Genomic DNA, 115343 nt, shown 5'->3' on the forward strand with positions numbered 1-115343 from the left:
TGAAACCTATCTACCCAAATTCGCCATCAAGACCAATGCCCTCTACTGGGCTACGAGCACTCCCAACCTGGGATTCGAAGTCGGACTGGCAAAGAAAATCACCCTCGATGTATCCGGCAACTACAATCCGTGGAAGTTTGGCGACGACCGCCAGATCAAGCACTGGCTCGTACAACCGGAATTGCGCTACTGGCTCTGCGAACGTTTCAACGGAAGTTTCTTCGGTCTGCACGGACACTACGGAGAAATGAATGTCAGCAACCTGAATATATTCGGAATGGGGCACGACCGCTATGACGGCAGTCTGTACGGAGCCGGCATCTCTTACGGATACCAGTGGATCATCAGCAAACGCTGGAGCATGGAAGCAACCATCGGAGTCGGTTACGCCCGTCTGAAATATGATAAATATGCCCGCGGTGACGGAGGCGAAAAACTCGGGCACAACACCCGCAACTATTTCGGCCCGACCAAAATCGGCCTCAGCTTCATTTATGTCATCAAATAATCGAACTTTCTAAAACTTACAATGATGAAAAGAAAACTTATCTATCTATTTATAGCTCTTGCAGCCACCATACTTCCGGCTCATGCACAGAAATTTCTGAATGATGCGCTCACGCTCTCGAATGTATCCTTATGGCAACAAGGAAACTCGCTTTATATCGGCATGACGGTCGATATGGCAAACCTGACCATCGGCTCGGCACGCAGCCTCAGCCTGATCCCGCTGCTGACGGACGGACAACATAATGTCCCGCTACAGGAGATTATCGTCAACGGCAAAAGACGCGAGAAAGCCTATCTACGCGGACTGGCGATCAGCAAGCAGGAGCCCACGGCTATCATCGTTCCTTATAATAAAAGAGAAACGTTTAATTATACGCAGGTCATTCCTTATCAACCGTGGATGGCAAATGCTTCCCTGCAACTGGTAGAGAACCTGTGCGGATGCGGCAACTATCAGGAAATGAACGCGCAGGAACTGATAACGAACGACGTATCTACCGAAGCCAAACGACTGAGTGCCATGTCTCCTATCGTAGCCTACATCCAGCCTACAGTGGAAGTGGTGAAAAACCGCAGTGAGCAATACGAAGCTCATCTGGACTTCCCCGTCAACAAGTCTGTCATCCTTACCGACTTCATGAACAATCACTCCGAACTGGTGAATATTCATTCTATGTTTGATAAAATCCAGAATGACAAGAATCTGACCGTACAAAGCATCAGCATCGAAGGATTCGCTTCTCCCGAAGGGCCGCTGGCTTTCAACGAGCAACTCTCTAAAAAACGTGCGGAAGCTCTGAAAGATTATCTGGTCAAGAACGAAAAGGCATCTGCCAAACTGTATAAAGTGACTTTCGGCGGAGAGAACTGGGACGGACTGGTGAAAGCTCTCGAATCCTCTTCGATGAAGGATAAGGAAACCTTCCTGAATATCATCAAAAATACAACGAATGACGTGAAACGTAAACAGGAAATCATGAAAGTCGGCGGCGGCGCTCCTTATCGCACTATGCTGAAAGAGATTTATCCGGGACTGCGTAAAGTGAACTGCAAAATCGACTACACAGTGGTCAACTTCGATGTGGAACAAGGACGTATCATCATCCGTGAGAATCCGAAATATCTGAGTCTGAACGAGATGTATCAGGTAGCCAATAGTTATCCGAAAGGCAGCAAGGACTTTGTAGATGTATTTGATATTGCCGTACGTATGTATCCAACGGATGCCGTAGCCAATCTGAATGCAGCGGCTGTCGCCCTGTCACAGAAGGATATCAATACCGCACTGAAATATATGGAAAAAGCGGATCATACCACTGCCGAATTTCTGAATAATACAGGCGTGTATAACTTCTTAAACGGAGATATTCAACGTGCTACAGCAGCCTTTGAACAAGCTGCCAAATTAGGGAATGAAGCTGCTCAGGCAAACTTGAAACAGTTGCAACAGATCATGAATATGAAAATGAGCAAGAAGTAGCAGAAGGGACGGAAGTCACTTAAAACGATTTTTCAGGCACGGATTACACGGATTTCACGGTTTTGGGTTACTTAACTCTTAAAACCGTGTTAATCTGTGAAATCCGTGCCTGAATATATTTTTGACACATTCACCAAAAGAAGTTGGATAAAATTAGAGTCACATATCCATCAAAACTACCTTTTGTTTTGTTATATTAAATATTCACCAGAAGTTGACTATTTAAAATTTAGAATTATGACACTAATCCTTGCTATTATTCCGGTATTGCTATTAATCATATTGATGGCGTTCTTCAAGATGTCCGGCGACAAGAGCAGTATTATCTCGTTGATTGTAACCATGCTGATCGCTCTTTTCGGTTTCGCCTTTTCTGTAGACAATCTGTTTTATTCCTTTTTATATGGAGCGCTGAAAGCGGTCTCTCCTATTTTAATCATCATTCTGATGGCTATTTTCAGTTATAACGTATTGCTGAAAACGGAAAAGATGGAGATTATCAAGCAACAGTTCGCTTCCATCTCTACGGATAAAAGCATTCAGGTGTTGCTGCTGACTTGGGGATTCGGAGGATTACTGGAAGCGATGGCAGGATTCGGAACGGCGGTTGCTATTCCGGCGGCGATTCTTATCAGTCTGGGATTCAAGCCGATATTTTCGGCGACTGTCAGTCTGATAGCCAACAGTGTCGCTACGGCTTTCGGTGCTATCGGAACTCCGGTATTGGTATTGGCAAAGGAAACGAACCTGGATGTGCTACAACTCAGTACGAACGTTGTATTGCAATTATCGGTACTCATGTTTCTGATTCCGCTGGTCTTGCTTTTCCTCACCAATCCCAAACTGAAAGCACTCCCGAAGAATATATTTCTGGCCCTGCTGGTCGGAGGTGTTTCTTTGGTCGGACAATATCTGGCTGCCAGATATATGGGGGCAGAATCACCTGCCATTATCGGAAGTATCCTTTCTATCATTGTCATCGTTCTCTATGGAAAGCTGACCGCATCGAAAGAAGAAAAGGCTCGGAAAAGTACGCTGAAAACCAAAGATATACTGAATGCGTGGAGCATCTATTTACTGATTTTGTTCCTGATCATCCTCACCAGTCCGCTTTTCCCGAGTTTGAGAAGTACATTGGAGAATAACTGGGTTACAAGAATCAGTCTGCCGGTCAATGCTTCCACTGTGAACTATACGATCTCGTGGCTGACTCATGCAGGTGTACTACTCTTCCTCGGTACTTTTATCGGTGGGTTGATACAGGGTGCCAAAGTCAAAGAGCTGTTTATCGTTCTTTGGAATACGGTGAAGCAATTAAAGAAAACCTTTATTACCGTGATCTGTCTCGTGGGATTATCCACCATTATGGATACTTCGGGAATGATTGCTGTCATCGCTACGGCACTGGCTACTGCTACCGGAAGCTTGTATCCGCTGTTTGCTCCGGTCATCGGCTGCCTGGGGACATTTATTACAGGAAGTGATACCTCCTCCAACATCCTTTTCGGAAAGTTACAGGCAAGTGTGGCAGGACAGATTCATGTCAGTCCGGACTGGCTGTCAGCAGCAAATACGGTAGGTGCGACAGGCGGTAAGATTATTTCTCCGCAAAGTATCGCCATTGCGACTTCTGCCGGAAACCAGCAGGGAAAGGAAGGGGAAATACTGAAAGCTGCCATCCCATATGCACTGGCTTATGTGGTGATTACCGGAATTATCGTTTATATTTTCAGTTAATCACCCGAAAGAATGATAACAGGATAATGACACTATCGCCTTGATATAGTGACACTATCCTGCATACATAAAGACGAACTAAAAAGTCGGTAGTAACCTCAAACTCTCCTCCTTCGGGAAGGAGGAGTCCCCGCAGGGGGAGGTGGTAGGTAAGCATATAACTTTGATTATCATCAATTTATGCATCCACCTACCACCCCGGCTTTCAGCCACCCCTCCTTCCCGAAGAGAGGGGAATGGGAGATAGAACCGACTTTTTAGTCACTTTATATATTTTTTATTGCTCACAGCTAAATCAACGGTTCCCGAATCACCTTCACGGGATTCCCCCGTTGAAGATGATTATGATTACTCCAATTTTCCTGCGCCTGAATCATCGCCTGTTCCATCGTCCATGACGAAAGTTTCACCAACAGGCGTTCCGTTGCCAGCTTCTTGTTCTGCCATTGCGAACGTTGATCGGAAGCTACCACACTCATCCCAGACGGGATGTGAACGGCACGGACCGCAGACTCTGTCTTGTTGACATGCTGCCCGCCCGGACCGGAAGCCCGTAAGGTTTCATAGCGGAAATCTCTTTCTGTAGCCTCCTGACTCTCCGACAACACAAACGAATGCACACCGACAAACCAGTTTTTCCGCTTGTGATAAATGCGATACGGGCTTTGGGCAATCCATTGCACCGTTCCCTCCCATTCATCCGCCAGTTCTCCGCTCGCTGCGCCTTGAAGAGCAATGGTAGCCGAAAGCAGTGTCCGGTTGACCGGTCCCACTTCACGTTCTATCATTTCCACTTTCAGTCCGCTTGCCTGCGCCTGTCTTACTATTCTTTCGAGTACCAATGCCACTACCCGGCAACATTCCGCAGGTCCCCTGCCGGAAGTTATCTGTAAATAGACTTTCTCCTTCATCGCCTTATTCTTTATTCATTCGTACGATGCGAGGCATAAATCTACCCTGCACTTCCACCAAAGTCTCCTGCGTGTACATCACCCGATCGATATCTTTATATGCCAGAGGCATTTCCTCGATACTTCCGCCTATCAATGTCACGTCTGCCTGCGACAGCATCTTTTTCAAAGCCGACTGAGTGAAACTCTCCTTTGCTTTCTGACGGGACATCGCTCTTCCGGCTCCATGAGAAGCAGAGCACAAGGATTCTTCCACCCCTTTGCCACAAACCAGATAACCTGCCGTAGCCATACTTCCGGGAATCAGCCCCGCCTGTCCCTTTTGTGCAGGAGTTGCCCCTTTGCGATGCACAATCGCCATACGTCCCGGAGCTATCTCCTCTTTCCACGCAAAGTTGTGATGGTTGTTGACATTCGCAACAGGTTTCAGTCCCAATGCCTTAGCCAGATTCAGGTGAATACGCTCGTGACAGGCACGGGCATAGTCTCCTGCCAGGTTCATACTCATCCAGTACTCCTGCCCTTCTTCGGAGTCCAGACTCAGCCATGCAAAATGCTGCGCCTCCCGAGGAAGTTTGCAGACTTCACGGGCCAACAGACTGTAATGTTTGGCAATAGCAGCACCCAAGCCACGTGAACCGGAATGAGACAGCAAAGCAACATAACTCCCCTCCGGAAGATTCAGCACATTATCCGCCTGCAAAGCAATTTCACCGAACTCCACAAAGTGATTCCCACCTCCGGAGCTTCCGAGCTGCCGCACGGCCTTTCCCTGCAAATCCTTTAATAAAGGAGTCAACCGAAATTCTTCCCGATCCAGCACTTCATGCTCCTGTTCAAAGCCCAGGCCGCCATCCATTCCGAAATGTGTAAAGTCTTTCAAAGCCTCCTTTATCTGATAAGAATATCGTTTCAGGAAGTCTGCTTTCGCATCAAATACCGTCAGACTCATCCGGCAACCGATATCAACCCCGACAGCATACGGTATCACGGCATTATCAGTAGCCAGTACCCCACCGATAGGCAATCCATAACCGGCGTGCGCATCGGGCATCAACGCTCCGCCGACCGTTACAGGCAGGCGCATAGCCAGATTCATCTGTTGTTTGGCAAGAGTCTCGATAAACTTACCTCCATAGGTTTTATACATCAACGGCTCTTCCCGTAAGTCGTAAGCTACGAACTCTTTCGCAAGAATAGTAGGCGACAGGCGTTCCGCCAGCTTACTCCATATTTCATTGTTTTTATAAGATTCGGGATGTTCGAGTATATTGCTCAAAGTCATTGCAATCTGTTCCTTCGTGTCATGTTTGCAATATTTGCCTACAATGTCTACTACCAGACTACGGGCTACATTATCCCGATATCCCAGTTTACTTAAATCTTTTAATCGTATTCCCATACTTTTTTTCTGTTCGCATACCACACCCCGTCCGCCTCAACAGCGGAAAGTAAGGTTATACACGGTATGCCAATGCTTCGGATACGGATACAAAACATCCATCCACAGCATTGAAGTGAATAATTTGAAAAATAAAAATGTGATTGCAGGACTAATCAACTATTACCGCCAGCAGCAGAGTTGCGGTAAACGTAAAAAACAAAATGTCGCAAAGCCCCGTCTTCCCGACGAGACAACTTAGTCCTAATTTGAAAATATTATAGCTCCAACATAATTAATACCCTTTCCATCATTTTAAAGGGTGAATACTCATTTTATCGCAACAAAAGTAGTGCATATTTTTATTACTTCCAAAGATAAAAAGACATTTTTTAGCGTTAAAGGAGCAGTGATGGGAAATTTTGCCAAGTGTTCCAGTCAAATCGCTATTTCACGGGAAGCTATTTCGCCTTACCTTTGCAACGTAGAAAACAAATAAACCGAAAAGATTTATGAAACTGATTAAAAGCATTATGAGCGCTTTCGCTATCGTACTGGCCACCACAGCCTGTGCGGGAAATGGCGGAGAAAATAAAAAGAGTAATGAACCAACAAAGGAGGACAATAAAATGGAAGTAGTATCATTAAATAAAGCAGAGTTTTTAAAGAAGGTATATGATTTTGAAGCCAATCCGAATGATTGGAAATTTGAAGGCAAACGTCCGGCAATCGTCGATTTCTATGCAACATGGTGCGGACCGTGTAAAGCACTGCATCCTGTTCTGGAAGAACTGAGCAAAGAATACAGTGGTAAGGTGGACATCTATCAGATTGATGTGGACCAGGAAAAGGAACTGGCTGCCGCCTTCGGTATCCGCAGCATCCCCACCCTGTTACTGATTCCGATGAAAGAAGAACCGAGAATCACGCAAGGGGCTTTGCCCAAAGACCAGTTGAAGAAAGCAATCGACGAATTTCTTTTGAAACAGAACAACGAAGCTAAATAAACTAATTTCGATTTTTTCTTGATATGCAACTACCCTCTATCAGCATTCTAATGACTGACAGAGGGCAGATTCTTTTATAAGCTCCCCTTTATCTACCAATATTGCGTCAGATTAGAGACTAACGGATATATATGACATAAGAAACATCGCAAGACCTGTCACCATCTTTGTTGTTTCATCACGAATCCTTCAAAGAAATCATCCCGATAGCTATTCCCGATAGCAATCTCGTACGACTTGATAAATATATCATTGTTGTCGAACGAATCGATATGGGCTGTATTGACTATATACGATTTATTGACCCGTAAAAAAGAGTCCTTCGGCAACAAGTCAAAGACCGCTTTCAGACTCATACGGGTGATGATGCGTTGTTCGCCCAACTGTAGAATTACATAATCTTTCAAACCTTCTACAAAAAGGATATCAGAGAAGTTGACCTTGAAGTATCTGCGTTCCGCCTTTACAAAGAAATACTCGGCAGCCACAATCGTCTCAATGGCTTCCTTTTCCTCCTGTAATAATAAAGAATGATAAGACTGCGCCTTCTCAACCGCCTTCTGAAAGCGCTCCGCCTCCACCGGCTTTATCAGATAATCTATTGCGTCCACTTCGTAGCTATCCAGTGCATACTCCGTATAGGCAGTGGTAAAGATTACCAATGTCCGTTTGGAAATGGTACGGGCAAACTCAATTCCCGTAATGCCGGGCATTTGAATATCCAGAAAGACAAGGTCTACTACGTGCTGCTCCATAAAGTCGGAAGCCGTGGCGGCACTGTTAAAACTTCCCACCAGCTGAAGACATTCCGCCTCCTCTATCAGCAATTTCATAGCCTCCCGTGCCAATGGTTCATCGTCTACAATAATACAATTCATAACGTTATACATAAAGTTACCATATACCGATTTTCATTCTCTATCTGCTCCAATTCATAACGGTCGGGATATAACAATCCTAATCTACGCTGAATATTCGCAAGCCCGATCCCTCCTACCTTGTTGCTGACTGCAACCGCCGGCATCGTATTTTCACAACGGAACTCCAACCGATTCTCTTCTACCTTAAAAGAAAGATGTACAGACGAAGGATGCTCGCTATCAAAACTATGCTTTACCGCATTCTCCACAAACGGGATAAACAATAACGGCTGAATCCAGATGGAGTCAATATCCCCTTCCTGCTCCATTGTAAACTGAAAATGATCCCGGCGTATCTTTTCCAGATTCAAATAGTCGTTCAGAAAACGGATATCTGAGGCTAAAGCAACCCTTTCGCGCGAACTGTCATTTATCTGGTACCGCAGCAAATCTTCCAGTTTGAAAAGAACTTTGGAAGCCTCTTCCGGATTCCGCTTTATCAGTACATTGGCGTTGTTCAGCATATTGAACAGAAAGTGCGGATTAATCTGACTCTTAAGGAACTTCAATTCCGATTGCAAAGTGGTAGATTCCAGCTGATCAATGCGCAGATTATGACGCAGCCAATGAGTGAACAATGAAATAGCCGCCGAACCTGCGGTGACAAAACCCATAGTAAGTATCCCCGAAAAGGTGTTGATGAAAGTGGCAAATCCATCGGGATTCCTGACAGGCAAAATAACTTCAAAAAGCATTCCCTGCGTAACTGAAAGGAAAAAGATGACCACTAAGTTGGTAACTATCGCAGCCAGAACATAACCACCCAAACGGTTCTTTAGCAGAAAAGAAGGAACCAGGACATACAGATTGGTATATATCACCGCATTCATAGACAAGAAATAGACCAGACAGCCTCCAAAGCGTTTCAAGAGAGAGACCACCTGCAAAGGCTCGTACCAAAAAACATTGATTGTAATCAGCAGAACAGCCACCTGCAAGAGGATATGTCTGTATATCCTGCAATGAGGACTCAGCAGAAAAGCGGTGACACTTCTGCTGTTCATGGTTCCGTCACCGGGATTCCTGTCGAGCGTATTTTTATCGTTTGTACTTATTCTCATTATTCCCCTCCATTCAGTTCCAGTCTTATACATTCCATGGTAAAAGATAGTCCGTAGCGGTCGCCATACAATAAGTCCAGCCTTTGTCTGATCCGTTCCAGTCCCCTGTTTACGGAGAGATTAAGTTGCGGACACATACAAGTGAATACAATCGTACCCTTCTCCGCTTTCAGATGGATGTCCAAAGAGACAGGAATCGATATCTGCTGTTCGTGCGTCAACTCCATGATATGCCGCACAAAAGGAATGAAGAGCAGAGGAGGAACCAGCATCCTGTTTACCTCCCCTTCCGAAGTAAACTGATAGCGGAATTGCGGAAGGGAGCTTTGCTCCAATGTCAGATAGTTGGTAAGGAAGGCGATTTCACTGCTGAGCAATACTTTTTGCCGGCTGCAATCATATAACTGATAGCGCAGCAACTGGCTCAGCTTCATCAACATCTTCGAAGCCTTTTCCGGCTCGGTCAATGTCAGTTCACCCGAATGATGCAACGTTTTGAAAAGAAGTTCGGGGCTGACCTGCTCTTTGAGCTGTTCCACTTCGGACAGTACGTGCGCCTTTTCCATCTGTGAAACACGCTGATTCTCAATCATCCATTCTTTCAGAAGCAAAGTCATCGTTCCTCCTATCATGCAAAGCGTTGACAGCATAAAAGAAGAAATGTAGTCCATCAGCATGGGAACCGAGAAACACGATCCCCGCGCATGAAGCTGCGGCCAATGGGAGTAAGCAAGGTATTCTATGACCATCTGTATCAGCAGCGCAATGACCATTGCCACAGACAGCACCGACAGATAGGTCATATAATGCCTTTTCAACAAATATTTCGGGAATAACCAGAAAAGGTTCAGACAAATAACGCCAACGTATGTGAGCATATATATAAACGTGAACACATAAATCCATACGCCCAGTATATCCCGATAGTCCATAAAAATGATGAAGACCTGATTGAAGGAGATAGTACCCAACACCATGACAAGTATCAGATACCGCATCCATCGGAATGCCGGACTTACGAGCAATCTATATAAAAAGGCCGATTCGTTGCCTGCTGCAGTTGTTTCAGTTGCCATATGCTTCATTGGGTACGAAGATAAAACATTTTCCGTTATGGTCTCTATACCGGATATCTAAAATTCAAGCTTATAACTCACATTAGTCAGAACGGTAGAGCCGTCGGTTGCGTCTATCTTTCCGGTTTTCACGTTATACTCATGTCCGTAGTGCTCTTTCGTGCCCATAAAATTCAAGCCCTTCACAGCAAATTCATGAGATACTTTTTTCTTGTTGATGCGGTAGCTGACGGTATAATTGCCGATCAACATGGGCGAATACTGTTTGGAGAATGCCTTCCTTTCATCGTACTGCACTTCCTTGTCCGGATGCTTCATGGTTGCTTCCATGTCAATCGGGGAATAGCGGTCGCCACCCTGCAAGGTCAGTTTCAGGTTGATGCTAAGAATATTCTGTTTGTTGCGTCCCAACATCCACTCCTTGCCGATCAGTCCGTTGATGACATAGTTGCGGTTGAACTTCGTGTTGTACCATACACCGTCTCCGCCACGGTAACGGGAGTCGAACAACGAACCGGAGATCATGTAATAAAGTCCTTTTTCCAGGAAGCGTTCGAGGGTTATGTCAATCCCGATATTCCGGCCTCTTCCTTTGTTGACAAGCGCATCTTCTACATAAAAGTCGGAGCGGTTGAGTACGGAATAAGAACTGTCCGCCATCACCGGTACATCGTGCAGAAACTGTACATAAGGTTCTATTTTCAGATTCATGCGGTCCGAAATCTTGTAGCCGAAAGACAGCATGATGTGTTGCGCCTTGGTGAAGTCGAGGTTCTTGTTGACGGATTGATTTCCCGTACTCTTCGTTTTCACAAAGTAGACGTCCATTTTCTCCATCCGGCTGTATATGCCGTAAGCTAAAGCAAAGGTCGCTTTTGGGGTAGCCTGCCATTTCAGTCCGGCACGGGGTTCGACAGACCATTTATTATTCAGCGTCAGGTATTGTCCGTAGATACCGGCGTTGAGAGTCCAACGGTCACTCAGTCCGACAGAAGAACTATTGTAAGCAGAAATCAGACTCGTATTGCCATCTCCCTTCGATACCGTTTCCAGCGGCTGAGCTTCGTATGGAGCTATGGCAAGGTTCATGTCATAAAACATGGCAGTATAAGTGAATCCTGTCTTATTGGTAAAGCGGTTGCTGAATTTACGGTTGAAGGTGCTGGTCAGTATCAGGTTGGTATGCCTTGATTCAAGGTCCATATAAGGAGTCGATTCCAACGCATGATTGAACATGGAAGCGCCTCCGTCCAACTGCGAGTAGGTAGCGGCAACGGTTGTTTTCAGTGATGCGTCACTATTGAAAAAGTAACGGTGACTGATACCTCCGGCGGCCATATACTGCTTGTCACGTGATTCGCTGCGGTCGCCCAGATATTCCCATTTCTCAGGATTCCTCTCCATGTCACTCTTAAATTTGTCTATCAGACTGGTTCCCCATACCGAGAAAGTCCCGGCCATCTTTGTGGGAAAGTTTAGTTTGAAGTTCAGGTCCTGATAGTCCATCGTTCCGCCGTCAAGATTCAGTAGTCCTGTGGTAGAGTAACGATAATTGAAGATATACGAGGCTTTATGCTTCTTGCTCAAAGGACCTTCGGAAGCAACGTCAATTCCCATGATTCCCACTTGAATCGTGTTTTCGTTCTTTTGATTGTTACCGTTGCGCAGCTTCATGTCGAACACGCCGGACACTGCATTTCCATATTCAGCCGGAAAAGCTCCGGTGAAGAAATCGGAATTTCCGAGTACCTGTGAGCTAAGGGAAGAAAGGATTCCTCCACCCAATGTGGCAATATCCGCAAAGTGATTCGGATTCGGGATTTCTACATCCTCCAGCCTCCATTGCAACAGATGGGGTGCATTGCCATGAATCGAAATGCCATTCGAAGAGACGCTGGGCGCCACTCCGGCAAAAGCGGAAACCAAACGTGCAGGGTCGTCGAATCCGCCTGCATAACGGCTCGCTTCTTCCACGCTCAGCATACGTGCTCCGGTAGTTGCCATCTTATTCATCGCTTCTTCTTTGTTCGTCCGCGCACGGACCACTACTTCACTCAGTTCGTTGACGCTTTCTTTCAAAGGTATTTCCAAATAGACTTCTTTGGCGGAAGTCACCAGTATTTCTCTGAAAATGCCGGGTTCATATCCCATGAACGCCGCCTCTACCGTATGTCTCCCGACGGGAACCTGCGGAATGGTGAAACGTCCCAGGCTGTCGGTTGTCGCCCCCATCCCCTCTTTATCTGACAATCTTACTGTCGCATACGGTATAGGATATTTGGAATCTCCGTCAACAACCATCCCACGAATGGTCTGGACCGGACGCCCTTTCCGCTCCGATGTTTGCCCGAAAGCAAAGGCTGATACAAACAAACCGATCAACAGCAATATCCATCCTCCATAACGATACAGTTTCCGTGTGAGTTCTTCGCAAAGGACTCTTTCAAAAGTTTTAAGTACTACTCCGCATTCATCTGCCGGAATCCCCGAACGGTTTGCTACTTCCCCTAACAACATAGTTTTATTCATCTTCATGACTTATTCTGTTTTTTATTTCGACACGAAGATAAGGGATACTGCATTGCCGGTTTTTCAAATGAGACGAACACGCCTCATTTGTAGACAAGATGTGGAATTGGTAAGATAAATGTCATTTCAGTCTAAATGTTCCAAATTTAATATTATATTAATAGGAATTTGCTCAAAAAGTCATGAACGACAGCATATCCTGCATAAATTAGTGCAATAATATGCAGGAATACGGGTTCATCCTGCATAATACTGCGTGAAATATGCATCTTTTTTTAGTCATTCAGTACTCTTTGGTTTTAAAGGAACGGGGTGTTCCTTTAAAACCAATGCTCCGTTCCTTACTGATGAACTTGTTTTTCATCAGTGAGGAAGTTATAAAAAGGCTGTTTTTGCTCGTTTTTTCTCTAGTTCATCATAAATACCGAGAAAATAGAAAATGACATAACGGAGTACCTTCCTTAATTAATCCATCTAAATGATAAGTATTAATAGGAAACGATTACCATTTTACCCCAAGAACACTTCCAATTACATAAAGATAGAATTTCGTATTTACAAATGACGGAGATATTCTATTCTCCTTGATAAGTAATATGTAATTACGGTCTTTAGTGCCTGTGTAAATATCCTCTTTTTAAGAAAAAGTCATTTTTTCAGTGAATGGCTAATATATACATATTATCACGATGTCCGTCATGTAAATAAAATAAAATGGACTCTAGATTGTTTTTCATTAATAGTTTCATAACTTTGTCAGTAGCATATATAGAATTAGAAAATAGAATTCAGTAAACGCACCTTATAGGTATCGGTTACCGGAATTACCACTACTCGTTGAGTGTGGTGATTTATTCATTATCAACAAAAGCAAAATGTTATGTTTGATTATAAAGAAATAGAACGAACAATCAAAGATAATCATCTTCCATTTCAGAAAATAGAAGATGCCGATAAAGAGATTTTGACGCAAAAGCTATATGATACTTTTGTATTTGGTAATCCTCGTGCATTATGGCTAAGCTTTAAATATGTGCCATATAGTATAGATTGTAACATGGAAGACCCTTATTTTCATCTATTAGATATAATTGACAAAAATATCGTTCTCTATTTCTTTATTGATTATTGGAACAAAGATTTCGTCATTTATAAAGCAAGAATGTCTGATATACATAAATTTATCGGCGATTGTGAAGGGCTTGATGAATATTACTTAGTAACAGAGAATTTTATGGAACTGTATAGTATAACAGATCATGATGATTTGCTTTATATTGACGTGAGGAAAAATGAAATGAAGAAGTTGATAACAAACGAATAAACTGCCCTAACGGTCAGTTATTCGCCAGCCCCATTACCGACACTCGAAAAGTAGTGGAGTGACTATGACCTTCATCATTATCCTCCCATTTATCTTGTTCTTTTTTGAATTATGGCTATTCGACAAACTGGAATGGATAGATTGCAAATTATGGTAATCAGCATTAAACAAAAGGAATATAGTTAGGATAAAATCAAGGAAACTTGTGGACGACTTTGCTAAACTCTAGCATCAAGATTACATAAAAGTATTCGTCTGACTATAGTTGAACTTTCGTCTGACAGCTGTTTCTTTTTCGTCTAACAACTGTCAGACGAAAGTTCAACAGTTGTCAGACGAATAATCTTTCGCATATTGCGGGACAAAGAATTGCGTAGCGATCCTTAAATTTCAGTAAGTAGCGAGCTAGTTCATCCGTAGAATAGTTTACGTAACAATGCCTCCCGAACTTCTTTAGGCTTTCCATAAGTGGAATTATAATCATTGGTCAGGAAAACAGCCTGTTCTCTTCTTTGAACCAGTTCTACAGACAAGTCATTATACATTTTTCCCGAAAGCATTCTTTCACGCAATTCTTTATTCTCCATATATATTATGATATTATTTAATAAGCAGGACATACTTGCAAATATACAGAATTAGTCAGATAAAACAGGCAATCTATTGGTTTTCAAAAATACTTTTATAACTTTGGCAATATTAAATATAAACAATACAATAAACGTATGAATCTAGTTTCACTCAGAGACTCACCTCAGTATCTGGAAAGAGCTATCGCCTATTTCCAAAGCAAGTGGGGTAACGAGAACACGAAAATGGTGTATGACAATTGTTTCAGACATTCTCTGAATGCCGAAAATCCCATTCCTCAATGGTACCTTTTAATGAATGGTGATGAAATAATAGGATGTGCGGGACTTACCAGCAACGATTTTAACTCTCGCGCGGATTTATATCCTTGGTTGGTTGCCTTATTCATTGAAGAAAAGTATAGGGGAAATCATTACGCCAATCTTTTAATAGAACAAGCCAAGAAGGATACACTGAAATTCGGATTCTCGAAATTATATTTAAGTACCAGTCATACTTCGTATTATGAACGCTTGGGCTTCACATATATCGGAGATTGCTGGCATCCTTGGGGAGAAAGTTCCCGTGTATATGAGATTATTTTAAAATTCTGACTTGTACATTCCCGATAAGTATTTGTCTGGGCAAATGACGATATTGCCGCAACAGAGAGTAACAGAGTTAACATGATTGTTCTCATAATATTTATGCTGGTTTTATGTCCCTCAAATATACGAAAAAAAGAGCATAAAAAAAGGCTATCTATCCCAGACAGCCAATCTTTTGTTAACCTTAAATCTAATACTATGAAAAACACACTACAAAGATACGGACTTTCTGCATATCTCCAAATTTCCGGAGCAAAGCGAAGCATCTTATAACATGGTTTAATAGAAGTAGCAGACTCGTTAACATTTAACATAATTCCTCCGGATATTAACGAATACCCGAAGGAGTAATCTAAAAACTATTCATATCTTAACGAACGAGCAGGTTTGCTCATTATTATTTTCATTGTCTGAAAGGCCACCGTCACGAATGAAATGAACAACATCAACAATACGGGCACAATAAAGAACCAGGCTTCTAAATCCGTCCGGAAAGCATAATGACTCAACCAGGCGTTCATACTGAACCAGGCTACCGGAAGAGCAATCACAACCGCTATCAGAATCAGCAGGAAAAATCCTTTGACCAACTGATAGAAAAGATTCCAGCGGGAAGCTCCCAAGACTTTACGTATACCCATCTCTTTCGTACGGGTGGAACAGGAAAACATCACCAATACCCAAAGTCCCAGACAGGATATGAATATCGCTAATCCGGTGAAAGAACCTATCATCACCCCGAATACTTCATCCTGACGATACTGATGGTCGAAGAACTGATCGAGGAAAAAATAATCGAAACTGGAATCAGCAAAGTACCGATTCCATATTTCCTGTACCTGCGATACCAGTTCGCGTGGATTGCCGGAAGTCATTACGATAGAAATATAGCGTTGTGGCAACCAGTCTATCTTATCTTTATGAATCAGCATAATAGGAGTATAATTCTTACTCAACGCCTGCTGATGATAATCTTTGACCACTCCGATAATCTGCATCGGAGCATCGGTACATTCTACTGTTACCAACTCTCCTATCGCCTCATCATTGGAAGCAAAGCCCAGATTGCGTACGGCCGTCTCATTAATCACCAGTTTATCTACATCGTCTCCGTACTCTTCTGAAAAGCCCCGTCCGGCTATCACTTGCAAACCATATGCCTCTATATAATCCGGATCGCAGGCCAGCATCTCATAAAGCCGGTTCTGCTTCAAAGCGTCATTGGTACGGCGATTAGAAAGGAAAGTAGCCACCTCCTCGCCCGGCACAGCACCGGAAGCTGCGACACTATGCACCAGTGGCAACCGCATTATCGCTTTCTTCATCGCTTCCAGTTTCACATTCAGGCCGTCTGTACGTCCGGGAAATTTAATGACTAATGTCTGGTCGGTTTTCACCCCTAATGATTGGCTGCGCATAAAATTCAACTGTGCAAACACGATCAATGTTCCACAAAGCAGTATCATAGAGGCCGTATATTGAATGATAACCAACACCTGACGAGTCCGTTCTCCGGACTTGCTATGCAAAAACTTTCCTTTCAACAGGGTAATCGGTTTACGGTTCAGCAAAGCCAATGCCGGATAATATCCGGAAAGGAATATCCCTGCGATAAAAACAAGAACCAGCAGCACCCACCAATAATCCATCAGCCAAACGGAGAAAGTGACCGTACGTCCCACCAGTTGATTAAAGTACGGAAGAATCAGTTCTATCAGCCCTACTGCCAATATGAAAGCAATCAGATTCATAACCAGCGCTTCGAACAGGAACTGATGAATCAACTGCTTGCGGAAAGCACCCACTACCCGACGCACTCCGACTTCCCTGGCACGCTCCATCGAACGGGCTACTGTCAGATTGATATAGTTTATCCAGGCAATAGCCAGAATGGCAATAGCTGCAAAGACAAGTGCAATCATGGCAGAACGATTTCCTTTTGTCTCCATTTCATAACCCAATTGCGGAGTGAGATGTATATCTGCCAGAGGAACCAAATCGACTCCCCATGTTTTGTTTTTCAACGCTTCCTCCGTCTTGTACTTTTCCGCCATGACGGGAAACTCTCTTTCTATTTCCGCTTCCCTCTCCGGCGAATCGAGCAGAACATACGTATATGCTTCATGCTTATACCAGTATTCATGTATAAACTTGGGCAAAGATGTATACGAAATCAGGAAGTTATAATGTATATGGGAATTGGAAGGCATTTCCTCCATGACTCCGGTCACTTCACACGATATCTTATAATAGGGACCGGTAAAGATAAGAATCTTTCCGACAGGGTCTTCCTCTTTGAAATATTTGCGGGCAATGCGCTCGGTGATTACGACTTGTCCCGGCATCGAAAGGCTGGTCTTTTTATCACCTTTCAGAAGCTCGAAATCGAAAAGACGGAAAAAGCCCGGATCGGCATAAGCTATCTGGTTTTCCCGCAGCGTCAACTCACCATACTTCACAATCTGTTCAGGTTGTAGCAGAGAGCCGATTCGGGTATAATCTTCAATTCCCGCAAGATTCTCTTTCATTGCCGAACCGTATCCGAAGGAGCTGCTTGCCCAGTTGTCGGTCAGCACCTCCCCTTCGTGGAATGTACTTTGCACACGATAAATATGGGGATATTTCGTGTGCATCTTGTCAAAACTGAACTCGAAGGTTACATACGTCAGGATCAGCAACGCCGATGCCATGCCGATCGCCAGTCCAAACACATTAATGAAGCTGAACTTTTTCCGCTTCATCAGATTCCGATAGGCACTATTCCAATAATTTCCTATCATACAGCTTCGTTTTTAGAGGACGTACTTTTTTCTAACGGACGGTTGATGTTTTCGGATACAATCTGTCCGTCCAACAACCGGATAATCCGATGCGCATACGTCGCATCCCTTTGAGAGTGGGTGACAATGATAATCGTAGTCCCCTGGCGGTTCAGTTCGCTCAACAGCTCCATCACTTCCACGCCATTCACCGAATCCAGATTTCCGGTCGGTTCGTCAGCCAGCAGCAACTTACAGTCCGTCACTACCGCACGGGCGATGGCCACACGTTGCTGTTGTCCGCCCGACAACTGTTGAGGATAATGGTTGGCACGATGTAGCAGATTTACTTTCTCCAGCACTTTGTTCACTTTCTCTTTGCGTTGGGCAGCCTTAATCCCCATATAGACAAGCGGGAGTTCCACATTTTCGTATACCGTCAGTTCGTCAATCAGGTTGAAACTCTGGAAGATAAAGCCCAGATTATTCTTCCGAAGGGCAGTCAGCTGGTTCTCGTTCATTTTATCCACCTGTTTCCCTTCAAAGAAATAAGAGCCGGAAGTGGGAGAATCCAACGTACCCAGAATATTCAGCAACGTTGACTTGCCGCATCCGGAAGGTCCCATTATAGCGACAAATTCTCCTTGTTCTACGTGTAAGGTGACTTCGTTCAATGCTTTCGTCTGCACCTCTTCCGTAGTGAAAAGCATAGACAGTTTTTCTGTTTTAATCATGGTGATTCTTTTTATTTATTTTAGTATTAGTTTCTCATTGTCTCCGAACAACTCATAACCGGATATGATTACTTTCTCACCCGAAGACAAACCTTCCGTCACCTCATAATACTGTGGATTCTGGCGCCCGATCTTCACAGGACGCCGCGTGGCAAATTTACCACTTTCATCGACAATATACATCCACCGCCCTCCGGTAATTTGAAAGAATCCGCCACGGGGAACAAGGATCGCTTGTGCCGGGTCTCCTAACTGAAGGTTGATATGATAAGTTTGTCCGGCACGTATATTCTCCGGCCGCTCCGAAATGAAAGCCAGGTCAGTACGGAACTGCCCTTCTTTCACTTCCGGATAAGGTTTGGTTACTTCCAGTTTATAGGTTCCTCCGTCACGGGTAAAGTCGGCGGGAAGTCCGGGAAGTACACGCTCCACATAATGCTCGTCTATCTGTGCCTGTACTTTGAGGTCCGGAGTAATAATCTGCCCAATATGTTCTCCTGCGGAAATGGACTGTCCGACCTGCGCGTTCAAGTTTCCTACCTGTCCGTCAATCGGAGCTTTAATCTTCAGGTTTTCCAAGCGCTCACGGACCAACGTAAGACTGCGTTTCATGTTGCGTATGTTCTCGTCCAGACTGCTGATCTGGCTTTCACGGAAAATATTGTCCTGACGGATACGTTCGTCAATGACCGCCAGTTGTTCTTTGGCAGCTTCATACTCCTCCTCTGCCTGACGGAAATCCTCGCGGGCAATCAGTTGCTCCTCCACCAAACGTCTGTATTGTTCATAACGGCGTTTTTTCAATGTCAGTTCTTTATTCAAGCCTATGCGTTCCTGTTTCAGTTGCAGACGCTCCTGCTCCATACTGATACGGGTATTGCGCAATTCATTTTCCTGATAGGCAAGGTCTGCCTCACTCTGCATGATTCCGATATTCAGCAACGGGTTGCTGAGACGCAGAATCACATCGCCCGCTTTCACCATAGCTCCTTCTTCTTTCAAACGTTCTTCCACACGACCGCCTTCTATGGCATCCATATAGATAATCCGGCTGGGCATCACCTGCCCGATCACGCGAATATAATCATTGAACTCCGCTTGCTTGACGGTAGCAATCGTGAGACGGTCTTTCTCAACTGTCATGGAGGAAGCCGTATCTCTAAAAATAAAATATAAAATGACAGCGATTCCCAGCGACACACCACCGATCGTATAAAGGTGTTTGCGATTTATGCCGGGTTTGCGTTCAACAGGTGTATCCATAAAGGTATATTCAAAATAGGGTTGTTATTAAATGATTGATCCGATGGCACAGGCTCCGTTTTACAGGAAAGTCCCCTCCCGATAGTATTTCTCCAGTTTCCTCATCATTTCCACTTGCAGGCGTACACGAACCAGTTCTGCCTTGGCGGAGATAAAACGGTTACGGGCTTCCATCAGCTGAAAGACGGAAATGAGCCCTTCCTCCCATTTACGTTCGGACTCTCTCAGTACGAGAGCTTCTGCTTCAAGCTGTTGCAATGCTTGTTGATGTTCACTAAATCCCGCATGCAGGGAAAGAAGTGTTTGCTCTATATCGGTATATAGCTGCTGCTTTTCCAGTTCTTCTTCATTCTTCAGGCGATACAGGTTTAGTTTCTGCTTCCGTTGATGAGTCAGACGTTCCAATCCGCTCAGCAAAGGAAACGAGATGCCGATACCGACATACTTTCCTATATTGTCCCGCAACTGTCTGGCAGAAAAAACCGTATTGTAAAAATTGGAACCAACCGTAAAGCGGGCATAGATAGAAGGAGAAAAAGTTCCGCCAGCCATCGCATATTCTTTACGGGCAGCCTTTCGTTTCAAATCAATCATACGCATGACGGGAAGTATTTCCAGTGATTGGGTATAAAGTGTTTCCGTAGACGGAACAGAAAGCAAGGGCAGCTGATTCATTTCCACAATAGTATCCTGAATAACAAGTGTATCACCGGGTTGGAAATTCATTAGCTGTTCCAGATGCAATAAGGCCAACCGGCAAGTATTCTCACGAGATTTATAACGATAGATATCCCCTTCTCTGCGGGCCTTGACTTCCTGCAAATCGGAAGCGGATTTCAATCCCAGCTCAACAAAGGCTTCGGTTTGTTTCAGATACCGCTCACTCAACCGGCTTTGTTCTAAAGCAAGATTCAACAGTTTTCTCTCCAGAATCAGTTTATAATAAGCATCCGTCACTTGATATGCCAGTTCATTCTGCTTATTTTTCAATGCCCATTCGCTACGTTCCTTATTCATCTTCCGGAAGCGTACCTGATGAATGCGTGAAAAGCCCTCAAAAAGAGAGAGAGTCATATCGAGCCCCACGGTCCCCTCTTCAAAAGTTTCGTTGGTATATCCGTTCGTATCCGGATCGATAGAACGCCCGAAGCGTTTCCCTGTTTCTGCATTAACCGCTGCACGGGGAAGAAAAGCACCAACAGCGGCCATATAATCTGCCCGTGCCTCCTTTATATCTATCACACTGTTCCGCACAGAAGGATTCTGCTCCCATGCCAGACGAATGCACTCATCCAAAGTCATGCCGGACTGGGCCTGCACAAAATGCGGCAATAAGAATAAGGACAAAAAGAAAAAGTTTTTCATTCTTTATAATATATGCGATTGTGTGTTACGATGATTAGAAGGCAAATAGGATGCCACAATTTTTAAGTAATTGATTATTAACCAAATGACCAATACGATTGCATTGCATCCGTCCAATTATTACACACCGCAACGTCCAACTTTTGGACGTTATCCATTATTTCATATTCTTCGGGAGCAATTTTCGGGAATTTAAGTAAGCCTTGCAGTAAATATGCCCGAAAACGTCTAATTATTGGACACTCGCTTGCAGAGGAAAGCAAAAACGAATATCTTTACCCCCAAACTTAAAGCATGGTTCAACCTGATAGCTACCCCCAATCTTAGATATGGAAAACGGAACTATTTTAATAGTAGATGATAATAAAAGCGTGTTAGCTTCACTGGAGTTACTGCTCGAGAATGAGTTCGGTACAGTTCGCACCGCCGCCAATCCCAATCAAATCACCACTTTACTGACTACCACCTCTATCGACGTCGTTATCCTTGACATGAATTTCTCTGCCGGCATAAACAATGGCAATGAAGGGCTGTACTGGTTAAAACAAATCCACGAAATCCGCCCATCTTTACCGGTAGTTATGCTGACTGCTTACGGAGACGTTGAATTGGCGGTAAAAGCACTAAAAAACGGGGCTACTGATTTTTTACTCAAACCTTGGGATAATCAGATTCTGATTCGGAAGATAAAGGAGGCTTATAAAAGTAACAACAGCAAAGCCAAAAGCGCTTCAAAGGCAACCGGCAAACAGGGGGATACCGAGAAACCGAGCAAACCGGAAATGCTGGTCGGACACTCTCCCGCAATGCTCCAGTTGATTAAAGTGGTGACGAAAGTAGCCAAAACCGACGCCAACATCCTGATCACCGGAGAGAACGGAACAGGAAAAGAGATGTTAGCCAGAGAGATACATCGTTTATCTCCCCGAAATTCCCGTCAAATGCTTGGCATTGATATGGGCGCCATCAGTGAATCACTCTTCGAAAGCGAACTGTTCGGCCACGAACGCGGAGCATTTACCGACGCATACGAAAGTCGTCCGGGAAAATTCGAAGCGGCCAACGGCAGTTCCCTCTTTATGGACGAAATCGGAAACCTTTCCATTGCACTGCAAGCCAAACTATTGACTGTACTGCAGAACCGGAATGTCACCCGAATCGGAAGTAACAAAGTGATTCCCGTTGATATCCGGCTGATCTCTGCTACCAATAAAGATATTCCGGAAATGGTAAAGCAAGGACTGTTCCGGGAAGATTTGTTCTACCGTATCAACACCATCCATCTGGAAATCCCTCCTTTAAGGGAACGGGGCGACGATATCCTATTATTCATAGATACTTTCCTCCGTCGTTTTACTTCCAAATATCAACGGCCGGAAATACGGATGCACGAGCAAACGATTGAGAAACTACGCTCCTATCACTGGCCGGGCAATATCCGCGAACTGCAACACGCCATCGAAAAAGCGGTGATCTTATGCGAAGGCAACGTGATACGCCCCAAAGATATTCTGGTAAAGCAAAGCTGGAAACCTCAGACGGCAAATGTCGTCCCCAACCTGGAGGAAGTAGAACGGCAAGCCATCGAAACAGCAATCCTCCAAAACAATGGAAATCTGACAGCCGCCGCCGAACAATTAGGCATCAGCCGACAAACTCTCTATAATAAACTGAAACGATTCAAACCCTGAACAAGATGATATTCAGCCGACATATCTATTGGGCCATATTGCTTCGTATCCTGCTCATCCTCGCAACTTCGGGAACAGGGCTGTGGCTCATCATCTCCCAACGTGGCATCATCATCGGAACGTTACTAATCATCTGCTCCCTGTTTCAAATCGGCGGAATAGTCACTTACCTCAATAACATCAACCGGAAACTCCAGCTTTTCTTTGATGCCATCGAGGACAGAGATAATACATTCAGCTACCCCGAGCAAGGAATAAGCGAAGAGCAACAACAGCTGAACCGCTCACTGAACCGGATCAACGCCCTATTGGCGCAAACCAAAATGGACTACCAGAAACAGGAACATTTCTACCGGTCTCTGCTGGAGAAAGTACCCAACGGAATCATAGCCTGGAACAACTTGAAGAAAATAATCTTCGTCAACAACACAGCGTTAGCCTTACTAAACATTGAATCACTGACTCTATATTCCCAACTGGAAAATATCCTGCAGAATGAGAAGAACAGAAAAAGACTCAGCCTCTCCCAAAGTCAGATGAAACTACAAGACGAAACAATCACCTTGCTTTCCATACAAGACATTGACGACCGGCTCAACGAAAACGAAAGTGAATCATGGAGCAAGCTCAGTCATGTCCTGACTCATGAGATCATGAACACGATCGCTCCCATTATCTCACTGTCTCAGACACTGGCTTCCTATCCGGAAATCAGCGAGAAAGGAATCCGCGGGCTTCACATTATTCAGGCGCAAAGCGAACGGCTGATGGAGTTTACCGAATCTTTCCGGCATCTGTCCTATCTTCCGCAGCCCGAAAAGCGTCTCTTTTCCCTGTCCGACTTATTACACAATCTGGAGGAACTGCTTCAAACCAATTTTCAAGAAAACAATATCTCCTTTACGCTCCGGTGCTCCCCCGAATCGATTATCACCGAAGGAGACGAAAAGCAACTGTCACAAGTGTTTCTCAATCTGTTGAAAAACGCCATGCAGGCATTGGAGGGGCATCCGCATGGGGAGCTTTCCCTGCAGGCAGAACAAAACGAACATATAGTCATAGACATCACCGACAACGGTCCCGGCATTCCTCCCGAGATTCTGGACAAAGTATTCATCCCCTTTTTTACGACTAAATCAGAAGGTACAGGCATCGGACTGAGCCTGTGCAAAGAAATTATCCGCCGCCACGAAGGGCATTTGTCTGTCAAAGAAAGCAAAGCCGGAAAAACTGTTTTTCATATCGAGCTCCCTTAAAAACAACAGAAGTAAAACCGCACACCGGATATTCAAACCTTTTCCACTGTTCTTTTGTTTATAAAGTAGAATAACTAAATACACGATATGAGCATCAAAGAACAGTACTGGAAATATTCCCTCATCGTCATCATACTATTTATGGGAATCATCATCTTCCGTCAGATCACTCCTTTTTTAGGAGGATTGCTGGGAGCACTCACTATTTATATTCTGGTACGCACACAAATGGCGCACCTGACGGAAAGATGGAAACTGAAACGCAGCGTTGCCGCACTGCTGATTACGGCAGAAACGGTTATGGTGTTTCTGGTTCCGCTCGGACTGACAGTCTGGCTATTGGTCAGCAAACTTCAGGACATCAATCTGGACCCGCAAACATTCATTGCCCCTATGCAGCAGGTAGCAGAGTTTATCAAAGAAAAAACGGGGTATGACGTGCTGGGAAAAGATACTTTGTCATTCATTGTCTCCATCCTTCCCCGCATCGGACAGATAATAATGGAAAGCATCAGCAGCCTTGCCATCAACCTGTTTGTCATGGTATTCGTACTGTACTTTATGCTGATAGGAGGAAAAAAGATGGAGGCTTATGTAAATGACATTCTCCCGTTCAATGAGGCGAATACACAGGAAGTAATTCACGAAATCAATATGATTGTACGTTCCAATGCCATCGGCATACCTCTGTTAGCCATTATTCAAGGAGGGGTCGCCATGATAGGGTATCTTATCTTCGGAGCACCTAATATACTGGTATTGGGATTTCTGACCTGCTTTGCCACTATCATTCCAATGGTGGGAACTGCCTTGATATGGTTTCCCGTAGCTGCCTATCTTGCCGTAACCGGAGACTGGTTCAACGCTATCGGACTCGCCGCATACGGTGGCATAGTCATATCTCAGTCCGATAACCTGATCCGATTCATCCTGCAAAAGAAAATGGCGGATACCCATCCGCTGATTACGATATTCGGAGTCGTTATCGGTTTGCCGTTATTCGGATTTATGGGAGTCATCTTCGGTCCGCTGCTGCTTTCATTATTCTTTCTATTCGTCGATATGTTCAAGAAAGAATATCTGGATTTACGAAATAACCTTCCTGCGAGATGACGGAGCTACCAAAAAAATGCGTACTTTTGCAGTCGTAAAAACGACACTTATATCCAATGGAAGCATTTACATTCAATACTGTCGAACTGATTCTTTTATCGGCGGCAGGTATTCTTTTTATCATTCAGCTCATTTATTATTTCGGCTTGTACAATCGGATACATACCCGCAATAAGGCTGTACGCAAAGAAGCAGTGCATTTCACACAAGAGATGCCTCCGCTTTCCGTGATTCTTTGTGCACGCAACGAAGCTGATAACCTACGTAAAATCTTACCTGCCATTCTCGAACAGAACTATCCGCAGTTCGAAGTGATTGTTATCAACGATGCTTCTACGGATGAGACAGAGGATGTACTGGGATTTATGGAAGAGAAATATCCTCACCTCTATCACAGCTTCACTCCCGACAGCGCACGCTACATCAGTCATAAGAAACTTGCCCTGACATTGGGCATCAAGGCCAGCAAACACGACTGGCTGGTATTTACAGAAACAAACTGTATGCCTGCAAGCAAGGATTGGCTCAGACTAATGGCACGCAACTTCACTTCACAGACTCAGGTAGTGCTGGGATACAGCGGTTACGACCGGACCAAAGGATGGCTGCACAAACGGGTAGCCTTTGACACGTTATTCCAGTCTCTGCGTTATTTATGCTTTGCACTGGCAGGAAAGCCGTACATGGGCATCGGGCGTAACATGGCTTACCGAAAAGAATTATTCTTCCAGAGAAAAGGCTACTCCACTTATCTGAACCTGCAACGCGGGGAAGATGATTTATTCATCAACCAGATAGCCACCCCATCCAACACACGCGTAGAAACGGATATCAATGCAACCATGCGGATACAACCGGTATACAGCTACAAAGAATGGAAAGAAGAAAAGATAAGCTATATGGCTACCGCACGCTTTTATCACGGTGTACAGCGCTATTTGTTAGGATTCGAGACTTTCTCCCGTCTGCTGTTTTACGCTGCCTGCATCGCGGGTCTTGTATTCGGCATCCTCAACAACCATTGGCTGGCTGCCGGAATTGCATTACTGATCTGGCTGTTCCGTTATACCGTACAGGCAATCATCATTAATCGGACAGCCAAAGAAATGGGCGGAGACAGAAAATATTATTTCTCCCTGCCGGTTTTCGATCTCCTCCAGCCCATCCAGTCGCTCAAATTCAAACTTTACCGTTCCTTACGCAGGAAAGGGGACTTTATGAGAAGATAGGCAACTGCTGATTACATGGGCCGCTGCATATAGATCGCATCCGAACCATCATGATAATAGTTTGGCTTTACTCCCACGGGAATAAAGCCATTTTTCATATATAGCTTGATGGCAGGCGTATTCGACTCTTTTACTTCGAGCGTAATCTTTGCCGCCTTACATTCAAAAGCTGTCTCAATCGTCCGCTCCATGAGCAACTGTCCCAGCTTCCTTCCTCTGCAATCCGGATGAACAGCTATCGAATATATCCGCAAATAACGGGTTCCCGCATGAAACAATAATGAGACATAGGCGATTATCCGCTCCTGCTCCACCACCACATAAAAGGTACCCTTGGAACGGCAGATCAGATAAACAAACTGTTCTCTCGAAAAACTATCTTCCTGAAAACATTCCTGCTCTATCTCCAGAATGGCAGGAATGTCTCCCGCTTTTGCCTGGCGGAGGTGCATCGTCGGTTCCATCACTAATAATGTTTCATTTCCAGCGCCTGCTCAAAGTGATTCAACAGACGGTAATACATTTCGTCACCGATAATCGCATCTTCCAGTTCATGATCAATACTCGGATTATCGTTGATTTCGATCACGTAAGCCTTATCATCGACCATCTTCAAATCCACTCCATACAAGCCTTTTCCGATGAGATTGGCAGCCTTTATCGCCGTATCCAGTACCACACGCGGCACTTGATAGATAGGAATCGTATCCACCAGTCCGCAGCGGCTCCTGCCCGAATCATAATGGCAGTAAATCTGCCAATGACCTTTTGCCATATAATACTTGCAGGCATACAAAGGTACTCCGTTCAGCAGACCGACACGCCAGTCAAACTCCGTAGGCGTAAATGCCTGCGCCAACAAGATAGCCGACTTCTCGAAAAGAAGTTCAAGACTTGTTTTCAGTTCTTCTTCATTGGACACCTTTTTCATGCCAATGGAATAGGAACCGTCCGGTATCTTCAAGATAAAAGGAGCACCAACCTGCTCACTGATCTGTTCGAACGAGTTCTCATTGGACTGAAAAATCAACGTAGACTTCGGTGCCGGAATCTTTTCTTTCTCAAAAAGCTCTTTCAGATAAACCTTATTGGTACACCGGATGATAGACAACGGATCATCAATGACGACCATTCCATTCTGGGCAGCCAACTGTGACAAATGGAATGTATAATGATTCAGCGATGTCGTTGTTCGGATAAACAGCGCATCAAATTCCAACAGACGCATCGCATCATCCTCTGTGATCATTTCGACGTGGATATTCATCTTCTTGGCCACTTCGGAGAGTTTATGCAAAGCGCCTTTGTTACTGGGCGGGAATTTCTCTTTCGGATCGATCAGTACCGCCAAACTATATCTGGGAGCTTTTGCCGACTTAGGCGCACGCCATATTTTCTTATTAAAGTTATCCAGCGTATTGGCAAAGAAGTCCTGCTCCTCATCATCCAACCGGTTCAAAGGCAAGAACTGAATACTTTCAATCTGATTCTTGGGATGAGTGTTCAAAGCGACTCTCAACAAAGGGCAGGGATAGTTCTCGAAAATGAAGCGGGCCACTCTTTCCAGCCCTTTCTCACGGCATTTCCCGAAATAGATATTCAGATACCAGATATCACTTTTGATCCCGTTCTTCTGAATCCATTGATAACACAACGCCTGCAGACTTCGGTCCATGCGGATTCCTGTCCCCGTCTCCAGTTTGTTGATGATGTCAACATCGGGAATCACCCGTTGTCCTCTCGTCTGGGCAAGCAACGAACAGTAATACCCTTCGGAGTTATAGCTGTAATCATTGCTAAGATTAATAACTAACTTCCGGTCTTTTTCAACCGGCTTGTTCTTCAGATAGTCGGAAACAGTCAGGATACTTTTCGTCTCACAATACGGCTTCCAGTCATCCGGATTATCCAACAGAATTAACACATTATTCATAATGGTTAAAAATTAAACCTACAAGAGGATATTAAGTAAATCGGGCGCAAATATAGACATATTATTCACTCTACCTCATGCAACGGTCTAAATTATTTTTGCAGCAAAAAAAGAAAAGAAAAAGAGAAGATTACTCGTACCGCATGGAGCTTGCAGGATTGATCTTCGTTATCAAATAAGAAGGTCCGATCAGCATCAGAACCGATGCCAGCAACGTACCCGCATTGATCAAAAGGAAGAACCAGACATTGAAAGAAACCGATACCGTATCAACGTAATAATTCTCCGGATCGAGCTTAAATATTCCGAATTGGGACTGGATAAAACAGAATGCCAGCCCAATCGCATTGCCCCAAAGCATCCCCTTGCCGATGAGAAAGACAGCAAACCAAAGGAAAGTCTTGCGAATCGTAAAATTATCGGCTCCCAGCGCTTTCAGTATTCCGATCATATTGGTGCGTTCTATGATAATAATCAGCAAACCGGAAATCATAGTAAAGCCGGCAACTCCTATCATCAGGAAAAGGATTACCCATACATTCAGATCAAGCAGATTGAGCCATTCAAATATCTGGGGATTCAGTTGCTCGATGTTGCGTACATAATACACGCCTCCAAACTTATCCCGCTGACTATCCGTATCAACGGCTATCTCGTAAGTGATATCTTCCAGTTTATCATAGTCGCGCACCTGCAGTTCCACTCCGCTCACCTGCTCCGGTTCCCAGCCATTCAAGCGGTTCACCAAATAAAGGTCAGTCAGCAGAAACAGATTATCATACTCCGAGAAATTGGTCTGATAAATGCCTGCAATCGTCAAGCGCCGGGCACGGATATTATCCTGAATATAATAGGTATATATCTTATCTCCCAACTTCAGCTTCATTTTAGTAGCCAATGCCTTGGAGATAAGTACCTGATTACTCGAAGCCGAATCGCTGAACGCAGGAATCTCCCCTTCCACCAGATACTCCTGCATAAAACTCGGATCAAACTCCGGTCCGACACCTTTCAGTACCATCCCCTGAAAAGCATCATCCGTTTTTATCATCCCCGGCTTGGTAGAATAGCGTTGCACATGGCTTACTTCGGAATAACCGGAAAGCGCAGTCATCATACTGTCCCCCACCGCTATCGGATGAGTCTCATAAGAATTGACCGCATCCAGATTCGCTATCTGAATGTGCGACCCGAACCCGATGACTTTATTCCTTACCTCACTTTTAAACCCTATGACTACCGCCACCGCAATAATCATAACAGCCAACCCTATGGCAATACCAGCCATAGCAATGAGGACCGCAGGACGTGAAACCTGCTTTCCACCATCGCTCTCGCGATAAATACGACGGGCTATAAAAAGAGATAATGACAATTCTTTAATAGGTATTAAGTATTAGGTAATAAGTAATAGCCGTAGCTTATTTAGAGATCAGGGATTAGGGATTAAGTATTATATTAAGCATTAAGACATTACCTTATGATATAATTATCAACCTTATAATACATCATACGCCAACCAGCGTCTACGGTTATTACCTATTACTTAATACTTATTACTTATTTCCTATTCCGTTCTTCCCGGATACACCTCCAACGCCTTTTGCAGGATGAAAAGCGCACGGGTCAAGTCTTCTTTCTTCAATACGTAGGCGATACGCACTTCATTGATGCCGGAGCCCGGAGTCGTATAGAAACCGGAAGCTGGTGCCATAAATACGGTCTGGCCTTCGTACTCAAAGTCGGAAAGACACCATGCACAGAACTTGTCCGAGTCGTCTACGGGGAGTTTGGCTACGGTATAGAAAGCTCCCATCGGGATCGGAGAATAAACGCCCGGAATACGGTTCAATCCGTCAATCAAGCATTTACGCCGTTCTACGTATTCATCATACGTCTCACGTGAATATTCCTCCGGAGCATCCAAAGAAGCCTCAGCGGCAATCTGTCCGATCAAAGGAGGACTCAGACGAGCCTGGCAGAATTTCATAACAGCATCACGTATCTCTTTGTTCTTGGTAATCAATGCACCGATACGGATTCCGCACTCCGAATAACGCTTGGAAACTGAATCGATCAGCACTACATTATTCTCAATACCTTCCAGATGGCAGGCAGAGATATAAGGAGAGCCGGTATAAATAAATTCACGATATACTTCGTCAGAGAAGAGGAAGAGGTCGTACTTCTTCACCAGGTCACGGATCTGATTCATTTCCCGACGTGTATACAGATAACCGGTCGGGTTGTTCGGATTACAAATCAGGATAGCCTTGGTACGTTCATTGATCAGTTCTTCGAATTTCTCTACTTTCGGCAGGGAGAAACCTTCTTCAATGGTCGTTGCAATCGTACGTATCTTTGCTCCGGCAGAGATGGCAAATGCCATGTAGTTGGCGTATGCAGGTTCCGGAACAATGATTTCATCTCCCGGATTCAGGCAGGAAAGGAAGGAAAAAAGTACCGCTTCCGAACCTCCCGATGTAATGATTATATCGTCAGCCGTCAGGTTGATGTTGAACTTTGCATAATATCCCACAAGTTTCTCGCGATAGCTTCTGTTTCCGGCACTGGGGCTATATTCCAGCACTTTACGGTCGATGTTGCGTATCGCGTCAATCGCGGCCTGAGGAGTGGGCAGGTCAGGCTGTCCGATGTTCAGGTGAAACACATGGACTCCCCGTTGCTTGGCAGCGTCTGCCAAAGGAGCCAGTTTTCTGATAGGAGATGCAGGCATCTCGTTTCCGCGAATGGATATGGTTGGCATAATTTTAACTACAAATTACTAATTACTATTTACTTTTTTAATTTGGAACTGCAAATGTACGCAATAATTTGAATACAGAGACATAAAAACTTTAAAATCCTTATCAAGGGTAAAAACGTAGTGGAAAAATGAAAAGAAAGCTATACATTTGTAATACGGAAAACTTAAAACAATATCATAATGACCATACACCTTATCTCATTTGCTTCAATACTTCACAAACAAGCCTCGCTGCGCAGTTCGCACGAAGCAATTCTGAGTGAACTTGAAAAATATTACACTGTCAAACTCATCGATTATCAAGATATGGATAAGTTGGGCAGTGATGATTTCAAAATCATTTTTATCGCTACCGGAGGTGTGGAAAGACTGGTCATCCAGCACTTCGAACGTCTTCCCCGCCCCGCCATTTTATTGGCCGATGGCATGCAGAACTCACTTGCTGCGGCATTGGAAATATCTACATGGCTCCGTGGAAGGGGAATGAAGAGTGAAATTCTTCATGGAGAATTACCGTCTATTATTCAACGTGTACATATACTATATAATAATTTCCGCGCACAGCGTTCTTTGTTCGGCAAGCGTATCGGAGTCATCGGTACTCCTTCTTCGTGGCTGGTTGCCAGCAATGTGGATTATCTTCTGGCAAAACGCCGTTGGGGAATCGAATATATAGATATTCCGCTGGAAAGGGTTTATGAACATTTTAAACAAATCACAGATGATCAGGTAGGCGCGTCCTGCGCCGCCGTTGCTTCGCAGGCACTTGCCTGCCGCGAGGGAACTCCCGAGGATTTAATCAAAGCAATGCGATTATACAGGGCCATCAAGAGAATTTGCGAAGAAGAGAAGCTGGAAGCGCTGACATTAAGCTGCTTCAAACTGATCGATCAAATTGATACGACCGGCTGTCTGGCATTGTCATTGCTGAATGATGACGGTATCATGGCAGGCTGTGAAGGAGATCTCCAGTCTATATTCACTCTTCTGGCGGTTAAGGCGCTGACAGGAAAAGAAGGATTCATGGCAAATCCATCTACCATTAATACGCGAACCAATGAGTTAATACTGGCACATTGCACTATAGGACTCAAACAAACCGAAAGATATATTATCCGCAATCATTTTGAGACAGAGAAAGGTATCGCCATTCAAGGGCTGCTCCCGACAGGTGACGTGACTATCGTAAAATGCGGAGGCGAATGTCTGGATGAATATTACCTGTCTACCGGAACTCTAACCGAGAATACGAATTATATCAATATGTGCCGCACTCAGGTGCGTATCCGCATGAATACTCCGGCGGACTATTTCCTGAAAAACCCGCTTGGCAATCATCACATTATGATTCATGGGAATTATGAAGAAGCATTGAATGAGTTCCTGTTATCGAATGCCTGCAAAAGGACGGAATAGGGGATCGAAACAGAGGCTCTATTATAGATAAATGCAGGCTCTGTCAGCTGTTGACGGAGCCTGCATTTATTATAAACAGAGCCTCTGTTTTATTACAACAACGGCATATCTTTCCACTGTCCGCCGTGCCACTCCACTACTGTGTCAAAGCCGACTTTCTTCAAGGCTGCCAATGCTTCGGCACGACTGTTATTAATCCGTTCCGGATAATGGGCATCACTATTCACCTGTACCCGAATACCCAATTCTTTCAATAAAGGGAAATAGCGTTCGTTCGGATAGAAAGTTCCCAAATCGTGATAAGACTTGGTATTCATTTCAACGATATATCCATGACGGGCTATTTCTGCAAAATAATCGCGAACCAACGCATCATACCACGGTTCGTCTAATAATCCCGGACGATAGCAAGAGGCATTATAGTGCATCTTATCTGCATGACCAAGGATATCAAAACCTCCCAGCTCGACCATACGGAGCAAATTCTTATAATAAAGGTGGACAACGTAATCGAGATCACCTTCAAAATGCGCATCTATCAATTGGCGGAAAGTATCGGCAGGGGTATCAATATCCACGACTTTGCCCTGCGGAGAATAGAGCATGTGCACAGAACCAATCCGATAATCGAGCGGCAATTCCTGAAAACGAGGGATAGCCGGATGGCTCTCTTCATTCAGATAGTCTATTTCGAGTCCGATGGCAAGCTCTATTTTATCGGCATATTTCTCCTTCAGACGAGAAAATTCGGAAAGGTAATCATCCATCCGGTCCCACTCCATCGTCCATGCTGTAGAAAATGGCAGAGGAGCATGAGAAGAAATGCCATAAGAAGAAAAGCCTTCACTAATGGCAAAACGGATAAAATCTTCCATATTAGCTCGTCCGTCACAATATAAGCAGTGACTATGGTAATTGGTCAGGTTTGTCATATCGGTTTATGTTATTTCGGTTATTATCAGGTTGTTTTCAGTTATTATCAGGTTGTTTTCAGTTATTATCAGGTTGTTTCAGTTGTTACAGTTTCTTTCCGTTCAGATTTATGTCAGCCTTCTATCTCGCTCAGTTCCAGCCAGCGCATGGTCTTTTCGTCAATCAGATCATTCACTTCGGGCAGACGTTTCGACTTTTCTGTCAGTTCGTCTACAGAAAGCGTTCCGCTGCAAAGCAGTTCTTCAATCTGTGTCTTCTCCGCTTCCAGTTCCGCTATTTCTTTTTCCAGTTGTTCGAACTCACGCTTTTCCTTGAAGCTCATTTTGCGCTTATCGTTCAGACGGACACGGGCGGTCTTCTCTTCCTGTGGCTTTTCCGCTTCTTTTTCTTTCTGTGCCTTGGCTTCTTTCCAGTCACGGTAATCGCTATAGTTGCCGGGGAAGTCACGGATATCTCCCTGTCCGTTGAATACCATCAGATGGTCTACTACCTTATCCATAAAGTAGCGGTCGTGGGAAACGACTATGACACAGCCTTTGAAGTTCTGCAGATACTCTTCGAGCACATTCAGAGTGATGATGTCCAGGTCGTTGGTAGGCTCATCGAGCACGAGGAAGTTGGGATTGCGCATCAGCACCGTGCACAGGTAAAGGCGGCGGCGCTCTCCCCCACTCAGTTTATAGACATAGCTATGCTGCGTTTCGGGAGTAAACAGGAAATGCTGCAGGAATTGCGAAGCCGTCAGCTTCTTTCCATTCCCCAGTTCGATCACTTCGGCTATATCTTGCACGACATCAATCACCTTCATTTGTTCGTCGAACTGGAGACCGTCCTGCGAGTAATAGCCGAAACGGACAGTTTCGCCCACATCCACCGTTCCGCTGTCAGGTTTGACCTGTCCCATCAATATCTTGATAAAAGTAGATTTACCCGTTCCGTTATTTCCTACAATTCCCATCTTCTCATAACGGGCAAAGATATAGGAAAAATCATCCAGAATTTTCAGGTCGCCGTAGCTCTTGAACAGATGATCGGCTTCGAATATCTTGCTTCCGATATAAGAGGCCTTTACTTCCAGTTTTACGTTGTCATTGTTGAAACGTTGCTTGGCAACCTTCTCCAGTTCATAGAAGGCATCTTCACGGTATCGGGCTTTGTGACCGCGTGCCTGCGGCATCCGGCGCATCCAGTCGAGCTCCGTACGATAGAGGTTGTTGGCACGTTCTATTTCCACGCTTTTAGCTTCGATGCGTTCCTGACGTTTCTCCAGATAATAGCTGTAGTTACCTTTATATTGATAAATCTGCTGATTGTCAATTTCGATAATCTCCGAGCAGACACGGTCGAGGAAATAACGGTCGTGCGTCACCATCAGCAGACTCAGATTGGTGCGACGCAGGTAGTCTTCCAGCCATTCGGTCATGTCCAGGTCCAGATGGTTGGTAGGCTCATCGAGGATCAGCAAATCCGGTTCGGTGATCAAGGCGTTGGCTAAGGCAACACGTTTCAGCTGTCCGCCGGAAAGCTGCTTCACCCGCTGGTCAAAGTTACGGATTTTCAGTTGGGACAGAATTTGCTTGGCTTTCTGCTCATATTCCCATGCTTTCTCCTGGTCCATGCGCGCCAAGAGGTCTTCCAGTCCCGGATGCCCTTCGGTTTCCATACATCGTTCGTACTCTTTAATCAGTTCGACGGTGCTGTTGCCGTGATGGAAACAGGCTTCGAGAACGGTCAGTTCTTCGGGATACTGCGGGTCTTGTTCCAGATAATCCACACGAAGGTCACGGCGGAAGACGATGTTTCCGCTGTCATACCCTTCTTTTCCGGCGATGATATTCAGTAAGGTTGTTTTTCCGCTGCCGTTCTTGGCGATTAATCCGACGCGTTGCCCCTCGGCAATGCCAAAAGATATATTTTCAAAAAGAACCAAGTCGCCGAAGGACTTGGTCAGGTTGTCTACTTGTAAATAAGGTACTGCCACGTAATTTAGTGATTAGCTGGTTCGTGATTTAGTGATGATCGATTGCCGATTGATATGCTTCGGCAATGTTACAGGGTTGGCCGGCCTTAACTTTGCTCCATGCGATTTTCATCGGGTCGATGGTCCGACCTTGGTATTCGAGTACGGGGACTTCCCGATTGCCGTCAATCAAGGTTTTCCACTCCATACCTTCCACTTCGTTAGTCAGAATCGCGCATACCGTTATACCGATGGCGAGCCATTCATCTTTCTTCTTGGGGCTGATCTTACCGCTGTCTATCACTTGCTGAATCTTCTCCAAGTCCTCTTCCACTCCCTGAAAGTCTTTTTTGAGTTCCTGTTTGACGGTAGATACTACCCACTCGTAGCCTTCATTGATCTGATAGATTTCCGATAGGCGGACGGGAATCAGTTCTGCGGGATATTTCTCGCCTTCCTTGCGGGCTTCCAGTGTAGCGATGACCTCTTCCGCTTCCTTGGCGCTTCCGCCTTTGGGTACGGTGAAAGAACATTCAAAAGCAATATTGCCGGTTCCTGTTATCCACAGGTGAGAAGTATAATAAGTGCCCTCTTCCTGAAACATTTCTTTACTGTAGGCACAGTCCCATGTACCGATTTTCACCAATGAAGCCGAATCGTTTTCTTTCAGTTCCTGACGGATGGCATCTTTACCGTATGAGGCGTTGCCTTTAAAAGCTGATATACGAAAGTTGCCCGTCCATACATCGGGGTTATAGAAAAGAAAAGAGCCTTCGCCATCTTCAAACTCGTTCCAGTCCGACGGATAGTTCATCGAAAACCACGCTCCGGGGGAGATAAATTTCTTGCCTTGCATCCTTTTTCATTAAATGATTAACCTTGCAAAAATACGAATTAAAAATGAATTTCACTTTCCTATCGGCTGTATTTTCCTCCGTACTTCTTTGGAAATCTCCAGAAACATATAGTTCAGCTTTCCGGAATGGATGCCTGCTTCATTGTCTTTGTACTTTTTGTTGGCGTACTGTTTGGATTTCTCGAAAGTGAGCAGTGACATTTCGTTCTGCGATTTGCCGACCATGGTAGAGTCCAGTTGTTCATCCGGGAAGAAGTCGTCGAGGTCTACATCGCCGATCATCGTTGTTTCGAGGAAGTTCATGTCCTTATGGGAGTTGTCGGTGTAATATCCTACGAACATATGCCCCGGTGTACGTACCAGTATCGGTTCGATATTGATAGCCCGAAGGAGCGAAGCGAACAGTACGCTGCCGTCCACACAGTTGATCTGCGACGATTCCAGCGCATCGTCAAAGGTGCGGACACGTTGCGAGAAAACGACATTGCTCGAAAGGCTCGTATTGGATACGGAACTGTAGCGGAACTTGCGTTTCTGCAAGATGTTCCAAAGTGCGTACACCTGCTTGTCTACCGCACCTTTGGCCGTGCTCTGGTAGCCAAGAAAGCGATTCACGATGCGGGTATTCAGCGCTTCACGAAGCAACTGGTCGATCATCGGATTCTCTTCGTTGACGTATGCGGCAAAAAAGATACTGGTGTCGTAAAACTTCGTCCCGTTCGCCACATAGCCCAGCAGGCATTCATTGACGCTACGCACCGAAAACGTACGTACCCGTTGTCCCAAGTCTTTCCCGTTCATCTCCACTTTTACAGCTACGCTCACCGGTTCCGCCTGTGCGTTATTCTTCAGTGCCTCGTAATTCCAGATGATATCGGGATAAATAGTATATTCCGTCCTCGGCTTGTTCAGCACAAATTCCGACACGGAACGGGAAAAGAAAGGGGTCTCGGCAACCTCTATCCGCACCCGGCTGTAAGCAGTCCTCGACTTCACCCGAACGGCGATGCACGATTTCGGATCTCCGAGGCAGGTAGAGTCCGAAGGAGTAATCACCTGCGCGTCCGTAGTGGCAACCGACAGGATGGCAGACGGAAAGATATTTCCTCCCAGATCGTCCACGATCTCAAAACCGGAATTAAAAGAAGTATATTTAAAGACGGAGATTCCCCCGATGAGAAGAAGCAGTACAATCACCCCTCCTACCACTTCGCGCCTGTATCGTTTCAAGTCTATTTTTATCATGATCTGCAAACTGTGTATTTATTATCCTATCGCTACACAAAGATAACAAATAACAGACGGTTTTTCCTCGCATATCCCATAAAAACTTTCAAATATCATCCCGATGCCCGCATTCAGCGGAATGTAATACGATTGTAATATTTGTTTCATCCGCCCGTAACAAAGTCTCCTCATCTTTGTACCGAAATAAAAAAAAGCTTAACTTTGTCATATCACATTAATACATATATCATATGAACGATTACCGTATCTTAGTTGTCGACGATGAAGAAGACCTCTGTGAGATTCTGAAATTCAATCTTGAAAACGAAGGTTATGAAGTGGATACCGCCAACTCCGCCGAAGAGGCACTGAAGATGGATATCAGTAGTTACCACCTGATTCTTCTGGACGTGATGATGGGGGAAATCTCCGGTTTCAAGATGGCAAACATGTTGAAGAAAGACAAGAAAACAGCCAGAGTGCCCATCATCTTCATTACAGCCAAAGATACCGAAAACGATACCGTGACAGGCTTCAATCTGGGAGCGGACGATTATATCTCCAAGCCTTTCTCCCTGCGCGAAGTGATCGCCCGTGTGAAAGCCGTACTGAGGCGTACCGCCACGATGGAGGCGGAAAAGGCGCCCGAACGCCTGACTTACCAGTCACTCGTGATCGACATCACCAAGAAGAAGGTAAGCATAGACGACGAAGAAGTGCAGTTGACGAAAAAAGAATTTGAAATACTGCTTCTGCTGGTGCAGAACAAAGGACGCGTCTTCTCCCGTGAAGACATTCTGGCGCGCATCTGGAGCGACGAAGTATACGTACTCGATCGTACCATTGATGTGAATATCACCCGTTTACGGAAGAAAATTGGCGAATATGGCAAGTGCATCGTTACCCGACTGGGATACGGATACTGCTTTGAGGCCGAATAATCAAGAAGTATGAATCTACCTGTCAAGCAAAAACATTTCCTCTCTTTCAGCCGGAAGTTATTCCTTTCGGTGATCTCGCTGTTTCTGGTATTTGCCTTTTGTTTCATCGCCTACCAGTATCAACGCGAAAGAGAATATAAAGTCGAGTTACTCAACACGCAGCTCCAGAACTATAACAGCCGCTTGTACGAACGGCTGAACAGTAATCCCGCCATCGAAGAAACGACTGAAAAGTATATCCGTGACCACGCGTTGGAGGACTTGCGCGTCACACTGATCGACTTGCAGGGAAATGTGATCTATGACAGTTATCAGACTACCGACCAGCAACTGGAGAACCATCTCAACCGCCCCGAAGTTCAGAAAGCCTTGAAAGACGGAACCGGTTTTGACGTACGCCGCACCTCGGAGACCACCGGGCTACCGTATTTCTATTCGGCAACCCGCTACGGAGATTATATCATCCGCTCGGCACTGCCATATAATGTAAGCCTCATCAATAATCTGCAGGCAGACCCGCATTACTTATGGTTTACGGTCATCGTATCCTTGCTGCTCATGATGATCTTCTACAAATTCACCAACAAACTGGGAACCTCTATCAGCCAGCTCCGCGAGTTTGCCATGCGTGCAGACCGTAACGAACCGATAGAGATGGCGATGCAGTCCGCTTTTCCGCATAATGAGCTGGGAGAGATTTCGCAGCACATCATCCAGATATACAAGCGTCTGCACGAAACGAAAGAGGCACTCTACATCGAACGCGAGAAACTGATTACCCATCTTCAGATTTCGCATGAAGGGCTGGGCATATTCACCAAAGACAAAAAAGAGATTCTGGTCAACAACCTCTTTACTCAATACAGTAACCTGATTTCGGACTCTAACCTGGAAACGACAGAGGAAGTATTCGCCATCAGCGAACTGAAAGACATCATTCATTTCATCAACAAGAACCAGCAGCAACGCTCGCGGGGAAAAGACGAAAAGCGTATGTCCGTCACAATCAACAAAAACGGACGCACCTTTATCGTGGAATGTATCATCTTTCAGGATGCCAGCTTCGAGATTTCGATCAATGACGTCACGCAGGAAGAAGAGCAGGTGCGTCTGAAGCGCCAATTAACCCAGAACATTGCCCATGAACTGAAAACTCCCGTGAGCAGTATCCAAGGTTATCTGGAAACGATTGTCAACAACGAGAATATCTCACGTGACAAGATAAATACGTTCCTCGAACGGTGCTACGCACAAAGCAATCGCCTCAGCCGGCTGCTACGCGACATATCCGTACTGACCCGCATGGACGAAGCCGCCAACATGATAGACATGGAACGGGTAGACATCAGCGTACTGGTAGGGAACATCATCAATGAAGTTTCTCTGGAACTGGAAGAAAAGCACATTAGCATCGTGGATTCATTAAAGAAGGGTATCCAGATCAAAGGCAATTACTCCCTGCTCTACTCCATCTTCCGCAACCTGATGGACAATGCCATCGCATACGCCGGAACCAATATTCAGATAAATATCAACTGTTTCCGTGAAGATGAGAACTACTATTATTTCAGCTTCGCAGATACGGGCATCGGTGTCTCTCCGGAACATCTGAACCGCCTTTTCGAACGTTTCTACCGGGTGGACAAAGGGCGTTCACGCAAACTCGGCGGAACCGGTTTAGGGCTTGCCATCGTAAAGAATGCCGTCATCATCCACGGAGGAAACATTTCTGCCAAGAATAATCAAGGCGGCGGACTGGAATTTGTCTTCACGCTGGCGAAAGAGAAATAAACCGGTGAAAAGTCTGTTCGAAGCGCTCATTTAAGAAAGGCAGAGGCAGAAAATAAGGAGATTATTTTGATTAAAATAAAAAGGGAATTATCTTTGCCTTCATCGTACCTATACAAGTACAATTAAAAGAACTGTAAGTCATGAAAGCAAACATACATTATTTATTTATTCTGTGTCTACTCATCTTAGGTTCCTGTAAAAACGGGAATGCTTCAAGTCAAAGCAAAAACGAAACGCCGCAAGATACCATTAAGGCTATTAAGATGCCCGCCATCCCGCAAATGATGACAGCACCGGAACAACGAGCCGACTTTCTGGCCAAGCATTATTGGGACAATGTGAACTTTGCCGACACCAACTATATCCACCATCCGGAAGTAACGGAGCAGGCGTGGGCAGATTATTGCGACTTGCTGAACCACGTACCGCTTGAAACGGCCCAACAAGCCATGCGCAATGTAATCGACCGGACCAATGTGGACAAGAAGGTGTTTACATATATCACCGACCTGGCGGACAAGTATCTGTATGATCCCAACTCCCCCATGCGCAACGAAGAATTTTACATACCGGTACTGGAAGCGATGATAGCCTCTCCTGTATTGGACGAAACAGAGAAGATACGTCCCCAGGCCCGTCTTAAGCTGGCTCAGAAAAACCGTATCGGAACCAAAGCGCTCAACTTCACTTATACCCTGGCCTCCGGAGCACAAGGTTCATTATATCAGTTGAAAGCGGAGTATCTTCTGTTATTCATCAATAACCCCGGCTGTCAGGCATGCACAGAAACCATAGAAGGGCTGAAAAACGCTCCCGTCATCAACCAGCTTTTACAGGAAAAGAAGTTGGTACTTCTCTCCATCTACCCCGATGAGGAACTGGACGAGTGGAAAAAGCATCTGAGCGAATTTCCCAATGAATGGATCAACGGATATGACAAGAAGTTCACCATCAAAGAGGAACAGGTCTATGACTTAAAGGCTATCCCGACTCTATATCTGTTGGATAAAGACAAGACTGTATTGCTTAAAGATGCCACCGCACCAGCCATTGAAGCATATCTAATGCAACATCAATAGTTTATTTTCCAAATATTTGTTCCACCCGTTGATACAAAAAGTTTCACGCTTTGGAACTAATAGTTTCATGCCTTGAAACCATTGGTTTCAAAGGTTGAAACTTTCTGAAGCTACTGTCGATTAGATTAGCTTGACCGTATGATTGGATCAAAACAACCGCATGACCGGAGTAACCCGACCGTATCAGTTACTCCAATCCACCCGTTCTTTCAAGAAGTATTAACTCATTTATTGGCCAATAATAAATGAGTTATCAGCCATTAACACCTGATTTCTCAATTATTAATAGCTGATATGTCAATCTTTAATAGTTGACGTATCAGGTGTTAACATCCTACAAATCAGCCTACAGCACTACAAAACGCCACACAATTCGATGCACCGGAGTGAGGGCAACCATTTGCTCTCATACCTGCCACCACACTTGCTGCCATACTTGAAACAGCGATGAATAAAGGGATACACAGGAATTGTTAGAGCATGAGAGCAAAACTGATGTTGTTTTCTTTTTGGTAGAAACAAATAAACTATATATCTTTGTCCCCGCATTGGTTTGCGACTCTCATCACGAGGGAAGCGATTAAAAGGGAATCAGGTGTAAATCCTGAACAGTCCCGCTGCTGTAAGTTCCATAGATATGTTGCGAGCAATCTACTCAAAGCCACTGGAAGGGTATTCCGGGAAGGCGCCCGCAACAGGAATAAGTCAGAAGACCTGCCATGTAAAATCCGTTTCACTGCTTTCGAGGAAAAAGCGTTGAATCTAATGACCCGGACCATTCGTCTATCATTTCATTCATCACTCTGATTCAGAGAAAGTATGTACAAACTAATAGACTCTGCCAAGTTTATTATGTGTGTCCGGTCGAAGCGATTTCGCCCGGACACTTGATGGACATATTTTATTTACTTAATATACAAAACATGAATTGTAAAAAGCTATCCAAGGCGTTACTGTTTCTGATAACAGCGCTTGTTATTGTGTCTTGCTCGAAAGACGATTGTGACCTGGACCACATTGACAAACTACAAGGATTGCCTGCTCTGAAAGGCGGCACTTTCCCCGAAGAGGATTTGACACTCAATGTCGGAGAACAATATGTATATGCCCCTAAGGCAAGTAGTCCGCTGGATATATACTATCAATGGTATCAGAATGGAGAAGATATGTCCACAGACCCGTCATTCACATTCAACGCCGAACATCCCAGCCGTTCCAAAGTTATTTTAGAACTCAGCAATGACCTGGGAAAAGTGACATTAGAAAATAAAGTAATGGTTCCGGGAGCGGATTACTCCAAAGGATGTCTGATTATCAATGAGGGATGGTTCGGACACGGATCCGGAAGTATTTCATTCTATAATTATGAGAAGAACAGCATTGAACACTGGTGCTATAAAAATCAGAATTTCGGAGATGTGCTGGGAGTTACCTCACAATCGGCTACTTTGTGGAATGGGAAGTTGTATGTCTGTTCAAAAGAAGATAATCAGTTGGTGGTGATGGACCCAAAGACTCTGTATGCTGAAAATAGCTGCGGCAAACTGGCTAATTATCAAGCCTATGAGTTTATCGGTTTGAATGACGATTATGGAGTAATTACTCATGGAGGATATTTCAGCCGTGTCAATTTAAAAACGTTTGAAACAATTACACTGGTAGCGGTAGGAAATACGTATACCGGAACAGGTAGCGGAATCGCTTATAACGGAAAACTCATATTAAATGTGAACTCCTCCGGGTGGGGAAGTCCTAAAGTGTATACCATAGACATTGCAGAATTATGTTCACCCGATCTCAAACCTACAGATAAAGTCGCATTCCGGGAATTAGACATTGCAACCTATGGTGGTACTCGCTTTGTACAGTGTAAAGATGGAAATATCTATACTGTAGAAACGACCAAAGACGGTAAAAACAATCTGGTAAGAATCAATGCTGATTTTTCTCTGGAAAAGGTTGCTATGCGTGACGATTATTCTCCCTCCTCGTTCGGCGCTTACAGAGAAGCCAGTTTCTGCGGCACTCCTGAAGGAATATTCTACTACATCGCAGGAGGAAAGATATACAAAGCTACTTTTGACAATCCCGCCCCTGAGGAAGCACTGACCGACTATACCAAAGAAGGTTACGGATTCTATGGCGCAGGCATCCGCGTCAATCCAAAGACCAACGAATTACTGGCCATGTACCTGACCGGAGACTATCAGAAAAATCTTCTGGTAAGATTCAACGCCGCCACAGGAGAAAAGATATCAGAAATAGCATACGATGGCTATTATTTCCCGGCTACATTCATTTTTAACTAATAACAAGACTCTGAAACAAGATGAATAAACTATATACCACTTTATTAATAGCCTGCCTTGCAGCAGGTTTTACCGCCTGTAACGACGACGATTGCGAAGATTTGCACCTCGGCAATCTGGCACATTATCCGAACGTACTAAAAGGAACTTTCCCGACGGAAACTCAAGTACTGGAATTGGGAGAAACACTGGAGATTACTCCGGAACTGCTTAATCCGGAAGAAGCCACTTATTCATGGCTGGTCAATGGAAAAGAGTATTCTACAGAACCAACCTTTAGTTACAAAATAGACAATCCATGTCGCGCAGACCTGACATGTATCATCAAGAATAAATACGGAAAAGTAGAAATGAGCACAAGTTTCAGCTCTAACCATGACTTCTCCAAAGGATTCTTCTACATAGCAGACGGGACATTCAATTTCTATGATACGGAAAAGAAGGTTACTTATCCGGATTGTTATGCTTCCTTGAATGCCGGTAAAACTTTAGGCATGGGCAATTACGACTCTGCAAATATCATTCACAGCAACGGAAAGTTCTATATACTAATAAAAACCAGTACATCAAACAAAGACCATTTCTATGTTGTCGACGCCAAGACCCTTTATTACGAAAACTCTGCTGTAGTAGGTGCAAACCTAAGCGGTCTGACCATTCTGAACGAACAATATGGATTAGTGACAGGTAATGGCATACGCCGTATCGACCTAAAATCTCTGAACAATGTCGAAGTCAAGGATGAGTATATGTTCTGTTTTTATAATAGCATGGTCTACAATGGCAAAGTGCTAACCAATGACACTTACCAGAAAGAGTCCAAAGTGAAATATTACGATGCAAACGAGCTTATCTCAGCCAAAGAAGGGGAAGCACCTGCTGCTACGGAACTTAATATCATCCAAAAGCAAAAATTCAACTTTGTGTCAGCAAAAGACGGCAATGCCTATACACTTGAATCCACCGATGAAGGATGTAATATAGTAAAGATCAGCAAGGATTTTACTTCTTTAGAAAAGACTCCGGCCACTTTCCAACCAACAAAAGGAGGTTATTCAGATCCGACCGTCCGTATGGCAGCATCCGAATCTGAAAATGTTATTTACATTCCTTCGGCAGACAATGCAATATATAAATATATAATCGGAGATTCCGGTTCGCTAAACGAACCTTTCATTACCGCTGACGAGTCAGGACTTCCCATTACATCCTTGCAGTTAAATCAACAAAGCGGAGAATTATATGTAACTTATGCTAAGAAATGGGAAAATGGAAATAAAATCGTCGTTTACAGCAAAGACGGAAAGGTTCTCCACACAGTAGACTGTGGCGAGAGCGTCCCTTCACAAATATTATTCAATAACTAAATCAACATAGAAAAATGAAAAGATATTGGTATCTGATGGCTATAGCAGCCACTCTTTTGGCTTCCTGCAACAAAGATGAGGAAGAAACGGAAATTCAAGGATTCAAAGTACTGGAATATCGTCCGGCACCGGGGCAGTTTATCAATGAAGGCTTCGACTGCCAGACAATGGAAGAAGCAAACGCTTATGCAGAAGAGCGCTTCAACAAGAAACTCTACGTCTCACTGGGATCCTTCGGCGGATATATCACCGTTAAAATGCCGAAAGAAATAAAGAACCGCAAAGGATACGACTTCGGTATTATCGGCAATCCCTTCTCCGGAAGTTCCGAACCGGGCATCGTATGGATATCCGAAGACGCTAATGGCAACGGAAAAGCAGACGACGTATGGTACGAGCTGAAAGGAAGTGACGAACCGGAACGCGACTATTCCGTCACTTACCACAGACCGGATGCAGCCGGAGATATCCCTTGGGAAGACAGCAAAGGAGAAAGCGGAGTCATCAAATATCTCCCTCAATATCACGATCAGATGTATTATCCAAACTGGATTAAAGAGGACTCCTATACATTGAAAGGAAGTATGCTCGAAGCAAGGACAGAGCAAGAAGGCGGAATATGGAAAAACAAGGATTTCGGAAAAGGATATGCCGACAACTGGGGAAGCGACATGGCAAAGGATGACAACGGCAACTACCGGTACAATCAGTTTGACCTGGATGACGCCGTTGACCAGAATGGCAATGCTGTGACACTGGAACGTATCCATTTTGTGAAAGTACAAAGTGCCATTTTGAAGAATGTCGAGTCGATAGGTGAAGTGTCAACCGAAGTGGTTGGATTCAAAGCTTTTTAAAAAGCTGTTCAAAGTCATGGATTTACCTTCGCTCCTCTCTTGCAAAAGACAAATAAACTATCTATCTTTGTCGCGCATTGGTTTGCAACTCTCATGCACGAGGGAAGCAATTAAAAGGGAATCAGGTGCAAGTCCTGAACAGTCCCGCTGCTGTAAGTTCATTTTTTGGTTGCGAGCAATCGACTTTATAGCCACTGGAAGGGTATTCCGGGAAGGCGTTCGCAACAGGAACAAGTCAGAAGACCTACCATGCAAACTCGTTTCACTGCTTTCGAGGAAAAAGCGATGAGTCTAATGAACCGGACAATCCGTCCATCATTTCATTCACCATTCTGATTCAGAGAAAGTGTGTACTAATTAATAAACTCTGCCAAGTTTATTATGATGTCCGGTCGAAGTGAGTTCGCCCGGACATCTTTTTTACATTATGAACAGACTGAAAGAAAACAATGAGAAGGAATACTTTTATTAAAAAGATGAGCGTACTACTCTGCTGTCAGGCTTTGTCCTTATCCCTTTTTGCCCAACAACAAAAAGTGGATACAGCACATATCTACTCCATCCCCGAAATCATAGTATCCGACCCTTATCAGACGCGTGAAGTCCGTTCAGCCTCTCCTCTGCAGGTTTTCAATAAGGACGAATTAAAGAATCTGCAGGCCCTGCAGGTATCGGATGCGGTAAAACATTTCGCTGGAGTTACCGTGAAGGACTATGGAGGTATCGGAGGATTAAAAACCGTTTCCATCCGAAGTCTCGGAGCACAACACACCGCTGTTTCCTACGACGGCATCACCGTCAGCGACTGCCAGACCGGACAAGTAGACATCGGACGTTTCTCCTTAAACAACGTAGACCGCCTTTCGCTCAACAACGGACAAAGCGACAACATCTTCCAGCCTGCCCGTTTTTTTGCTTCTGCCGGCATACTGAACATACAGACACTGACTCCGCACTTCAAAGAAGACAAGCCGACTAATATAGCCGCCGAATTTAAGACCGGTTCATGGGGATTAGTAAACCCTTCCCTTTTTCTGGAACAACAACTCAACAAGAAATGGAGCATGACCGCCAACAGCGAATGGATGTCTTCGAACGGACATTATCCATTTACCCTGCGTTACGGGAATGATGCCGATGTTCAGGTCAGTAAAGAGAAGCGTCGGAATACGGATGTAGAAAACCTTCGGGCTGAAATAAGCGCTTTCGCCAATCTCTCCGACAAAGAGCAATGGAGACTGAAAGCCTATTATTACCAGTCCTCACGGGGGTTGCCCAATGCCACTACCTTATATTATGACTTCTCCCGACAAAATCTGCGGGATAAGAACACCTTTATCCAAAGCCAGTACAAGAAAGAGTTTAGCAGAAAATGGGTATTCCAGACCTCTGCCAAGTGGAACTGGAGTTATCAGAACTATCAGGACCCAGATGCTCTTACCTCCGTCGGAGGAACTGACAACAGCTACTACCAGCAAGAATATTACCTGTCCGCTTCCGCTCTATACCGGATATGGAACAACCTTTCTTTCTCCTTGTCCACCGACGGAAGCATCAATACGATGAATGCCAATTTGCAGAACTTCGTCTCCCCCACCCGCTATTCATGGCTGACAGCCTTCGCCGGGAAATATGTCAATGATTGGGTGACGCTGTCCGCTTCTGCTCTGGCAACGGTCATCAACGAGAAAGCTAAAAACGGAGGTAGTGCCGGCAACCACCGGAAGCTGTCTCCCAATGTAAGCATCTCGCTCAAGCCGTTTCATAATGAAGAACTGCGGTTCCGTTTCTTCTACAAAGATATCTTCCGTCTGCCCAGTTTCAATGATTTATATTACGACAAGGCCGGAAACATCAATCTGAAGCCGGAAAGTGCTACTCAATATAATATAGGTATTACTTATAGTAAAGCCATCAACGACTTCATACCTTATCTGTCGGCCACCGTAGACGCCTACCATAATAAAGTGACCGACAAGATTGTAGCCACTCCCACCAAGAATTTATTCATCTGGAGTATGGTCAATCTGGGCAAAGTGGATATCAAGGGGATAGATGCAACTGCCAGCCTCAGCCTCCAGCCTCTGGATAAACTACGGATCAACCTTTCCGGAAACTATACTTACCAACGGGCACTGGACGTTACCAACTCCAATCCCAACTCACCGGAAGGTAAAGTGTACAAGCATCAGATAGCCTATACCCCGCGCGTCTCCGCTTCGGGACAAGCCGGAATAGAAACTCCATGGCTCAATCTTTCCTATTCATTCCTTTTCTCCGGAAAACGGTATATGTTAGGACAAAACATCAGTGACAACCGCCTGGACAGTTACAGTGATCACAGCATCTCTGCCTACAGAGATTTCAAAATACAGAAAGTTACAGCATCACTCAACCTGGAAGTACTGAATCTGATGAACAGGAATTATGAGATCGTTAAGAATTTCCCCATGCCGGGAAGATCGGTAAGAGTGACGATAGGAGTCAGGTATTAGGTAATAGGTATTAAGTAATAAGTATTAGGTATGCAGAAAGGTCTTTTATATAATATGTTGCTACGGTTGGGGAAGTGTTTTTTTCTTTTCCCACTCTTCTTCATTGCTTGCGATGATCTGGAAGATAAGCCAAGTATTGTACCCGAAAGCAATGGGGATGTATTCGAAACCGGAACAGCGGAGATGTACATATTAAGCGAAGGACTGTTCAATCAAAATAATAGTTCGCTCGCTCGTTATTCTTTCAATCGGCAAAGATGTACGAACAACTACTTTAGTGCAAACAATCAGCGGGGACTGGGAGATACAGCCAATGACATAGCGATCTATGGAAATAAGATTTATGTGGTGGTCAATGTGTCGAGCACTGTAGAGGTGATTGACTTCCCCACGGGCAAATCCATCCGGCAGATCAGTCTATTGCGCGACAATGGCAGTTCACGTCAGCCCCGTGCGATAGCGTTTGATAAGGATAAGGCATATGTATGTTCCTATGACGGTACAGTCGCAAGGATTGACACCACTTCTCTGGAGATCGAAGAGATTGTCACAGTCGGAAGAAATGCGGAGGATATCTGCGTACAAAACGGGAAATTGTATGTATCCAATTCCGGCGGACTGGATTATTCGGGGCCGGGCGTAGACACTACCGTATCAGTGATTGACATAACGACTTTCAAGGAGACAAAGAAAATAGAAGTCGGACCGAATCCGGGAAAAATACTTCCGGGGCTGGAAGAAGCCGTGTATGTAGTCACACGGGGAACTGACATTGAAGCTGGAGACTATCATCTGGTCAAAATCGACAGCCGGACGGATGCGGTCACCACTACGTATGATGAAAAAGTACTGAGTTTTGCCATCGACGGACCCATCGCTTATCTATATACTTACGACTATCAGACTAAAGATTCCGCCATCAAAGTATTTGACCTGAATGCAGGAACCGTCATACGGGATAACTTTATCACAGACGGAACGGCTATACAAACGCCTTTCAGCATTCAACTGAATCCTTTCAGCGGGAATATATATATCACGGAAGCTTACAATTATACAGTCAAAGGAGATGTCCTTTGCTTCAACCAACAAGGGCAACTTCAATATCGGCTGAATGATATCGGCTTAAATCCTAATACAGTAGTATTTAGCGACAAGGCTTCACAAAACGAGGCAGGCGATACACCGGAAGATCCGAATGCGCCTACCGCCTTTGCCAACAAAGTATTCGAATACATCCCTGCCCCGGACAGTTCATTAATACAACGACCTCCGCTTACGAAGACGGTTTCTCTGCCGAACAGGTTTTGGAACGTGCAACAGAGAAATTAAAGAAGAAGTCTGTTATTTCTTTAGGTGGATTCGGGGGAACGATTACGGTCGGCTTCCATCAGTCAATCCATAATAGTAAAGGCGAATATGACTTCAGAATTTTAGGCAATGCCTCGTACAATCAGAATACCGGTACGGGAGCTTTGGGAGGAAGTGCCGAACCGGGCATTGTCTTAGTATCCAAAGATGAAAATGGCAATGGATTACCGGACGATGAATGGTATGAACTGGCAGGAAGCGAATATGGGAAAGATACGGAAACCCGTAATTATGAAATAACCTATTATCGTCCTCAACCTGCCAATGGTGATGTTCGCTGGACAGACAATCAAGGAGGAGAAGGATTCGTCTATCGCAACAGTTACCATCAACAGGATTCCTACTATCCCAATTGGATAGAAGAAGATGAAATTACTTTCCGCGGAACACGCTTGAAAGACAATGCAATAAATGAAGGAGGTACCTGGGTAGGGTACTGTTATCCTTGGGGGTATGCAGATAATCATCCCAATAGATCGGAGTTCAGCCAGTTCAAAATAGACTGGGCTGTTGATCAAAGCGGAAAGCCCGTAACTCTGGACAAAATTGATTTTGTGAAAATATATACAGCTGTCAATCAAAATGTAGGTTGGATGGGAGAAATTTCTACGGAAGTAATGACAGTAGAGGATTTACATTTCGAGAACTAATCAATAAAACAATTAATAATTTAAATGAAAGCAAAAATGAAAAAGTTATCTTTATTCTTACTGGTGTCAGTATTCGCTTTTTGTGGATGTAGCGATGAGAATGATGAAGTAAAAGGTGGTGATGATAATAAAGGAGGAGAGAATGAGAAAAAAGAAGTGGTTGTCAGCTTCGAAAACCAATTAACGGAATCGGAGAGTGAATTTACTTCAACTAGTACCGAAGTTTCAGGATACTATTTTAAAGACACATTCACTGATCCTGAAAGTTATGTAACCTTCGATCATTATTACTCGGACTGGGGACAAGGGTATAGCTTCGCAGGCTTCACTTACACCAACAAAACTAGCCATTTCCAAAATTGTCAACCCAACTGTGGAAATATAAAAACCGGGAAAGTATATTTAGGTGTCTACAGTGATGAAAATACCACAGCCTCTATGACAATTATAGACTCTCAATATTCCATTAAAGGTCTATGGATAACCACTAGTAAAAATGCCTACATCGGTATGACGGAAGGTGACAATTACGCAAGACCTTTCAAAAAAGGAGATTGGTATGAGGTTACTGCGACAGGCTACGACAATAAAGGGAAAAAAATTGCTGAAACAAAAATCAAACTTGCCGATTACAAAACTGATACTGATAAACCAGTAAATACATGGATATGGTTTGATTTAACCCCTCTCAAAGATGCTTCTAAAATCACACTTATTCCTAGTTCTTCAGACTCGGGCGAGTTTGGAATGAATACTGGTAAATATTTCTGTATTGATGACCTTACTCTCATCGAAAAATAAAAATCAGGTATTTATTGTTTGACTCAAACAGAGGCTCTAATTACCACAAACAGACCCTCCGTTTGAGCCAAACAGACCGTTCAATTGCACCAAACAGACCGTTGGTTTATCCTCAATCAACCTCTCGATTACAAACGATCGACCGCATAAGTCCACTCAATCAACCGCATGGCTTGAAAGAAGGTGCATAGAAACTCTAATAAGCATATCACTCCACTTTGGATAACAGTACTAAATGATAGCAAACTTGACTTTTAAACCTCATCTCTTAGATTCTACACATTCCCTTCTAGATTTTCTCTCCGTCCCATCTACTCTTTCCATGTCCCTTTAAAAACAATTACGCATCCCCGTCTTTACAAAAAGTCATCAAAAGCTTGTCTATCTCATACATATTCAGTATTTTAGTCGGATAAAAATCTAAAATCGAGGACAATGGAATTACCTTTTGCTGAATCATGGAAAATCAAGATGGTAGAACCCATCAGAAAAAGTACCCGCGAAGAACGCGAGCAATGGATTAAAGAAGCACATTATAACGTCTTTCAACTCAAATCAGAGCAAGTTTACATCGATCTTATCACCGACTCCGGAACAGGAGCCATGAGCGACCGCCAATGGGCAGGCATGATGCTGGGTGATGAAAGTTATGCCGGTGCCACCTCCTTCTTCAAACTAAAAGATACCATTACGAGAATAACAGGATTCGAATACATCATTCCTACCCATCAGGGACGGGCGGCAGAAAATGTTCTTTTCTCTTATCTGGTACATGAAGGCAATATAGTGCCCGGCAACTCGCATTTCGACACCACCAAAGGACACATCGAAGGACGGCACGCCATCGCACTGGACTGTACGATTGACGAAGCAAAGAATACACAACTGGAAATTCCCTTCAAAGGAAATGTAGACCCTGCCAAATTAGAGAAAGCATTAAGCGAATATGCCGACCGCATTCCTTTTATCATTGTTACCATTACCAACAATACCGCAGGAGGTCAACCTGTATCCATGCAAAACCTGCGTGAAGTACGTGCCATCGCCGATAAATACAACAAACCTGTACTTTTCGACTCCGCCCGCTTTGCTGAGAATGCCTACTTCATCAAGATGCGTGAAGAAGGTTATCAAGACAAATCAATCAAAGAAATCACCCGTGAAATGTTCGATCTCGCCGACGGTATGACAATGAGTGCCAAGAAAGACGGCATAGTCAACATGGGCGGTTTCATTGCCACCCGACGCAAAGAATGGTATGAAGGTGCCAAAGGCTTCTGCGTGCAATACGAAGGATACTTAACCTACGGCGGCATGAACGGACGGGACATGAACGCCCTCGCTATCGGTCTTGACGAAAACACAGAATTTGATAACCTGGAAACACGCATCAAACAGGTAGAATACCTCGCCCAGAAACTGGACGAATACAAAATCCCCTATCAACGACCTGCCGGCGGCCATGCTATTTTCGTCGACGCTTCCAAAGTGCTGACACATGTCCCGAAAGAAGAATTTCCCGCACAGACATTAACCGTCGAGCTTTATCTGGAGGCAGGCATACGCGGCTGCGAGATTGGTTACATCCTTGCCGACCGTGACCCTATCACTCACGAAAATCGCTTTAACGGCCTTGATTTACTTCGCCTTGCCATCCCTCGCAGGGTATATACGGACAATCACATGAACGTAATAGCTGCCGCCCTCAGAAACGTATTCGAACGGAGAGAAACGATCACCCGTGGTGTGCGCATCGCTTGGGAAGCCCCCTTGATGCGGCATTTCACCGTTCAGTTAGAACGGTTGTCCGTATAACAGGCAGATAACAAGACGGATGGCAATGACCTTGTAAGCAAGCGGAAAATTCTTTATAAACAAAATCAATCCTCAAGTGTTTATATTATAATCAAACTTAATACGTAAAATTATGGCAGAAGATTATAAATTAATCGATAATGAGGAGAAACATCGGTATGAATTTCAGATCGATGACAAGATAGCCGAGATAGACTATATCAAATCAAACAATGGAGAAATCTACCTTGTACATACCGAAGTCCCCGCTTCCCTTGGAGGAAGAGGAGTCGGTTCACAGCTTGCAGAAAAGGTATTGGCGGATATCGAACGACAAGGTTTACGCTTAGTTCCACTTTGTCCGTTTGTAGCCGGATACATTCATAAACATCCGGAATGGAAGAGAATTGTAATGCGTGGCATTCATATTAAATAAGTATAGATATGGGAAAAAAAGTTGAATATACCAATGGCGAACTAACCATTGTATGGCAGCCGGAAATGTGCCAGCATGCAGGAATCTGCGTAAAGATGTTACCCAATGTTTACCACCCGAAAGAGAGGCCGTGGGTACAAATCGAGAATGCGACAACGGAAGAGCTAATTGCACAGATCAGTAAATGTCCGTCGGGAGCATTAAGCTACAGACTGAATAAGAAAGATAAGTAACCAAAGATAAGCGGTGAATAATGGTGGACTATTCCACTCATTATTCACCGCTTATCAATATGCAAAGATGCTTCAAATAGTGACAGTCCACGTCAAAACAAAGTCCGGACAAATATGGTAACCGACGGTGAATAATTGCTGCCGTTCCGTTGCATACTCCCGCACCTGGAATACTCCTTCGCTCTGAGGAATGAAATGTGATAAACAAAGTTTCCGAAGATCAGCGTCAGCATTTTCCATTGATTTGAAGATTGTCTCCTTTGCCGACCAATGCAACAGCATACTCCAAGTCTCATCTCCCTGATAAGGTTCTACTCGCTCGTCGAAACGGATAAAACGATCGTACACTCTTTTCACACGCTGTCCATATTGCTCAATATCAATGCCTACAGGAGCTACGAAACTAAGTATCACAGCTACATACCCCTTTGTATGCGAAATACTGATAAAAGAAGAATTGTCTGTCAAATGCGGCTTTCCTTCCGATGAATATCCTATCTCTTTATCTTCCTGCAACATGGAATATAACAGCACACGAACAGACAACCATTCCAGTTTCCTTCTGTCTGAAGTAAAACGCTGCATTTCCTGCTCACAAGAAACTCTTCGGGCATCGGGCAGAAGAGTAAACAGTGTATCCAAAGATTCCTCCATCTTCCAGACAGCCCACTGCATATCAACCGTCTTATGTTGCAGAAATAATCCCATCGTTTTTGGTTTATAATTTCTTCTCCGATTATAGTTTCTCCGCCCGAACAGGCTTTATCTGCTCATCATTCCTTACCCTCCGACTCGTCCGTCTCCTTCGGAAGAATCGTAAACTTAACCTTCAGAATACGGCGGCTATCCATCTCCAGCACCTCAAACTCATAATTGTGATAAGTCACCTTCTCATGCAATGCCGGAAACTCACCTTTTATTTCGAGCAACATACCCGCCAGCGTATCAGCGTCACCTACCACCTTCTCAAACTCATCTTCATCGACTTTCGCAATCTTATAAAAGTCAGTCAACTGTGTCTTTGCTTCAAATATCCATGTATGATCGTTCAGTACTACATACGTGCGCTCTTCATCGTCATATTCATCATGAATCTCACCCACGATTTCTTCGATAATATCCTCCATTGTCACCAGTCCGGAAGTACCTCCAAACTCATCCACGACAATGGCAATATGTATCTTATTCGCTTGAAAATCACGAAGCAGATCATCAATCATCTTTGTCTCCGGCACAAAATAAGCAGGACGGATCAATGACTGCCAACGGAAATTATCTCCCTTATTGACATGAGGAAGAAGGTCCTTGATATATAGTATCCCCTTGATATTATCCCGCGAACCGGAATAAATGGGAATGCGTGAATAAGCATTTTCAATGATACACTGCATTACTTCTTTGAAAGGGGTACGGACATCCAGATCGACCATATCAAGGCGGGATGTCATCACTTCTTTCACAGTCTCACCACCGAAGCGGATAATTCCTTCCAAAATATTATTTTCTTCAGAAATTTCAGCTTTGTCCGTCAATTCCAGTGCATGAGAAAGTTCATCCACAGAGATATTATGATTCTTCTTGGCAAAATGCTTATTCAGAAAAGTGGTAGAACGCACCAACATAGAAGCAACCGGATGAAACAGTTTTTCCAGAAAATAGATGCCCGGAGCGGAGAAACGGCAAAACGCCAATGTCTTTTGTGCTGAATAAATCTTCGGCATGATCTCTCCGAACAACAATAACAGGAAAGTCAGGATTACAGTCAGTATAATGAACTCTGCCAAGGGAGAATGAAACACGAATACATTCATGAAGAAGAAGTTGCAGAGCATGATAATGGTCACATTCACAAAATTGTTAGTGATCAGTATCGTAGCCAGAAGCCGTTCGGAATCTCCAAGGAGTGCGCTGATCTTTTCGTCAGCAGGATGATTGTGTTCGTCAATATCATTCAGGTCCGTAGGAGAGAGTGAGAAAAAAGCTATTTCAGAAGCCGAAGCAAAGCCGGAAGCAAGCAGGAGCACACCTGCCAGTACTATGGCGATAATAGCAGAGATTGAAGGAGTATTTACGGTAATACCGTTGAAAATTTCAGCCAATTGGCTTAAATAACCATCTGAGTCCAAAGAATATGTATTTTAGTTAAACAAAAGATAATGTGCCAATCAGTTATCAGCCTATTGACACATTATCACAGTATCTAAAACGGCAAGTCATCTGCCGGATTATCTTGTATCGGCTGTGCCTGTGACGGCTGAGCCTGTTGCTGCGGCTGTTGCATCTGCTGTGGCTGCTGAGCCTGTGTTGCAGACGGTTGAGGAGCTCCCGCACCTGTATTAGCCCCTTTCGGAGACAACATTTCCATATTGTCCACAAAAATCTCAGTGATATAACGCATAGCGCCCGACTGATCACTATATGAACGGGTTCTTATTTTCCCTTCCAGATACAGTTTGTCACCTTTGTGTACATATTTGTCCACAATCTCAGCCAAACGGTTGGATGCAACAATATTATGCCATTCCGTTCTTTCGGGAATCTGGGTTCCATTGGCCAATGTATAGCCACGATCAGTAGTAGCCAAAGGAAAAGTTGCCACTGCCGAACCTGTATCGAAATATTTCACCCTAGGATCTTGTCCTACGTTTCCTATCAATATCACTTTATTTACTGACATACATATATCAAGTTTATGATTCTATTATTTAAATCTGCTGCCAAAATTAAACAGAATAACAATAGTATGCAAGTATTTTAAGTAATAAGTAAAAAGTAGGTAATAAGTAATAGGTAATAGGTAATAAGCTGCGCTATAAACCGAATGGTTAATACCTATTACCTATTACTTATTACCTACTTTTTACCTATTACCTGAATTAAGATCTGCACCAACTTGGAAATCGCATACTTGTCCAATTCTTCCAATCGTATTCTCTGAAAGTTAGCGAAGGACTTCGTGTCTTCGGGCAAAGCCACTTCATACAGGTTGGCATAGATGACCCGATGTGACAACAGGTGTTTCACATCCCGGCAGACTAAGCGTATCACCGGATTCTCACCCGATGCTATTAATGACCTGAATTCCGGCAATGTAAGGAACTCCTCTTCGGACAAAGCAACCGGAGTTTCTATCAGTGGCAGTTCAAACAAGTTCTTCCATATATCGTTTGCCGTCCGCTTATTTATATAGGTATGCGCGCCCGCACGTACATAGATATAATTAAAGTAACGGTTCGTTGTCTTTGTCTTGTGTTGTTTCACCGGAAGCTGAGCCACCCTTCCTGTTGAAAGTGCCGAACAACTATCCGCCAACGGGCAAAACAAACAATCGGGTGACTGTGGAGTACACTGTATCGCTCCGAAGTCCATAATACCCTGATTATAAAGAGCCGGCTGTTTCTTATCCAACATTTCATCCGCCAGAGCAGCAAACAGTTTCTTTCCTTCCGTCGAGTCAATCGGAGTATCAATGCCGAAATAACGGGAAAGTACCCGATACACATTTCCGTCTACCACCGCATAAGGCATACCGTAGGCAAAAGAACAGATAGCTGCCGCCGTATACTCCCCTACTCCTTTCAATGCCAGCACTTCAGGATATGTTTTCGGAAAAACTCCATTCATACTTTTAGCTGCGGCATGGAGGTTACGGGCACGGGAATAATATCCCAGTCCCTGCCAGTATTTCATCACCTCATCCTCGTCAGCGTCCGCCAATGCCTTCACATCAGGAAAACGTTTGATAAACCGGAGAAAGTAATCATATCCCTGCGCCACCCGTGTCTGCTGGAGAATAATCTCCGATATCCAGATCCGATACGGGTCTGACGATTCTCTCCAAGGCAAATCACGCTTGTATTCTTTATACCATTCAACTATAGCCTCACTAAAAATATTCATTCCTGATTTCGATCTATCATCTAACATTTATCTCGTATATACTATCCAAAAGCAGTACAAAAGTAACTCTTTTGTCTCTAAGAAAACTTAATGCCTCCACTTTTTTAGAAAAATGTGCAGAATATATTTTTTTAGGAGACCAAAAAGCTATATATTTGCAGTCCAAAAAATTAGCAAGAACCTAGTAATAATATTTTTTTTAAGGAAAAATGACTAAAGCAGATATTGTAAACGAGATTACAAAGAAAACCGGTATTGATAAGACAACAGTTCTTACAACAGTTGAAGCATTTATGGAAGCTGTTAAAGATTCATTGTCTAACGATGAGAATGTATACCTTCGCGGGTTTGGTAGCTTCGTAGTTAAGAAAAGAGCTCAAAAGACAGCTCGTAATATTTCTAAGAATACTACTATCATCATTCCAGAGCACAACATTCCGGCCTTCAAACCGGCTAAGACATTTACAATTTCAGTAAAGAAATAATAAACAAGAGTATTAACCCATAAAATGTGAAGCTATGCCAAGCGGAAAAAAGAAAAAAAGACATAAAATGTCTACGCACAAGCGTAAAAAAAGACTAAGAAAGAACAGACATAAAAGCAAAAAATAATTTTTAAGTCTGATCAAACAGAATAAAGAACAAACTTGCGAAGCTACATGTCTTTCAAGTTTGTTCTTTGTTTAAGTAGCTAACCCTAAATGAACATTTTGTCAAAAAAGTTGTTCATATAAATGAGATTCAATCAATAATAAGAAAGCAAAACAGTGACAAGTGAAATTGTAATAGACGTACAGCCCAAAGAGGTCTCCATCGCCCTTCTCGAAGACAAGAGTCTGGTGGAACTTCAAAGCGAAGGAAGAAACATTTCTTTCTCAGTGGGCAATATGTATTTGGGACGTATCAAGAAATTGATGCCCGGACTGAATGCATGCTTTGTAGACGTCGGTTACGAGAAAGACGCTTTTCTTCATTATCTTGACCTGGGTCCTCAATTTAACTCACTCGAAAAGTTTGTAAAGCAGACTTTAAGCGACAAAAAGAAGCTGAACTCCATCAGCAAAGCAACCCTACTTCCTGACCTGGACAAGGATGGCACAGTGGCCAATACATTAAAGGTCGGACAAGAAGTGGTGGTGCAAATCGTTAAGGAGCCTATCTCTACCAAGGGACCGCGACTGACGTCCGAAATTTCGTTTGCCGGACGCTATCTGGTACTGATCCCTTTTAATGATAAGGTTTCCGTTTCGCAAAAGATTAAATCGAGCGAAGAACGTGCCCGCCTGAAACAACTGTTGATGAGCATCAAACCGAAAAACTTTGGTGTGATTGTTCGCACAGTGGCCGAAGGCAAACGCGTGGCCGAACTCGACGGAGAGCTTAAAGTCCTGATCAAGCATTGGGAAGATGCAATGGCGAAAGTACAGAAAGCCACCAAGTATCCGACGTTGATTTATGAAGAGACCAGCCGCGCCGTAGGTTTGTTGCGCGACCTCTTCAACCCTTCTTTTGAGAATATTCACGTCAACGACGAGGCTGTGTACAATGAAATCAAAGACTACGTGACACTGATCGCACCCGACCGGGCAAACATCGTGAAACTGTACAAAGGCCAGCTCCCCATTTACGACAATTTCGGTATCACCAAGCAGATTAAATCATCGTTTGGTAAAACAGTCTCTTACAAGAGTGGTGCCTATCTGATTATTGAGCACACTGAGGCGCTTCACGTAGTAGACGTGAACAGCGGTAACCGCACCAAGAATGCCAACGGGCAGGAAGGTAACGCACTCGAAGTAAATCTGGGAGCCGCCGACGAACTGGCTCGCCAACTGCGATTAAGAGATATGGGTGGTATCATCGTCGTGGACTTCATCGATATGAATGAAGCCGAAAACCGTCAGAAGCTTTATGAACGAATGTGTGCCAACATGCAGAAAGACAGGGCACGGCATAATATTCTGCCGCTCAGCAAATTCGGGCTGATGCAGATTACACGCCAACGCGTGCGTCCGGCAATGGACGTCAACACGACCGAAATCTGCCCTACCTGCTTCGGAAAAGGTACTATCAAATCGTCCATTCTCTTTACGGACACTTTAGAGAGTAAAATTGATTATCTGGTCAACAAACTGAAGGTAAAGAAATTCTCGTTACACGTCCATCCGTATGTCGCCGCCTTCATCAATCAGGGACTCGTTTCCCTCAGACGGAAGTGGCAGATGAAATACGGATTCGGTATCAAGATCATTCCAAGTCAGAAACTCGCTTTCCTACAATATGTGTTCTACGATACACATGGAGAGGAAATCGATATGAAGGAGGAAATCGAGATCAAATAACAGAAAAGGCGGCCCATTCAGTATGAGTCGCCTTTTTGTATAAAAGAGGATGTCCGTGGGAAAAAGGGAGACATCCTCCAACAGGAAATAGGTAAGAGAAAGGAGTACTTTCGCAAGCACCACCTTTCCAACTATTCCCCAATGTAATCTTCACATTTAAGTGAAGAAAGGGTTATTATTGCAGAAGTACGGACTTTCACAAGTACGGACCTCTTAAGATTCTCTGAGAGAACACCTTAATATAAATGATATATATAAAGAAGTGGGGAAAACTCTCTCATGAGAAATAGGGAAATTTTATATTCTTAATATCTTTTGTGTGCCATATTTACTCAGCAATACAGATACTTACCCGATTTTCTTCAGGAGTATTATACGGCTGAACAGTATCACCTTTATAAGCAACTATAATTCTATCGGCAGCAATACCTTTTGCTTTCAAAGCTTCCACTACATTATTCGCACGTTTTTCCGATAATTTGCTGTTGATTCTGGCATTACCTGTTCCTTTGTCTGCATATCCCGTCACGCTCACTTTAGCAGTAGCATTCTTCTCTAAATATTCTACCAGAGAAGCAATCTTGGCTTGCTGATCGTCCTGAATCTTTGCGGAGTTTATGGCAAAGAAAATATTCTGCTTCATCGGTTCAATCACCACTTCCTTTTTGGGTTGCGGTTGTTCTACTACAGGAGCCGGTTTGTGTTGTTCCGTCACTACCGGTTCCGGTTCGTAATAGACCGGAGCGGTTTTAGTGTAGCTTTTACCCAGTTTGATACTTACACCGACAAGGGCATTCAGTTGCCAGTCACAGTTACCGGCCTTCTTTGAGTTGAACTTATCAGACAAGGCATTGGCATTCGCTTCGATATTGATAGACAGACGATCATTCAAACGAAGGTCGCAACCAAGGCCGAAACGTCCGGCAACGAGGAACTTACCTTCCTGCCAGAGATATTCCATCTCATAAGTACGGGTATCGAGCGCATTTGCTTCATCGTTGTCAAAACCACGGTTCAACCCTGCTCCGGCAAAAAGATAGCCGTTGAAGACACGCTTCGGATTGAAACCACAGAACAAAGTACTGAGATCGGCCATGATGTCTACATTCCCTTGCAGATATTTATATTGGTAGGTTTGTTGCGGATTCACCCATCCACCCTTTGCCTGCCAGCCACTTACACCAACACGTGCGCCGAATGCGGGAGCGAACTTATAACCGATATTAAGAGCAGCTGCCGGAGAAATAAGGTCAGTGAATTTTGCTTCACCTACGGTATGAGCTGCCCCTATTTGCGCTTGAATGAACCAATGAGGTTTGAAAGTAATCTTTTCGGGTTCCTTTATACGTGAAAATTGAGATTCGCTTTGTCCAAAAGTAGCCACCGTACTCAAACACAGAACAGCCAGAACCAAATTTCTTTTTAGTTTCATCTCGTTCGTTATATTTAAATTGTATATTAACTATTATGAAAAAAGGAGAGCGTGTCCTTCTTGTCACACTCTCCTTTTCCACACTTATATTTTCTCACAATAATGAGAATGCAACCTCTTTCTATACAGTATTTAGCTGCATTAAAAAAAGAGAGTAAGAGGTTGTGCATAAATCACAACCTCATTACTTCTTAGTCCAAATTATTTTGTAGCCTTAACCTGTACTTCAATTGTTTCCTCGATAGTACCCCATTTGTAGGTAATAGTCAAAGGAATATAAAGCTTGTAGTCTTTAATCTCAACTCTACTACTCTTGATATAAGATGCAGTACCAAAGTCAGGAACAGCAGTTACCTCAGCAGTATAAGCAACATCCTTAGAAGTGATTGTTATAATCTGACTAGCCAATTCAGCACCAAATGCTTCCTTCAGTGTTTTTCTTGTTCCAGTCCAGTCTGTTTCAACTACATCTGCTATGTTACCCTTACATTCAATCTTAGTTACACCATAATATCTATAGTAATCCAAATTAGCGGCGAAGCTATTCAGCGGAGAATCTTTTCTCCAGTCTGTAAAGGCAACAAGTTCACCCAACTTCAAGGTATTAGCAGGATCACCTTCGTTCAAACCGTCAGTAAAGAACTTGCTTGCATCAGAAGATACATTAACCGGACGGATAAAGGCAAGATTGAATTCACCGTTAGTAACTGGTACTGTCATGTCACAACCATTTTCATAAACGATGTCCATAACTGCATAGAAGCTATCAGCACCGCGGGCTTCTTTATTCAACAGATTCTTAGCAACAGCAGTATTTGCAAATGTAACATCATTATTATTAGCATCAGACAAGCTTGCTACCAAATTACCTGCATTTATTGCAGCAGCAACAGCAGCACCGGTCAAGTCTTTACCAACAGCATGTAATTCAGTCTTGTCAGCGTTCAACGCCAATTGATATTGTGTACCATCAACACCTGTTACCAAACCACGTTCAGCTTTCAAGTTCTTTTCAGAGAACACGAATGTATACTCCATATTATCAGCTACGAAGCTCGGGAACTTCTCAGCATCAAATGAGCTGGAATAATCGAACTGAACTTTACCGCCTACGAAGAGTTCATTCAAATCACCGATAATCTGCGTTGTGTTAGTAGCACCAGGAGTCTGGCAATAGATAGAAGCAGTATTACCATTCCAAGCATTTGGCGCTTTCTCTTTAGCAGTTGCAGTGAAGTTGATATCATCTACTGTTACGACATGCTTGATAGCAACGTATTTAGGATACATTCCACCATTTTCAATAGAAACGATAACATCAGCATCTGTTGATTTCTCGTATACAGCATAAGCTACGTAAGCTTGAGCTTTCAACGGTGTAGTTGTCAATTTGAATTCAGCTCCACGGTTAGCCTTATTATCACCACTAGTCAGCAGTTCTGTTACTGTCCAGTCACCTACGTTAGTAAATCCAGCAACAGGAGCAGCAGCAAATGTATAGAGCTTATGGAACTGTTCTTTACTCAATGCTGTCAATTTTTCATTTGTACTGAATGTATATACCTGAGTACTCATAAACTCATCATTAGTGCTCCAAGTGTAAGGATCAGTGTTGCAATCCAGACCGATAGTAGCTTCTTCAGTGATAGTGATATTTGCTTCCGGTTCAGCAGCAGCGTCACCCACAATCAATAATTTGATATAGGCAGCAGCAACGATTGCATTTCCATTATGTGAGTCTGTCAATTTAGCCAATACCATCGGAGCTTTACCGATACAGCTTTGGTTCTCATTACCGTAGTTTACAGCCTTAAATGTAGAACCATCTAAAGTCATATAACGATCTTGCGGAGTATCCTCAACTTTATAAGAAACAGCTTCGAAAGACAATGTGAGGTCAGAGTATTTAGTATAGTCAAAGAATTTATGACCACCAGCAGCCTTAATATCACATGCAGAAACAAGTGTAGTCAAGTCAATACCGGCAACGGCATCAGAATAAGTAACATTCTGAACCAAAGCAGCATTTCCTGCCTTCGGCATATTCTTTTCATCAATCTTAGCCACCTGAGCTTCAGCAGCAGCCTTGGTAATAGCAAAGTGATCAACATCAGTTCCTGGAGCAGTAGCTGTTACTTTTTTATCAGTCAAGACAACATCAATCTGAGCAGCCTTGTTGATAACACCTACATATTCAGTAGTAACTTTGTTTTTTGCAGTGGTTTCAAACTGGAGAGCAATCATATCCAATTTATCTGCTTCATCTTCAAATAAAGCTGGGTCAGCTTCCAGAGACACAGTCATTATACCATTGTCGATTGTAGTTTTCTTCCATTCAATAAACTTTCCTGGAGTTCTTGTTACCTGCTCTACAGTCTCTCTCAAAATCTCAGCTTTACCATTTTCTTTCAATTGAGCAAGCGAAGCACTTGACGGATTAACCTGATATTGAGCAGTAGCTACATTTGACATATATAAAGCGGTTGTAGAAGTTACAACTTTGTCAGCAGTAATCGTTTTCTTCATGTATGAGTTTTCATCAAAAACAATTACTCTTTCACCCCATCCGGCCAAAACCTTCGTTGGGATATATTCAAAGCTTGTAATTGGCAGTACATCCTGAATAAGCAACTTAGTTGAGAGAGGTTCATCATCTACCAGGATTTCCCATCCTACGACAACACCAGTCTCATCTTTATACTGAACAAGGCTTACAGATGTTTTATCATGTTGCGGTTGTTTTGGAACAGCTACCCCTGTTTTAGTAGAGTTTTCTTTATCATCCTTTGTACCATACCACATCACACCTTCTGAGTCCATCCAGAACTTGGTAGGATCCAATTTTGTATCCTCAGTTACTGTATCGTTATCAGTGATAGTAAATGTTTTAACGATATTTGAGCCATCAGATCCTGTCAGAGTAACAGTCACAGTAGTCACATTTCCTTCTCTACTGCTAGCTACATCTAGAGTATACGTAGTATTAGTATCCGTATTAGGAATATTATAAGTAGTAGGATTTCCTGCCTGGTCCGTTACTACTAATTTTCCATCCGCAAAAGATACAGATTTCACATAGGCCAACGATCCGAATTTAGCATTCAGATCAGCCAATGTTTTTTCGACTGCATCTACACGTTCGCTAAGACCATTGATGTCATCATCATAGTCTTTACAAGATGTAAATGTTCCCGTAGTAGACGCCAATAATGCTCCAAACAGGACTGCACTTAAATACTTTTTGTTCATAATAAAAAAAACTTTTAATTTATAAATTAAATAATAAAAATATAGTCTCTTGATTTTGATTCAATAATCCCATGCCTTATCCCCTTTCATTTTCAGTGTGACCTCCTTTTCTTTTTTGTTTTACCCGTGTTCATACTCCATAAGAGGGATGAACAAGAAACTTACTCCCAATACTTTTTGCCCGTTACTTCATAGGTAACGGGCAAACCTTTGTCCTGGCTCTCGTGAAGCCTTCTTTATGAAAAACTGTATGATTTAGTAATGAAACTTATTTACCCCTGCTTCAAAGAGGAGGCAGAGGGGAGGGAAATCTTTGAATATAATTAGAAGGTTATAAAGGTCTAATAAAAAGAAATCCGCCGTTTTATCGTGTTATTTCTCTTTTTTTAGTAGTTTATCAGAAAAAATATCTTTTTTGTTTGCATGTTTTCCAAAATATCTCCATCTTTGCAACGCTATTTAGCTCCGTTACCTATGAAGTAACAGGCTTAAATTCAGCACATTGCCACTGACATTGAGCGCTTTATAAAATCCATCACCTTTTTATTGGCTTCATCTATTTTCTTATTCCGGAAGGGCTTGAGATACGTCTCGGTCACTGTGATCGAAGAGTGCCCCATAGCTTCAGAAATAACGCCCGGATGAATTTCGCAATAGTAAGCTGTCGTTGCCCAAGTGTGGCGCGCTGTATATGAACTAAGTTTATCCCCCAGTCCTAACATTTCACCTAGCAACATCAGCTGTCTATTAAAGTTGCGGAGTGCCAACTGGTATTCGTGATAAGCCTCCTTCGTCCCTTCCCGACTATTTAATAACGGAAATAGATAAGGAGAAGAACTGTCACGGTTCATATACCTCTTTAATATGGCCATCGCTTCCGGAGTTAAAGTCACTGACAAAGGGCGCCCGGTCTTCCGCCTGCGATAAGTGATCACATTGTCGTGCAAATCACTTTTGCGCAAATAGGCAAGATCGACAAAAGGCAGACCACGGAGCAGAAACATCAAAACGAACAGTTCCTGCGTACGACGCATGTCAGATGTCACGACGGACGACTGCGGCAATTTGGTGAATACTTTCTGCATGTCTTCAGTATCCAATGCACGCTTACGGTCCGCACGCGTGCCGGTATATACAGAACGAAACAGATGCGGTACATAAACAGCCCCACGACAATCTACCGCACGATTATAGACCGCACGAAATGTGCGTAAATAGGTGGAAACCGTGTTCCAGCTACATCCCCGGCTACGAAGGTGAATCTCGAAGCCTTTTATCCACTCTGGGGTTACTTCATTGAACGTAAAATCCCCTTTCCCACGATAAGCAATGATGGCATTGAGACTGCTACGGTAGACGTGCGCAGTACCAAAGTTTCCCCCCATCTGTAGTCCCTTGGCTACTTGCTTCATAAATGCTACTACTTTTAACATTTTAATCACTATTAAATAAATTACGCGATAAATATAAGAGTATTTTCGTAACCGAAGCTATCCGATACACATATATTCATTGATTTTAGAGCTGTATGGACAGTATGTTAATCAATGTTCTATCTGTATAATAACAAAAAGAAGGTGTGTCAAAAGTAACTAAATTCCCCTCCTTCCTGAAGGAGGGGAATTTAGTTACTTTTAACTTTTGATACACGCACCTTCAGATACAAAAAACAAAAGAGGATGCCTCCAGGGAAAAAAGGGCAGGCATCCTCCTTGGGGCAGGATAAGGTACACTTTCACAAGTATAATCTTATACTGTTACCCCCTGATACAATTTCTTCACATTCAAGTGAAGAAAGGGGTCTATTGTGGAAACACAGACTTTCACAAGCCCGCACTTCCTATTCATCTCATGTGAGGATTTCTCGTACGAATACGAAAAATGTGGGGAAAAAACACCTCACATGAGAATAGGGAATATCTTTTTTAAGAAAAGAGAGTTATAATTACAAATATTATTCCGCTATACAGATACATACACGGTTTTCTTCAGGTTTCTGATAAGGCTGCACCGTATCTCCTTTATAACCAATAATAATTCTATCAGCTGCCACTCCTTTAGCTTTCAACATATCAATCACATTCTTTGCACGTTTTTCCGACAAAGTCATATTGATATTCGGGTTACCGGTTTCCTTATCAGCATATCCTGTCACACTTACTTTGGCTGCGGCATGTTTCTCCAGATATTCTACTAAAGAACTAATCTTGGCTTGTTGATCGTCCTGAATCTTTGCAGAGTTTAAGGCAAAGAAGATATTCTGCTTCATCGGTTCAATCACCACTTCCTTTTTGGGTTGCGGCTTTTCTACTACAGGAGCCGGTTTGGGTTGTTCCGTCACTACCGGTTCCGGTTCGTAATAGACTGGAGCGGTTTTTGTGTAGCTTTTACCCAGTTTGATACTTACACCGACAAGGGCATTCAGTTGCCAGTCACAGTTACCGGCCTTCTTGGAGTTGAACTTATCAGACAAGGCGTTGGCATTCGCTTCGATATTGATAGACAGGCGGTCATTTAGGCGAAGGTCGCAACCAAGGCCGAAACGTCCGGCAACGAGGAACTTACCTTCCTGCCAGAGATATTCCATCTCATAAGTACGGGTATCGAGCGCATTTGCTTCGTCATTGTCAAAACCACGGTTCAGTCCTACTCCACCAAAAAGATAGCCGTTGAACACACGCTTCGGATGGAAGCCACAGAACAAAGTACTGAGATCGGCCATGATGTCTACATTCCCTTGCAGGTATTTATACTGATAGTTCTGACGCGGATTGACCCATCCCCCCTTTGCCTGCCAGCCACTTACACCGACACGTGCGCCGAATGCGGGAGCAAACTTGTAACCGACATTAAGAGCAGCTGCCGGAGAAATAAGATCAGTAAATTCTCCTTCACCTACAGTATGGGCAGCTCCTATTTGTGCTTGAATAAACCAATGAGGTTTAAATATCGTTTTACTTTCTTCTTTGATACGTTGCTCCTGCGCAAATGCTATTGTAGTACTCAACGCAAATACAGCAACTAATATTTTTTTTATATTCATAATCAAAACCTGTTTAAAAGTCTAAAAACCAATGACAACAGTACTCGTCACCATTCATCTACTACTTATCAGTAGTTTCCTTGGTAGCCTCTTTAACGACAAGATACCAAACTCCGTCTATTTTCACCGGATTAAACATGAATCCAATTGTATTTGGCGTATGATCATCCGGACTAGTGTGCTTGAAAAACTCTATCTGAAACTTCACATCGTTATTATCCGTACTTGAAAAAGAATAATAATCCAATTTATAATCTACAACAGGAAAATACTTGAAATTTTTCCTCAGTTGTTGTTCCTTCTCAGCGGGAAGAGGTATCGCTTTTCCATCACGCAAGACAAAAAGCATCTTCAGCGCTTCATCTATATTTCCGGCTTTCAATGTATCCATGCAACTGCGTGATATGGTAAGTACTTGCACCGTATCTTCAGCTGTCAACCCCATTAAGAATTCTTCTTTGGGAGTGAGCTGCTTCTTTTTTTCTCCGCATGAGAACAAGAAACAAGAAACGGCAACCAACACACATATATATAACAGATCTTTCTTTTTCATTCCGCCTTCAATTCTTATTGTGAAGGAGGGTGCACCAATGATCGGCGCACCCTCCTTATCAGTGTTTAGTAATGAAACCTTTACTATTAGTTACCCATTGTACTCTTAACTGTACAATCTACTGTAGTCTTCACAGTACCCCAAGTATAGGTGAACTCAACCGGGATGCGCAGTTCAAATGTTTGAACGTTGTTACCGTTGTTTACATACTTGATCTTACCCATAGCTGCAACAATTGCATCATATGTAGCTTGCGTACCACTTGCTTCAGTATTATAAGAAGAAAGATTTAAAGTAGCAGAAGCAACAGCATTACCATCTTTATCTGTCTGAGTCAATTCGATTTTATCTGTTTTGCTTGACAATAAAGTCTCTCCTAGCTTACCACCACTTAATGTAGTTGTAGCAGCACCAATTTTCACTTCTACCTTATTCAATCCGTAGAATGCATACAACCAGCTGTTTGAATAGTCAGTTCCATCTACGAACTTAACATTACGCCAATCCTGGAAGTTGAACAACTTAGCGATATCCAGAGTAGAACCATTGGCATGTGCGTCAACGAATTCTCCACCATCTGTACCTACTGCGTCGATAGGACGGAGGAAGTATGCATTGTATGTATTGTTCGTCAAAGACATTGCGATTCCGCAAGGACTGTATGCACAAATACCGATCTTAGCAAAATGCTTAGCTGCACTATGGCTATATGCATTCAACAATTTCTTAGAAATATCATTGTTTTCATAAGTAATCTTACCAGTGTTCTGATCGATTGTTGCAATAACAGTTCCATTAGCATACAACTTCGTATTTGTGAATACACCTGCATCTACTTTCAAAGCATGATCGATCATGTTCTGAGCTGTAGCTTTATATGAACCGCCTGTAATACAAGATGCTGTAGCATTATCTACTGACAATGTATACTTAGTTCCATCAACAGTCAATACATTCTGATCAGCATCGAAGTAATACTTATAACCTCCGGCAGCGCCGTTTTGATTTGCAAATATTACATCAGTATAAGAAGCAAAGTTTGCAGAAGGAGTAAATGTAGGCATACCCTTTTCCCATACCTGGTTCAAGTCAACGATGTAATCATTTGTATTACCATTGTCCTTCGGATAAGGAACATTCAGACGAGTATTCTGACCATCCTTAGCAACGTCACCGTCATTATACCAGTAGTTAGTCAACTTAGTAACAACAGTTCCCTGAGGTTTAGCGACAGTAATCTTCAAAGGCATGTAGATAGGAGCATGAGATGTAGTATTCAGCTTGCTGACATATCTTACATAAATAGTAGCTGTATGACCTGCCATTTCATAAACACCAGACTGTTCTGCAGTAGTCAAAGTCCAGTGAAGAACTGTATTTGTTGTACCAGTTTCATCTGCCTTTTCTTTCACTACACCAATAACCTGTGCAATCGCAGCCGGAACAAATGACTTACCGTCGGCTGATTTAGCATACTGTTTGGCTACACCACTATCATCTACATCGAATTCATATAAAGCATCGAATTCATCCTTAGATTGAACAGCTGCTTTTTCAAGCAATTGATAAGAGATCTCAGACCATGTCAAGATAGCATCAGCCTCATCACATCCGAAGTTGTGAGTACCTTTATTGAATATGTCTGTAACGATATCATTAACCTGTTTTGCAATTTCGATCTTAATGAATCCAGCCAAGACAACGCGGCCATCCGCATCTGTCACACGTACTCTAACCAACGGGCGTTTTCCTACAGAAGAAACACCTTGTTCGTTAAGAGTCTCACCATCTGAGTTTACAATACGCGGAGTAAGTACACCTTCTTTAATAGTGTTTGCATCTGCATATTTACTGTCAGAAGTTACATTTTGACCTGATGTATATTGAATGAACGCAAAGTCATACTTCAAACCATACTTAGCTTCATCTCCGTAAGCCCAAACTTTATGAGTACCATCATTTTTTGTTGCTTCCGGCTGACCTTCACGATTATAGTGAATTGTCAACAACTTCTTCAAATCAATAGAACTATTATAAGCAACTGTCAAAGTAGGAGCATGTGTGATAGCACCTTCTACAGTCTTGAACAATTCGTCCGGATTGGCAGATTCCTGGCAATCTTCAGCAACTAGAACAGCATCATTAAATGCAATAGCCTGAGGAGTCACCTTAGAAGCATAAAGCAATGCGTAATCAGATGTTACAGTTGTATCTGCCTGAGCATCACTTTTTGCTTTAACAATTGCTTGCAAAGCCATAATAGAACCTTCGCCTTCTTGTTTGATATCCTTTCCTATTGCTCTGAATCCTACAGGAAGGATACCTTCATCAGCAGGTTTCATGTCAGCAACTTCAGGAAGAGCCACTGAAGCACGAGAAGAAATCACTTCAACATCTCTGGATACAAAAGACAAATCTTCCTTACTTACTTTTGCACTAGACGGATTCAAGTGATAATTAATATATTCAATCGGATTATATTGAGCTCCGGTACCACCTGTATAGTTCCATTCTTTCGAATCGGTAATTACTTTACAAAGAACTTTCTCTGCTTGCTCATCTTCCCATTGAGTAGTAGCTGCAGTGCTTCCTGCCTTGTATGTATAATCCAAATAAGGATATTCGATAGCTTCGATACCGTCTACAAACAAATCAGATTTGAAAACAAGACCTTTCAGAGTCAATACGTCATTCAAAGCAAATGTAACAGCCTGATCTTTGTACTTAATAGTATAGCCGATAACAACGCCTTCAGCGTTTTTCTTATCTTCAATACTAAGAACTCCGTCACCAGGTATAGTTACACCAGTTTCCTTACCATCATACATTACTTTGCCTGTCGCAGCATCCACTGTCAGTTTAGAAGGGTCAAAAGCGTCAGGAATGGTTGGAGTTGTAGGAGCATCCGGGAATGTAATAGTACCGGACGAAACAACTTCACCGTCTTTCAACAGCGAAATTTTACCTTCCTTATCCACACTAATTGAATAAGTCGGCAAATTCTGTCCGATAGTATAAGACACACTGTTGTTCTCTCCATCTACCACAGTCAATTTTCCCGTAGCCGGATCATAAGTAACAGACTTTACAAAAGACCCAACTTTGGCCTGCAAATCTGAAAGACTTTTTGCGAGTTCATCGATTCTGCCGTTTACCGCATCGATGTCGTCGTCATAGTCTTTACAAGACGTAAATGTGCCTGCAGAAGACGCCAACAGCGCTCCAAACACGACCACACTTAAAAACTTTTTGTTCATAATAAAAAAACTTTTAATTTATAAATTAAATAATAAAAATATAGTCTCGCATTGTTGATTTAAAATCCTCATGTGTTGTCCCCATTCATTTTCAGTATAACCTCCTTTTCTTTTTTGTTTTACTTGTGTTCATACTCCACAGGGGGATGAACAAGAAACTTACTCCCAATACTTTTTACCCGTTACTTTGTAGGTAACAGGAAAACCTTTGTACCTGCCCTGAGAGGGTAGATAATACTGAAAAATCATTTGTTGAATGCTGAAACATCTTTACCCCTGCTTCTAAGAGGCGGCAGAGGGGAGGGAAATCTATTATCTAAAATTAAAAGCTACAAAAGTTTAATGCTAAGAAATCCGCTGTTTTATTGTGTTATTTGTCTTTTTTTAGTTGTTTATCAGAAAAAATATCATTTTTGTTTGCATGTTTTCCAAAATATATCCATCTTTGCAACGCTATTCAGCTCCGTTACCTACAAAGTAACGGTACTAATAATCAAGCTATTAATCCAGAAACTGTCCGTTTCACAAAATCCGTCACCAGTTGATTGGCTTCATCAATTTTCTTATTTCTAAAAGGTTTCAGATACGTCTCCGTTACCGTAATGGATGAATGCCCCATTGCTTCGGAAATAATACCCGGATGAATTTCGCAATAATAAGCTGTCGTTGCCCACGTATGACGTGCCGTGTATGAACTCAGCCTGTCGCCCAGCCCTAATAATCGCCCCAGCAACAACAGTTGCTGATTGAAGCCGCGCAATGCCAACTGGTATTCGCGATACGCCTCCTTCGTCCCTTCCCGGCTCTCCAACAGAGAGAACAGATAAGGAGAAGAACTGTCACGGTTCATATACCTCTTTAATAAGACCATCGCTTCCCGCGTCAACGTTACCGACAGAGGACGACCGGTCTTCCGCCTGCGATAAGTGATCACATTGTCGTGCAAATCACTTTTACGCAAATAGGCAAGATCGACAAACGGCAACCCACGGAGCAGAAACATCAGGACAAACAGTTCCTGCGTACGACGCATAGCAGGAGTCACGGCAGGAGACGAAGGCAATTTGGCAAATACCTTCTGCATATCCTCATCACACAATGCCCGCTTACGGTCCGCACGCGTGCCGGTATATACAGAACGAAACAGATGCGGTACATAAACAGCCCCACGACAATCTACCGCACGATTATAGACCGCACGAAACGTGCGTAAATAAGTAGATACAGTATTCCAACTGCATCCCCGGCCACGAAGGTGAATTTCGAAGCCCTTTAACCACTCAGGGGTTACCTCATGAAATGTAAAATCCCCTTTCCCACGATAAGCAATGATGGCATTGAGACTGCTACGGTAGACGTGCGCAGTACCAAAGTTTCCCTCCATCTGTAGTCCCTTGGCTACTTGCTTCATAAATGCTACTACTTTTAACATTTTAATCACTATTAAATAAATTATGCGATAAATATAAGGGTATTTTAGCATCTCTCCAAAATACCCTTCAGACATATACTCATTCATCGGCAGAATGATCCGACCAACAAATTTCCCCATGCGCCTGAGAGTAAAACAACAAAAAAAGAAACCGCTATGTTTTTTTTCATAAAGTCTTCGCCACAAATAAATGGTTATTATAATTAACAAATATACCTAATTACAAATTTAAGGAAGTAGGTACATACATATAAATTTACAGATGTAAAAACGAAAAATAAAACTAAATAATTTTATACTATTCAATCAATTTATTTTTCATAACTTTGCAGAAAATAAACCACAAACAGTGGCTTATATCAAATAAATAAATTGAATATGACAAAAACAGAAAAAGAAGTCACAAAAGGCTACATGATCAACGGGTTCAAACATTTTACCCAGCTCGCTACGGAATACTTCCCGAATCATGCAAGCTGCAGTTCGGCAAGAAAAAGCATGCGAGAGAAAATCGACGAGAACTTATCGTTGAAATCGGAACTGGAAAAGGCAGATTACACAGAGCATACCATCATCCTAAGCCCGAAGATGCAGCAAATTATTTGGGCGCACTGGGGACCTCCTCTCATTTCACTGCCGGACAGCTGCCCCAACGAATCGCATGACGCCTGACATGAATCGTCCTCAAAAAGAAAATCGAACTATATATTTTTAAATATATAATTTATTAGTTATTCTATTATTATGGTTTCGCTATGCGTTTCAGACTTTTTCCAAAATCCGCTATAATACACTTATAATCAAAGTATTATATCACCTTAAAAGTGTTCCGCTATGCGTTTCACCAAAATGAGTACCTTCACCCTCCAAACAGAGGCTCCAAAACAACCAAACAGAAGCTTCGTTTACCACAGACAGAGGCTCCGTTTCATCCAAACGGAGCCTCTGTTTTCTTCCTTTCTTTCGTCACGCCTGCTACAACAGGTAACACACACCGCCAAACTACAATTTACGTCCTCACAAGATTTAGTACATCCATGCACATCCATATACGTACCCCCATTTAGGTATTTTGAAGCAATCAACCTAATTTCGGGCAAAATTTAAAACAGAATCTTACATGCAAAAAATGAATCCGCAAGACATCAAGTATGGCTACATCATCGTCCCCAAAACTCTGCTGACAGAGCAATTCACAAACTGTGACACCCACGAAGGAGAGGTTGAAGCCTTCCTGAAAATTATCATGAAAACCAACTACTCAGAAACGCAGCACACCGACTACTGGAACAACGTCATAGTGTGTCAAAGAGGCGAAAGTCTGCACAGCTACCGCAGCTGGAGCGTCATCTTGCATTGGTCGGCGAGCAGAACTTACCGTTTCATACAACATCTGCAAACTAAAGGAATGATCGAAATCATCCCACACAAGAATACCGCTGCCCTGCACATCCGCATCGTCAATTATGATAGCTGGGTAAATATGCCCATTCCTACTGCCGGCCGACAGCTCCAAAAGAAAAAAGCCAGCGACGAAAAGTTCCGCCTCTTCTGGGACGACTACCACAACATCCTGCAGCTCCCCAAAGAGAACATCGCCAAGGCGCAGCGTATCTGGAAAAAGCTGAGCGAAAAAGAACAGCAACTCGCCATCGACCATATCGAAGATTATTATTATCATCAGGCAAATACAAAATTCATGTTACATGCCTGCAGTTATTTATCCAATAAAGCCTTTCTGAATGAATATGAATACTGACAACAGAGTTTCTCCGCAGGCTCCGGAGATAGAAGAAGCCATACTGGGCGCCTGCCTGATAGAACAGGAAGCCATGCCGCTCGTAGCCGACACGCTGCGTCCGGAAATGTTCTACAGCATGCGTCACCAAGTGATCTACGCCGCCCTGCTGGCCATGTACCAGGCAGGAATGAAGATCGACATCCTCACCGTAAAAGAAGAACTTGCCCACCGGGGCAAGCTGGAAGAAGCCGGAGGAGCATTCGGCATCACGCAACTGAGCAGCAAAGTAGCCACCTCGGCACACATCGAATATCACATGCAGATCGTACACGAGAAATACCTGCGGCGGGAAATGATACTGGGACTCAACAAACTCCTCGCCTGCTCTCTGGACGAAACAATGGACATAGCCGACACGCTGATAGACGCGCACAACCTGCTCGATCGCATGGAAGGTGAATTCGGACACAACGACCACATGCGCGACATGGACACGCTGATGACCGACACGATGGAAGAAGCCGAGCAACGTATCGCCAAGAGCGCAAACGGAATCACCGGCATCCCCACCGGCCTGACGGACCTGAACCGCATGACGTCCGGACTGCAAAACGGAGAACTCATTGCCATCGCCGCCCGCCCCTCGGTCGGAAAGACCGCCTTCGCCCTCCATCTGGCGCGGCAGGCTGCCATGCAGGGATTTGCCGTCGCCGTCTACAGCCTTGAGATGCAAGGAGAACGCCTTGCCGACCGCTGGCTGTTGTCCGCCGGCGATATCAACCCCTACCGTTGGCGTACAGGCATCCCCAACCCGCACGAAGTGGCGGAAGCGCACACCGCCGCCGCAGCACTGGCACGACTGCCGATACACGTAGACGACAGTACTTCGATCAGCATGGACCATGTACGTTCCAGCGCACGGCTCCTTAAAAGCAAGGATGCATGCGACCTGATCATCATCGACTACCTGCAACTTTGCGACATGAGCACCGGACAGAAGAACCGCAACCGTGAACAGGAAGTGGCACAAGCCAGCCGTAAAGCCAAATTGCTCGCCAAGGAACTGAATGTTCCCGTCGTATTGCTTTGCCAGCTAAACCGCGAATCGGAAGGCCGTCCCGGTGGTCGGCCGGAACTGTTCCATCTACGCGAAAGCGGCGCCATCGAGCAAGACGCGGATGTAGTGATGCTGCTCTACCGCCCTGCACTGGCACGGCTCACTACCGACCGGGAAAGCGGCTACCCGACCGAAGGACTGGGGGTAGTCATCGTAGCCAAACAACGCAATGGAGAGACAGGGAACGCATACTTCAGCCACAACCCTTCTCTAACGAAAATTACGGACTATACACCACCATTGGAAGTATTACTAAAACAAGCAAAATAAAAAGATGAACCGGGACCATAGCAATAATATTATATTACATAATACAACATTAGATATTTTCCGATTTTATTTCATATTTACCATAAAATAAACGGCATAATGCTTGACTTCGCCTCTTATATTTCGTATATTTGTAATGTCGTAGAGAAACAAAATAATTATTACTTAAACCTTAACTTTTTAAATTTATGAATGTTTCAGTAGAACGCTATCAGCGCAGAAAGTACGTAAGTCAGGAGAATTCCCCGATGTTATATTACGTACGTCAGAAATCGGGTACAGTGAGAGTGATGGACGTCGAAAAACTGGCAGATGCCATCGAAGCCAACTCTTCACTCACAGCAGGAGATGTAAAACATGCCATCGAAGCTTTCGTTGAACAACTCCGACTATCACTCACTCAAGGTGACAAAGTGAAGATCGACGGTCTGGGAACGTTTCACATCACCCTGTGCAGCGAGGGGACAGAGAAGGAAAAAGATTGCACGGTCCGAAGCATCCGCAGGGTGAATGTCCGGTTTGTAGCGGATAAGGCACTGCATCTGGTGAACGCAAGTCACACCAGCACACGAAGCGAGAACAACGTGGAATTTGTACTGGCAAGCAAAGGTGATACGGAAGGCGGAAATGCCGGCGGAGGAAATGCCGGCGGAGGAAATGCCGGCGGAGGAAATGCCGGAGGCGGTGGAAACAGCGGAGGCGATGAAGAAGCTCCGGACCCGACAGTTTAACAGGACTTTTTTGGGGAAAGGGCAGTACAAAACACTGGAGCAGCCCTCCCAATTGAATCCGACTAAAAAGTCAATAGTATCTCAATTCCCCTCCCTTCGGGAAGGAGGGGTGGCTGAAAGCCGGGGTGGTAGGTAAAACAAGGTTTATTCCTATTCTATTGTAAATAACAGAGTTATGCATTCACCTACCACCTCCCCCTACGGGGACTCCTCCTTCCCGAAGGAGGAGAATTAAGATACTACCGACTTTTAGTCAGTCTTAGGTTCGTCGCTTCGCTCAGAATGAGAGATACTATATCGAACTAACCTTAATGTACAACTCTCCCCATTATCAATTATCCATTATCAATTATCCATTAAAAAAATGCTAGATAAAATTATCGAGATTATTATGACTATCCTCCCTTTTCTGGGTAATCGTAAAAAGCGCAAAGCGATGGCGCAAGACGTCAAAGAATTCAGTGAACTGGTGAAAGACCAGTATACCTTCCTGATGGAACAGCTGGAAAAGGTACTGAAAGATTATTTCGACCTGAGCGCGAGAGTGAAAGAGATGCACACCGAAATCTTTTCGTTAAGAGAACAACTGGCACAGGCTGCCGCATTACAGTGCGCAAACAAAGAGTGTCTACAGCGTACACAAAGCGAGGCATCCATCTCTGAAGCATAATGCCGTACAATCATGAGAACGATCAACTTAATCGTAATTCACTGCTCCGCCACACGCGAAGACAAGGATTTCACGGAATATGACCTGGACGTCTGCCATCGCCGACGCGGATTCAACGGAACGGGTTATCATTTTTATATCCGCAAAAACGGGGATATAAAGTCTACCCGACCGATAGAAAAGGTCGGTGCCCACGCCAAAGGTTTCAACAGAGAAAGTATCGGTATCTGCTATGAAGGCGGGCTCGACAGCAAAGGTCGCCCCAAAGATACCCGGACCGAATGGCAGAAACATTCACTGCGGGTACTGGTTCTTACTTTACTGAAAGATTATCCGGAATGCCGCGTATGCGGTCACCGTGACCTTAGCCCCGACCGGAATGAAAACGGAGAGATAGAACCGGAAGAATGGGTGAAAGCGTGCCCTTGCTTCGATGCGGAAAATAACTGGAAAGCATGAGGCAGAAATCAAGAAAAGTTTTAATTGAATAGCCTATAAACAAGAAAACTCCAATTGCCCGACCAAACTAAGTCGGAGCAATTGGAGTTTTCTACCTTTATAAAATAGATCATCAGGATATCTCCTCTGAAGGAAATTAATGCTATCTTTGTAAGATGCTGTAAATAGTGGTATCTTCATTGACTTCATGCTACAAGAAATATACGAAACACTAAAGAAACGGCAAGGCGATCCTATAGTAACAATGAAAGCGACAAAGGATGTCGGTATAAATGTCGGTATAAATGTCGGTATAAACGAACAAAAAGTTCTGGAACTTTTGAGAAAAAACAATCAAATTACCGCCAAAGAAATCGCCGGACTTCTAGGTATCAGCCTAAGGCATAGCGAACGTCTGATCACATCATTAAAGCAAAAAGGTATGATTCAGCGAGTTGGATCAAACAAAAACGGATACTGGGAAATTATAGTAAAATAAGGCTACTTTTTATTTCCAACCTTCATCAAAGCAAGCCCTATCACAATCCAGACCATCTCACGCACGCGAGTGATCAATGCCGCATAGACTCCATAAGCTCCGGAAAGGGAAAGCCCGCCTACCGCAAGGGCAAATCCCCCCTCACGGCCACCCAGCTGCATAGGCAAGAAGAACAAAAGATTGGCCAGTAAAGAAGAGAAGGCCGCAATCAGGCAGCAATCTGCAAAACTGACACTCCTTGTCAGCACATTGAGGATCAGCCAGATTTCCAGACAGCTGACCACACGTGCCGTATATTCCAAGAATAAAGTGGCATAAAAAGCTCCCTTCTTCTGTTGATGAAGCAGGGCTATCTGTTTATCAATGTTCTCCAACTGTTCCCGATGGGAGTCGGCAAAACGGATGACTTTCTTTTTTAGAAAAGGAAGATGACTGCCCAGACGAACGAAAGCGACTGCCATCCCATGCTGATATCCTTTCACAAACAGCACTGCTACCAGCAGGCAGAAGACGGTGATTGCACCCAAAATGGTTCCCATCACCCACCCTACCGGATAGAGGCAAAGGTATAGCAAGACAGAACTCAGCCAAAAGCAGAAATGAGAAAAGATGTGCATCATTACGTAGAGAATCACCGAAGAAGTGGCTCTCTCCACTCCTATATACGGTTTCAGTTCCATGATGCGATACGGCTCACCGCCCATCAGTCCGACGGGAGTTACGTAATTCAGGGCAAAACCCGTAACGGTAAACTTATAAAGCCGGGCAAATGAAAACCCCGGCTTCCCTCCGCTACGTATAATGATGTACCACGATGTAGTATTAATCAGATAAACGAACAGCCACAGCAATAATACCAAAGGCAAATACACTCCTGCCCTTTTCAAGTTTGCCCAAAGTTCCTGATAATCCATATCGAAAGTGAATATCATGATCAGGACGGCGACAATGCCAAAAGCCAGGAATATATTGCGGTATTTGTTCTTCACTATTTAATATACTGATAATATCGGTCAAAGAAGTTCCTGAATCCGCGAATCTTCATCAGTCCGTATTCAAAGAGCAGCCAGCCGAGCAGTGCACAGGAGATTCCAAGGAGTACATCTATAATATAGTGATGACAAGAGTAGATCGCTGTTCCCCAGATACCTGCCATGATAACAGAGAAAAGGGCAATCACGTACCATCTGCATTTGCCGATGATGGCATACACCAATGCCACAACCATATATGCCGCATGAAGGGAAGGAACGGCAGCAAAGACGTTTGCGTTTCTTCCATAAATGGAGTCGAAGATAGTCACGCCAAAAATTTCGTCGAAGCGACCGAGGCCCGCCACATTGCCCGGAGTATTCAGTATCGGTTCGAAACCGTAGTTGATAGCATACCAGGGGGGAGCAGCCGGATGGATATAATAGCCGGCAAAGCCGATCAAGTTGACAAACAAAAAGACTAATGCAAAGCGAAGATAAGTTTTTCTCTCTTTCTTAAAGTACAGGCAGAGCCCAAACAGGATAGGCACAGGAACCCAGCAAAGATAGAAGATGCCGGCGAAGACATCTGCCACCGCCCAATGATGCACGGCAAAGTACTCACAAGGAGTAACCAGCACACCATTATCCATCACTCCGAACAACGACTTTTCGAGATTATAAAGTCCGGCTACATCAATCGGATTTACTTCGTAATTGGGGCAGATACGCATCCAGTCATACGAGATCCCGAAAATGGCGAAAGGCAGTAAGGCCACTGCCAGCTTCCGGGTAGGTAGTCCGGCAAAAAATAAAACCAGATAGAGTGCCGCCATCAGCAGATGTTCGGAACGGAGTCCGATACAGGCAGCTGTCAGCAGAAGAAAAAGAGCCATGATGACAATAACGGTCAAGGTTTCTTTCTTCGACGGCATTTGAATTGTTTTTATCATTAAGGATGTTATTTTAATTAGTCATTCTTCTTTTCGTTCGCTGTCATCACCTTATAGCAATGTCTCACGCGTGCGAAAGCTGTGATATTGGCGAACACAGCAACGATTGTCAAAGGCACCATCAATATCAGCATCGGATCGAAAGCGGTAATATCTTTGAATACACCGCAGAACAAGGCTCCGAGACTTGTCAGAACCACACGCTCCGGACGTTGCATAAATCCAACCTTGCACTCAATGCCCAGACCTTCGGCACGGGCACGCACATAGCTCACCATCAGCGAACCGAGCAAAGCAAAGTATGCAATGATAGCGTAAATGAAATAATCTTTGACTGACAAATAGTAACAGATACCGAAGAAAGTCATCAACTCACTGTAACGGTCGAGCACAGAATCGTAGAGGGCACCGAATTTGGAACTCATGTTTCCCAGACGTGCCACACGCCCGTCCATCATATCGAACAATCCGGCAAAAAGGATCACACCTCCTGCCCATCCAAGGATGGACAAATCATTCTGTCCGCCACAGATACCGGCATAGACAAACATACCTGCCGCTACCACATTCAGAATAAATCCGGTAGTAGTGATAAAATTAGGGGTGATTCCTATTTTAATCATCCCATGTATCAAAGGGTTGATAATCTTATAAATCAGTTGCTGTAAGTAATCTCTGTAATTCATATACCTAAATCTGTTTTTATCTAAATCTTCTGTTTTCTTTCAATTTCTTTTAAACAAGCTTCTTATATCTATATTCCGGTAAACAAAGAAACGCTGCATATTATAATTCCAGAACAACGCTACAATGACTGCCACCACCACTTTAGGGATGATGAAGAAGTCACCGAAATATTGGCTGAGTGTATCACGTACCCACGGAATTTTCGCTAACGATTCCGTCAGAGTGTACGTCCCCCACGTATTCAGCCAAATACTGCAAACCCACACTATTATGAATTTTACAGCAACATGCGTTTTTTTCCCTTTCGATTTAAAAGTCCATTTATAATTGATAATGCAATTGATAATTCCTCCATAGATAGCGCCCGCCAAGGTAGCATATACATAGTAGACATCAAATAGCCTTACCAGAAGGATAGTCACCAGAAAGTCTGCAATAGTCGCCATTTGAGCCGAAAGCTGCGCCCTTAAAAACATAAAGACTCCACCCTTCTGCGAGATCATCCGTGCAACTCTTTTCAGCCAATCACCCATCGTGCCACCGCTATCAAGATAAAACTATATACACCCGCCAGTACATCATCCATCATTACCCCTACTCCACCTTTAAAGCTCTCCATCTTGCGTACTCCCAATGGCTTTACGATATCAAAAATACGGAACAGAGCAAAAGCCGCTATCACGTACCAATACCACTGTCCATTGTCGGGAACTGCCAGCAACGGAATCCACACACCTACCATTTCATCGACCACCACACGTGACGGGTCTTCGCCCCAAGAAGACTCCAACTTATTGGCAGCCCAAATGCCTGCAAAGGTAAAAAGAACCACCAAAGCAGCAGTCGTCCATAATAAAGCAGTGAAAGGAAGCAGGAAGTAAAGTGCAATCCAGATGATAGAAGCCAGCAATGCCCCGGCCGTACCGGGAGCAAAAGGAGAAAAACCAGAGCCAAAGCCCGTGCCTATTAAAACAGGTAGAAAGGAAGGTCTCTTCATTAATAGTTGAGAGTTGAGAGTTGAAAATTGAGAGTGGAGGATGATTTGGATGTGCTCCAAAATAAAAGTTGAAAGTTAAAAGTTGTCTAATGCCGCAATTACATTGCAACCACTTTCAACTCTCAACTTTCAACTCTCCACTTATTTAATTAAGCTAAATAATCAGGTTCTTTTTCACCAACCATGTTACGCAATGTCTGTTTTACCATTCTCCATTGTGTGAACAGGTCGTGTTCCGGCTGATGTTCGAAATCGTGCATCGGGCTCTTGCAGAAGAATGACAACCAAGTCTGGATGCCACACATACCTGCACGCATAGCCAAGTCACTGAACAATACCAGGTCAAGTGCAATAGGAGCAGCGAGGATAGAGTCACGGCAAAGGAAGTTTACCTTGATTTCCATCGGATAACCCATCCATCCGAAGATGTCGATATTATCCCATGCTTCTTTGTTGTCCTTGCGGGGAGGATAGTAGTTGATGCGTACTTTGTGGTAAACGTCTCCATAGAGATCCGGATATTTTTCCGGTTCGAAGATGGTGTCGATTACAGACAGCTTACTAACTTCTTTTGTCTTAAAGTTGTCCGGATCATCCAGCACTTCACCGTCACGGTTACCGAGGATGTTGGTAGAGAACCAACCGTTCACACCCAGCATACGAGTCTTGAACATCGGAGCCAATACGGTTTTCATCAGTGTCTGACCGCTCTTGAAGTCTTTACCGGAGATAGGAACATTCTTCTGTTTAGAGAATTCCCACATGGCCGGAGTATCCACACACAAGTTAGGAGCACCCATCACAAACGGAGCATCTTCTGCAATAGCAGCGTATGCATAACACATACTCGGAGAGATAACTTCTGTGTTGTTATCTTTCATTGCTTTCTCCAAAGCAGCGAGTGACATGTGTTCGTCTGATAACGGAATGTAGATTTCGGTACTTGCAGCCCACAGTACAACAACGCGTTCGCAGTTGTTGGCAGCCTTAAAGTCGCGGATGTCCTGACGGAGTTGTTCTACCATTTCCCAACGGGTAGCAGCCTTCTTGATATGTGTACCATTCAGACGTTTTGCCCAGTTGTGATCGAAAGCTGCCGGCATCGGCTTGATAGCTTCCAGTTCATCTTTCACACCGTTCAGGTCTTTTTCTTTCAAAACCTCGGCATACATAGCAGCTTCATATGCGTTGTCCGGGAAAATATCCCATCCACCGAAAACAATGTCGTTCAAATCAGTCAAGGGCACAACGTCCTTGATGAGTTTTTCTTCGTTGTTTTCCATGCGCATTGTGGCTAACTGTGTAATAGATCCTATCGGTTTTGCCAGTCCCTTGCGAGAGGCTAGTGTACCTACTATCATTGTGGTGGCAACCGCACCACCTACTCCAACTACCAACACGCCAAGACGTCCAGTAGCGGGTTTAATTTCTTGTTTCATTTCTATTCTATTAAAATTAAACTAAAATTGATGCAAAAATAAGATTAATTAATTACTAAAGCGACCTTTGTTTGCTATATAAACATTGCAATTAGCAGGATTTAACTTTTAAAAGGTCATGTGAAGACTTATTCTCAGGCCGGACTTGTCAATATCGGGCGAATCCCTATATGTGAGCCGCCAGACGTAGTCTAAACGTAATACCTTGAAAATGTTTTCAATACCCACACCCGCCTCCACGTAAGGTGTTTTTCCCATTGTACGGGTACTTGCTATCGGAAAAGCGAACAAACCGTCTGTCATATCCGGATTATTCTTATCACTCAAATGCCCATAAAGTCCACGACAGGAAACTATTTCCCTCCATTTCAGTTTTCTCAACAATGGGATACGATTGAACAACCACCCGTTGAGGAAATAGGTGACGTCCCACGAAAAGTATTCATCATTCATAAACTCCATAGCATTCATTAACGAATAGGATTCCGGCTGAATGGTGTAGGAAAGGTTCGCATTCGGCATAATGAGCAACGGAAAGGGAACTTTATCCCATACCTTCCCCGCTTTCAGGATAATATCCGTATAGCCGAAAGCGGAAAACCAGAAACGTTTCTGTACACCTGCTTCGGTATGATTGTAGGTGTAATCACTTCCCAGCACTCCTTTTCCGGCAATGGTATGCGACAGCGTAAACACCGGAGCATCCAGCGATACGGGGAAGCGGTTCCATTGTGTCTGAAAGAATTTCTCGTTCGGGGCATAGCGCAGCTTCAACTCCGCCGCACTGGTAGAGAAGTCTTTGACCGGAGAGTAAACTTCACCGTCTTTCCGCAGAAAAGGAATCAGGTAACTCGATTCATCCGTCCGCCTGCGTGCCGTGAGCTGGAAGGAGAAGCCGGAATAAAATTCATTGGTATAGGTCATTTCCGCTTGCCGGTAATAGCCGATACGATCATCCTTCTCACGCTTCAAGGCAAGGAAGACATTGTCTTTGCTTGTGTACAGATAGTTTTGTCCGTATTGGTTTACGTCCGATTCATAACGTACTTTCAGTGAGTGGATGGGGAATTCATTGGCATATTCCTTTTTCTTTTTAAAGGAGTATTCTACTTCCGCCAGTCCTTTCAGCCTTTCGTCTTTGAAGCCATAAGCGATATAGCCTTTGCCGAACAGATGAGGGTTGAGCCATGCGGTCGTCATTCCACCGGCACGGATACGCGGTCCTTCCAGCGTATTCCCGCTGATGGTGGCATTCATGGGACCGATATAGAAAAGAGGGGCTTCTTTGGAGGTCGGGATGTATCCGGTGAAGAGAATGGATAGCACCTTTTCCGTCCAATAATAGACCGGATAGCCACGCAGTTGCGCCATCAGGCGGTCTACGGAGTTCTCCTGTTGCGAGATGGCTGCTTGCGGACGATTCTCCGCCCAGAAAGTTTCGGGTCGGGACAGCGCTTCGGTTTCTTCGATGATACGTTCCGGTTTGGTGAAGGCTTTATCGGCTTCCTCGGTCGGAAGGAAAGAATAACGACTGTAATCCGCCACCCGACGGGCAAAGATACCATCCTGTCCTTCGGTCAGTTTGAATTCTACGGTGATACTTTCATGGTCGAGCAGACGGGTACCGTCTTCTGCCCGCTTAAATTCCTGTTCAAGCAGCATATAATCGACAAAGTTCAGATTGATCTTCTTCGGGAAGTTAAGCACGGCACGTTTGACAAAGTAGGTAGAGTCGAGCGTGACATACAAGTGCCCGTTAAAGCCGAAAGATTCGGAATTAAAAGGAGTGAAAGCAAGATCCGCACAGGTTTCACCGCCGATCTGCAAGGTATCCATCAGATAATATTTGTAGAATCCTGTCCCGATGCGGGATAAGGGGCTGACGAACTTATTGGTGAACAGGGAGATGTTGTTCTCGTAAATGTCCACGTCTTTAAAGACTTCATTAATAGCAGCCTGCATACCTTGTTTGGAAAGGAATTCATCGACTCCTGCCTGCTTGCGTCCCTTCACCCACTGCTTTTCGGAATGAGGAGATTTGCGGTAGTAGTCCGTAGCAAGAAGTTCACGGGCAGAGACGGTCAGTATCGGTTTTCCGGTGACGGCAGAAGTGTCTACATATTCTATCAGGAAATCGAATTTGCGGTATAGCCATTTCTTCTGTTTCTCTTCGTCGAAGTTGTTCAGCGCAAAGGTAGTCTTCTCATAACGGTCGCGCTGCCAGAAGTCTTTCTCATTAGGAGAATGGTCGTCACGATGTTCTATCATCCGACGGACAAACTCCACAGCGGGATTGTCTTTCTTACGGTAATGCTCGCGTTTAGGCTTCACCAATACTTCGTTGAGCGCGTATGTAGCGGGAGAAAGTGCTACTTTATACGAAAGATTACGTGCCGGATGGATCAGTCGGCTATATTCATTATAGCCTACGGTTGAGATCACAAGCACTCCTTCGGAGCGATGAGTTTTGAAATAAAAGCGTCCGTCACTTCCGGTAGTCGTTCCTTCGGTCGTGTTTTTCAGACGTACAGATACATAAGATAAGGGTTCTCTAGTCAGAGAATCAGTCACCACACCCTGCACTATGTATTGAGCACTTAGCGGAATACTGATAGCCAATAAAAGAAAGAGCGCTACTGCACCTTTAATTATTAATCTCATATCTTATACCTTAACATCCTATTGAATTGAGCGGGGCAAAGGTAGGAGGGATTTCAGAACAAAAAAAGGTCTATATAGCGGAAGAACTGTTCTCGTTTGACATTTGATCAGGGAAAAAGAATACGGAATCTGGTCAATCCGTCGGCATAAGTCCGCAGAGAGAAAGTGCAGCCGTGACGCATCAGAACCTCCCGGATAAAGATCAGTCCGATTCCCTGACCATTGGGCTTGGTGGAGAAGAACGGGCTGAACAGCTTCGCTTCCACCTCTTTACTGATTCCCTTACCGTTGTCCACCACTTCGATAGTGGCAGGAGAAAGGGTGCGGACGATAATCTCGCCATCCTTTTCGATGCTTTCCGCAGCATTCTTGATGATGTTTACCAGTACCTGTTCGAAGAGGGAGGCATCCATTTTTACCTCTTTCAACGTTTCGTCTATCTCCAGACGAAGTTTTATGTTCCGGTCGGCACACATACCTTCCATAAAACGCTTGCAGGTAAATGCGAGGTCATTCAGGTCGACAGGCGTGAGCGTCGGTTCGGGAATCTTCACTACATCGGCAAAACGGGTGATGAAACGGCTCATAGAGAAGCAGCGTTCGGTACATACACGCATGACATCGCAAATATCATCCATGCCTTCTTCGGTAGAAAGCGCCTGTTCTACCGTATCCAGTGTGGAGGTTATTCCGGCAGTAGTGTTGTTCACTTCGTGGGCAATCATGCGGATCACTTTCTCGTAGGCTTTCTTCTCTGCCTTCATCACTTCGTCCGTCAGACTTTCTATCAGGAAGAAGGGGTGCTGAAATCCACGGTCAATAAAAGAGGAATGCGTACATCTATAAATATTCGAATCATTCAGACGGACGGTAGCCGTTTCTCCCTTCGGCACGTTTGCCAGTTCGGCGGCAAGCGGAGAATCTATCTCGTTCATCTTTTTGCCCAAGACATCTTCCTGACGGACACCCAGCATTTTCTGCGCCATCGGGTTCAGCTCGGAAAGGTCCTCGTCCAATGTGGTGAGGATGACTCCCATCGGAGAGGCTTTAATCAGCAGGTCAAGGAAGTTATTCTGTTCGCGGAGACGGAGACGTTCATTCTTTAGTTGCTCCATCATCCGGTTGAAGACGTTCACGATACGGTCGGCTTCATATTGCCCCACGGGACTTAACCGGCTGCTGAAATCCTGTTCGCGCAACAGTTCCATACCGCTTCCGATAGAGTTCAGCGGTTTCACAATTTTACGATAGAAAAACGGGAGATAACACAGGATAAAAAGGACCAACCCCTCTCCTATATAGAAATAGATCAGGTTCAACCGGCTTGAAAGAAAAAGCAATCCACCCCCCAAGACCAGAAGCAGGAAAACGAGTATACCAAAAAATCCTTTTATACGCATAATAATAGTAAGGTCTATCTTCTAAACACTGATTCCAAACTTCTCCAAACGACGGTAAAGGGCGGCACGACTGATGCCAAGCGCTGTAGCTACCTGACTCAAATTTCCCTTATGACGCTCCAAAGCCTGCAAAATCGTCTGCCGTTCTATTTCATCCAGAGTCATACCAGCAAAGGATGCGCCTTCGGCGACTTTCTGATCTTCGTGACGGATATACTGAGCATCAAAGTCGGCGGCATCAAGCGTCGGCTTTCCATTGACCAGAATCGTACGTTCTACCAGATTCTTCAATTCACGGATATTTCCCGGATAAGGTAAGCGACTCAGAAACTGCAAGGCATCCGCTGAAAATTCGGTGCGAGGAAAACCGTTGGCCTCTGCCTGACGATCGGCAAAGTGACGTGCCAGCAAGGGAATATCCTCCCGGCGCTCACGCAAAGCCGGCAGTCTGACGGTAATCAGATTAATACGGTAAAACAAATCTTCGCGGAAAGTACGTTCGCCCACCATCTTGCGTAAATCGGCATTGGTAGCGGAGACGACACGAATATCCGTCTTACGGGGACGGCTGTCTCCCAATACTTCAAACGTCTGATCTTGTAACACCCGCAAGAGCTTCACTTGACAAGAAGGGTCGAGATCACCGATCTCGTCCAGAAAGATGGTTCCTTTGTTCGCCATCTCAAAGCGTCCGATACGGTCGGAGGAAGCATCCGTAAAAGCTCCTTTCTTATGGCCGAACATTTCACTTTCGAACAGACTTTGGGAGATTCCTCCCAAGTTCACTTTGACAAAAGGCTGTTTGGCACGCTGGCTGTTGATGTGTATCGCCTCGGCTATCAGCTCCTTGCCCGTCCCACTTTCTCCGGTGATCAGTACGGAAGCATTCGTCTTTGCTATACGGGCAATGGTATTCAGTACTTCTGTCAGTCCCCGACTACGTCCGATGATATGACGACGGTCGAAAGCGTCATTCTGTTCCTGCGTTGTCTCTTTGGGAGAGCCTGCCAGTTCCAAAGCCGTCTCGATACGTTGCAACAATGCCGCATTATTCCAAGGTTTGGTGATAAAATCGAAGGCTCCTGCCTGCATACCTTGCACGGCAAGCTGTATGCTTCCCCAGGCGGTCATCAGTATCACCGGAGTTTCCGGACGGAATATTTTCACTTGCCTGAGCAAAGTCAGCCCTTCTTCACCTGTAGTAGAAAGGGTGAAGTTCATATCCATTAAGATTAAATCCGGTGCTACGGAACGCACCACCTCCATAGCTTCCCGGGGACCGGGAACCGTTTGTGCCTCATATCCAGCCCGTTTCAGCATAAAACTGAGTGAAGAGCGTACTGCGTTGTCGTCGTCTATTATTAAAATCATAGCTTAAATTACTTATGACAAAGATATTGTAAATACTCAATACAAGCAACAAATAACCCGATTAATCCCTATTGCCGCACTATTTCATCAAAATCTGCTTCCAACTCCGTGTTAGCCTGGAAATCCCAAAGGGTCAGACTACGGATCTGATAAAAGTAATACCAGTAATAATAAAGCTCGGAGATGTGTTTCCGGCGCGCCTCATCTTTGGCGTTCTGGGCGTCATTTAAATCCAGCGTGTTGATTTTACCTATCAGGAAGGTTTCAATACTGGTTTTGTAACGTTGCTGCGCTATGCCATCCGCCTCTTTGGCTATCTCCAATTGCTGTGCCTGATTATTGAAATGCTCTACCAGCAAGAATATGTCCTGATTGAAGTTGATCTGTTCCTGCCGTATCTTCGAAAGCACTACATCGCGGTTGCTTTTTGCTACCCGTACCTTCCCGCGTCTCTTTCCCCAGTCCAGAATCGGAATCTGAACGCCTACCTGCACAATCTGATTATCCTGCAAGTTCCTGTAGACACTGGAAAGTTCACGACTCTCTCCCGTATATCCTACGCTGGCAAACAAATTAATGCTACGCAGATTACCACGTGCCGTAGCTACCGCATAATCGGCTTCCAACTGACGGCGACGAATATTCTGAGCAAACGAATTACGTTCCAGCGCTTTATTCAATACCATATTATATTCCATCTTACCACAATCTACTGATTCGGGAACGACAGGACGGAGGATTTCCTCCTCTCCCACTCCCAGAAAGGCACGAAGCTGGAACATCTTGGCATTCAGATCACTTTCAGCTTCGGTCAACGCAGCCTTTGCATTCAATGCCGAAAGTTTTAACTGGAGAAGTTCATTTTCCGAAATCTGTCCCATCTTGCGTTTAGCTATAGCCACTTCGTAAAGCTGATTGGCATTCGTCAAGTTCTGACGGGCGGTTCCAAGAGTCTCCTTCGCCAACAGCAGATCAAAATAATAAGTAATAGCCCGCATCGTCACTTCTTCGGTAGCTGTGATAAATTCCGCTTTCGCTTCGGCATATCGCACAGGTTCTATACGCCTGTTCCACTTCACATTATTCACACCAAGAATAGGTTGGGTCAGTTTTAAAGTAACAGGAACGGACATCAGATGGCGATCACCGCTATTACCCAGTTGCTTTAGGTAGTCGAGGGAAGAGGTTAGTGAAAGTTGTCCACCGGTAAGCCAGATATTCTGATCGATGGAAAGTTCACCGGAAAGACCTAAGGCGCTGTTGCGGACAAAGCTGTAAGAACCGTCCGGATTCTGATAGGAGCCGTAAGATTTATTGTAATTAGGCAGTGTTCCTTTCAGATTGATTTCCGGAAGAAGATCGGCACGGAATGTGCGATATTCCCAATAAGATGTTTTCAACTCATTCAAGGCAACGGCAGCATCAACAGACTGCATACGCGCCATAGCGATAGCTTCGTTCAAGGTGATTTCCCTCTCTTTCTGTGCCGACACTGCCAAAGGCAGACAAATTGCAGCCAGAACAAACAATATACTTTTCTTTTTCATTGTACACGGTATTTTCCAGTCAGATAGAATCAAACCATGTGCCAAAAGAATAATACTTTTACTATCAATCGGTTAGAGAAATGTATCAGTGTTCATTTTCGGACACTATGCACAGAAATGAACGTTCAGTCTTATTCGCAGAAATTCGGGATACGTACAGTAAAGCGAGTTCCCCTGCCTACTTCGGAAGTCACAAAGATCGTTCCTCTCAGACGTTCGACAATCGTCTGGCAGATACTCAATCCAAGACCGGCTCCCTGTGTAAAGTTGTCCACCTTATAGAATCGTTCGAAGATATGACGGATACCTTCTTCGGAAATGCCGACTCCCGTATCTTCCACAAAGATTCGGGTATATTCGGGATCTTCATCTTCCTCATATCCGAAAGTAATGGAACCGTAAGTCGTAAACTTGGCAGCATTATTGATCAGATTATTGACGACTTGTTGGAGACGGACATTATCTGTCACCAGGTATTTTTTCTCATTATCGGGCATACGAAGCAACAGTTCCACTCTCGGAGGCATATTCAGTTGTTGAGAATCATGTACTGTCTTCAGCAGCAGAGGCAAATTATGATTGGCAAACATAAATTCCATTGTTCCTGACTCGATACGGGACAAATCGAGAATATCATTAATCAATGCAAGTAACAATCCGCAGTTCTTATTGATCGTTGCTATAAACTGTGCTACTTCTTCTTCGGAAAAGCCGCTTGTATCGCTCAACAAGTCGGAGAAACCGACAATAGCATTCAGTGGTGTACGGATTTCGTGACTCATATTGGCAAGGAAAGCAGATTTCAGTTTGTCAGCCTGAAGTGCTTTATCACGCGCCTCTCTCATTTCCTGTTCTGCCGTCTTATAGCGTTGGATGCTTTGGCATACACCTAATATATTATATAACGAATCTCTCGTCAGACCGGAAATAACAGAGGAACGGTATTCCCACCATTCATATTCACCATTGGCATTGCGCTGACGGAAATTCAAACGGGTATTGGTTTCTTTTCCCGCCAATGTTTTATCAAAGAGAATACGCATTTCCTTCAAATCCTCCGGATAAACCATACGATCCATTTCGTCGCGGGTGATGGAAGTAATCGACTCATCATAACCAAAACGAGCAAGAAAACCTTGCGGAAAGATGAAACTATTGCTCTCCACATCAAACTGCCAAGGGTAAATGGAACTTTCCTCCACAGCCATGTCAAAGAAACGTTTCTGCATTTCTTCATCCGATACGTTGCGTGCCGAAAGTGCCATACCGGTAATCTGTCCGCCGGAATGAATCGGAACAATTTCTCCGGAAACCGGGAAATAATGTTCGCTATGCACTTCTTTCATAAAAGCTCCATCGGGAATAATGACACTTTGCCCGGTTTCTCCCACCTTCTTCAATATCTTGTAAAGGATATCCTGACCGTTATAGTATATTTTGAAAATACTGCCTGCCATCATTCCTTCATAATTCCGTCCGCCCGATTCTGAGGGTAAATGAAGGATCTTCAACAGAGAACGGTTGGTAAAGTGAATATGAAGATCAGTATCATACGTGATCACCCCGTCGCGTATAGAGTGGAAGATATTATCAAACTCATTCCGCTGTTCCACCAGTTTATTCTGCACCAACAAGCGGGTCTGGGCATGTATCCGTCGTTTGGCTTCGCGACGGTTGACACGAATGAGCCACACGATAGAGACGATCAACAATGCCAGGATAGATGGATAAAGAAGAATAAACAATAATTTATATCTTTCCCAATACGGCTGATTAACGATAATACCACTGGAGGAAACCTTATCCGGATCTATATGGAAGAAGTCCAGCTGTTTGTAATCGTAAATAAATCCCTGTTCCGTCTCCGTCACACCCAGTTTCAAGGGAGATTCACCCTTCAACACTCGCGACGCCTTCTTTGCAGCAGACATCGCAGAGGTATAGGCGTCTGCGTCATATGCCGCAAATACACCATTCATCAATCCCACATTCTGACTGGAGAAGACCGGCGCTTTGGAGTTCTTGCCTACAAACGAAAGGAACGGTGACCATTTGGGAGCGACCACAACCCGCGCGTAGCTATTGCGGGGATAACAGATAGCCGCAATAATATGATTGGTTGATTCATGCTGGGTATTGTAGAGCTTCATCTTGTAATCCGGATTCTCTTCCTGAAAAAGCTGCCATTCTTGTTTGAAGTCCTCACGTCCCTTATTACTCAGAAAACTATTGTCAATCACACATATCACCTCTTTCCGTTGGGGAAATACCTTTTGTGCCTGTTTTAAGATCACATAAAAATCGGGATTAGCGGTGAATCCGCATACATTGGAAAGACTTGCTATAAGTTCTTTATCGGGATATTTGATTCCGAAAAACACAACCGGAACCTGATAAGGCAACGAATCGCCGGAAGAGAAAAGAGTATAGAAAGCCTCATCGCTTGATGTGATAATCATATCCGTCTTCCTGTCGCGGGCACGCTGACAAAAACGCCGCATAATCACTTTCTCCGAATTGAATGACCAGAAATCCGCATCCAGATATTCAGTAGTAATATTTACTGTCAGTCCATTCTCCTTGAACCCCTTTGCCAACCCCTCATTCAGGTCGTTGTGCCAGGGAGTTTGCGAGGTATACGATTGGATAAAAAGTATATTGTATGTATGTTCTGCTGCAGCCGCCCGGGCAAAAACAACGAAGAACAAAACTACTAACAAACAGTAATATTGTCGGTTCATAAGCAAAAAACAGCATTGTTTTCAACATTTAGCCCACAAAGATAAGTTATTATATTGAAAACAATGCAAATAGCCTCAGTTTTTTATTCCTCACGCAAGGCTTCTGCCGGCTGCACGCGGATAGCCTGCCGGGCAGGGAACCAGATGCCTATGAGTATCATCAAAGCCATCAAAAGACTTGTCACACAGAATGTGATAAGAAAACGAATGGTACTCCACTCTATACTACCTTCCGTCAGTTCCAAATAACCAATATTATAACAAAGAACAGCAGCGGGCAAAGCGGCCAGCGTCAGCAGCAACAATCCTTCTTTATTAAGACGGTGCCAGAGCCCCATGCGGGTGGAACCGACTGCAACACGAAGTCCGAGTTCTCCACGACGATGCTGGGTACGAAACCAGAATGTACCGACTATTCCCAACAGGATATTCACCAACAGAAAGCCCATCATCCAAAACCGCGTCTGCATCTGATTGACATTGGTACGATTATAATCCTCACGTATCATCTCGTAATCGTGTACCTTCAGTATAAAAAGATTTCCCACACTGAACTGGGTATCCGACTGTTCCATCAGACGCTCCGGAAAGCCGGGAGCCGTATTCGGCTTTACACGCAGGCAAACTTCCGTATTGAGCGGATACAGGTCATCATTAATCTCGGCCAATTGTGCTTCCGTAAGAGGAATAGCCATATATCGGTCGCTGTAATTTGGCCAAAAATCATTGTAACGTACCTTAGTCGATACGGCAGCTATTTTATAGACGTCTGTAGAATCATCCACATTCACGACTTCTTTTCCCAGCAACGTGCGGTCACCTTTATAATCGTCGGGCCATATATTCTCGCTGAGAACCGCATTTCCGTTTTTTATAGCCTGCATTAAAGGCTGATATCCCTGTCCATCCGCACTTTGATAACGGAACACCTGAAAAAACTCCGGTGTTACCGGACGTCGCAGCGGACTGCGCACCAGCGTATCAAGGCGAAAACGGATACCGGAATTACTTCCTATATACGGACGTGCATTTACTGATATCGAGACAGCCTCCACTTCCGGCAAGCGACGGAGACGGTTAGCCAGTTCGACAATGTCTTGCCCCGTCGTCGTTTCTTTCTGTCCCTTCGGAATATAAGAATCACTCTTATTGTTTTTCAGACTGAGTTCCAGATAGTAAGTATTGGTGATATCATATCCCAGCGGTTCGTAATAAGTACGCGCTGTTGCATACGTCCAATCGACAATGTACCACAGTACCACGAAAACAATCAGCAATTCTGCCCACAGCCACCCGTTCGAGCGACGTTCGTTCCATATTTGTTTTAACAGTTGCATCTTCTTAAAAATTAGTTTGTTGAATGTTTCGGTTATCTCTCATTGATGGCATCCACAATATTTGTCCGTGTCACTCTCCATGCCGGAATGGCAGCACTCAATAAATTAAGTGCAAAGCAGGCAAAGAATGCGAGCAAGAACACAACTGGATCAAACAGCAGATCCATACACATGGTCCGCAAATCCGTCACACCATTACCCATAAAGTCAATAGAAAACAGCATACTCCCCAAGAAAAAAGTTGCGCCATAACTCAGTATTAATCCGAGCACTCCACCCAACAGTGAATAAAGCATATTCTCAGAAAGCACCTGCATCATCAGTTCGTGCCTGGGCGCACCGAAAGCTTTTCGAACGCCGATTTCGGAAAGGCGTTTGCGCATACGCGACAATGTCAGTCCGGAAAGGTTGACAGCAGGTACGATCAGCAGAATGATTAACGTTATTATGTACTGACGGACAGCCTGCTTCACAGCCGGAGGATTATTGGCTGAATATCGTTGTGCCGCCACAAAATAAGTATCCGGCTGGTCACGATAAAGCAATTCATAATCCGGATAACCTTCCATATATCTGTCTCTGAGACGTTCAGCTTCCATACGGATTGCCGGAAAGTCATCCTGAGATTTAGCCAGAATGTAGACACTCACCATTCCCATAATTCCATATTCACCCCAACTGGCGGTAAATGCATCTGTTGAACTTAAAGGAATCCAAATCTGGGCATAAGCATACCGCGCCAGTTTGGAAACGGGGCGTACAACTCCACAAATCATATAAGCGGAGTGATTTAAAAGGAATGTTTTTCCGACTACATCCGACGTTCCGAACAATTGCCGGGCTATATCCTCAGATATTACAGCTTTTGTTGCACCGGCATCAAAAGTTGCCTTATCAAACGGATATCCCGAAAGGAAATCGAACTTAAACACTTTCCAGAAATCATCATCCACCTGCAATACGCTGCAACTAACCTTTTCTCCCGCTGGCTTGGCAGCCAGCATCGTTTCAGAGAAACTACTGGTTATAGATACAGTTTCGGGCGTAGTCATTTCTTTAAAACAGGCTTTCGCTGTCTTATAAGAAACAGGTCCGTTACTCTGCCAGTTCTCGTTTGCTTTATACTGAAATCCCGCATACCTGAAAATCAACATACGGTCACGATAGCTTTCCGGAGCAAAGGGTGCAATAGTAGCACGCAATGTGATCACAATCACCATAATCATAGCAATAGCCAATGCCGTACCTATGATAGAGATAGAAGAAAGTAGTTTATTCTCCTTCAACAGGTGAAATGCTTGTTTGAAATAGAGTTTTATCATTGTAATCTCATTATCTTCTCATTCATTTTCATACTTTTATCAGAATCCCCAGCCTTTCGTGCTCACATCCGGACATTTCAGGCCTTTATGATTGATTCTGCCTACTCCGTCACGCTTCAGGGAAGCTCTGTCCGCCTTGCCGGACAATGTGATATTTCCGACTCCATCCACTTTGGCTTTCACAGTGTTGCAATTTACATTGACGTTCATATTCCCTACCCCGTCTACCATTAATTCCAACTCATCACAATGAAGCTTTTTCACCTCACAGTTCCCCACTCCGTCGAGTTTGAAAGTTATATTTTTCAGCTTCAGGGTTTCTTTGGCATTGAAGTTGCCGACACCATCGATCTTTACATTCTTCAAATCAGGGGCTGTGATATAGAACGTCAGGTTCTTGACGTTTTTTACATTCTTCTGCTTATATTCGATAACCAATGTTTCTCCTTTTACCGTTACTTTTGTTTTATCGACATATTCCAAAGGACCTTCCATCCGACAGGAATAAGTATCGGACTGAGTGAAAATAATGTTACCTACCGACCGCAGATTGATAGCGGAAAATTCGCCTACTTTACAGTCTTCATTCACATTTTGTGCCCAAAGCGGGCAAAGGGCTACACTTAATAATACCGCAACAGCAGTTATAAAAATATTCTTTGTCATGATTAGCTTTTTTAGAGTTTAAAAGGGGATTACTGTACCTGACGGCCATCGAAGAAACGGATAGTTCTTGAAGTCTGTTTCGCCTGTTCTTCATTATGTGTCACCATAACGATAGTGCGGCCGTCTTCCTTATTCAGCCGATGGAGAAGTTCCATGACTTCGGCACCCATCTTAGAATCCAGATTACCGGTAGGTTCATCGGCAAGAATTATCTCCGGATGACCGATAATTGCACGCGCTATGGCCACACGCTGACACTGACCACCGGAAAGCTGCGTCGGAAAGTGATTCATACGATGACTCAATCCGACTTTTTCCAGTACTTCCTTCGCCAAACGCTTGCGTTCACCGCTGCTGATACGACGATAGAGTAACGGTAACTCAACGTTATCCATCACATTAAGTGAATTAATAAGATGGAAAGACTGGAATACAAAACCCAGTGTTTTGTTACGGAAAGCCGCCAGTTGCTTATCTTTCATTCCCTCGGTGTGCGTACCGTTAATTTCGACAGTTCCTGTTGTGGGTGCATCAAGCAATCCCATGATATTCAGCAAAGTGGATTTGCCACATCCGGACGGTCCCATAATGCTTAGAAATTCTCCGCGGTCTACGGTCAGATTCACGTTCTCCAGTGCTACCGTTTCAATCTCGTCCGTACGGTAAATCTTAGAGAGAGAAGTCAATGTTATCATAACTATAAGTATTTAATTTAGATCGTTTTTATCTCATTTTCAGCTTATTCTTGTTCTTATAAGAGCTCATGTCACTGACTACCACTACATCTCCCGGTTGTAAACCACTCACCACTTCCACATATTCAAAGTTGGAATCTCCCAGTTGTACTTTACGTTTCACCAGTTCGTCATCGGATGTCCGGACGAAAAGTTCATACTCACCACGTCCCACATAGAAAGAAGCGTTTGCCATCCGCATCACATCTTCCTTCACGGCATTCATCACATAAACGTCCGTTTTCAGTCCCGAACGTAAACGGGGGTTGTTATCGTCTTTCAACTGCACTGTAAAAGAAATGACTCCGTTTTTAGACAGGGGTGTCACACTGCTGACCGTTCCTTCCAGTTTGTCATTACCTATCTTCACAACCGCTTTTCCTCCGGCAGCTACCCGGTCACCGTAGGTATCGGCTATTTCACCTTCTACCTTAAAATGACTTAAGTCTGAGATGATGGCCACCTGTCCGCCTTGCGAAATCTGAGCACCGATCTGATTATTAATATAGGTAAGAATCGCTTTACGTGGAGACCGAATCTGGGCATCGTCCAGTGTACGCTTCATTTCGGCAAGACTTTTACGGAAGATATTGAAATCCAGTTCCTGCACTTTCAGTTCGGCTGCCGCTACTTCTTTTTCGTTCTTATATTGTTGTTGGAGCTGTTCGTATTCCAGTTGTGCTACGTTATAGCTCAATTCTGCCTGACGCACTTTATCTGTTGTTCCCGCTCCCAGACTGTCCAGATAGTGTTCGTTCCGAAGTTCCACTTTCATGCGGCTCAATTTCATGGCAGAGACCTTAATCTGCATCGCCATATCGGAAAGTTTCGTCTGATTATTGACGCGAAGCTGATCCAGCTTATAGCGACGCATCTGTTCTTCGTCAAGCAGTTTTTTATATTCCGTTTCCGTGCTCTGAAGGTCGAGTTTCAGAATCGGAGTACCGATTTCCACACTGTCTCCACCTTTTCTATATACTTCAACAATACGGCTGTTAATAGGCGAATTGATGATTTCTTCAAATGCAGGGACTACCTTACCGGAGGCGCTGACACTAACTTCAATCATTCCCTTATCAACTGTAGAAAGTACCAGATCCTTTTTTTCCACTCCTGTCCGCATGACAGATATAAGTATGCCGATAACAACTATACCGACTACTCCTATCGATGAATAACGGATGATCTTTTTATTGCGTTCTTTGTTACGCACTTCTTTGGGTATTTCTCTGTCCATATCTAAGTATTTACAATTTCACTTTCAGTTGTTTTACCTTTTATTATACCAAATCTATGCCAAAAGCATAATCAACTGATTAACAGAGAATAATAAAAAAGAGAAGGTGTCCGATATCGGACACCTTGTACGAATTTACCGTTCAAAAAAACATGGTGTCACTATACTGTTGTTATAGTGTCACTATCTCCTTGTAATAGTGTCACTATACCGACCGGATAGTGACACCATCGCAAAACGGTGCTATACTATTTCTTTTGAGTTTGGTTGCGGTTCTTGTTTGGCCGGTTGCGGCTCCTGTATGAGGTCTTTCCCCCAATGGGTCGTTGCCTCAATTGCTTCCCGGTCACGAATCTCTTTCGCCTTGCGGGCATAGACAATCATTCTCATGGACTGATCATAGGTGAAGTAATTCCATACCCAGTTCAACAACACCACTACTTTATTGCGTACTCCCAGAATAGAGCGCAGATGCACTACCAGCCACATTACCCAAGCAAACCATCCCTGCATCTTCACCTTACTGAATTCCGCCACGGCACGATTACGCCCGACAGTCGCCATCGACCCCAAGTTACGATAATGAAAAGGCTTCATCTCTTTTCCTTTTTCCAGGCGAATCAGATTCTTTGCCAGCAATTCCCCTTGCTGGATGGCAACTTGTGCCAGTTGAGGATGTCCGTTCGGATAATCTTCGTCACCGGAAAGAATACATAAGTCACCAATGGCAAATACATTATTCGTTCCTTCTACCCGATTGAAGGCATCTACTTTGATACGGCCTCCACGACCGATTACGGACGTATTCATATTCCCGAAAGAAACTCCGGTCACTCCACTTACCCAAATAAAAGTACGGGTAGCAATCTCACTGCCGTCTTCAAGTGTCACCTTATGGTCACGGTAATCCGTGACACGTTTATTTAAAAGAATGTTGACTCCCATTTCACGGAGGAACTGTTCTGCATGGCTCGATGAGTCTTCGGACATTCCGGCAAGTAGCCGCGGACCCGCTTCTATCAGATAAATATGCATCAGACTGCTGGGCATATCGGGATAATCATTCGGCAATACAAATTTCTTCATTTCCGAAAGTACTCCCGCCACTTCCACTCCCGTGGCACCACCACCTACGACAACGATATTCAGCAACTCCTGCTGTTCTTGTTTGTTGGAGCAGGTCACAGCACGCTCCAAGTTGGCGAGAAGCGCATTTCTGAGCCCCATAGCTTCGGACACGTTTTTCATTGGCATGGCCTCCTCTTCGATATGTTTATTACCGAAGAAATTGGTCGTCGTACCTGCGGCAAGAACCAGATAGTCGTATTCCGCCTTCCCTATGGAAGTCTGTATCATGTTCTTTTCGGGGAAAACAGCACGTACTTCCGCCATACGGAAATAAAAATCTTTCCGATGCTGGAATATCTTGCGGAAAGGGAAGGAAATGGAAGTCGGTTCCATACCTGCCGAGGCCACCTGATAAATTAACGGAGGGAACTGATGATAGTTGTTCTTATCTATCAACACAACTTGAAAGCCTGATTTTTTCAGCTTATTAGCCAACTTCAAGCCACCGAAACCACCGCCTACAATGACGACCCGTTTCTTACTGTCCTTTGCAATATTTAGACTCATATATTAATCATGTTTTATCATACATAATAACACATGAGTATGGCATAAAGTTTTCTAACGCAGACGCAAACGATCTCCTACCTCCGGAATATATTCTCCGTCCTTACGATTCATCTTGTACAGATTCTTGAGACGGATACCATATTTCTGCGAGATGGCATGCATAGAATCGCCGTCTTTCACAATATATACAGTATGAGGCTTGGATGCTTTCTTCTTTTTACTCTTCAGATAGATAATATCTCCGTTCACCAAAGTATAATCACGCTGCAAGTCGTTATACTTCACCAACTTCTTCCAGCTGATATCAAATTCCTTACCTAAATCCTTGAAAGTATCCCCACTACGGGCTACGATATAGGCGATATCATTGGCGATATACACCGGATGCGGACTCAGCAGCCACGGGTTCTTTCGCAACTTGCGTTCCGAGTAGACACCTTTGCTGTCATATTTATACAGGTCGTAATCTTCGATAATCGTAATCAGTCGATTGGCATAGGAAGGGTCTGTGGCGTATCCTGCCTTTTTCAATCCGCGTGCCCATCCTTTGTAATCGGTGATATCGAGTTTGAAAAGGAAGGCATAACGGGCACCTCTTTTCAGAAAGTCGGAATGGTCTTCGTACGATTCGCGGGGATGCTTGTAGGCACGGAAGCATTCATTGCGGGCATCGTCGTCATGACGTACCGAACGTCCGCGCCAACTGCCGCCACACTTAATACCGAAATGATTATTACTCTTGCGTGCCAACTGGCTGTTTCCGGCTCCGCTTTCAAGCAATCCCTGTGCCAGAGTGATACTTGCGGGAATTTTGTGAAGCTTCATCTGCTCCACAGCCAAGTCGCTATACTTATTTATATATTCTACATAACGTGCATTCCGTCTTTGTGCCTGTACTCCTACGGCAAAGAAGATAATGGCAGTTAGAAAGACTAGTCTATACAATTTGTTCTCCATTTTAACTTATATGTGGATTATCGGACACAAAAATCTGAAAAATAATTGGGATTATCAATCTCTTTTCTAACTTTGTAACATTAATAATGTAGAACTAACCTATTTACCGATATGAAGGACCTCACAATTACCGCTATAATCAAAGTATATCAATACGATGAACTGAACGAAGCTGACCGGTCATTAATGAAAACAGCCATGGAAGCAACCGCCCGCAGTTATGCTCCTTATTCGCATTTCTCGGTAGGCGCCGCCGCACTGCTGAACAACGGAACCATTGTGACGGGAACCAATCAGGAGAACGCAGCTTACCCGTCGGGACTTTGTGCGGAACGTACTACCCTGTTCTATGCCAACTCGCAGTATCCCGACCAACCGGTAAATACTCTCGCTATCGCAGCAAGAACCGAAAAGGACTTTATAGAAACTCCTATTCCTCCTTGTGGCGCCTGCCGCCAAGTGATTCTGGAAACGGAAAAACGATACGGCCAGCCTATCCGTATTCTGCTATACGGCAGGGAATGTATCTACGAAGTAAAAAGTATCGGCGATTTACTACCGCTATCATTTGACGCATCAGCCATGGAGGAATAAATTATGTTACAACAGTATCACACCAAACTAAAAGGAACACTCGCTCTCACGGATTCTTATCTGACAGAGAAAGCTTTGCAAAAAGAAAAAGGACTCTATAAGTTTATATGGGTCCGCCAAGGAAGCATTACAGTAGAAATCGACCATCAGGAGATGGTACTCTCAAAAGACGACGTTATCTCACTGACTCATCTGCAGCATCTTGAATTTAAGTCCATAGATGGTGAATATATGACTTTGCTGTTCAACAGCAACTTCTATTGTATCTATGGAAACGACCACGAAGTGTCGTGCAGCGGCTTCCTTTTCAACGGCTCGTCCCACCTTGTCCGCTTCACACTGAACGAAGAAGAGCGCCGGCAACTGGACCAGATTACCGAAGCCATGGAAAATGAGTTCACCGTTTCCGACAGCCTGCAGGAAGAAATGCTGCGTATCCTGCTGAAGCGTTTCATCATCCAATGCACCCGAATCGCCCGTCAGCGACTGGATATCACGCGCGAAAAAGAATCCGGCTTCGAGATTGTCCGCCAATACTACAACCTAGTAGACGAGCATTACCGGACCAAAAAGCAGGTACAGGACTATGCCGATATGCTTCACAAGTCACCGAAGACACTTTCGAACATATTCTCAACATGTAAACTGCCTTCTCCGCTAAGGGTCATCCACGAACGGGTGGAAGCGGAAGCCAAACGCCTCCTGCTCTACAGCAATAAGAGCGCGAAAGAAATTGCCGATATCCTGGGATTTGAAGACCAAGCTTCTTTCAGCCGTTTTTTCAAAAACATGACAGGACAGAGTGCCGTACAATTCAGAAATACGGAAGTTGGGAAGAATTGATAAGTGAAGCGGAAGTATTGCCATTTCGGGGGTATGCAGAAAGCACGACCTTTGCGGTATAAAGTTAAACCCATAAAAAGACCGCAAAATGAAAGAGAAATTTATTGCTTTGCTTACCTTCACTTCCAACTTGAAGAATTTCGGAATTAAGTTTATCCGTGTAGCTATCTTAGTCGTATTCGTATGGATCGGTGGACTGAAATATTTCCACTACGAAGCCGACGGAATTGTTCCTTTTGTAGCCAACAGTCCCTTCATGAGCTTCTTCTATGCAAAAGATGCTCCTGAATACAAAGACCACAAAAATCCGGAAGGAGCCTTCGTTCCGGAAAACCGCGCCTGGCACGAAGCCAATCGCACTTATACTTTCTCCTATGGATTAGGAGCGCTCATCATGAGTATCGGTATTCTGGTATTCCTGGGCATTTTCTTCCCGAAAGTAGCGCTGGTAGGTGATACGCTCGCCATCATTATGACGTTAGGCACACTATCCTTTCTTGTCACCACGCCCGAAGTCTGGGTTCCGAATCTGGGTGGAGATGAATTTGGCTTCCCGCTATTGTCCGGTGCCGGAAGACTGGTTATCAAAGATATCGTTATTCTCGCAGGAGCCGTAGTGCTTCTTTCAGACTCGTCACAACGCGTACTCAAAACACTGAAAAAAAGCTGATTCTGTCCGCTACGGACACCTTTGCTTCCCGGATATGACGCAAAACAAATATACTCTTCATGTGTTATAATAGCTGAGTATAAATCGTTAATGAAAGGAAGTTATGAAACAATATGATGCAATTATTATAGGGTTCGGCAAGGCAGGAAAAACACTGGCTGCCGAACTTTCCAACAGAGGATGGCAGGTCGCTGTCATCGAACAGTCCGATGAAATGTACGGAGGGGCTTGCCCTAACGTAGCCTGTATACCAACCAAAACTTTGATTCACGAATCAGAGATTTCCACCCTGCTTTATCACAATGATTTTGATAAGCAGAGTAACATGTATAGGCAGGCGATCGCCAGAAAAAACAAACTTACCTCTTTTTTAAGAGAAAATAACTACGAAAGATTAAGTAAACGCCCTAATGTGACTATTTACACAGGTAAAGGGTCTCTCGTTTCAGCCAATACGGTGAAGGTTGCTCTTCCCGAAGAAGAAATCGAACTGCAGGGAAAAGAGATTTTTATCAATACCGGCTCTACACCTATTATTCCCAATATAGAGGGGATTCAGCAAAGTCGAAATGTGTACACCAGTACCACTCTTCTGGAGTTGGATATTCTGCCAAAGCACCTGATTATTGTAGGCGGAGGCTATATCGGACTGGAGTTTGCTTCGATGTACGCCGGCTTCGGAAGTAAAGTGACTCTTCTCGAAGCAGGAAACAGATTCATGCCCCGCAATGATTCGGATATTGCGAAAAGCGTTCGGGAAGTGATGGAGAAGAAAGGAGTCGAGATTCGTCTGAATGTCCGTACACAATCGATCCATGATACACACGACGGGGTAACTCTGACTTATTCGGATACTTCGGACGGCACTCCTTACTTTGTAGACGGTGATGCGATCCTTATTGCCACAGGCCGCAAACCAATGATTGAAGGACTGAACCTGCAAGCAGCCGGTGTAGAAGTCGATGCGCACGGGGCAATTGTAGTCAATGACCAATTACATACCAATGCCCCTCATATATGGGCAATGGGAGATGTAAAAGGAGGAGCGCAATTTACCTATGTCTCACTGGATGATTTTCGTATTATCCGGGATCAGCTTTTCGGAGACAAGAAACGTGACATCAACGACAGAGATCCTCTGCCTTATGCTGTATTTATCGATCCGCCATTGGCACATATCGGAATTACGGAAGAGGAGGCACTGAGAAAGGGGTATTCTTTCAAAGTCTCCCGACTGCCGGCAACCTCCATTGTCCGTTCGCGTACCTTGCAACAGACTGATGGGATGCTGAAAGCTATTATCAATAGCCATAGCGGTAAGATTATGGGATGTACCCTGTTCTGTACCGATGCTCCGGAACTGATCAATATGGTTGCAATGGCTATGAAGACGGGGCAGACTTCTACGTTCCTGCGTGACTTCATCTTCACACATCCGAGTATGAGCGAGGGGTTGAATCAATTATTCGACGTATAAAATTAATAATAAACAGAGCCTGCAAATCTAGTAAATAGAGGCTCTATTAGTACTAAACAGAGCCTCTAAACTAAGAAAATAGAGGCTCTAAAATCATAGACTGTCATTCCCTGATTCCATATTTTTATTTATTTACGCAAGAATCTAAAGATAATCACGTATATTTGTTAAATGGAATCTAATAGGATACAGTATAATGGTACATAGAATATTTTGGCTACTTCTTATTACAACAACTTTATTAATGTTTCCCGTCCATGCACAGGATCGTCTGAAGAATTTAGAATTCAAACAATTCTCAACTCCGGACGGATTACCCAACAGTATGGTTCATCAGGTCTATCAAGATCGGGACGGTTACATCTGGATTCCCACCTTCTATGGATTATTCCGGTATGATGGTTATGAAGTCAGAACATATAAATCAAATCTTTACACTCCGGGACTACTGACCAATAATAATGTACTTTGCGTAGAAGAAGACTATTCCCACAGACTATGGATAGGAACTCATGAAGGTCTCTGTGTACTCGACAAGCAAACGGGACAAATGAGAAAAATGCAACTGGAAGGAATCAACAAACATCGTTTGAACGAAATCCACATAACCAAAGAGAACAAAGTCTATCTGGGATATATCCGTGGAATGGCATATTACGATGCAGGACAGGATACATTGGTCCTGATGACACACAAGAATTGTAAAGGCGAAGTACCCGAACAAAAGAATGTTCAAACCATACTTGAAGATGAAAATGGTGATTTACTGATTGGTACCTGGCAAGACGGGCTCTACCGTTATCACATAAAAGAGAATAAGTTCACCCATTACCCTCCATTGAGCGAAAACAATTCCGTTTTGTCATTATTTCAGGATTCCAGAGGAGTTCTATGGGTGGGAACAAGCGGGTATGGTCTTTATAAGGTTAATTTCTCTTCGGACAAGCAGACATTGTCTATTGAAAAAAATTACAGATACGATCCTCTGAATATTTCCTCTATCCCTTCTGATTATATTTATTCTATCCATGAAGACTTGCAGACACATTCGTTATGGCTGGGAAGCCGGGATGGAATTGGCATTATGAATATGGCTAACGAAGGGACGTTCATCAATTACAAAGAATCGAACCCAGAACATTATTTGCCCGTACGCGAAGTGAACACCGTTTTTCGGGATAAAAACGGATTGATGTGGATTGGAACAAAAGGAACAGGAGTTTTTCATGCAGATACACACGCACGTTCTTTTGATGTCCTCTACCCACGTGGTAACGGGAAGTTCTTTACTGATTTGATCTCTACCTTATATATAGAAGAGAATGGAGCTTCCTGGATTGGTTTCGGATATGGAGTGGATTACCAGTCGAGAGACAAGAAGATATCTTTAATACCCTCCAAACGTCCCTATCACATTTCCTACAGCCCTACTTCCCAAGAAGTGCTGCTCGCCATTCATGATGGCGGAGTGATGGCTTGTCAGAATGGAAAGATTATCCACCAATATAAGACTTCAAATTGTGGTTTCATTCCTCATGATCTGGTATATTGGGTACATGAAGACCGTAAGGGGAATTGGTGGCTAGGCACCTATAAGGGAATTGGAGTCCGATATAAGGATGGTCGTGAATATTGTTTCAGCCGTATGCCTGGCATTGATGCCTTACTCTCTAAAGAAATTACCTGCATAATGGAAGATAATGACGGCTCCTTGTGGCTGGCAACCAACAATAATGGTATAGTTCACGTAACTGGAAATATGGAGCAACCGGAATCATTACATTGCCAAAACTACTGTATGGAGAACAAACTGTTACCGGTCAATACTCCCCTTTGTTTTCTATTGGATAAAAGCGGCAGAATATGGGTAGGCACAGAAGGAAGCGGACTTTGTCTGTATAATGTACAAGATGATTGTTTTGAATCCGTCCATCAAGCATACAATTTACCGGGAGATATGGTAGGCAGTATGGAAGAAGATAATCATGGAAACCTTTGGTTAGGCACTAATCAAGGATTGGCAAGATTGACTATCACCGGAGAGGAAAAAGGAAGAGTACGGACTTTTACTGTTGCAGATGGATTAGCAGATAACTTCTTTAATCAAAACGCATCTTTTTATCGCAATGGAACTTTCTATTTCGGATGTAGCCGCGGAATAGTTACTTTTGACTCCGAAATGATGAAGGAGAAACACTCTGATATTTCTTTGCGCATAACGGATATATTAATAGACGGCAAATCATTGGAACAAATACCGGAACAGCAAAAAAGCAAGATATCCTCTTTTACTGCCGATTATACAAAGACTCTCATCATCCCGTCAGCATATACCAATTTTACTATCCGCTTTGCATCGCTCACTTACAACCAGCCCCAACTGAACAAGTACGCATACAGGCTGCAAGGTTTTGACACAGACTGGCACTATGTGAATGCCGCCAACCGTAATGCATATTATTCTCAATTACCTGCGGGAGAGTATGTATTTGAATTACGAGCCACCAATGAGAATGGAGACTGGGGAGAAATGCGGACAATGGAAATCCTTATCGAACCTCCTTTCTGGGCTACCTGGTGGGCATATCTTATTTACGCTTTACTGACTGCATCTTTTTTAGGATTGATATGGTGGGAAATACGCCGAAGACTTATGTTGCGTAATCGGAAGTATCTGCAAAAAGGAGAAACTGACAAAGTACACCATATCAAACTACAATTCTTTTCGAATATTACTTCAGATGATGAGAAATTCCTCCAGGATGCCATTGACTGTGTAAACCGACATCTGGATGATCCTGAGTTTGACGTAACTCAATTTGTCAATGAGATGGCAACAAGTCGTACCACACTTCACAAAAAGATGAAATCACTCACAGGACTCAATACAACCAGTTTTGTACGGAGCATTCGTTTGAAAGCAGCCTGCAAAATCATGGATGAGAATAAGAATATCCGCATCTCTGATCTGGCATACAAAGTGGGGTTCAACGATCCTAAATATTTTTCGATCTGTTTCAAGAAAGAATTCGGTATGCAACCTACAGAATACTCGATGAAATCGGCAAAAAACACTTAATTGAGTTCCAAAGAAAGAGAGTTGAAAGATGTTCCGAAAAGGTAGAAGGAACATCTTTCAACCTTATCGGGCAATGCCTCCCCCCTTTAATACTGACAGCCGGTTACCTTTGTGACATTAAAACTCTAATGTCTAATTTAAAAAGGTTGGTTTATGAAATCTAATTTTTATGGAAACAGAAAGTCGCTTATAGCGATATGCTTCTGTTCAGTTTTTCTTTTCGGAAATCGGATTGTTTGCACCGCGGCAAATCACAACGAGGGTGAGTTTGTCTGGTATAATGGGAAACAAGCAATCACCTATTCCGTATCCAAATCCGTATCTCCTGTGGTGACAATTGCACTGGATATGTTTACCGGTGACATGAAACAAGTGACAGGAGTATTGCCTCAAAAAACTCATACAGGAAATACAGCTATTAAAATTGTACAATTGGACAAGAATAGATCTGCACTGAAAGAACTTCTTAAACAGGATGTTCCTGTAGATAGCCTTATGAGTAAAAAGGATGCTTTTTTTATCAAAGTTACCGAAAGCTCCAATAAGAAACAATTGCTGGTGGTAGGCAGTGATGGCAGAGGGACTGCCTACGGAATACTCGAATTGTCCCGTTTAGCCGGTGTGTCTCCATGGGTATGGTGGGGAGACGTCACACCCATAAAGAAAAATCAATTAACATTGCCTGCCGATTATACAACCTTTCAAAGCCCCTCAGTAGAGTATCGTGGAATCTTTTTGAATGACGAAGACTGGAGTTTACAACCTTGGAGTTGGAAAAACTTCGAACCGTCTGACACAAAAGGACGAATCGGTGCCCGTACTTATAAGGAGATTTTCAAGCTGCTGATGCGTCTTCGTGCCAACGCCATCTGGCCGGGTATGCACGGAATTACGACTCCTTTCTACTTTGTACCAGGAGCCAAAGAGGCTGCCGATAGCTGCGGTATCGTTATCGGCACTTCTCATTGTGAACCTTTGATGCGTAATAATGTAGGTGAATGGAAAGTCAGCGAACGAGGCGAGTATAATTATATTACGAATCGTGAAAGTGTACAGTCCTATTGGACAGAACGCTTGAAAGAAGCCGGACGCTATGAAAACTTCTATACGATAGGCATGAGAGGTATTCACGACAGCGGTATGGAAGGAGTAAAAACTCTTCAGGAAAAAACCGATGCTTTGCAGCAAGTCATAAATGACCAACGCACCTTATTATCTAAATATGTAAAAAAGGATGTAGCGAAAATCCCACAGGCTTTTGTTCCCTATAAAGAAGTACTTCAGATTATGGAGAACGGTTTACAGGTACCCGATGATATTACACTCATATGGTGTGACGACAATTATGGCTACATGACTCGCCTGAGTGACCAGGAACAGCAAAAACGCAGCGGTGGTGCCGGTGTATATTATCATCTCAGTTATTGGGGACGTCCGCATGATTATATGTGGCTATGCACTACCCAACCGGGGTTGGTCTATAGTGAAATGAAACAAGCCTATGATTGCAATGCCCGTCGTCTGTGGATTGTCAATGTACATGATTTAAAACCTGCAGCCTATGACCTGGAACTTTTTCTGGATATGGCATGGGACATCAACTCTGTATCTCCCTCTACCCTCGTACAGCATCAGAAAAATTGGCTTTGTCGCGAATTCGGTACAGAAGCGGGAGAAAAGTTATTGCCGGCCATGCTGGAATTTTATCGTCTGTGCGGTATCCGCAAGCCGGAATTTATGGGCTGGAACCAAGTAGAACTGGATAAAAAGAAATATATAAAAGGATGGTCTCCGATCAAAAACACAGATTTCAGTCTCACAGAATTCGGCGGAGAACTAGACCGTTATCTGGAATCCTATGAGTCAATAAAAAGAATCCTGTCCGAAGTAGAACCGATCATTCCTCAAGAGAGAAAAGACGCTTTCTTTGCACAAATTAAATATCCTGTATTCGGTGCAGCAGCTATGAGTACTAAAATGCTGGAAGCACAAAGGGCACGCTGCATTTTTCCGGGAAGTTGTGATACTAACTTGTGGACTCGTGAAAGCCAATTGATGAATGCTTGTGCAAAAAGTATCAAAGCCTATCAGGAAATTCGTGACTTGACAGATTATTATAATCATAAATTAGCCGGTGGTAAATGGAAATATTCCATGTGTTACAATCCACGTGATTTATACGTATTTTATCCGCCTACCCTCCCTATATGGTTAACTGATCAGGAAATTGAGAAATATACTTTTCCTGAAAGTACCAAGTCGCTCCCTCTGAAAGAGGTATCAAAAGACAAATGTATTGTTGCCAATGCTTGCAACTATACCAAAGCAACAGACGGGGTGATCGTCATTCAGTCATTGGGACACAGCATGAACGCTGTATCCCTACCAAAAGGAAAAACAATCACCTTTGATTTTGAAAGTGCATGGGAAGGAGAGGCTATTCTGCGTACAGCCGTCATCCCGACACAGCCGAACGATAAAGGAGATATTCGCTTTAGTGTCAGCATAGATGGTGAAACGCCTCAGATATGTTCCTTTAAAGAAGGATTTCGTACCGAATCCTGGAAGCAGAATGTTCTTCGCGGACAAGCAGTAAGAAATACCAAGCACAGACTGACAAAAGGAATGCACACTCTATCCATTACTGCTTTAGACAATCATGTGTTAATAGACCAATGGATGATTGATTTCAAACCGGAAAGACAGTTTTATGTATTCCCTATAGAACCAACCTATCAATATTAAAGAATAAACCTATATGAAAACATTTATTTTTATAATCTTAAGTTGTTTATTTTCCTTAACTGTAAATGCACAGAGTACGGAAATCCAATATCTGTCGGGAAGCGGATATCAAGACACAAAGACATGGGATTTTTATTGTTCCGCAGGCATGAACAGCGGCAAATGGAGCAAGATAGAGGTCCCTTCGCAATGGGAATTACAAGGGTTTGGCGAATACACTTACGGACGTTTCTATTTGAATAAGGGAGCTAAACCCAGCGATGAAACCGGGCTATACCGATATCAGTTCAAGGTACCCGCTAAATGGAAAGATATGCAAGTCAGTATTGTTTTTGAAGGAGTAATGACAGATACTGAAGTGAAAATAAACAATATATCGGCAGGCGACATTCACCAAGGCGGTTTCTATCGTTTTAGCTATGACATAACAGATAAACTAAATTTTGGAAAAAAGAATAATCTGGAAGTAAAGGTATGGAAAGAATCTGCCAATAAATCAGTGAATGCTGCCGAACGACGTGCAGACTGGTGGCTCTATGGCGGTATTTATCGGCCCGTATACCTCAAAGCCATGCCCAAAACACATATCGAACGTATCGCAGTAAACGCGATGGCAAATGGCAAACTAGCAACAGAGCTACATCTGAAAAATATTTCCCAAGACTATTCTGTAGCGGCAACGATTACTCCTGTAGGCAGTAAGACAAGTATCGGCAGGCAAATCATTTCACTGAACAGTGATGAGATACAAACTATAACTACAGAATGGAAAGGCATTCAGACATGGGACTGTGAGAACCCCAATCTTTACACTTTAAAGCTGGAACTACTCAATCCTCAGAAGCAAATTGTCCACATCCATGAAGAGCGTATCGGATTCCGTACCATTGAGTTCCGCCCCAAGGACGGCATTTATGTCAATGGAACCAAAATTATAGTAAAGGGAACCAACCGTCATAGTTTTCATCCTGATGGCGGACGTACAACAAACCGTGAACTTAGCCTGCAAGATGCCTTATTAATTAAAGAAATGAATATGAATGCCGTACGTTCTCATTATCCTCCCGACAAACATTTCCTGGAGATATGTGACTCGCTTGGCATATTCTATCTGAACGAACTTGCCGGCTGGCAGAATAGCTATGACACGGAAACAGGATTAAAATTACTGTCTGAGATGATAAACCGTGATGTAAACCATCCCTGTATCTTTATGTGGAGTAATGGGAACGAAGGAGGATGGAATAAAAATATAGATGCCCACTTTGCAGATTATGATCCGCAGAAACGTCATGTCATCCATCCGTGGGCTGATTTCAACGGGCTTGATACTCATCACTATCCAGCTTATCAAACAGGTCCTTACCGCTTGGCAAACGGATATAATGTATTTATGCCTACCGAATTTCTACATGGACTTTATGATCGCGGACAAGGAGCCGGCCTGGATGATTTTTGGGATAGCTATAAGTCCAATCCCTTATTTGCAGGAGGATTTTTATGGGCATACGTTGATGAAGCTGTTAAAAGGACCGACCTAGGAGGACGTCTGGACTCGGATGGTCCTAACGGTCCGGATGGCATTGTAGGCCCCAGACGGGAGAAAGAAGGAAGTTTTTATACCGTCCGTGAAGTCTGGGCACCTATACAATTCCAGAACCTCTTTATCACCCCATCTTTTAAAGGAGATTTCATGATAAGTAACAACTATCTTTTTACGAATCTGAAAGAGTGCAGTATGAAATATCGAGTCTATTCCCTTTCATCACCTTTAAAGAAGGGGACACAAACGCTGCTTTCCGAAGGTGCAGTGCCCCTTCCGGATATTGCTCCGGGTGAAACCGGCAAGGTACATATGAAATTACCTGCTGTTTTTTTCCAAGGGGATGTGCTGGAACTGGAAGCTTATGATAAACAGGGGCATTCTATCTGCAATTGGACCTGGCCAATCAAATATGCCAATGAATATTTTGCAATGCAATATAATAAACATATTAGTACTTCATCCGCAAGTATTAAAAAGCAGAATGGAGAGGTCACTTTGTTTGCTAATGGTATCTCTGCCACCTTTAGAAATGGGATACTTATCGAAATAAAACAGAAGGATGAAATCATCCCGTTAAATAACGGTCCATTACCTGTCGGTATGAAAGCTAATTTTAAAGAAGGCTATGAGTACATGCAAGATAATGACGCCTGTTACATTGCCAAATATGAAGGAGGAATAGATTCAATTGTCTGGCGTATGTCCGGAGACGGATTATTAGGTATGGAAGCTGTACTGCTGAATGATCCTAAAGGTCATGGTTTTGAGGGAGCCTTCTTTGATAAGAAAATATATAATCTCGGGCTCACTTTCTCTTTTCCGGAAAAAGAAGTGAAAGGCATGAAATGGATGGGACGTGGCCCTTACCGTGTATGGAAGAATCGTATAAAAGGTACCAATTATGGCATTTGGGAGAAAGAATACAATAATACCATAACCGGTGAAAGTTTTGATCATTTAATCTATCCGGAGTTCAAAGGTTATCATGCCAATGTTTATTGGGCAACATTAGAATCAGATCGCGTACCTTTCACTGTTTACTCTGAAAGTGATGGCTTGTTCTTCCGTGTATTTACTCCGCTGGAACCTGTCCATCGACGTAATGGTGAAAACACAATGTGGGAATTCCCGGAAGGTGACATCTCTTTTCTTTATGATATTCCCGCCATGCGTTCCGGAAAATCCATTCCTGAACTTGGTCCCCACAGTCAGCCAAGCAGTATTCGCATTAAAAAAGGGGATGACGGTTTTAAAATGAAATTATGGTTTGATTTTCGAGTGAGAAAGATGTAATAAGTTAATAAAGTAGGTAGTGAAAATGAAGAGCGGGCCGTTTTTTAATTGTAGTCTCTGCTCTTCATTTTTTTATTCCACATTCTGAATAAGTTCAAAGAATCCATTTTTCCAGCCAAAACCAAACAATATTATAAAAGAAAGTACTATCTTTGTGCCCAAGTTAAACTATATACTTACCGCAATGAGAATTTCTAAGTAAGACAACACTTCTAGTAAACATCACTTTTCATCCATGCTTTTTCTTTATCGTTAAGCATCACGAAATTCGTGTTGTTTAGCCAGTATTGTGTTTGTCGTTCCCTTGTCCCGTGATTATCCTCACCCAGTTTTCAACCTCAAACCCAATAGACCATCATGCCTATTAGTATTCAACAAATCAGCTATATCCATCCGGATAAAGAAGTATTATTCAGTGACCTTAACTTTGCCATCAGTAAAGGGCAGAAGTTAGGATTAGTCGGCAACAACGGCTGTGGCAAATCTACCCTGCTGCAAATTATTGCCGGGCAATTAGCACCCTCTTCCGGCGTCATCGTCCGACCGGACGACCTCTATTATATTCCCCAACATTTCGGGCAATATGATTCGTTGACCATCGCGCAAGCCTTACAGATAGACCACAAGCAGAAAGCACTACATGCTATCCTTGCGGGAGATGCCTCAATAGAAAATTTCAGCATATTGAACGACGACTGGAATATAGAAGAACGTTCCGTCGCCGCCCTCGATTCGTGGGGATTGGGACAATTCCCACTATCCTACCCGATGAATCTGCTCAGCGGAGGAGAAAAGACACGCGTATTCCTCGCAGGTATGGACATTCATAATCCGTCCGTCATACTGATGGATGAACCGACCAATCATCTCGATTCGTCAGGCAGACAACGTCTGTATGACTGGGTGGAAAAATGGCGTTCCACGCTGTTGGTAGTAAGCCATGACCGTACACTGCTGAATCTTCTTCCCGAAATATGTGAACTGGAAAAGCATCAGATCAGCTATTACGGTGGAAACTATGAATTTTACAAAGAACAAAAAACACTGATGCAAGAAGCCCTGCAACAACGCATCGAAGAAAAAGAGAAAGCGCTCCGCACTGCCCGCAAAGTAGCCCGCGAAACAGCTGAACGGAGGGATAAACAGAATGTACGTGGTGAAAAAAGAAACCTGAAAAAAGGTGTTCCGCGTATTGTACTGAACAGTTTACAAAGCAAATCGGAAAAGAGTACTGCCAAACTAACCGGTGCCCATCAGGAGAAAGCCGAGAAGTTAACTGACGAACGTAACCAACTCCAAAGCTCACTCTCGCCGACAGCTGCACTAAAGACTGACTTTAACAGTTCCGGACTTCATACCGGTAAAATACTGGTTACGGCAGAGGAGATTAACTTCGGTTATCATCCCGATCAGCCACAACTTTGGCAAGCTCCTCTCAGCTTCCAGCTGAAAAGCGGGGACCGCCTTCGTATAGAAGGAGGCAACGGCAGCGGAAAAACAACTCTGCTGAAAATCATAACCGGGCAACTTCAACCACAGGAAGGCACACTCATACGGGCAGATTTCACCTATGTATATCTGAATCAGGAATATTCGATCATCAATGATCGAAACAGTATTCTGGAACAAGCCTATGCTTTCAATAGCCGCAACCTGCCGGAGCACGAAATAAAGATTATTCTGAACCGATATTTATTCCCGGCCTCCGAATGGGATAAATCTTGCCGGAAGCTAAGCGGCGGAGAGAAAATGAGACTTGCCTTTTGTTGCCTGATGATCAGTAATAATATGCCCGATATGTTTATACTGGATGAACCGACCAACAACCTAGATATACAAAGCATCGAAATTATTACTGCAACCATCAAAAACTATGCAGGTACTGTGATAGCCATCTCACACGATCATTATTTCATTCAGGAGATTGGAGTGGAACAAAGTATATTTTTAAGTTAATCTATTCATATTTTATCCCGTAAACCCTACATATATCGATACAGTTTTTATAACTTCGCAGCGCGAAG

The 115343-nt window shown here is 43.8% G+C and carries 87 protein-coding genes, 1 pseudogene and 2 riboswitches (1 of these 90 running past the window's edge); of the genes and pseudogenes, 40 read left to right on the plus strand and 48 right to left on the minus strand.

The features are described from left to right. From ACHLI0_RS05330 to ACHLI0_RS05340, 3 genes are all read left to right on the plus strand, one after another. A protein-coding gene (locus tag ACHLI0_RS05330) for a DUF3575 domain-containing protein (protein ID WP_008764843.1) crosses the window boundary here: on the plus strand, window positions 1-508 show its 3' portion. It extends 80 nt beyond the left edge of the window; the window shows 508 of its 588 coding nt (coding positions 81-588); the start codon falls outside the window, past its left edge; it ends in the stop codon at window positions 506-508. Between the two features lie 24 nt (window positions 509-532). After that, on the plus strand, window positions 533-1990 hold the full coding sequence (locus ACHLI0_RS05335) for a DUF3868 domain-containing protein (protein ID WP_072066539.1): 1458 nt from the start codon (window positions 533-535) through the stop codon (window positions 1988-1990). A gap of 237 nt (window positions 1991-2227) precedes the next feature. Beyond that, window positions 2228-3727, plus strand: coding sequence for an L-lactate permease (locus ACHLI0_RS05340; protein ID WP_490748598.1), 1500 nt, complete (start codon window positions 2228-2230; stop codon window positions 3725-3727). Window positions 3728-4017: 290 nt separating this feature from the next. On the opposite strand, the gene prfH is transcribed toward ACHLI0_RS05340, so the two are convergent. Beyond that, window positions 4018-4638 carry a peptide chain release factor H gene (prfH, locus tag ACHLI0_RS05345; protein WP_008764839.1) on the minus strand — a complete coding sequence of 207 codons (621 nt, stop codon included), beginning with the start codon at window positions 4636-4638 and terminating at the stop codon, window positions 4018-4020. Between the two features lie 4 nt (window positions 4639-4642). Further along, complete coding sequence (locus ACHLI0_RS05350; protein ID WP_055221052.1) at window positions 4643-6040, minus strand: RtcB family protein; 1398 nt, start codon at window positions 6038-6040, stop codon at window positions 4643-4645. A 491-nt stretch (window positions 6041-6531) separates the two neighbouring features. Between ACHLI0_RS05350 and trxA the strand changes: the two genes are divergently transcribed. After that, window positions 6532-7026, plus strand: coding sequence for a thioredoxin (gene trxA / locus ACHLI0_RS05355; RefSeq protein ID WP_008762320.1), 495 nt, complete (start codon window positions 6532-6534; stop codon window positions 7024-7026). A 158-nt stretch (window positions 7027-7184) separates the two neighbouring features. On the opposite strand, the gene ACHLI0_RS05360 is transcribed toward trxA, so the two are convergent. From ACHLI0_RS05360 to ACHLI0_RS05375, 4 genes are read right to left on the minus strand one after another with little or no spacing between them, the layout of a single operon-like run. Continuing rightward, a complete protein-coding gene (locus ACHLI0_RS05360) occupies window positions 7185-7904 on the minus strand; it encodes a LytR/AlgR family response regulator transcription factor (RefSeq protein ID WP_008762319.1) in 720 nt (239 codons plus the stop codon). Further along, complete coding sequence (locus ACHLI0_RS05365) at window positions 7901-9007, minus strand: sensor histidine kinase (RefSeq protein WP_490748599.1); 1107 nt, start codon at window positions 9005-9007, stop codon at window positions 7901-7903. Before ACHLI0_RS05365 ends, ACHLI0_RS05360 begins: the two co-directional genes overlap by 4 nt. Continuing rightward, the gene (locus ACHLI0_RS05370; protein ID WP_490748600.1) at window positions 9007-10083 is read right to left on the minus strand and encodes a sensor histidine kinase; all 1077 of its coding nucleotides are present in this window, start codon (window positions 10081-10083) and stop codon (window positions 9007-9009) included. The genes ACHLI0_RS05365 and ACHLI0_RS05370 overlap by 1 nt, the downstream gene beginning before the upstream one ends. A gap of 57 nt (window positions 10084-10140) precedes the next feature. Next, entirely contained in the window at window positions 10141-12618 is a 2478-nt protein-coding gene (locus ACHLI0_RS05375) for a TonB-dependent receptor (RefSeq protein WP_490748601.1), read from the minus strand. 874 nt (window positions 12619-13492) lie between these two features. On the opposite strand from ACHLI0_RS05375, the gene ACHLI0_RS05380 reads away from it, so the two are divergent. After that, window positions 13493-13936 carry a DUF6756 family protein gene (locus tag ACHLI0_RS05380; RefSeq protein ID WP_008764831.1) on the plus strand — a complete coding sequence of 148 codons (444 nt, stop codon included), beginning with the start codon at window positions 13493-13495 and terminating at the stop codon, window positions 13934-13936. A 410-nt stretch (window positions 13937-14346) separates the two neighbouring features. Here ACHLI0_RS05380 and ACHLI0_RS05385 read toward each other — a convergent pair whose 3' ends face one another. Then, window positions 14347-14523, minus strand: a complete 177-nt coding sequence (locus ACHLI0_RS05385) for a maltose acetyltransferase domain-containing protein (RefSeq protein ID WP_490748602.1) — start codon at window positions 14521-14523, stop codon at window positions 14347-14349. A 138-nt stretch (window positions 14524-14661) separates the two neighbouring features. On the opposite strand from ACHLI0_RS05385, the gene ACHLI0_RS05390 reads away from it, so the two are divergent. Continuing rightward, window positions 14662-15120, plus strand: coding sequence for a GNAT family N-acetyltransferase (locus ACHLI0_RS05390; protein ID WP_008762311.1), 459 nt, complete (start codon window positions 14662-14664; stop codon window positions 15118-15120). A 353-nt stretch (window positions 15121-15473) separates the two neighbouring features. On the opposite strand, the gene ACHLI0_RS05395 is transcribed toward ACHLI0_RS05390, so the two are convergent. From ACHLI0_RS05395 to ACHLI0_RS05410, 4 genes are read right to left on the minus strand one after another with little or no spacing between them, the layout of a single operon-like run. Beyond that, window positions 15474-17894, minus strand: a complete 2421-nt coding sequence (locus ACHLI0_RS05395; RefSeq protein WP_349082688.1) for an ABC transporter permease — start codon at window positions 17892-17894, stop codon at window positions 15474-15476. After that, window positions 17891-18607, minus strand: coding sequence for an ABC transporter ATP-binding protein (locus ACHLI0_RS05400; RefSeq protein WP_195380924.1), 717 nt, complete (start codon window positions 18605-18607; stop codon window positions 17891-17893). The genes ACHLI0_RS05395 and ACHLI0_RS05400 overlap by 4 nt, the downstream gene beginning before the upstream one ends. 15 nt (window positions 18608-18622) lie before the next feature. Beyond that, entirely contained in the window at window positions 18623-19870 is a 1248-nt protein-coding gene (locus ACHLI0_RS05405) for an efflux RND transporter periplasmic adaptor subunit (RefSeq protein ID WP_490748604.1), read from the minus strand. A 60-nt stretch (window positions 19871-19930) separates the two neighbouring features. Beyond that, complete coding sequence (locus ACHLI0_RS05410) at window positions 19931-21235, minus strand: TolC family protein (RefSeq protein ID WP_490748605.1); 1305 nt, start codon at window positions 21233-21235, stop codon at window positions 19931-19933. Between the two features lie 329 nt (window positions 21236-21564). On the opposite strand from ACHLI0_RS05410, the gene ACHLI0_RS05415 reads away from it, so the two are divergent. From ACHLI0_RS05415 to ACHLI0_RS05430, 4 genes are all read left to right on the plus strand, one after another. After that, entirely contained in the window at window positions 21565-22926 is a 1362-nt protein-coding gene (locus ACHLI0_RS05415) for a sigma-54-dependent transcriptional regulator (RefSeq protein WP_490748606.1), read from the plus strand. A 5-nt stretch (window positions 22927-22931) separates the two neighbouring features. Then, window positions 22932-24182, plus strand: coding sequence for a sensor histidine kinase (locus tag ACHLI0_RS05420; protein WP_490748607.1), 1251 nt, complete (start codon window positions 22932-22934; stop codon window positions 24180-24182). Window positions 24183-24269: 87 nt separating this feature from the next. Continuing rightward, complete coding sequence (locus ACHLI0_RS05425) at window positions 24270-25295, plus strand: AI-2E family transporter (protein WP_118337371.1); 1026 nt, start codon at window positions 24270-24272, stop codon at window positions 25293-25295. A 56-nt stretch (window positions 25296-25351) separates the two neighbouring features. Then, a complete protein-coding gene (locus ACHLI0_RS05430) occupies window positions 25352-26524 on the plus strand; it encodes a glycosyltransferase (RefSeq protein ID WP_225721020.1) in 1173 nt (390 codons plus the stop codon). An 11-nt stretch (window positions 26525-26535) separates the two neighbouring features. Here ACHLI0_RS05430 and rimI read toward each other — a convergent pair whose 3' ends face one another. The 4 genes from rimI to ACHLI0_RS05450 form a co-directional block, all read right to left on the minus strand. Next, complete coding sequence (gene rimI, locus ACHLI0_RS05435; protein WP_490748608.1) at window positions 26536-26988, minus strand: ribosomal protein S18-alanine N-acetyltransferase; 453 nt, start codon at window positions 26986-26988, stop codon at window positions 26536-26538. Between the two features lie 2 nt (window positions 26989-26990). Further along, window positions 26991-28457: a RimK family ATP-grasp domain-containing protein gene (locus ACHLI0_RS05440; RefSeq protein WP_055221076.1), complete on the minus strand. Its 1467-nt coding sequence runs from the start codon at window positions 28455-28457 to the stop codon at window positions 26991-26993. A gap of 130 nt (window positions 28458-28587) precedes the next feature. Beyond that, complete coding sequence (locus ACHLI0_RS05445) at window positions 28588-29832, minus strand: ABC transporter permease (RefSeq protein ID WP_225721023.1); 1245 nt, start codon at window positions 29830-29832, stop codon at window positions 28588-28590. 192 nt (window positions 29833-30024) lie between these two features. Next, window positions 30025-31224: a pyridoxal phosphate-dependent aminotransferase gene (locus tag ACHLI0_RS05450; protein WP_011107809.1), complete on the minus strand. Its 1200-nt coding sequence runs from the start codon at window positions 31222-31224 to the stop codon at window positions 30025-30027. A gap of 180 nt (window positions 31225-31404) precedes the next feature. Here ACHLI0_RS05450 and ACHLI0_RS05455 point away from each other — a divergent pair, with 180 nt between their 5' ends. Then, window positions 31405-32640: a hypothetical protein gene (locus ACHLI0_RS05455; protein WP_022470074.1), complete on the plus strand. Its 1236-nt coding sequence runs from the start codon at window positions 31405-31407 to the stop codon at window positions 32638-32640. A gap of 92 nt (window positions 32641-32732) precedes the next feature. Here the strand turns inward: ACHLI0_RS05455 and ACHLI0_RS05460 are convergent, their stop codons facing one another. The 4 genes from ACHLI0_RS05460 to ACHLI0_RS05475 form a co-directional block, all read right to left on the minus strand. Beyond that, window positions 32733-33572, minus strand: a complete 840-nt coding sequence (locus ACHLI0_RS05460; protein ID WP_258973088.1) for a histidinol-phosphatase — start codon at window positions 33570-33572, stop codon at window positions 32733-32735. Window positions 33573-33685: 113 nt separating this feature from the next. Next, the gene (locus ACHLI0_RS05465) at window positions 33686-35554 is read right to left on the minus strand and encodes an ABC-F family ATP-binding cassette domain-containing protein (protein WP_490748609.1); all 1869 of its coding nucleotides are present in this window, start codon (window positions 35552-35554) and stop codon (window positions 33686-33688) included. Window positions 35555-35582: 28 nt separating this feature from the next. Continuing rightward, window positions 35583-36389: a DUF3805 domain-containing protein gene (locus ACHLI0_RS05470; RefSeq protein WP_011107812.1), complete on the minus strand. Its 807-nt coding sequence runs from the start codon at window positions 36387-36389 to the stop codon at window positions 35583-35585. A 51-nt stretch (window positions 36390-36440) separates the two neighbouring features. Continuing rightward, window positions 36441-37634: a hypothetical protein gene (locus ACHLI0_RS05475; protein WP_490748610.1), complete on the minus strand. Its 1194-nt coding sequence runs from the start codon at window positions 37632-37634 to the stop codon at window positions 36441-36443. Window positions 37635-37867: 233 nt separating this feature from the next. Between ACHLI0_RS05475 and phoB the strand changes: the two genes are divergently transcribed. From phoB to ACHLI0_RS05535, 12 genes and pseudogenes are all read left to right on the plus strand, one after another. Then, window positions 37868-38557 carry a two-component system response regulator PhoB gene (gene phoB, locus ACHLI0_RS05480; protein WP_008764815.1) on the plus strand — a complete coding sequence of 230 codons (690 nt, stop codon included), beginning with the start codon at window positions 37868-37870 and terminating at the stop codon, window positions 38555-38557. A 9-nt stretch (window positions 38558-38566) separates the two neighbouring features. Further along, the gene (gene phoR / locus ACHLI0_RS05485) at window positions 38567-40348 is read left to right on the plus strand and encodes a two-component system sensor histidine kinase PhoR (protein WP_272185436.1); all 1782 of its coding nucleotides are present in this window, start codon (window positions 38567-38569) and stop codon (window positions 40346-40348) included. A 140-nt stretch (window positions 40349-40488) separates the two neighbouring features. After that, window positions 40489-41427 carry a DUF5106 domain-containing protein gene (locus ACHLI0_RS05490; RefSeq protein WP_234119341.1) on the plus strand — a complete coding sequence of 313 codons (939 nt, stop codon included), beginning with the start codon at window positions 40489-40491 and terminating at the stop codon, window positions 41425-41427. A 531-nt stretch (window positions 41428-41958) separates the two neighbouring features. Further along, a riboswitch (cobalamin riboswitch) is annotated at window positions 41959-42163 on the plus strand. Between the two features lie 187 nt (window positions 42164-42350). Further along, window positions 42351-43736: a DUF5074 domain-containing protein gene (locus ACHLI0_RS05495; protein WP_490748611.1), complete on the plus strand. Its 1386-nt coding sequence runs from the start codon at window positions 42351-42353 to the stop codon at window positions 43734-43736. A gap of 20 nt (window positions 43737-43756) precedes the next feature. Next, on the plus strand, window positions 43757-45103 hold the full coding sequence (locus ACHLI0_RS05500; protein WP_490748612.1) for a PKD-like domain-containing protein: 1347 nt from the start codon (window positions 43757-43759) through the stop codon (window positions 45101-45103). 14 nt (window positions 45104-45117) lie between these two features. Further along, a complete protein-coding gene (locus ACHLI0_RS05505; protein ID WP_490748613.1) occupies window positions 45118-45960 on the plus strand; it encodes a cell surface protein in 843 nt (280 codons plus the stop codon). 60 nt (window positions 45961-46020) lie between these two features. Next, a riboswitch (cobalamin riboswitch) is annotated at window positions 46021-46226 on the plus strand. A 183-nt stretch (window positions 46227-46409) separates the two neighbouring features. Next, a complete protein-coding gene (locus ACHLI0_RS05510; RefSeq protein ID WP_490748614.1) occupies window positions 46410-48455 on the plus strand; it encodes a TonB-dependent receptor plug domain-containing protein in 2046 nt (681 codons plus the stop codon). A 30-nt stretch (window positions 48456-48485) separates the two neighbouring features. Continuing rightward, window positions 48486-50476 (plus strand): annotated as a pseudogene (locus tag ACHLI0_RS05515) (YncE family protein). Between the two features lie 24 nt (window positions 50477-50500). After that, window positions 50501-51277, plus strand: a complete 777-nt coding sequence (locus tag ACHLI0_RS05520; protein WP_490748615.1) for a DUF4465 domain-containing protein — start codon at window positions 50501-50503, stop codon at window positions 51275-51277. Window positions 51278-51712: 435 nt separating this feature from the next. Beyond that, the gene (gene tnaA / locus ACHLI0_RS05525) at window positions 51713-53092 is read left to right on the plus strand and encodes a tryptophanase TnaA (RefSeq protein ID WP_490748616.1); all 1380 of its coding nucleotides are present in this window, start codon (window positions 51713-51715) and stop codon (window positions 53090-53092) included. Between the two features lie 112 nt (window positions 53093-53204). Continuing rightward, on the plus strand, window positions 53205-53507 hold the full coding sequence (locus tag ACHLI0_RS05530; RefSeq protein WP_061474042.1) for a GNAT family N-acetyltransferase: 303 nt from the start codon (window positions 53205-53207) through the stop codon (window positions 53505-53507). Window positions 53508-53515: 8 nt separating this feature from the next. Further along, entirely contained in the window at window positions 53516-53740 is a 225-nt protein-coding gene (locus tag ACHLI0_RS05535; RefSeq protein ID WP_008764804.1) for a (4Fe-4S)-binding protein, read from the plus strand. Between the two features lie 72 nt (window positions 53741-53812). Here ACHLI0_RS05535 and ACHLI0_RS05540 read toward each other — a convergent pair whose 3' ends face one another. From ACHLI0_RS05540 to mutY, 4 genes are all read right to left on the minus strand, one after another. After that, entirely contained in the window at window positions 53813-54448 is a 636-nt protein-coding gene (locus ACHLI0_RS05540; RefSeq protein WP_490748617.1) for a 4'-phosphopantetheinyl transferase family protein, read from the minus strand. A 65-nt stretch (window positions 54449-54513) separates the two neighbouring features. Continuing rightward, entirely contained in the window at window positions 54514-55866 is a 1353-nt protein-coding gene (locus tag ACHLI0_RS05545) for a gliding motility-associated protein GldE (protein ID WP_490748618.1), read from the minus strand. A gap of 74 nt (window positions 55867-55940) precedes the next feature. Then, window positions 55941-56417, minus strand: coding sequence for a single-stranded DNA-binding protein (locus ACHLI0_RS05550; protein WP_008762279.1), 477 nt, complete (start codon window positions 56415-56417; stop codon window positions 55941-55943). Window positions 56418-56593: 176 nt separating this feature from the next. Beyond that, entirely contained in the window at window positions 56594-57640 is a 1047-nt protein-coding gene (gene mutY / locus ACHLI0_RS05555) for an A/G-specific adenine glycosylase (RefSeq protein WP_490748619.1), read from the minus strand. Between the two features lie 209 nt (window positions 57641-57849). Here mutY and ACHLI0_RS05560 point away from each other — a divergent pair, with 209 nt between their 5' ends. Beyond that, on the plus strand, window positions 57850-58125 hold the full coding sequence (locus ACHLI0_RS05560) for an HU family DNA-binding protein (protein ID WP_008762277.1): 276 nt from the start codon (window positions 57850-57852) through the stop codon (window positions 58123-58125). A gap of 282 nt (window positions 58126-58407) precedes the next feature. Beyond that, complete coding sequence (locus ACHLI0_RS05565; RefSeq protein WP_008762276.1) at window positions 58408-59982, plus strand: Rne/Rng family ribonuclease; 1575 nt, start codon at window positions 58408-58410, stop codon at window positions 59980-59982. A 328-nt stretch (window positions 59983-60310) separates the two neighbouring features. On the opposite strand, the gene ACHLI0_RS05570 is transcribed toward ACHLI0_RS05565, so the two are convergent. The 7 genes from ACHLI0_RS05570 to ACHLI0_RS05600 form a co-directional block, all read right to left on the minus strand. Then, window positions 60311-61414 (minus strand): OmpA family protein, encoded by a 1104-nt coding sequence (locus ACHLI0_RS05570; protein WP_490748620.1) that lies wholly within the window; start codon window positions 61412-61414, stop codon window positions 60311-60313. 201 nt (window positions 61415-61615) lie between these two features. Further along, window positions 61616-64663 carry a hypothetical protein gene (locus ACHLI0_RS05575; RefSeq protein WP_490748621.1) on the minus strand — a complete coding sequence of 1016 codons (3048 nt, stop codon included), beginning with the start codon at window positions 64661-64663 and terminating at the stop codon, window positions 61616-61618. Between the two features lie 494 nt (window positions 64664-65157). Next, on the minus strand, window positions 65158-66096 hold the full coding sequence (locus ACHLI0_RS05580; protein WP_490748622.1) for a tyrosine-type recombinase/integrase: 939 nt from the start codon (window positions 66094-66096) through the stop codon (window positions 65158-65160). A gap of 521 nt (window positions 66097-66617) precedes the next feature. Next, complete coding sequence (locus tag ACHLI0_RS05585) at window positions 66618-67706, minus strand: OmpA family protein (protein ID WP_490748623.1); 1089 nt, start codon at window positions 67704-67706, stop codon at window positions 66618-66620. A gap of 61 nt (window positions 67707-67767) precedes the next feature. Next, window positions 67768-68259, minus strand: a complete 492-nt coding sequence (locus ACHLI0_RS05590) for a hypothetical protein (protein WP_490748624.1) — start codon at window positions 68257-68259, stop codon at window positions 67768-67770. 86 nt (window positions 68260-68345) lie between these two features. Beyond that, window positions 68346-71516: a hypothetical protein gene (locus ACHLI0_RS05595; RefSeq protein WP_490748625.1), complete on the minus strand. Its 3171-nt coding sequence runs from the start codon at window positions 71514-71516 to the stop codon at window positions 68346-68348. Window positions 71517-72009: 493 nt separating this feature from the next. Continuing rightward, window positions 72010-72948: a tyrosine-type recombinase/integrase gene (locus ACHLI0_RS05600; RefSeq protein WP_373150928.1), complete on the minus strand. Its 939-nt coding sequence runs from the start codon at window positions 72946-72948 to the stop codon at window positions 72010-72012. Between the two features lie 378 nt (window positions 72949-73326). On the opposite strand from ACHLI0_RS05600, the gene ACHLI0_RS05605 reads away from it, so the two are divergent. From ACHLI0_RS05605 to ACHLI0_RS05635, 7 genes are all read left to right on the plus strand, one after another. Then, a complete protein-coding gene (locus ACHLI0_RS05605; protein ID WP_178068250.1) occupies window positions 73327-73620 on the plus strand; it encodes a DUF4248 domain-containing protein in 294 nt (97 codons plus the stop codon). A gap of 448 nt (window positions 73621-74068) precedes the next feature. Further along, window positions 74069-74707 (plus strand): LvrA C-terminal domain-related protein, encoded by a 639-nt coding sequence (locus ACHLI0_RS05610; protein WP_490748626.1) that lies wholly within the window; start codon window positions 74069-74071, stop codon window positions 74705-74707. Continuing rightward, window positions 74697-76076: a replicative DNA helicase gene (gene dnaB / locus ACHLI0_RS05615; protein WP_490749551.1), complete on the plus strand. Its 1380-nt coding sequence runs from the start codon at window positions 74697-74699 to the stop codon at window positions 76074-76076. The genes ACHLI0_RS05610 and dnaB overlap by 11 nt, the downstream gene beginning before the upstream one ends. A gap of 188 nt (window positions 76077-76264) precedes the next feature. Then, window positions 76265-76807 (plus strand): HU family DNA-binding protein, encoded by a 543-nt coding sequence (locus ACHLI0_RS05620; RefSeq protein ID WP_490748627.1) that lies wholly within the window; start codon window positions 76265-76267, stop codon window positions 76805-76807. Window positions 76808-77171: 364 nt separating this feature from the next. Continuing rightward, a complete protein-coding gene (locus ACHLI0_RS05625) occupies window positions 77172-77477 on the plus strand; it encodes a hypothetical protein (RefSeq protein WP_195583970.1) in 306 nt (101 codons plus the stop codon). A 12-nt stretch (window positions 77478-77489) separates the two neighbouring features. Continuing rightward, window positions 77490-77936 carry an N-acetylmuramoyl-L-alanine amidase gene (locus ACHLI0_RS05630; RefSeq protein ID WP_234119362.1) on the plus strand — a complete coding sequence of 149 codons (447 nt, stop codon included), beginning with the start codon at window positions 77490-77492 and terminating at the stop codon, window positions 77934-77936. A 244-nt stretch (window positions 77937-78180) separates the two neighbouring features. Beyond that, window positions 78181-78414, plus strand: coding sequence for a winged helix-turn-helix transcriptional regulator (locus ACHLI0_RS05635; RefSeq protein ID WP_490748628.1), 234 nt, complete (start codon window positions 78181-78183; stop codon window positions 78412-78414). A 2-nt stretch (window positions 78415-78416) separates the two neighbouring features. Here ACHLI0_RS05635 and ACHLI0_RS05640 read toward each other — a convergent pair whose 3' ends face one another. From ACHLI0_RS05640 to ACHLI0_RS05725, 18 genes are all read right to left on the minus strand, one after another. Beyond that, window positions 78417-79403 carry a lysylphosphatidylglycerol synthase transmembrane domain-containing protein gene (locus ACHLI0_RS05640; protein ID WP_490748629.1) on the minus strand — a complete coding sequence of 329 codons (987 nt, stop codon included), beginning with the start codon at window positions 79401-79403 and terminating at the stop codon, window positions 78417-78419. Then, window positions 79403-80338: a phosphoinositol dihydroceramide synthase gene (locus ACHLI0_RS05645; protein ID WP_032840672.1), complete on the minus strand. Its 936-nt coding sequence runs from the start codon at window positions 80336-80338 to the stop codon at window positions 79403-79405. Before ACHLI0_RS05645 ends, ACHLI0_RS05640 begins: the two co-directional genes overlap by 1 nt. A 17-nt stretch (window positions 80339-80355) precedes the next feature. Beyond that, window positions 80356-81024, minus strand: a complete 669-nt coding sequence (locus ACHLI0_RS05650) for a CDP-alcohol phosphatidyltransferase family protein (RefSeq protein WP_368118572.1) — start codon at window positions 81022-81024, stop codon at window positions 80356-80358. Window positions 81025-81063: 39 nt separating this feature from the next. Further along, on the minus strand, window positions 81064-81528 hold the full coding sequence (locus ACHLI0_RS05655) for a GtrA family protein (protein ID WP_008764781.1): 465 nt from the start codon (window positions 81526-81528) through the stop codon (window positions 81064-81066). A gap of 14 nt (window positions 81529-81542) precedes the next feature. After that, window positions 81543-82022, minus strand: coding sequence for a phosphatidylglycerophosphatase A family protein (locus ACHLI0_RS05660; RefSeq protein WP_008764780.1), 480 nt, complete (start codon window positions 82020-82022; stop codon window positions 81543-81545). Between the two features lie 149 nt (window positions 82023-82171). After that, the gene (locus ACHLI0_RS05665; protein ID WP_008764779.1) at window positions 82172-83461 is read right to left on the minus strand and encodes an inositol-3-phosphate synthase; all 1290 of its coding nucleotides are present in this window, start codon (window positions 83459-83461) and stop codon (window positions 82172-82174) included. A gap of 108 nt (window positions 83462-83569) precedes the next feature. Beyond that, a complete protein-coding gene (locus tag ACHLI0_RS05670) occupies window positions 83570-86122 on the minus strand; it encodes a DUF5686 and carboxypeptidase-like regulatory domain-containing protein (RefSeq protein WP_414202963.1) in 2553 nt (850 codons plus the stop codon). Between the two features lie 107 nt (window positions 86123-86229). Further along, a complete protein-coding gene (locus tag ACHLI0_RS05675) occupies window positions 86230-87522 on the minus strand; it encodes a sensor histidine kinase (RefSeq protein WP_414186520.1) in 1293 nt (430 codons plus the stop codon). 21 nt (window positions 87523-87543) lie between these two features. Continuing rightward, entirely contained in the window at window positions 87544-88893 is a 1350-nt protein-coding gene (locus ACHLI0_RS05680; RefSeq protein WP_490748630.1) for a sigma-54-dependent transcriptional regulator, read from the minus strand. A 68-nt stretch (window positions 88894-88961) separates the two neighbouring features. Further along, window positions 88962-90440, minus strand: a complete 1479-nt coding sequence (locus ACHLI0_RS05685) for a TolC family protein (protein WP_490748631.1) — start codon at window positions 90438-90440, stop codon at window positions 88962-88964. A 131-nt stretch (window positions 90441-90571) separates the two neighbouring features. Beyond that, window positions 90572-93181, minus strand: coding sequence for a sensor histidine kinase (locus ACHLI0_RS05690; RefSeq protein WP_490748632.1), 2610 nt, complete (start codon window positions 93179-93181; stop codon window positions 90572-90574). Window positions 93182-93264: 83 nt separating this feature from the next. Continuing rightward, window positions 93265-94518 (minus strand): ABC transporter permease, encoded by a 1254-nt coding sequence (locus ACHLI0_RS05695; protein ID WP_490748633.1) that lies wholly within the window; start codon window positions 94516-94518, stop codon window positions 93265-93267. 32 nt (window positions 94519-94550) lie between these two features. Continuing rightward, entirely contained in the window at window positions 94551-95840 is a 1290-nt protein-coding gene (locus ACHLI0_RS05700) for an ABC transporter permease (protein WP_490748634.1), read from the minus strand. 39 nt (window positions 95841-95879) lie between these two features. Continuing rightward, a complete protein-coding gene (locus ACHLI0_RS05705) occupies window positions 95880-96506 on the minus strand; it encodes a GIN domain-containing protein (protein WP_490748636.1) in 627 nt (208 codons plus the stop codon). 29 nt (window positions 96507-96535) lie between these two features. Beyond that, the gene (locus tag ACHLI0_RS05710; RefSeq protein WP_008762231.1) at window positions 96536-97201 is read right to left on the minus strand and encodes an ABC transporter ATP-binding protein; all 666 of its coding nucleotides are present in this window, start codon (window positions 97199-97201) and stop codon (window positions 96536-96538) included. Window positions 97202-97229: 28 nt separating this feature from the next. Then, the gene (locus ACHLI0_RS05715; protein WP_490748637.1) at window positions 97230-98477 is read right to left on the minus strand and encodes an efflux RND transporter periplasmic adaptor subunit; all 1248 of its coding nucleotides are present in this window, start codon (window positions 98475-98477) and stop codon (window positions 97230-97232) included. A gap of 243 nt (window positions 98478-98720) precedes the next feature. Further along, window positions 98721-100112: an NAD(P)/FAD-dependent oxidoreductase gene (locus ACHLI0_RS05720; protein ID WP_054959969.1), complete on the minus strand. Its 1392-nt coding sequence runs from the start codon at window positions 100110-100112 to the stop codon at window positions 98721-98723. A gap of 54 nt (window positions 100113-100166) precedes the next feature. Continuing rightward, on the minus strand, window positions 100167-101072 hold the full coding sequence (locus ACHLI0_RS05725) for a glucosaminidase domain-containing protein (RefSeq protein ID WP_011107847.1): 906 nt from the start codon (window positions 101070-101072) through the stop codon (window positions 100167-100169). Between the two features lie 111 nt (window positions 101073-101183). Here ACHLI0_RS05725 and cdd point away from each other — a divergent pair, with 111 nt between their 5' ends. From cdd to abc-f, 8 genes are all read left to right on the plus strand, one after another. After that, window positions 101184-101666: a cytidine deaminase gene (gene cdd, locus ACHLI0_RS05730; RefSeq protein WP_008762228.1), complete on the plus strand. Its 483-nt coding sequence runs from the start codon at window positions 101184-101186 to the stop codon at window positions 101664-101666. 3 nt (window positions 101667-101669) lie between these two features. Next, window positions 101670-102509: an AraC family transcriptional regulator gene (locus ACHLI0_RS05735; protein WP_011107849.1), complete on the plus strand. Its 840-nt coding sequence runs from the start codon at window positions 101670-101672 to the stop codon at window positions 102507-102509. 88 nt (window positions 102510-102597) lie between these two features. Then, window positions 102598-103179 (plus strand): DUF417 family protein, encoded by a 582-nt coding sequence (locus ACHLI0_RS05740; RefSeq protein ID WP_414202965.1) that lies wholly within the window; start codon window positions 102598-102600, stop codon window positions 103177-103179. 103 nt (window positions 103180-103282) lie between these two features. Continuing rightward, complete coding sequence (locus ACHLI0_RS05745; RefSeq protein ID WP_414202966.1) at window positions 103283-104656, plus strand: FAD-dependent oxidoreductase; 1374 nt, start codon at window positions 103283-103285, stop codon at window positions 104654-104656. Between the two features lie 244 nt (window positions 104657-104900). After that, entirely contained in the window at window positions 104901-107735 is a 2835-nt protein-coding gene (locus tag ACHLI0_RS05750; protein ID WP_414202968.1) for a ligand-binding sensor domain-containing protein, read from the plus strand. Between the two features lie 153 nt (window positions 107736-107888). Further along, the gene (locus ACHLI0_RS05755) at window positions 107889-110480 is read left to right on the plus strand and encodes a glycosyl hydrolase 115 family protein (RefSeq protein WP_490748639.1); all 2592 of its coding nucleotides are present in this window, start codon (window positions 107889-107891) and stop codon (window positions 110478-110480) included. Between the two features lie 13 nt (window positions 110481-110493). Beyond that, window positions 110494-113319 carry a glycoside hydrolase family 2 TIM barrel-domain containing protein gene (locus ACHLI0_RS05760; RefSeq protein WP_490748640.1) on the plus strand — a complete coding sequence of 942 codons (2826 nt, stop codon included), beginning with the start codon at window positions 110494-110496 and terminating at the stop codon, window positions 113317-113319. 357 nt (window positions 113320-113676) lie between these two features. Next, window positions 113677-115275 carry a ribosomal protection-like ABC-F family protein gene (gene abc-f / locus ACHLI0_RS05765; RefSeq protein ID WP_490748641.1) on the plus strand — a complete coding sequence of 533 codons (1599 nt, stop codon included), beginning with the start codon at window positions 113677-113679 and terminating at the stop codon, window positions 115273-115275. The last annotated feature ends 68 nt before the right edge of the window (window positions 115276-115343 follow it).

This window comes from Bacteroides sp. RCH18 (assembly GCF_058231005.1).

What these genes read in the sequence shown, in the direction of transcription:
- ACHLI0_RS05400 (WP_195380924.1), bottom strand. Translation starts at nt 18,607, where the DNA reads ATGATTAAAACAGAAAAACTGTCTATGCTTTTCACTACGGAAGAGGTG.
- ACHLI0_RS05715 (WP_490748637.1), bottom strand. Translation starts at nt 98,477, where the DNA reads ATGGACAGAGAAATACCCAAAGAAGTGCGTAACAAAGAACGCAATAAA.
- ACHLI0_RS05705 (WP_490748636.1), bottom strand. Translation starts at nt 96,506, where the DNA reads ATGACAAAGAATATTTTTATAACTGCTGTTGCGGTATTATTAAGTGTA.
- ACHLI0_RS05490 (WP_234119341.1), top strand. Translation starts at nt 40,489, where the DNA reads ATGAAAGCAAACATACATTATTTATTTATTCTGTGTCTACTCATCTTA.
- ACHLI0_RS05575 (WP_490748621.1), bottom strand. Translation starts at nt 64,663, where the DNA reads ATGAACAAAAAGTATTTAAGTGCAGTCCTGTTTGGAGCATTATTGGCG.
- ACHLI0_RS05390 (WP_008762311.1), top strand. Translation starts at nt 14,662, where the DNA reads ATGAATCTAGTTTCACTCAGAGACTCACCTCAGTATCTGGAAAGAGCT.
- prfH (WP_008764839.1), bottom strand. Translation starts at nt 4,638, where the DNA reads ATGAAGGAGAAAGTCTATTTACAGATAACTTCCGGCAGGGGACCTGCG.
- trxA (WP_008762320.1), top strand. Translation starts at nt 6,532, where the DNA reads ATGAAACTGATTAAAAGCATTATGAGCGCTTTCGCTATCGTACTGGCC.
- ACHLI0_RS05625 (WP_195583970.1), top strand. Translation starts at nt 77,172, where the DNA reads ATGCTAGATAAAATTATCGAGATTATTATGACTATCCTCCCTTTTCTG.
- ACHLI0_RS05690 (WP_490748632.1), bottom strand. Translation starts at nt 93,181, where the DNA reads ATGAACCGACAATATTACTGTTTGTTAGTAGTTTTGTTCTTCGTTGTT.
- ACHLI0_RS05570 (WP_490748620.1), bottom strand. Translation starts at nt 61,414, where the DNA reads ATGAAACTAAAAAGAAATTTGGTTCTGGCTGTTCTGTGTTTGAGTACG.
- ACHLI0_RS05475 (WP_490748610.1), bottom strand. Translation starts at nt 37,634, where the DNA reads ATGATAAAAATAGACTTGAAACGATACAGGCGCGAAGTGGTAGGAGGG.
- ACHLI0_RS05620 (WP_490748627.1), top strand. Translation starts at nt 76,265, where the DNA reads ATGAATGTTTCAGTAGAACGCTATCAGCGCAGAAAGTACGTAAGTCAG.
- ACHLI0_RS05665 (WP_008764779.1), bottom strand. Translation starts at nt 83,461, where the DNA reads ATGAAACAAGAAATTAAACCCGCTACTGGACGTCTTGGCGTGTTGGTA.
- ACHLI0_RS05710 (WP_008762231.1), bottom strand. Translation starts at nt 97,201, where the DNA reads ATGATAACATTGACTTCTCTCTCTAAGATTTACCGTACGGACGAGATT.
- ACHLI0_RS05520 (WP_490748615.1), top strand. Translation starts at nt 50,501, where the DNA reads ATGAAAGCAAAAATGAAAAAGTTATCTTTATTCTTACTGGTGTCAGTA.
- ACHLI0_RS05350 (WP_055221052.1), bottom strand. Translation starts at nt 6,040, where the DNA reads ATGGGAATACGATTAAAAGATTTAAGTAAACTGGGATATCGGGATAAT.
- ACHLI0_RS05440 (WP_055221076.1), bottom strand. Translation starts at nt 28,457, where the DNA reads ATGAATAATGTGTTAATTCTGTTGGATAATCCGGATGACTGGAAGCCG.
- ACHLI0_RS05510 (WP_490748614.1), top strand. Translation starts at nt 46,410, where the DNA reads ATGAGAAGGAATACTTTTATTAAAAAGATGAGCGTACTACTCTGCTGT.
- ACHLI0_RS05600 (WP_373150928.1), bottom strand. Translation starts at nt 72,948, where the DNA reads ATGTTAAAAGTAGTAGCATTTATGAAGCAAGTAGCCAAGGGACTACAG.
- ACHLI0_RS05605 (WP_178068250.1), top strand. Translation starts at nt 73,327, where the DNA reads ATGACAAAAACAGAAAAAGAAGTCACAAAAGGCTACATGATCAACGGG.
- ACHLI0_RS05535 (WP_008764804.1), top strand. Translation starts at nt 53,516, where the DNA reads ATGGGAAAAAAAGTTGAATATACCAATGGCGAACTAACCATTGTATGG.
- ACHLI0_RS05560 (WP_008762277.1), top strand. Translation starts at nt 57,850, where the DNA reads ATGACTAAAGCAGATATTGTAAACGAGATTACAAAGAAAACCGGTATT.
- ACHLI0_RS05495 (WP_490748611.1), top strand. Translation starts at nt 42,351, where the DNA reads ATGAATTGTAAAAAGCTATCCAAGGCGTTACTGTTTCTGATAACAGCG.
- ACHLI0_RS05660 (WP_008764780.1), bottom strand. Translation starts at nt 82,022, where the DNA reads ATGAAGAGACCTTCCTTTCTACCTGTTTTAATAGGCACGGGCTTTGGC.
- ACHLI0_RS05675 (WP_414186520.1), bottom strand. Translation starts at nt 87,522, where the DNA reads ATGCGTATAAAAGGATTTTTTGGTATACTCGTTTTCCTGCTTCTGGTC.
- ACHLI0_RS05645 (WP_032840672.1), bottom strand. Translation starts at nt 80,338, where the DNA reads ATGATAAAAACAATTCAAATGCCGTCGAAGAAAGAAACCTTGACCGTT.
- ACHLI0_RS05470 (WP_011107812.1), bottom strand. Translation starts at nt 36,389, where the DNA reads ATGCAAGGCAAGAAATTTATCTCCCCCGGAGCGTGGTTTTCGATGAAC.
- ACHLI0_RS05410 (WP_490748605.1), bottom strand. Translation starts at nt 21,235, where the DNA reads ATGAAAAACTTTTTCTTTTTGTCCTTATTCTTATTGCCGCATTTTGTG.
- ACHLI0_RS05750 (WP_414202968.1), top strand. Translation starts at nt 104,901, where the DNA reads ATGTTTCCCGTCCATGCACAGGATCGTCTGAAGAATTTAGAATTCAAA.
- ACHLI0_RS05370 (WP_490748600.1), bottom strand. Translation starts at nt 10,083, where the DNA reads ATGGCAACTGAAACAACTGCAGCAGGCAACGAATCGGCCTTTTTATAT.
- ACHLI0_RS05760 (WP_490748640.1), top strand. Translation starts at nt 110,494, where the DNA reads ATGAAAACATTTATTTTTATAATCTTAAGTTGTTTATTTTCCTTAACT.
- ACHLI0_RS05360 (WP_008762319.1), bottom strand. Translation starts at nt 7,904, where the DNA reads ATGAATTGTATTATTGTAGACGATGAACCATTGGCACGGGAGGCTATG.
- ACHLI0_RS05450 (WP_011107809.1), bottom strand. Translation starts at nt 31,224, where the DNA reads ATGCCAACCATATCCATTCGCGGAAACGAGATGCCTGCATCTCCTATC.
- tnaA (WP_490748616.1), top strand. Translation starts at nt 51,713, where the DNA reads ATGGAATTACCTTTTGCTGAATCATGGAAAATCAAGATGGTAGAACCC.
- ACHLI0_RS05395 (WP_349082688.1), bottom strand. Translation starts at nt 17,894, where the DNA reads ATGATAGGAAATTATTGGAATAGTGCCTATCGGAATCTGATGAAGCGG.
- ACHLI0_RS05365 (WP_490748599.1), bottom strand. Translation starts at nt 9,007, where the DNA reads ATGAGAATAAGTACAAACGATAAAAATACGCTCGACAGGAATCCCGGT.
- ACHLI0_RS05415 (WP_490748606.1), top strand. Translation starts at nt 21,565, where the DNA reads ATGGAAAACGGAACTATTTTAATAGTAGATGATAATAAAAGCGTGTTA.
- ACHLI0_RS05550 (WP_008762279.1), bottom strand. Translation starts at nt 56,417, where the DNA reads ATGTCAGTAAATAAAGTGATATTGATAGGAAACGTAGGACAAGATCCT.
- ACHLI0_RS05720 (WP_054959969.1), bottom strand. Translation starts at nt 100,112, where the DNA reads ATGAGTCTAAATATTGCAAAGGACAGTAAGAAACGGGTCGTCATTGTA.
- ACHLI0_RS05650 (WP_368118572.1), bottom strand. Translation starts at nt 81,024, where the DNA reads ATGAATTACAGAGATTACTTACAGCAACTGATTTATAAGATTATCAAC.
- ACHLI0_RS05455 (WP_022470074.1), top strand. Translation starts at nt 31,405, where the DNA reads ATGACCATACACCTTATCTCATTTGCTTCAATACTTCACAAACAAGCC.
- ACHLI0_RS05700 (WP_490748634.1), bottom strand. Translation starts at nt 95,840, where the DNA reads ATGATAAAACTCTATTTCAAACAAGCATTTCACCTGTTGAAGGAGAAT.
- ACHLI0_RS05585 (WP_490748623.1), bottom strand. Translation starts at nt 67,706, where the DNA reads ATGAATATAAAAAAAATATTAGTTGCTGTATTTGCGTTGAGTACTACA.
- ACHLI0_RS05540 (WP_490748617.1), bottom strand. Translation starts at nt 54,448, where the DNA reads ATGGGATTATTTCTGCAACATAAGACGGTTGATATGCAGTGGGCTGTC.
- ACHLI0_RS05420 (WP_490748607.1), top strand. Translation starts at nt 22,932, where the DNA reads ATGATATTCAGCCGACATATCTATTGGGCCATATTGCTTCGTATCCTG.
- rimI (WP_490748608.1), bottom strand. Translation starts at nt 26,988, where the DNA reads ATGGAACCGACGATGCACCTCCGCCAGGCAAAAGCGGGAGACATTCCT.
- ACHLI0_RS05500 (WP_490748612.1), top strand. Translation starts at nt 43,757, where the DNA reads ATGAATAAACTATATACCACTTTATTAATAGCCTGCCTTGCAGCAGGT.
- ACHLI0_RS05655 (WP_008764781.1), bottom strand. Translation starts at nt 81,528, where the DNA reads ATGATCTCGCAGAAGGGTGGAGTCTTTATGTTTTTAAGGGCGCAGCTT.
- ACHLI0_RS05735 (WP_011107849.1), top strand. Translation starts at nt 101,670, where the DNA reads ATGTTACAACAGTATCACACCAAACTAAAAGGAACACTCGCTCTCACG.
- ACHLI0_RS05460 (WP_258973088.1), bottom strand. Translation starts at nt 33,572, where the DNA reads ATGACAAACCTGACCAATTACCATAGTCACTGCTTATATTGTGACGGA.
- ACHLI0_RS05340 (WP_490748598.1), top strand. Translation starts at nt 2,228, where the DNA reads ATGACACTAATCCTTGCTATTATTCCGGTATTGCTATTAATCATATTG.
- ACHLI0_RS05685 (WP_490748631.1), bottom strand. Translation starts at nt 90,440, where the DNA reads ATGAAAAAGAAAAGTATATTGTTTGTTCTGGCTGCAATTTGTCTGCCT.
- ACHLI0_RS05610 (WP_490748626.1), top strand. Translation starts at nt 74,069, where the DNA reads ATGCAAAAAATGAATCCGCAAGACATCAAGTATGGCTACATCATCGTC.
- ACHLI0_RS05430 (WP_225721020.1), top strand. Translation starts at nt 25,352, where the DNA reads ATGGAAGCATTTACATTCAATACTGTCGAACTGATTCTTTTATCGGCG.
- ACHLI0_RS05505 (WP_490748613.1), top strand. Translation starts at nt 45,118, where the DNA reads ATGAAAAGATATTGGTATCTGATGGCTATAGCAGCCACTCTTTTGGCT.
- ACHLI0_RS05405 (WP_490748604.1), bottom strand. Translation starts at nt 19,870, where the DNA reads ATGGATACACCTGTTGAACGCAAACCCGGCATAAATCGCAAACACCTT.
- ACHLI0_RS05725 (WP_011107847.1), bottom strand. Translation starts at nt 101,072, where the DNA reads ATGGAGAACAAATTGTATAGACTAGTCTTTCTAACTGCCATTATCTTC.
- ACHLI0_RS05630 (WP_234119362.1), top strand. Translation starts at nt 77,490, where the DNA reads ATGAGAACGATCAACTTAATCGTAATTCACTGCTCCGCCACACGCGAA.
- ACHLI0_RS05595 (WP_490748625.1), bottom strand. Translation starts at nt 71,516, where the DNA reads ATGAACAAAAAGTTTTTAAGTGTGGTCGTGTTTGGAGCGCTGTTGGCG.
- ACHLI0_RS05670 (WP_414202963.1), bottom strand. Translation starts at nt 86,122, where the DNA reads ATGAGATTAATAATTAAAGGTGCAGTAGCGCTCTTTCTTTTATTGGCT.
- phoB (WP_008764815.1), top strand. Translation starts at nt 37,868, where the DNA reads ATGAACGATTACCGTATCTTAGTTGTCGACGATGAAGAAGACCTCTGT.
- ACHLI0_RS05335 (WP_072066539.1), top strand. Translation starts at nt 533, where the DNA reads ATGAAAAGAAAACTTATCTATCTATTTATAGCTCTTGCAGCCACCATA.
- ACHLI0_RS05635 (WP_490748628.1), top strand. Translation starts at nt 78,181, where the DNA reads ATGAAAGCGACAAAGGATGTCGGTATAAATGTCGGTATAAATGTCGGT.
- ACHLI0_RS05740 (WP_414202965.1), top strand. Translation starts at nt 102,598, where the DNA reads ATGAAAGAGAAATTTATTGCTTTGCTTACCTTCACTTCCAACTTGAAG.
- phoR (WP_272185436.1), top strand. Translation starts at nt 38,567, where the DNA reads ATGAATCTACCTGTCAAGCAAAAACATTTCCTCTCTTTCAGCCGGAAG.
- ACHLI0_RS05425 (WP_118337371.1), top strand. Translation starts at nt 24,270, where the DNA reads ATGAGCATCAAAGAACAGTACTGGAAATATTCCCTCATCGTCATCATA.
- ACHLI0_RS05580 (WP_490748622.1), bottom strand. Translation starts at nt 66,096, where the DNA reads ATGTTAAAAGTAGTAGCATTTATGAAGCAAGTAGCCAAGGGACTACAG.
- abc-f (WP_490748641.1), top strand. Translation starts at nt 113,677, where the DNA reads ATGCCTATTAGTATTCAACAAATCAGCTATATCCATCCGGATAAAGAA.
- ACHLI0_RS05680 (WP_490748630.1), bottom strand. Translation starts at nt 88,893, where the DNA reads ATGATTTTAATAATAGACGACGACAACGCAGTACGCTCTTCACTCAGT.
- dnaB (WP_490749551.1), top strand. Translation starts at nt 74,697, where the DNA reads ATGAATACTGACAACAGAGTTTCTCCGCAGGCTCCGGAGATAGAAGAA.
- ACHLI0_RS05385 (WP_490748602.1), bottom strand. Translation starts at nt 14,523, where the DNA reads ATGGAGAATAAAGAATTGCGTGAAAGAATGCTTTCGGGAAAAATGTAT.
- mutY (WP_490748619.1), bottom strand. Translation starts at nt 57,640, where the DNA reads ATGAATATTTTTAGTGAGGCTATAGTTGAATGGTATAAAGAATACAAG.
- ACHLI0_RS05590 (WP_490748624.1), bottom strand. Translation starts at nt 68,259, where the DNA reads ATGAAAAAGAAAGATCTGTTATATATATGTGTGTTGGTTGCCGTTTCT.
- ACHLI0_RS05380 (WP_008764831.1), top strand. Translation starts at nt 13,493, where the DNA reads ATGTTTGATTATAAAGAAATAGAACGAACAATCAAAGATAATCATCTT.
- ACHLI0_RS05745 (WP_414202966.1), top strand. Translation starts at nt 103,283, where the DNA reads ATGAAACAATATGATGCAATTATTATAGGGTTCGGCAAGGCAGGAAAA.
- ACHLI0_RS05375 (WP_490748601.1), bottom strand. Translation starts at nt 12,618, where the DNA reads ATGAAGATGAATAAAACTATGTTGTTAGGGGAAGTAGCAAACCGTTCG.
- ACHLI0_RS05695 (WP_490748633.1), bottom strand. Translation starts at nt 94,518, where the DNA reads ATGCAACTGTTAAAACAAATATGGAACGAACGTCGCTCGAACGGGTGG.
- ACHLI0_RS05755 (WP_490748639.1), top strand. Translation starts at nt 107,889, where the DNA reads ATGAAATCTAATTTTTATGGAAACAGAAAGTCGCTTATAGCGATATGC.
- cdd (WP_008762228.1), top strand. Translation starts at nt 101,184, where the DNA reads ATGAAGGACCTCACAATTACCGCTATAATCAAAGTATATCAATACGAT.
- ACHLI0_RS05530 (WP_061474042.1), top strand. Translation starts at nt 53,205, where the DNA reads ATGGCAGAAGATTATAAATTAATCGATAATGAGGAGAAACATCGGTAT.